Origin of the sequence: Proteus sp. fly-1013, assembly GCF_040140245.1 — a bacterium.
Lineage (GTDB): Bacteria > Pseudomonadota > Gammaproteobacteria > Enterobacterales > Enterobacteriaceae > Proteus > Proteus mirabilis_B.
In genome coordinates this window covers 1-115343 of sequence record NZ_JBEEWD010000004.1, presented here as the reverse complement: position 1 = coordinate 115343, position 115343 = coordinate 1, and the positions used below count along the sequence as shown (strand labels likewise).

120 protein-coding genes and 1 tRNA gene are annotated in these 115343 nt (G+C 37.0%); 74 read left to right on the top strand and 47 right to left on the bottom strand.

The features are described from left to right. Positions 1–343: 343 nt before the first annotated feature. On the top strand, positions 344–565 hold the full coding sequence (locus ABN236_RS09280; RefSeq protein WP_349473863.1) for a hypothetical protein: 222 nt from the start codon (positions 344–346) through the stop codon (positions 563–565). A 68-nt stretch (positions 566–633) separates the two neighbouring features. On the opposite strand, the gene mgtE is transcribed toward ABN236_RS09280, so the two are convergent. From mgtE to purM, 6 genes are all read right to left on the bottom strand, one after another. Next, positions 634–2097: a magnesium transporter gene (gene mgtE, locus ABN236_RS09275; protein WP_088495288.1), complete on the bottom strand. Its 1464-nt coding sequence runs from the start codon at positions 2095–2097 to the stop codon at positions 634–636. A gap of 232 nt (positions 2098–2329) precedes the next feature. Then, positions 2330–3862 carry an exopolyphosphatase gene (gene ppx / locus ABN236_RS09270; RefSeq protein WP_088495289.1) on the bottom strand — a complete coding sequence of 511 codons (1533 nt, stop codon included), beginning with the start codon at positions 3860–3862 and terminating at the stop codon, positions 2330–2332. Between the two features lie 4 nt (positions 3863–3866). After that, positions 3867–5948: a polyphosphate kinase 1 gene (gene ppk1 / locus ABN236_RS09265; RefSeq protein ID WP_088495290.1), complete on the bottom strand. Its 2082-nt coding sequence runs from the start codon at positions 5946–5948 to the stop codon at positions 3867–3869. Between the two features lie 46 nt (positions 5949–5994). Then, positions 5995–6585 carry a spermidine N1-acetyltransferase gene (gene speG / locus ABN236_RS09260; RefSeq protein ID WP_088495291.1) on the bottom strand — a complete coding sequence of 197 codons (591 nt, stop codon included), beginning with the start codon at positions 6583–6585 and terminating at the stop codon, positions 5995–5997. A 106-nt stretch (positions 6586–6691) separates the two neighbouring features. Then, positions 6692–7321: a phosphoribosylglycinamide formyltransferase gene (purN, locus tag ABN236_RS09255; RefSeq protein ID WP_349473862.1), complete on the bottom strand. Its 630-nt coding sequence runs from the start codon at positions 7319–7321 to the stop codon at positions 6692–6694. 13 nt (positions 7322–7334) lie between these two features. Continuing rightward, positions 7335–8375, bottom strand: a complete 1041-nt coding sequence (gene purM, locus ABN236_RS09250) for a phosphoribosylformylglycinamidine cyclo-ligase (protein ID WP_102949494.1) — start codon at positions 8373–8375, stop codon at positions 7335–7337. 231 nt (positions 8376–8606) lie between these two features. Here purM and upp point away from each other — a divergent pair, with 231 nt between their 5' ends. The 4 genes from upp (at position 8607) to hda (ending at position 13144) form a co-directional block, all read left to right on the top strand. Then, complete coding sequence (gene upp, locus ABN236_RS09245) at positions 8607–9233, top strand: uracil phosphoribosyltransferase (protein WP_023581896.1); 627 nt, start codon at positions 8607–8609, stop codon at positions 9231–9233. A gap of 191 nt (positions 9234–9424) precedes the next feature. After that, on the top strand, positions 9425–10726 hold the full coding sequence (uraA, locus tag ABN236_RS09240; RefSeq protein ID WP_088495293.1) for a uracil permease: 1302 nt from the start codon (positions 9425–9427) through the stop codon (positions 10724–10726). Positions 10727–11012: 286 nt separating this feature from the next. Next, on the top strand, positions 11013–12218 hold the full coding sequence (locus tag ABN236_RS09235; protein WP_270753605.1) for a mechanosensitive ion channel family protein: 1206 nt from the start codon (positions 11013–11015) through the stop codon (positions 12216–12218). A gap of 218 nt (positions 12219–12436) precedes the next feature. After that, positions 12437–13144 (top strand): DnaA inactivator Hda, encoded by a 708-nt coding sequence (hda, locus tag ABN236_RS09230; RefSeq protein ID WP_006533048.1) that lies wholly within the window; start codon positions 12437–12439, stop codon positions 13142–13144. Between the two features lie 210 nt (positions 13145–13354). On the opposite strand, the gene ABN236_RS09225 is transcribed toward hda, so the two are convergent. The 3 genes from ABN236_RS09225 to bepA form a co-directional block, all read right to left on the bottom strand. After that, positions 13355–14605: an MFS transporter gene (locus ABN236_RS09225; protein ID WP_088495295.1), complete on the bottom strand. Its 1251-nt coding sequence runs from the start codon at positions 14603–14605 to the stop codon at positions 13355–13357. Positions 14606–15297: 692 nt separating this feature from the next. Next, a complete protein-coding gene (gene arsC / locus ABN236_RS09220) occupies positions 15298–15654 on the bottom strand; it encodes an arsenate reductase (glutaredoxin) (protein WP_088495296.1) in 357 nt (118 codons plus the stop codon). An 8-nt stretch (positions 15655–15662) separates the two neighbouring features. Further along, positions 15663–17135, bottom strand: coding sequence for a beta-barrel assembly-enhancing protease (gene bepA, locus ABN236_RS09215; RefSeq protein WP_349473861.1), 1473 nt, complete (start codon positions 17133–17135; stop codon positions 15663–15665). A gap of 154 nt (positions 17136–17289) precedes the next feature. Here bepA and ABN236_RS09210 point away from each other — a divergent pair, with 154 nt between their 5' ends. After that, positions 17290–18366 carry an AI-2E family transporter gene (locus tag ABN236_RS09210; protein WP_088495298.1) on the top strand — a complete coding sequence of 359 codons (1077 nt, stop codon included), beginning with the start codon at positions 17290–17292 and terminating at the stop codon, positions 18364–18366. Between the two features lie 96 nt (positions 18367–18462). Here ABN236_RS09210 and bcp read toward each other — a convergent pair whose 3' ends face one another. Next, positions 18463–18933: a thioredoxin-dependent thiol peroxidase gene (gene bcp, locus ABN236_RS09205; protein WP_088495299.1), complete on the bottom strand. Its 471-nt coding sequence runs from the start codon at positions 18931–18933 to the stop codon at positions 18463–18465. An 18-nt stretch (positions 18934–18951) separates the two neighbouring features. Beyond that, positions 18952–19509 (bottom strand): glycine cleavage system transcriptional repressor, encoded by a 558-nt coding sequence (locus tag ABN236_RS09200; RefSeq protein WP_088495300.1) that lies wholly within the window; start codon positions 19507–19509, stop codon positions 18952–18954. A gap of 215 nt (positions 19510–19724) precedes the next feature. Here ABN236_RS09200 and dapA point away from each other — a divergent pair, with 215 nt between their 5' ends. The 4 genes from dapA to purC all read left to right on the top strand — a co-directional run bounded on the left by dapA (position 19725) and on the right by purC (position 23804). Beyond that, positions 19725–20624: a 4-hydroxy-tetrahydrodipicolinate synthase gene (dapA, locus tag ABN236_RS09195; protein WP_023581903.1), complete on the top strand. Its 900-nt coding sequence runs from the start codon at positions 19725–19727 to the stop codon at positions 20622–20624. Positions 20625–20640: 16 nt separating this feature from the next. Continuing rightward, positions 20641–21687: an outer membrane protein assembly factor BamC gene (gene bamC / locus ABN236_RS09190; protein WP_088495301.1), complete on the top strand. Its 1047-nt coding sequence runs from the start codon at positions 20641–20643 to the stop codon at positions 21685–21687. 287 nt (positions 21688–21974) lie between these two features. Continuing rightward, positions 21975–22565, top strand: coding sequence for a phosphatase PAP2 family protein (locus ABN236_RS09185; protein WP_088495302.1), 591 nt, complete (start codon positions 21975–21977; stop codon positions 22563–22565). 525 nt (positions 22566–23090) lie between these two features. Next, the gene (gene purC, locus ABN236_RS09180) at positions 23091–23804 is read left to right on the top strand and encodes a phosphoribosylaminoimidazolesuccinocarboxamide synthase (RefSeq protein WP_088495303.1); all 714 of its coding nucleotides are present in this window, start codon (positions 23091–23093) and stop codon (positions 23802–23804) included. A gap of 156 nt (positions 23805–23960) precedes the next feature. Here the strand turns inward: purC and ABN236_RS09175 are convergent, their stop codons facing one another. After that, a complete protein-coding gene (locus ABN236_RS09175; RefSeq protein WP_311754970.1) occupies positions 23961–24572 on the bottom strand; it encodes a glutathione S-transferase family protein in 612 nt (203 codons plus the stop codon). Between the two features lie 92 nt (positions 24573–24664). Continuing rightward, complete coding sequence (locus ABN236_RS09170; protein ID WP_349473860.1) at positions 24665–25363, bottom strand: helix-turn-helix transcriptional regulator; 699 nt, start codon at positions 25361–25363, stop codon at positions 24665–24667. 223 nt (positions 25364–25586) lie between these two features. On the opposite strand from ABN236_RS09170, the gene ypfJ reads away from it, so the two are divergent. The 3 genes from ypfJ to ABN236_RS09155 all read left to right on the top strand — a co-directional run bounded on the left by ypfJ (position 25587) and on the right by ABN236_RS09155 (position 29036). After that, positions 25587–26471: a KPN_02809 family neutral zinc metallopeptidase gene (ypfJ, locus tag ABN236_RS09165; RefSeq protein ID WP_349473859.1), complete on the top strand. Its 885-nt coding sequence runs from the start codon at positions 25587–25589 to the stop codon at positions 26469–26471. A gap of 61 nt (positions 26472–26532) precedes the next feature. Next, on the top strand, positions 26533–26985 hold the full coding sequence (locus ABN236_RS09160; RefSeq protein WP_006533030.1) for a DUF441 domain-containing protein: 453 nt from the start codon (positions 26533–26535) through the stop codon (positions 26983–26985). Positions 26986–26987: 2 nt separating this feature from the next. After that, on the top strand, positions 26988–29036 hold the full coding sequence (locus ABN236_RS09155; RefSeq protein WP_349473858.1) for a tRNA(Met) cytidine acetyltransferase TmcA: 2049 nt from the start codon (positions 26988–26990) through the stop codon (positions 29034–29036). Here ABN236_RS09155 and ABN236_RS09150 read toward each other — a convergent pair. After that, positions 28999–29208 (bottom strand): YpfN family protein, encoded by a 210-nt coding sequence (locus tag ABN236_RS09150; RefSeq protein ID WP_075671870.1) that lies wholly within the window; start codon positions 29206–29208, stop codon positions 28999–29001. The two genes, ABN236_RS09155 and ABN236_RS09150, sit on opposite strands and share 38 nt — an antisense overlap. A gap of 98 nt (positions 29209–29306) precedes the next feature. On the opposite strand from ABN236_RS09150, the gene ABN236_RS09145 reads away from it, so the two are divergent. Further along, entirely contained in the window at positions 29307–29690 is a 384-nt protein-coding gene (locus ABN236_RS09145) for a DUF454 family protein (protein ID WP_088495308.1), read from the top strand. 2 nt (positions 29691–29692) lie between these two features. Here ABN236_RS09145 and ABN236_RS09140 read toward each other — a convergent pair whose 3' ends face one another. The 3 genes from ABN236_RS09140 to ABN236_RS09130 are packed head-to-tail and all read right to left on the bottom strand — an operon-like array spanning position 29693 to position 31865. Further along, positions 29693–30361, bottom strand: coding sequence for a M15 family metallopeptidase (locus ABN236_RS09140; RefSeq protein WP_088495309.1), 669 nt, complete (start codon positions 30359–30361; stop codon positions 29693–29695). Then, on the bottom strand, positions 30358–31488 hold the full coding sequence (gene dapE / locus ABN236_RS09135) for a succinyl-diaminopimelate desuccinylase (protein WP_349473857.1): 1131 nt from the start codon (positions 31486–31488) through the stop codon (positions 30358–30360). Before dapE ends, ABN236_RS09140 begins: the two co-directional genes overlap by 4 nt. A 5-nt stretch (positions 31489–31493) precedes the next feature. Beyond that, entirely contained in the window at positions 31494–31865 is a 372-nt protein-coding gene (locus tag ABN236_RS09130) for an ArsC family reductase (protein WP_349473856.1), read from the bottom strand. A gap of 206 nt (positions 31866–32071) precedes the next feature. Between ABN236_RS09130 and ABN236_RS09125 the strand changes: the two genes are divergently transcribed. Then, positions 32072–32632 carry an SEN1982 family lipoprotein gene (locus ABN236_RS09125; RefSeq protein ID WP_088495312.1) on the top strand — a complete coding sequence of 187 codons (561 nt, stop codon included), beginning with the start codon at positions 32072–32074 and terminating at the stop codon, positions 32630–32632. 79 nt (positions 32633–32711) lie between these two features. Here ABN236_RS09125 and ABN236_RS09120 read toward each other — a convergent pair whose 3' ends face one another. Then, positions 32712–33335, bottom strand: a complete 624-nt coding sequence (locus ABN236_RS09120) for a response regulator (RefSeq protein WP_069368881.1) — start codon at positions 33333–33335, stop codon at positions 32712–32714. 556 nt (positions 33336–33891) lie between these two features. Between ABN236_RS09120 and maeB the strand changes: the two genes are divergently transcribed. From maeB to ABN236_RS09095, 5 genes are all read left to right on the top strand, one after another. After that, the gene (gene maeB, locus ABN236_RS09115; protein WP_088495313.1) at positions 33892–36174 is read left to right on the top strand and encodes an NADP-dependent oxaloacetate-decarboxylating malate dehydrogenase; all 2283 of its coding nucleotides are present in this window, start codon (positions 33892–33894) and stop codon (positions 36172–36174) included. A gap of 182 nt (positions 36175–36356) precedes the next feature. Continuing rightward, entirely contained in the window at positions 36357–37226 is an 870-nt protein-coding gene (locus ABN236_RS09110; protein WP_349473855.1) for a ChaN family lipoprotein, read from the top strand. Between the two features lie 45 nt (positions 37227–37271). Further along, a complete protein-coding gene (locus tag ABN236_RS09105) occupies positions 37272–38054 on the top strand; it encodes an energy transducer TonB family protein (protein WP_228766671.1) in 783 nt (260 codons plus the stop codon). A 27-nt stretch (positions 38055–38081) separates the two neighbouring features. Next, complete coding sequence (locus ABN236_RS09100) at positions 38082–40250, top strand: S9 family peptidase (protein WP_349473854.1); 2169 nt, start codon at positions 38082–38084, stop codon at positions 40248–40250. A gap of 166 nt (positions 40251–40416) precedes the next feature. Further along, positions 40417–42660, top strand: a complete 2244-nt coding sequence (locus tag ABN236_RS09095) for a TonB-dependent receptor (protein ID WP_349473853.1) — start codon at positions 40417–40419, stop codon at positions 42658–42660. Between the two features lie 105 nt (positions 42661–42765). Here ABN236_RS09095 and xseA read toward each other — a convergent pair whose 3' ends face one another. Then, a complete protein-coding gene (xseA, locus tag ABN236_RS09090) occupies positions 42766–44148 on the bottom strand; it encodes an exodeoxyribonuclease VII large subunit (RefSeq protein WP_349473852.1) in 1383 nt (460 codons plus the stop codon). A gap of 169 nt (positions 44149–44317) precedes the next feature. Between xseA and guaB the strand changes: the two genes are divergently transcribed. The 3 genes from guaB (at position 44318) to ABN236_RS09075 (ending at position 48878) form a co-directional block, all read left to right on the top strand. Continuing rightward, positions 44318–45784, top strand: coding sequence for an IMP dehydrogenase (gene guaB / locus ABN236_RS09085; protein ID WP_088495319.1), 1467 nt, complete (start codon positions 44318–44320; stop codon positions 45782–45784). A gap of 101 nt (positions 45785–45885) precedes the next feature. Further along, positions 45886–47463, top strand: coding sequence for a glutamine-hydrolyzing GMP synthase (guaA, locus tag ABN236_RS09080; RefSeq protein WP_311754966.1), 1578 nt, complete (start codon positions 45886–45888; stop codon positions 47461–47463). A gap of 218 nt (positions 47464–47681) precedes the next feature. Next, positions 47682–48878 carry a tyrosine-type recombinase/integrase gene (locus ABN236_RS09075; protein ID WP_064505749.1) on the top strand — a complete coding sequence of 399 codons (1197 nt, stop codon included), beginning with the start codon at positions 47682–47684 and terminating at the stop codon, positions 48876–48878. Positions 48879–49073: 195 nt separating this feature from the next. Here ABN236_RS09075 and ABN236_RS09070 read toward each other — a convergent pair whose 3' ends face one another. From ABN236_RS09070 to ABN236_RS08995, 16 genes are all read right to left on the bottom strand, one after another. Then, on the bottom strand, positions 49074–49271 hold the full coding sequence (locus ABN236_RS09070; protein ID WP_004250849.1) for a hypothetical protein: 198 nt from the start codon (positions 49269–49271) through the stop codon (positions 49074–49076). Between the two features lie 2 nt (positions 49272–49273). Further along, on the bottom strand, positions 49274–49915 hold the full coding sequence (locus ABN236_RS09065) for an MT-A70 family methyltransferase (protein ID WP_069368890.1): 642 nt from the start codon (positions 49913–49915) through the stop codon (positions 49274–49276). Continuing rightward, complete coding sequence (locus ABN236_RS09060) at positions 49912–50349, bottom strand: class I SAM-dependent methyltransferase (protein WP_139152000.1); 438 nt, start codon at positions 50347–50349, stop codon at positions 49912–49914. The genes ABN236_RS09065 and ABN236_RS09060 overlap by 4 nt, the downstream gene beginning before the upstream one ends. A gap of 19 nt (positions 50350–50368) precedes the next feature. Further along, positions 50369–50758, bottom strand: coding sequence for a phage protein NinX family protein (locus tag ABN236_RS09055; protein WP_349473851.1), 390 nt, complete (start codon positions 50756–50758; stop codon positions 50369–50371). Beyond that, positions 50751–50939, bottom strand: coding sequence for a hypothetical protein (locus ABN236_RS09050; protein WP_349473850.1), 189 nt, complete (start codon positions 50937–50939; stop codon positions 50751–50753). The genes ABN236_RS09055 and ABN236_RS09050 overlap by 8 nt, the downstream gene beginning before the upstream one ends. 156 nt (positions 50940–51095) lie before the next feature. Continuing rightward, entirely contained in the window at positions 51096–51257 is a 162-nt protein-coding gene (locus ABN236_RS09045) for a hypothetical protein (protein WP_349473849.1), read from the bottom strand. Beyond that, a complete protein-coding gene (locus tag ABN236_RS09040; RefSeq protein ID WP_161748174.1) occupies positions 51250–51531 on the bottom strand; it encodes a phiTE_015 family protein in 282 nt (93 codons plus the stop codon). The genes ABN236_RS09045 and ABN236_RS09040 overlap by 8 nt, the downstream gene beginning before the upstream one ends. Before the next feature lie 33 nt (positions 51532–51564). Beyond that, positions 51565–52212 (bottom strand): hypothetical protein, encoded by a 648-nt coding sequence (locus tag ABN236_RS09035; protein WP_349473848.1) that lies wholly within the window; start codon positions 52210–52212, stop codon positions 51565–51567. Positions 52213–52281: 69 nt separating this feature from the next. Next, positions 52282–52455: a DUF7167 family protein gene (locus tag ABN236_RS09030; RefSeq protein WP_349473847.1), complete on the bottom strand. Its 174-nt coding sequence runs from the start codon at positions 52453–52455 to the stop codon at positions 52282–52284. 2 nt (positions 52456–52457) lie between these two features. Beyond that, a complete protein-coding gene (locus ABN236_RS09025) occupies positions 52458–52655 on the bottom strand; it encodes an RNA-binding protein (protein WP_349473846.1) in 198 nt (65 codons plus the stop codon). A gap of 33 nt (positions 52656–52688) precedes the next feature. Next, a complete protein-coding gene (locus tag ABN236_RS09020; RefSeq protein WP_349473845.1) occupies positions 52689–53027 on the bottom strand; it encodes a hypothetical protein in 339 nt (112 codons plus the stop codon). Between the two features lie 32 nt (positions 53028–53059). Then, positions 53060–53317, bottom strand: a complete 258-nt coding sequence (locus ABN236_RS09015) for a helix-turn-helix transcriptional regulator (protein WP_161724424.1) — start codon at positions 53315–53317, stop codon at positions 53060–53062. A 43-nt stretch (positions 53318–53360) separates the two neighbouring features. Then, the gene (locus ABN236_RS09010) at positions 53361–54401 is read right to left on the bottom strand and encodes a RecT family recombinase (RefSeq protein WP_156868310.1); all 1041 of its coding nucleotides are present in this window, start codon (positions 54399–54401) and stop codon (positions 53361–53363) included. Between the two features lie 45 nt (positions 54402–54446). Further along, positions 54447–56168, bottom strand: coding sequence for a PD-(D/E)XK nuclease-like domain-containing protein (locus ABN236_RS09005; protein WP_277271133.1), 1722 nt, complete (start codon positions 56166–56168; stop codon positions 54447–54449). Continuing rightward, on the bottom strand, positions 56155–56316 hold the full coding sequence (locus ABN236_RS09000) for a hypothetical protein (RefSeq protein WP_004243375.1): 162 nt from the start codon (positions 56314–56316) through the stop codon (positions 56155–56157). The genes ABN236_RS09005 and ABN236_RS09000 overlap by 14 nt, the downstream gene beginning before the upstream one ends. A gap of 248 nt (positions 56317–56564) precedes the next feature. Beyond that, entirely contained in the window at positions 56565–57173 is a 609-nt protein-coding gene (locus ABN236_RS08995) for a DNA-binding protein (protein ID WP_072068383.1), read from the bottom strand. A 134-nt stretch (positions 57174–57307) separates the two neighbouring features. Between ABN236_RS08995 and ABN236_RS08990 the strand changes: the two genes are divergently transcribed. From ABN236_RS08990 to ABN236_RS08865, 26 genes are all read left to right on the top strand, one after another. Next, positions 57308–57529, top strand: a complete 222-nt coding sequence (locus ABN236_RS08990) for a hypothetical protein (RefSeq protein WP_231135526.1) — start codon at positions 57308–57310, stop codon at positions 57527–57529. A 139-nt stretch (positions 57530–57668) separates the two neighbouring features. Continuing rightward, positions 57669–57854, top strand: a complete 186-nt coding sequence (locus ABN236_RS08985) for a hypothetical protein (protein WP_004243371.1) — start codon at positions 57669–57671, stop codon at positions 57852–57854. A gap of 10 nt (positions 57855–57864) precedes the next feature. After that, positions 57865–58707: a phage replication initiator YdaU family protein gene (locus tag ABN236_RS08980; RefSeq protein WP_349473844.1), complete on the top strand. Its 843-nt coding sequence runs from the start codon at positions 57865–57867 to the stop codon at positions 58705–58707. Then, complete coding sequence (locus tag ABN236_RS08975) at positions 58707–59432, top strand: ATP-binding protein (protein ID WP_004243368.1); 726 nt, start codon at positions 58707–58709, stop codon at positions 59430–59432. The genes ABN236_RS08980 and ABN236_RS08975 overlap by 1 nt, the downstream gene beginning before the upstream one ends. A gap of 246 nt (positions 59433–59678) precedes the next feature. Further along, positions 59679–60092, top strand: a complete 414-nt coding sequence (locus ABN236_RS08970) for a hypothetical protein (RefSeq protein ID WP_064505760.1) — start codon at positions 59679–59681, stop codon at positions 60090–60092. Beyond that, positions 60089–60484 carry a RusA family crossover junction endodeoxyribonuclease gene (locus tag ABN236_RS08965; RefSeq protein WP_161772415.1) on the top strand — a complete coding sequence of 132 codons (396 nt, stop codon included), beginning with the start codon at positions 60089–60091 and terminating at the stop codon, positions 60482–60484. The genes ABN236_RS08970 and ABN236_RS08965 overlap by 4 nt, the downstream gene beginning before the upstream one ends. Positions 60485–60610: 126 nt before the next feature. After that, positions 60611–60784 (top strand): hypothetical protein, encoded by a 174-nt coding sequence (locus tag ABN236_RS08960; RefSeq protein WP_286414996.1) that lies wholly within the window; start codon positions 60611–60613, stop codon positions 60782–60784. 215 nt (positions 60785–60999) lie between these two features. Then, positions 61000–61572, top strand: coding sequence for a hypothetical protein (locus tag ABN236_RS08955; protein WP_349473843.1), 573 nt, complete (start codon positions 61000–61002; stop codon positions 61570–61572). Beyond that, positions 61565–61906 carry a hypothetical protein gene (locus ABN236_RS08950; protein ID WP_075671819.1) on the top strand — a complete coding sequence of 114 codons (342 nt, stop codon included), beginning with the start codon at positions 61565–61567 and terminating at the stop codon, positions 61904–61906. The genes ABN236_RS08955 and ABN236_RS08950 overlap by 8 nt, the downstream gene beginning before the upstream one ends. A 28-nt stretch (positions 61907–61934) precedes the next feature. Further along, positions 61935–62561, top strand: a complete 627-nt coding sequence (locus ABN236_RS08945) for a hypothetical protein (RefSeq protein ID WP_060555922.1) — start codon at positions 61935–61937, stop codon at positions 62559–62561. Positions 62562–62618: 57 nt separating this feature from the next. After that, the gene (locus ABN236_RS08940) at positions 62619–63188 is read left to right on the top strand and encodes a terminase small subunit (protein ID WP_115065431.1); all 570 of its coding nucleotides are present in this window, start codon (positions 62619–62621) and stop codon (positions 63186–63188) included. Continuing rightward, the gene (locus ABN236_RS08935; protein ID WP_260280542.1) at positions 63188–64669 is read left to right on the top strand and encodes a terminase; all 1482 of its coding nucleotides are present in this window, start codon (positions 63188–63190) and stop codon (positions 64667–64669) included. Before ABN236_RS08940 ends, ABN236_RS08935 begins: the two co-directional genes overlap by 1 nt. Positions 64670–64853: 184 nt before the next feature. Then, on the top strand, positions 64854–65063 hold the full coding sequence (locus ABN236_RS08930; RefSeq protein ID WP_020945812.1) for a hypothetical protein: 210 nt from the start codon (positions 64854–64856) through the stop codon (positions 65061–65063). Between the two features lie 9 nt (positions 65064–65072). After that, entirely contained in the window at positions 65073–66737 is a 1665-nt protein-coding gene (locus tag ABN236_RS08925; protein WP_349473842.1) for a portal protein, read from the top strand. Beyond that, positions 66734–67048, top strand: coding sequence for a Bbp19 family protein (locus tag ABN236_RS08920; protein ID WP_069368913.1), 315 nt, complete (start codon positions 66734–66736; stop codon positions 67046–67048). The genes ABN236_RS08925 and ABN236_RS08920 overlap by 4 nt, the downstream gene beginning before the upstream one ends. A 17-nt stretch (positions 67049–67065) precedes the next feature. Then, positions 67066–67743 (top strand): peptidase, encoded by a 678-nt coding sequence (locus tag ABN236_RS08915; protein WP_349473841.1) that lies wholly within the window; start codon positions 67066–67068, stop codon positions 67741–67743. 15 nt (positions 67744–67758) lie between these two features. Then, entirely contained in the window at positions 67759–68739 is a 981-nt protein-coding gene (locus tag ABN236_RS08910; RefSeq protein WP_349473840.1) for a major capsid protein, read from the top strand. Positions 68740–68797: 58 nt separating this feature from the next. Further along, entirely contained in the window at positions 68798–69229 is a 432-nt protein-coding gene (locus ABN236_RS08905; protein WP_135000029.1) for a Bbp16 family capsid cement protein, read from the top strand. A gap of 8 nt (positions 69230–69237) precedes the next feature. Then, on the top strand, positions 69238–69579 hold the full coding sequence (locus tag ABN236_RS08900; protein WP_196716150.1) for a hypothetical protein: 342 nt from the start codon (positions 69238–69240) through the stop codon (positions 69577–69579). A gap of 51 nt (positions 69580–69630) precedes the next feature. Then, positions 69631–70236: a phage connector family protein gene (locus ABN236_RS08895; RefSeq protein ID WP_135000028.1), complete on the top strand. Its 606-nt coding sequence runs from the start codon at positions 69631–69633 to the stop codon at positions 70234–70236. Beyond that, on the top strand, positions 70236–72698 hold the full coding sequence (locus ABN236_RS08890; protein WP_349473839.1) for a phage tail protein: 2463 nt from the start codon (positions 70236–70238) through the stop codon (positions 72696–72698). The genes ABN236_RS08895 and ABN236_RS08890 overlap by 1 nt, the downstream gene beginning before the upstream one ends. A gap of 1 nt (position 72699) precedes the next feature. Continuing rightward, positions 72700–73170, top strand: a complete 471-nt coding sequence (locus ABN236_RS08885) for a hypothetical protein (protein ID WP_349473838.1) — start codon at positions 72700–72702, stop codon at positions 73168–73170. Continuing rightward, the gene (locus tag ABN236_RS08880; RefSeq protein ID WP_109910716.1) at positions 73170–73718 is read left to right on the top strand and encodes a hypothetical protein; all 549 of its coding nucleotides are present in this window, start codon (positions 73170–73172) and stop codon (positions 73716–73718) included. Before ABN236_RS08885 ends, ABN236_RS08880 begins: the two co-directional genes overlap by 1 nt. A 2-nt stretch (positions 73719–73720) precedes the next feature. After that, positions 73721–76507: a hypothetical protein gene (locus ABN236_RS08875; RefSeq protein ID WP_349473837.1), complete on the top strand. Its 2787-nt coding sequence runs from the start codon at positions 73721–73723 to the stop codon at positions 76505–76507. After that, a complete protein-coding gene (locus ABN236_RS08870; RefSeq protein WP_349473836.1) occupies positions 76507–79890 on the top strand; it encodes a hypothetical protein in 3384 nt (1127 codons plus the stop codon). Before ABN236_RS08875 ends, ABN236_RS08870 begins: the two co-directional genes overlap by 1 nt. A gap of 10 nt (positions 79891–79900) precedes the next feature. Beyond that, on the top strand, positions 79901–80200 hold the full coding sequence (locus tag ABN236_RS08865; protein WP_349473835.1) for a hypothetical protein: 300 nt from the start codon (positions 79901–79903) through the stop codon (positions 80198–80200). Positions 80201–80224: 24 nt separating this feature from the next. Here the strand turns inward: ABN236_RS08865 and ABN236_RS08860 are convergent, their stop codons facing one another. Further along, positions 80225–80476: a hypothetical protein gene (locus ABN236_RS08860; protein ID WP_141060568.1), complete on the bottom strand. Its 252-nt coding sequence runs from the start codon at positions 80474–80476 to the stop codon at positions 80225–80227. Between the two features lie 173 nt (positions 80477–80649). On the opposite strand from ABN236_RS08860, the gene ABN236_RS08855 reads away from it, so the two are divergent. Then, complete coding sequence (locus tag ABN236_RS08855) at positions 80650–83034, top strand: phage tailspike polysaccharide lyase family protein (protein ID WP_349473834.1); 2385 nt, start codon at positions 80650–80652, stop codon at positions 83032–83034. A 33-nt stretch (positions 83035–83067) separates the two neighbouring features. Here the strand turns inward: ABN236_RS08855 and ABN236_RS08850 are convergent, their stop codons facing one another. Further along, positions 83068–84006, bottom strand: a complete 939-nt coding sequence (locus ABN236_RS08850; protein WP_349473833.1) for an acyltransferase family protein — start codon at positions 84004–84006, stop codon at positions 83068–83070. Positions 84007–84079: 73 nt separating this feature from the next. Further along, a complete protein-coding gene (locus ABN236_RS08845) occupies positions 84080–85939 on the bottom strand; it encodes an acyltransferase family protein (RefSeq protein ID WP_349473832.1) in 1860 nt (619 codons plus the stop codon). Between the two features lie 188 nt (positions 85940–86127). Between ABN236_RS08845 and ABN236_RS08840 the strand changes: the two genes are divergently transcribed. The 4 genes from ABN236_RS08840 to ABN236_RS08825 are packed head-to-tail and all read left to right on the top strand — an operon-like array spanning position 86128 to position 87606. Next, on the top strand, positions 86128–86496 hold the full coding sequence (locus tag ABN236_RS08840; RefSeq protein WP_349473831.1) for a putative holin: 369 nt from the start codon (positions 86128–86130) through the stop codon (positions 86494–86496). Continuing rightward, a complete protein-coding gene (locus ABN236_RS08835; protein WP_004243326.1) occupies positions 86493–86765 on the top strand; it encodes a phage holin family protein in 273 nt (90 codons plus the stop codon). The genes ABN236_RS08840 and ABN236_RS08835 overlap by 4 nt, the downstream gene beginning before the upstream one ends. 2 nt (positions 86766–86767) lie before the next feature. Then, positions 86768–87112, top strand: a complete 345-nt coding sequence (locus ABN236_RS08830) for a M15 family metallopeptidase (protein WP_349473830.1) — start codon at positions 86768–86770, stop codon at positions 87110–87112. Beyond that, positions 87112–87606 carry a hypothetical protein gene (locus ABN236_RS08825; RefSeq protein WP_349473829.1) on the top strand — a complete coding sequence of 165 codons (495 nt, stop codon included), beginning with the start codon at positions 87112–87114 and terminating at the stop codon, positions 87604–87606. Before ABN236_RS08830 ends, ABN236_RS08825 begins: the two co-directional genes overlap by 1 nt. Before the next feature lie 279 nt (positions 87607–87885). On the opposite strand, the gene ABN236_RS08820 is transcribed toward ABN236_RS08825, so the two are convergent. The 3 genes from ABN236_RS08820 to ABN236_RS08810 form a co-directional block, all read right to left on the bottom strand. Beyond that, positions 87886–88287, bottom strand: coding sequence for a hypothetical protein (locus tag ABN236_RS08820; RefSeq protein ID WP_088495321.1), 402 nt, complete (start codon positions 88285–88287; stop codon positions 87886–87888). Continuing rightward, positions 88287–88703, bottom strand: a complete 417-nt coding sequence (locus ABN236_RS08815) for a hypothetical protein (protein ID WP_349473828.1) — start codon at positions 88701–88703, stop codon at positions 88287–88289. Before ABN236_RS08815 ends, ABN236_RS08820 begins: the two co-directional genes overlap by 1 nt. A 128-nt stretch (positions 88704–88831) precedes the next feature. Then, positions 88832–89410: a hypothetical protein gene (locus ABN236_RS08810; protein WP_349473827.1), complete on the bottom strand. Its 579-nt coding sequence runs from the start codon at positions 89408–89410 to the stop codon at positions 88832–88834. A gap of 145 nt (positions 89411–89555) precedes the next feature. On the opposite strand from ABN236_RS08810, the gene ABN236_RS08805 reads away from it, so the two are divergent. Both ABN236_RS08805 and ABN236_RS08800 read left to right on the top strand, forming a co-directional pair. Beyond that, on the top strand, positions 89556–90335 hold the full coding sequence (locus ABN236_RS08805; protein ID WP_349473826.1) for a nucleotidyltransferase domain-containing protein: 780 nt from the start codon (positions 89556–89558) through the stop codon (positions 90333–90335). After that, the gene (locus ABN236_RS08800; protein ID WP_349473825.1) at positions 90319–91371 is read left to right on the top strand and encodes a DNA polymerase beta superfamily protein; all 1053 of its coding nucleotides are present in this window, start codon (positions 90319–90321) and stop codon (positions 91369–91371) included. Before ABN236_RS08805 ends, ABN236_RS08800 begins: the two co-directional genes overlap by 17 nt. A gap of 128 nt (positions 91372–91499) precedes the next feature. On the opposite strand, the gene sra is transcribed toward ABN236_RS08800, so the two are convergent. Next, positions 91500–91733, bottom strand: coding sequence for a stationary-phase-induced ribosome-associated protein (sra, locus tag ABN236_RS08795; RefSeq protein WP_088495326.1), 234 nt, complete (start codon positions 91731–91733; stop codon positions 91500–91502). 389 nt (positions 91734–92122) lie between these two features. Then, positions 92123–92431: a divalent-cation tolerance protein CutA gene (gene cutA, locus ABN236_RS08790; protein ID WP_349473824.1), complete on the bottom strand. Its 309-nt coding sequence runs from the start codon at positions 92429–92431 to the stop codon at positions 92123–92125. A gap of 370 nt (positions 92432–92801) precedes the next feature. Between cutA and ABN236_RS08785 the strand changes: the two genes are divergently transcribed. The 4 genes from ABN236_RS08785 (at position 92802) to ABN236_RS08770 (ending at position 96291) form a co-directional block, all read left to right on the top strand. Beyond that, complete coding sequence (locus ABN236_RS08785) at positions 92802–93785, top strand: sugar-binding transcriptional regulator (RefSeq protein WP_075674265.1); 984 nt, start codon at positions 92802–92804, stop codon at positions 93783–93785. Positions 93786–94037: 252 nt separating this feature from the next. Beyond that, positions 94038–94793, top strand: a complete 756-nt coding sequence (gene modA / locus ABN236_RS08780; RefSeq protein ID WP_349473823.1) for a molybdate ABC transporter substrate-binding protein — start codon at positions 94038–94040, stop codon at positions 94791–94793. A 101-nt stretch (positions 94794–94894) separates the two neighbouring features. Next, the gene (locus ABN236_RS08775) at positions 94895–95671 is read left to right on the top strand and encodes an ABC transporter permease (RefSeq protein ID WP_349473822.1); all 777 of its coding nucleotides are present in this window, start codon (positions 94895–94897) and stop codon (positions 95669–95671) included. Beyond that, positions 95665–96291, top strand: coding sequence for an ABC transporter ATP-binding protein (locus ABN236_RS08770; RefSeq protein WP_088495330.1), 627 nt, complete (start codon positions 95665–95667; stop codon positions 96289–96291). Before ABN236_RS08775 ends, ABN236_RS08770 begins: the two co-directional genes overlap by 7 nt. A gap of 21 nt (positions 96292–96312) precedes the next feature. On the opposite strand, the gene ABN236_RS08765 is transcribed toward ABN236_RS08770, so the two are convergent. Both ABN236_RS08765 and ABN236_RS08760 read right to left on the bottom strand, forming a co-directional pair. Further along, positions 96313–97005, bottom strand: a complete 693-nt coding sequence (locus ABN236_RS08765) for an XRE family transcriptional regulator (RefSeq protein WP_088495331.1) — start codon at positions 97003–97005, stop codon at positions 96313–96315. Positions 97006–97115: 110 nt separating this feature from the next. Then, complete coding sequence (locus ABN236_RS08760; RefSeq protein ID WP_006532995.1) at positions 97116–97373, bottom strand: hypothetical protein; 258 nt, start codon at positions 97371–97373, stop codon at positions 97116–97118. Positions 97374–98206: 833 nt separating this feature from the next. On the opposite strand from ABN236_RS08760, the gene ABN236_RS08755 reads away from it, so the two are divergent. The 4 genes from ABN236_RS08755 to ABN236_RS08740 all read left to right on the top strand — a co-directional run bounded on the left by ABN236_RS08755 (position 98207) and on the right by ABN236_RS08740 (position 101253). After that, complete coding sequence (locus tag ABN236_RS08755; RefSeq protein WP_349473821.1) at positions 98207–98614, top strand: DUF4878 domain-containing protein; 408 nt, start codon at positions 98207–98209, stop codon at positions 98612–98614. Further along, entirely contained in the window at positions 98611–99168 is a 558-nt protein-coding gene (locus ABN236_RS08750; protein ID WP_349473820.1) for a YiiX/YebB-like N1pC/P60 family cysteine hydrolase, read from the top strand. The genes ABN236_RS08755 and ABN236_RS08750 overlap by 4 nt, the downstream gene beginning before the upstream one ends. A gap of 247 nt (positions 99169–99415) precedes the next feature. After that, positions 99416–100120 (top strand): RNA ligase family protein, encoded by a 705-nt coding sequence (locus tag ABN236_RS08745; protein ID WP_349473819.1) that lies wholly within the window; start codon positions 99416–99418, stop codon positions 100118–100120. After that, positions 100117–101253, top strand: coding sequence for an AAA family ATPase (locus ABN236_RS08740; RefSeq protein WP_349473818.1), 1137 nt, complete (start codon positions 100117–100119; stop codon positions 101251–101253). The genes ABN236_RS08745 and ABN236_RS08740 overlap by 4 nt, the downstream gene beginning before the upstream one ends. Before the next feature lie 132 nt (positions 101254–101385). Here ABN236_RS08740 and ABN236_RS08735 read toward each other — a convergent pair whose 3' ends face one another. Beyond that, positions 101386–101877 (bottom strand): DUF4822 domain-containing protein, encoded by a 492-nt coding sequence (locus tag ABN236_RS08735; RefSeq protein WP_349473817.1) that lies wholly within the window; start codon positions 101875–101877, stop codon positions 101386–101388. Positions 101878–102835: 958 nt separating this feature from the next. Here ABN236_RS08735 and ABN236_RS08730 point away from each other — a divergent pair. From ABN236_RS08730 to ABN236_RS08715, 4 genes are all read left to right on the top strand, one after another. Beyond that, positions 102836–104056 (top strand): PfkB family carbohydrate kinase, encoded by a 1221-nt coding sequence (locus tag ABN236_RS08730; RefSeq protein ID WP_023581937.1) that lies wholly within the window; start codon positions 102836–102838, stop codon positions 104054–104056. Between the two features lie 27 nt (positions 104057–104083). After that, positions 104084–104821, top strand: coding sequence for a glutamine amidotransferase (locus ABN236_RS08725; RefSeq protein WP_006532984.1), 738 nt, complete (start codon positions 104084–104086; stop codon positions 104819–104821). Positions 104822–104951: 130 nt separating this feature from the next. Further along, the gene (locus ABN236_RS08720; protein ID WP_075674018.1) at positions 104952–105908 is read left to right on the top strand and encodes a DMT family transporter; all 957 of its coding nucleotides are present in this window, start codon (positions 104952–104954) and stop codon (positions 105906–105908) included. A gap of 10 nt (positions 105909–105918) precedes the next feature. Next, on the top strand, positions 105919–106950 hold the full coding sequence (locus ABN236_RS08715) for a methylphosphonate esterase (protein ID WP_194950660.1): 1032 nt from the start codon (positions 105919–105921) through the stop codon (positions 106948–106950). 109 nt (positions 106951–107059) lie between these two features. Here the strand turns inward: ABN236_RS08715 and glpX are convergent, their stop codons facing one another. Continuing rightward, positions 107060–108040 carry a class II fructose-bisphosphatase gene (gene glpX, locus ABN236_RS08710; RefSeq protein WP_088495336.1) on the bottom strand — a complete coding sequence of 327 codons (981 nt, stop codon included), beginning with the start codon at positions 108038–108040 and terminating at the stop codon, positions 107060–107062. A gap of 206 nt (positions 108041–108246) precedes the next feature. On the opposite strand from glpX, the gene ABN236_RS08705 reads away from it, so the two are divergent. The 6 genes from ABN236_RS08705 to ABN236_RS08680 all read left to right on the top strand — a co-directional run bounded on the left by ABN236_RS08705 (position 108247) and on the right by ABN236_RS08680 (position 115342). After that, a complete protein-coding gene (locus ABN236_RS08705) occupies positions 108247–111330 on the top strand; it encodes a DUF2339 domain-containing protein (RefSeq protein WP_349473816.1) in 3084 nt (1027 codons plus the stop codon). A gap of 96 nt (positions 111331–111426) precedes the next feature. After that, positions 111427–111831 carry a GFA family protein gene (locus ABN236_RS08700; RefSeq protein WP_349473815.1) on the top strand — a complete coding sequence of 135 codons (405 nt, stop codon included), beginning with the start codon at positions 111427–111429 and terminating at the stop codon, positions 111829–111831. 310 nt (positions 111832–112141) lie between these two features. Further along, complete coding sequence (locus tag ABN236_RS08695; protein ID WP_349473814.1) at positions 112142–112705, top strand: LuxR C-terminal-related transcriptional regulator; 564 nt, start codon at positions 112142–112144, stop codon at positions 112703–112705. Beyond that, positions 112689–114521, top strand: a complete 1833-nt coding sequence (uvrC, locus tag ABN236_RS08690) for an excinuclease ABC subunit UvrC (RefSeq protein ID WP_088495340.1) — start codon at positions 112689–112691, stop codon at positions 114519–114521. Before ABN236_RS08695 ends, uvrC begins: the two co-directional genes overlap by 17 nt. A 55-nt stretch (positions 114522–114576) precedes the next feature. Further along, complete coding sequence (gene pgsA / locus ABN236_RS08685; RefSeq protein ID WP_075674025.1) at positions 114577–115125, top strand: CDP-diacylglycerol--glycerol-3-phosphate 3-phosphatidyltransferase; 549 nt, start codon at positions 114577–114579, stop codon at positions 115123–115125. 141 nt (positions 115126–115266) lie between these two features. Further along, positions 115267–115342: transfer RNA gene (locus ABN236_RS08680), tRNA-Gly, on the top strand. Position 115343: the final 1 nt, after the last annotated feature.

Below are 115343 nucleotides of genomic sequence, written 5' to 3'. Positions count from 1 at the left end.
ATGCGTTAATTTATTATTTTCCGGAAATAAAGTTATTATTAGATAATTAAGAAAGCTAACAGTATTAATAATGAAAGATATGATCTGATAGAAAATGGATTATTAGAATATTCTACTGTATGTTAAATTCTCACTAGTTGAAATTAAATTTCACTTTTTCTTTATTTGTTGAAATCAAAATCTAATAAAATTTACAATGATAACTTTATTTTTGTGTTTTTATGCATAATGTGGTTTTTCTGTGTTTTGCCATTAAATTAAAAATAAAAACAAAAAGAGGCATCAAAAAAACTATTCTTGGTTATAATTACATCAGGAAGTCAATTGATATGTCGGAGGATTTATGGTCTCTATCCCAATGAGTGCTGTTCTCTTAGCTGCAATTGTTCTGTTTGCATCACTTTCTATCGTCGCATTAGGTGGTAGTTTGGTATTAAAAACCATGCTTAATAACACCAATCAAAATGACGGCTATTTACTAAGTGCCTCTGTTAAAAAGACTTTTATTACTTCATTGATTATCGCATTGTTGCTTGTCTATTATTACCTTTCAACAACGGCTTAATTATTTATCGATATAAAAAACGCCACTGTATTTTATTAGCAGTGGCGTTAGTGTTATTGAGGCTTTTCTTAGACTAAGAAGATAGTTGCTAAACCTAAGAAGATAAAGAAACCACCTGTATCTGTAATTGCGGTTATCATAACGCTTGAACCAATTGCAGGATCTTTACCTAATTTAATCATTGTCATTGGGATCAATACACCCATCATGGCAGCCATTAAGAGGTTTAATACCATCGCCATTGTCATTACCGCACCCATAGCAAGGTCGCCATAGAGGAGGTAAGTGACAATTCCCATTATTCCCCCCCAAACAACGCCGTTAATAAAGGCAACACCAAGCTCTCTTAAAATTAAGAAAGAAAAGCTTCCGGTTTGAATTTGGTGTAGCGCTAATGCGCGAACAATCATTGTGATGGTCTGATTACCTGTATTTCCCCCAATACCCGCAACAATCGGCATCAATGTGGCGAGGGCGACTAATTGGGAAATGGTATCTTCAAAGACACCGATAACACGAGAGGCAACGAAAGCAGTACATAAGTTGATAGCCAGCCAAGTCCAACGTGTTTTAACTGCTTGACCGACGGGTGCAAAGACGTCTTCTTCAGGGCTCAAACCACCCATCCGACGAATATTGGTATCGCTCTCTTCATGCATGTTATCAACGATATCTTCAACGGTTAATCGCCCCATTAGAAGACCGTTACTATCAACAACAGCTGCGGAAATTAAGTCATAACGTTCGAACGCGCCCGCTGCATCTTCACCTTTTTCTTCTGGCATAAAGCTAACAGTGTCTGTTTTCATTACATCAGAGACAAGCTTATCAGGAGATTGGGTTAAAACGGTGGTTAATGGAAGTTCGCCCAACAGATGGTTTTTATTATCAATAACGAAAATTTTATCCGTTGCTTCAGGAATAGAGCCTCGTTGGCGTAAATAGCGCTGTACCGTTTTTAATGTGACATTGCCTCGCACAGTGACGAACTCAAAATCCATCATCTGACCGACACTGTCTTTTGGATATTGAAGAACTTCTCTTATTCTATTACGCAGGCTTGGTTCTAAATAGGTAAGAAGGCGACGCATCGTATCGCGAGGTAAGTGCTCTGCGATATATGCTTGCTCATCCACATGTAATGTGGCGACCGATCGTAATAACTCACGGTCAGTCATATCTTTAATTAAGCTGTCCCAAACGGCGACAGAAGCTTCGACTAAAACAGCACCACGTTCATTATTATCAACCAAATGCCACAGGGCTAGACGTTCGTCATAGGGGAGGGCTTCAAGAATATCTGCAATATCTGCCGCGTGTAGATCTTGTAGTAATTCTCTAACAGTGGTGATTTTTTCATGAAGTTCATGGTGGCTCAGCCTATCATTTTCACTTGCTTCACCTAAAACGGTTTCAACAAAATGATCATCTTCGAGAAAGATGCTCAAAATTTGCTGACGCAGGTGTGCCACTTTTTGTGAATACGGATTGATGGCAGCCGCAGTATCATTGTTGATAGCTGTTTGAGACATGTTATTCCTTTTTAATTCTTACGAGGGAGATAACCATTGACACTAATTATTCCATTTTAGGATGATTATCGGTCTTCTCCGTATAAAAAATATGAATCTTGAACAATATTGCGTTGGTGATGTTCATATTATGGTCACAAATCAAACCTATGTTGTTATGTGATAGTTGTTGTATGATAGATGCAACAAAAGACGCATTGACTAGCGTCTTTTTCTGTATAATATCATATTGTTAAGCAGATTCCTCTTTTATATCCAGTTTCCAACCCGGAACCGACTGCCAATGCTCTTGTTCTTTTTCTAAATCCAATTCCATCAATGTGTTATCGGAAAGATATTTTTTAGGAAAATAAAGCGTCCAATGATTTTCATCTGTAACTAAACGCAAAGATGCGGGTTTTGTCGTCGATTGTCGCTGATTATTAAGTAAAGTTGCTAATCTTAGTATTTGTACGAGTGGGAAATACTGTTTCTTTTTATAAAGATTAAATTTTGGCAACTCATCTAATTTGATCCCTTTTCGGTGATAGCGAACTAGGGTTGTTAATAACAGCTGTTGCTCTTGATTAAAACCGGGTAAATCAGTATTTGAAAGAATATAGGCAGAATGACGATGTAACCCGCTTAAATTAATGCTTAATCCCACCTCATGTAACATGACAGCCCAGATTAAAATAGCTTCTAAATCAGGACGAACTAATTTAGGATTTTGCTGTGCCCACTGAGCGTAGAGAGACTGCATTGTTTCAAGAACACGTTTTGCTTGCTCTCTATCGATATTATAGTGCTCTGCAAGGCTTTTTGCTGTGCGTTGACGAATATCTTGATGGCGGAATCTGCCTTCCATTTCATAAAGCACACCCTCACGTAATGCACCATCAGAAAGATGTAGGGCTTTTAATCCTAAAGAATCAAAGATACCGCATAAAATCGCCAAACCCGGTACAAAAACATGTTTACGCTCATCGGATAAACCCGGTAGGGCGATATCTTTAAATTTTTTAAATCGTAAAACTTGTTTAGTGAGCATAAGCAGGCGTTCTGGTGTGATAACACCGTCTTTTTCACCAAACTCAACTAAGATCTCATGAGCTGCTTTAATCGTTCCTGAAGCCCCTAAAGCCACATCCCAGCCAGTCATTTTGTATTGCCATGCAATTTTTTCCATTTTACGCGCGGCTTTTTCTCGTGCTTTACGAAAAGCGGATTCGCTGATTTTCTGTTCTGGGAAAAACTGACGGCTAAAACTGACACAACCCATGCGTTGGCTTTCGATTAAGATTGGTTCAAAATTTTCACCAATAACCAATTCTGTTGAGCCACCACCGATATCAATAACGAGCTTTCGACCTTTTTCAGATTGAGTGTGTTCAACACCCATAAAAATAAGTCGAGCTTCTTCGTGTCCCGAAATAATTTCGATAGGATAAGGAATAACTTCTTTGGCGCGTTGAAGAAAGACTTTCGCATTAGTGGCGACGCGCAAAGTATGCGTTCCCACGACGGTGACATTTTCCGCAGGAAAGCCCTGTAACCTTTCAGCAAAAAGAGAAAGGGCTGAGAGCCCACGTAACATAGCCTCTTCGCTTAATTCGTTATCATCATCAAGCCCATCAGCAAGATAAACTCGCTGTTTTAAACGGCTTAATACTTGTAATGCGCCATTAACAACCCGCGCAATAATCATATGAAAACTATTAGAACCGAGGTCAATAGCCGCAATTTCTAAAGGACGTGGTGAAGAGTCATCTTGTGATAAAGGCATAGAATTACGCTCGTGGATCTGGTTGTTCTAACAATTTAATGTACTCATAGACAGCAAGCTGGGAACGGATCTTACGTTTATTTCCACGAGGAACATAGCTATTTGTTAAATCTTTATCGATATAACGTGCTTTTACGGTGTCATTAAATTGAATATCCAGAATATCAAGAACGCGCTGTTTAAGTTGAGGATCAAGCAAAGCCACTGCAACTTCAATACGATAATCAAGATTTCGCGTCATCCAATCCGCAGAAGAGAGAAAGATTTTTTCATCGCCTTTATTAGTAAACACATAGACACGATCGTGTTCTAAAAATCGGTCAACAATGCTGGTTACCTGAATATTTTCACTAAATCCCGGTTGATTAGGGACTAAAGAACACATTCCACGTACTAATAATCGTACTTTTACGCCAGCTTCTGACGCGTCATAAAGGCGATTAACGAGCTCTTCATCAACTAAGTTATTCACTTTTAATGTGATCCCTGCTGGATGTCCGGCTTGGGCACTGTGAATTTCGTTTGTGATTAATTGATTTAACAGAATACGCGAGTTTTGTGGTGAAACCATCAAATGTTCAAAAGTCACTGGGCGATAAGGATTTTCAATAAAACTAAAGACGCGGCGCACTTCATTAGTAATTTCGGTATTCGCCGTTAATAGTGAATAGTCAGTATAAAGACGCGCTGTTTTTTCGTTAAAGTTCCCGGTACCAATATGAGCATAGCGAATAATTTCACCATTTTCTAAACGTGAAATGATAAATAATTTCGCGTGAATTTTCAGACCTGGAGCAGAGAAAATAACGTGTACACCCGCTTCTGTCAGGCGTTTTGCCCAGTGAATATTTGCTGCTTCATCAAAGCGAGCTTGTAACTCAACGACAACAGTGACACGTTTGCCGTTATGCGCAGCGTGGATCATCGAATCAATGATCCGAGAATCTTTAGCGACACGGTAAATATTGATTTTTATTGAGATAACACTTGGATCGAAAGAGGCTTGGCGCAACAATTCCAGCACATGCTCAAAGGTATGATAAGGATAATAGAGTAAGACATCGCGCTCACGTATTGCATCAAAGCCATTACGGAAATTATCAAACCACACATGGCGTAAGCGTGGGATCACTTTATTTAAAAGAAATTTACTCCCTTCATTTGGGAAGTTAATAAAATCTTTAAAATTATGATAACGACCACCAGCTATTACGGAGTCATTATTCGATAAACCTAATTTACTGCGCAGTAGTGCCACCATTTCATCAGGCATATCCCGTTGATAAACAAAACGGACGGGTTCTGCGGTAAGGCGCTGTTTTAATGTCGATGACATCATTTCAAGTAAACTTGATTCCATTTCTGTCGCAAGATCGTACTCTGCATCTCGCGTCATTTTCATGGAATAAGCACTTAATGAGTCGTAATCAAAAAAGCCTTTAAACACTTCATCAAGACAGTAGCGTAAAATATTATCCAATAAAATCATGGATTTTTTCTTACTACGACCTTGGTCTGTTGGCAGAATGACAAAACGAGGTACTTTATCTGATGGAATTTCTAGTAGGGCATAATGAATAATTTGCCCTTGCGCTATTTCAACCGCTAAATAGGTATAGTCATCTTTAAGAAACTCAACTAAGTCTGTTTCAGGATTAATCAAAATAGGCGTGATGTGTTTTCTTAAATTTTGACGGAAGTATTGGCGTAACCAGATTTGTTGATTAGGTGAGATTTGGCGTTCGTTAATTAAAAATATTTGATTTCGCGCCATTTCAAGTAACAAATCATTATATAAGGCATCAAACTCTTGGTCAGCTTTAGCCACTTTTGACTGAATTTTCTTTATAAGATGCCGAGCATGACTTGATGCAGAGCGTGAACCACGCTCTTCATTAATTAAAATACGGCGTTTTACATCGGCAAAGCGAACCTTATAGAACTCATCAAGATTATTTGAATAGATCCCCAGAAACCTGACTCTTTCAATTAACGGGTTTCGTTTATCAGCCGCCTCTTGTAATACACGCTCGTTAAACGCAAGCCAACTGATCTCTTTATCAATATAGAGTCGTTCCTGGGACATCTGAACTCCAACAAGGGTTAAAGTTAAAACTTAATATCTGAATAAATCAGACGTGTTGCTTAATGGTCGCACCCGGCTTAACAAAATTTTCGGGTTTCGCCTCTTTGGCTTTTTGTTCAAAATAAGGCGCTTGGAAAGTACACATTCTAATCGCAGAACGGTAGGCACCGTTAACAAAAAACTCATCTATTAAATCACCTTCTTTTTTAAAGCCAAGCTTTTCATAAATATGAATCGCTTTAGCATTCTCTTTATCGACGATCAAATAGAGTTTGTATAAATTAAGTACAGAAAAAGCATAATCCATCGCCAACTTTGCTGCTCGTGCAGCATATCCGTGGCCTTGATGTGCCGGTGCGATGATGATTTGGAATTCAGCACGACGGTGAACATAATCAATTTCAACCAACTCGACAAGCCCAACTTTAGTACCATCACTTTCGGCAATAAAACGGCGTTCACTTTGGTCGTGAATATGTTTTTCATAAAGGTCGCTTAACTCGATAAAAGCCTCATAAGGCTCTTCAAACCAATAGCGCATAACGCTGGCATTATTATCAAGTTGATGGACAAAAGAGAGATCTTCTCGTTCGAGAGGACGTAATTTTATAGGTGGAACTTTCTTACCACCGGACATAAGCACCTCGGTGAATGCATTGAATAAAAAGAGAAAAGGGTGACACAAAAAAAGTCACGCGAGCTACAGTGTAGCACAATGTGACTTTTTATCTTAAACGAAATAGTTAACCAAGGTTGTCGAAAAGCGCAATATCATCGAGAAAGGCTTGATTATTCTGCATTTTTAATCGCTCGTCAGCTAACCAACCGATCGCTAATGGATAAATACGATACTCTTCAGTTTGTATTCTTGCTTGTAATGATTGTTCAGTATCATCTGGCAAAACAGGAATACGCGCCTGAATAATCATGGGACCACCATCAAGCTCTTCTGTAACAAAATGGACGGTAACGCCATGAAAAGAGTCTTTATTCGCTAAAACTTGGCGATGAGTGTGTAATCCGGGATATTTAGGAAGCAAAGAAGGATGAATATTTAATAATTTATGCTGATAATGAGTGACAAAATCAGGCGATAAAATACGCATAAAACCAGCTAACACCACAATATCGGGCTGATAAGCGTCGATTTGTTCAATTAACGCTTTATCGTAATCCGTTCTGTCATTATAGAGAGTAGGATCAACAAAATAAGCTGGAATATCAGCAAGTTTTGCCCGTTTAAGACCGTATGCATCAGCTTTATTACTTAAGACAGCAACCACATTACCTGTGATTTTATTTGCCCTACAGGCGTCGATAATCGCCTGTAGGTTGCTGCCGTTTCCTGAGATAAGGACGACAATATTTTTCATTCACATGCTTTCATTAGTTAATAATAACTTGTGCTTCACCAGTAGCTTGTGGTGCAACTTCACCAATTAACCATGCGTTTTCACCACACTCAGCCAGATGTGCTAATGTTTTTTCAACGTCATTTGGGTTAACGGCAATTAACAATCCAACGCCACAGTTAAAGGTGCGATACATTTCATGTGTGCTGACTTGTCCGGCATCTTGTAGCCATTTGAAAACTAGTGGCCATTCCCAGCTTTTACTTTCAATACGCGCTTGCGTGTTTTCAGGTAATACGCGAGGAATATTTTCCCAGAATCCGCCGCCTGTAATATGTGCCACGGCATGGATATCTACATTTTCAATTAATGAAAGCAGTGACTTCACATAAATACGAGTAGGAGCTAATAGGTGATCGGCTAATGATTTATCGCCTAATGATGTGTTTTCAGCTTGCGTATTGCTGACTTCAAGAATTTTTCTGACTAATGAATAGCCATTAGAATGAGGACCACTTGATGCTAAAGCGATTAGCGCATCGCCAGCTTTAACTTTGCTACCATCGATAATTTCTGATTTTTCAACCACACCGACACAAAAGCCTGCGATATCATAATCGTTACCGTGGTACATTCCTGGCATTTCAGCAGTTTCACCGCCAACTAACGCACAACCAGATTGCTTACAACCTTCTGCAATACCTGTTACTACGCGTGCTGCGGTATCGACATCTAATTTTCCTGTGGCATAGTAGTCAAGGAAGAAAAGGGGTTCTGCACCTTGAACAATCAAATCGTTGACACACATTGCGACTAGATCAATACCGATGTCATCATGGCGATTTAAATCCATCGCAAGGCGAAGTTTAGTTCCTACGCCATCTGTGCCTGAAACTAAAATAGGTTCACGGTATTTAGATGGAATTGCACAAAGTGCGCCAAAACCACCTAAACCCCCCATAACTTCAGGACGGCGGGTTTCTTTTACTACACCTTTGATACGATCGACTAAAGCATTACCTGCATCAATATCGACACCGGCATCTTTATAGCTGAGAGAGGATTTGTTAGTCACGTAGAGCCCTCACGGCAAGTTGCTGTTAAGAAAAAATGTGTGCGGACGCTATTCTAACAGGCAAAGCAAACGTTTGCGAGGATCTTCTTTATAGGTCACAATTATTCATGTTGGTGTGGTTAAAAGCTGTGCGTTTGATCAATATCAATAGAAAAACGATGGAATGTTGGCAAAAAAGCGGTATAATCTCGCGATTTTTTTGTCAGGCTGCGTCGTACATTAGGAGAAATTATGAAGATCGTTGAGGTAAAACACCCACTCATTCAACATAAATTGGGGCTGATGCGAGATCATGATATAAGCACTAAACGCTTTCGTGAACTGGCTTCAGAAGTTTCCAGTCTACTGACGTATGAAGCTACCGCCGATTTAGAAACAGAGACGGTAACAATAGAAGGTTGGTGTGGTTCGGTAGAGATAGAACAGATTAAAGGAAAAAAAATCACAGTAGTTCCTATCCTCCGTGCAGGTATCGGGATGATGGATGGAGTATTAGAAAATATTCCTAGTGCCCGAATCAGTGTAGTTGGCGTTTACCGCGATGAAGAAACATTAAAACCTGTCCCTTACTTCCAGAAATTAGCATCCAATATTGAAGAGCGTATGGCTCTTGTTGTTGACCCTATGTTAGCAACAGGCGGCTCTATGATTGCCACAATTGATTTATTAAAAAATGCGGGCTGTACTTCAATTAAAGTATTAGTACTGGTTGCTGCTCCAGAAGGTATTAAGGCATTAGAAGAAGCTCATCCAGATGTGGAGTTATATACTGCATCTATTGATAGTCATCTTAATGAGCACGGGTACATCGTTCCAGGTCTTGGCGATGCTGGTGATAAGATATTTGGTACAAAATAATAATTAAGCCGACTTTGATAGTCGGCTTTTTTTTGGACCACTTATTTGTTCTATACTCTAAATATTTTAAGGTGCCGCTAGATGACTCGTTCGAGCGAGCGTAGTTAGCAACGCGGTGGCTTAAAGTAAGACGAGTATAAAGTTAAAAATACAAACCAATTTCACATTCATATTAAAGAGAGGTCGTAAGCATGACTCGTCGTGCAATCGGGGTAGAAGAGCGCCCACCATTATTACAAACAATTCCGTTGAGTCTTCAACATCTGTTTGCAATGTTTGGCGCTACCGTACTTGTGCCAATTTTATTTAAAGTTAATCCGGCAACAATATTGTTATTTAACGGGATCGGAACCCTGCTTTATCTCTTTATTTGTAAAGGACGCATTCCTGCTTATTTAGGTTCAAGTTTCGCGTTTATCTCACCCGTACTTTTACTATTACCTTTAGGGTATGAATTAGCACTCGGGGGATTCATCGTCTGTGGTGTGTTATTTTGTATCGTTGCCGGTATTGTTAAAATAGCAGGACGAGGCTGGATTAATGTGATGTTCCCGCCTGCGGCAATGGGCGCAATCGTTGCCGTCATCGGACTTGAATTAGCTGGAACCGCTGCGGGAATGGCAGGATTATTACCAAGTGCTGATGCACCGGTTGATAACCAAACACTGCTTATTTCTATGGTGACTTTAGGGGTGACAATCTTAGGCTCTGTGATGTTTAGAGGATTCCTTGCTATTATTCCTATCCTTATTGGGGTACTAGCAGGTTATGCACTCTCTTTCTTCTTGGGCGTTGTTGATATTACTCCAATTAAAGAAGCTAACTGGTTTGCACTACCGACATTTTATTCTCCACGTTTTGAATGGAGTGCCATCTTTATTATCCTACCTGCTGCATTAGTCGTTATTGCAGAACACGTTGGACACCTTGTTGTTACAGCAAATATTGTGCAACGCGATTTAATGAAAAACCCAGGCTTACATCGTTCTATGTTCGCAAACGGTTTCTCTACCATTATTTCGGGTTTCTTTGGCTCAACACCAAATACCACTTATGGTGAAAATATTGGTGTTATGGCTATCACTAAAGTTTACAGCTCATGGGTTATTGGTGGCGCGGCAATTCTCGCTATCTTATTATCTTGTGTCGGTAAACTGGCTGCTGCTATTGCTGCTGTACCTGTTCCAGTGATGGGTGGAGTTTCATTACTACTTTACGGTGTTATTGGTGCATCAGGTATTCGTGTCTTGTTAGATTCAAAAGTGGATTACAACAAACCGCAAAACTTGATATTAACTGCAATTATTCTGATTGTCGGTGTGAGTGGTGCATCCATTCAGATTGGTGCTGCTGAATTAAAAGGCATGGCATTAGCAACTATCGTAGGTATTGTTTTAAGCTTAATCTTTAAATTAGTTAGTATTGTTCGCCCTGAAACAGAATTAGTGGATAACACTATCGAGTCTGTTAGTGGTACAGCAAACAAAAAGTAATCGATTAAGAAAATCTAAAGCAGTATGCTGAAATTAATAAAAAGGTGGATGATCTCCACCTTTTTTATTGCGCTTTGTTTTTTGTGTCATATTAAAAACTAAGATTTTTGATATTTTAAGTGTTTAAAACTTAGAAAAGCATGATTAATTCAATCATGATGTTTATTTAAATAAAATAAATGAGACAATGGGTGTCCGTTCTTATGCGAAATAGGCAATTTGTCTGCGGCTTAAGTGATATTCGTTTTAAGGTTGGAAACGTCTCAATAAAGGTATAACGTAATTTATGGAAAAGCTGATTGAAATTTATGATTTCATTACATCAAAGCAGATTTTTACCACAATATTTTTAGTTGTTGTGTTGCTGGTGGTGTGGTTTCTCGCCAAAATGATTTTCCGCCGAATAGCAAAGCGTTTACTTTTTTTATTTACTGAACTTTCAGATGAAGAAACGATAGAAGATATAGCTAAAAAGAGCGCATCTATTGTTGCTGTGACACTCGTTCTCTATATTAATCAGCTATTACCGTCTTTTTCAGCTGAAATGAATATTATTTTTGAGACGGTTGCTCGCGCCTTTATTATCATCAATATTGCCTCATTGCTAAACAACGCGCTTGATATCTTCAATATTAGGCACGCCAAAAAAGCGTGGCATCGAAATAACTCTATCAAAGGCTATATTGAGATTGCCAAAATCGTGGTTTGGATTATCTCTTTTATCCTGATCATTGCGTTATTTACTGAACAATCACCACTTATTATTATCTCAAGTTTTGGTGCTATTGCTGCGGTATTAATGTTTGTTTTTCAGCATACACTTATCTCTTTTGTTGCCAATATTCTTATCTCTAACGGAAAAGTATTAAAACTTTATGATTGGATTGAATTACCCAGTAGTAATATTAGTGGTGAGGTTATTGATATCGCATTACATACGATCACTGTGCGTAATTGGGATAATACGATTTCACGTATTCCAACCAAGGATTTTTTGACTGAAAAATATACAAACTGGCAACCGATGTTTTCATCAGGAGGGCGTCGGATTAAACGTAGTTTTTATATTGACCAATCTTCGATTTCATTTGCAACGCAAGAATTAGTATTGGAATTAAAAAATACAGCACCGCTTCGTAAGAGTATAGAAACGATGCTCGAAGGAAAAGAAGAAGAGATTGGTGATATTAATGAGTGGTTAGAAACAAAAGGGGTGACGAACCTACAATTGTTTCGTAAGTACATGCTAAATTGGATAAAAATGCGTGGTGATGTTCGACCTGATATGTATTTAGTGATCAGAACAATGCCACCTACACCGATGGGATTACCTGTAGAGTTATATTGTTTTACTCGTGCAACCACGTGGGTTGAATATGAAGAGACTCAATCAGAAATCTTTGAGTATATAAATGCATCAGCCAAATATTTTAAGCTCGACATTTATCAGCAACCTTCAGGTAATGATGTTGCGAAATTAAAATTTAGATAATAAAGACGATTAATTAAACAAGAAATGTTTTTTGATTTTGCACTAAACAATTAGTGATACAGCAAGGCAATAAATAAGTCATTAAGAGTATATAAAATAGGCTTGTCACGATAATCTTGCTGTTATCTTAATCAGTGCAATGTGCTTTTTTAATATTGGTTCTGACCTTGTGAGAATTTGTGTTAGAATCACCACGTTTATTAAACTATTCAGGTGAGGTGCTTCTGAATACGCCGTCACAGCTATCATTACCACTATCTCTGCCCGATGATGAGACATTCGATAGCTTTTATGCAGGGGAAAACGCGTCGTTAGTCGCGGCAATTCGAACCGCCATTCATCAATCTCATGGCAGTTATATCTATTTCTGGTCTCGTGACGGAGGTGGAAAGAGCCATCTATTACATGCCGCTTGTGCTGAGCTTTCACTAAAAGGTGATGCTGTTGGCTATGTTCCTCTTGATAAACGAGCCTATTTTGTTCCCGATGTTCTTGAAGGCATGGAACACTTATCCTTAGTTTGTATTGATAATGTGCAATGTATTGCAGGTGACGAAGAGTGGGAACTCGCCTTATTTAATCTTTATAACCGCGTTTTAGAGCATGGACGAACCTGTTTATTAATTACAGGGGATAGACCGCCTCGCCAAATAGAACTACAACTTCCTGATTTAGCATCTCGCCTTGATTGGGGGCAAATCTACCGTCTGCAACCTTTAAGTGACGAAGAGAAAATTCAAGCGCTACAATTAAGAGCAAAACTTCGTGGATTTGAATTACCTGAAGATGTTGGTCGTTTTGTATTAAAACGCTTAGATAGAAAAATGCGTACCTTGTTTGAAATGCTTGATGAGCTTGATCATGCTTCTATTGTTGCTCAACGTAAACTTACCATCCCATTTGTGAAAGATATCCTCAAACTTTAAATTGCCTCACTCATCTTATTCGGTGGGGCTAATAATTTAAATCCTATCTCTATTTTCTAAATCCAATACCTATTGAAAGTAATAATTCGTTGTTATTCTTGAACCGTGATCGTTCTATTTTCTCAGATAAAAAAGAGATAAAAAAACCGCTTGTCTTTATACAAGACAAGCGGCGAGAGACACAAACAATAAAGGAGGAGGGTTAAATAATTAGTTTGCTTCTACTACTTTGGCTTTCTTCTGAGGAACCAGTAAGAAAATCAGATAAAGTGCAGTGATTGCAACCGTGTAGCCTGTGAAGATTAACCAGAATGATTTCCAATCAACCGCGCCATTAGTGGTATATAAATCGATCACCCAGCCGCTTAACATTGCACCTAAATAAGTACCGAAACCGTTCACTAAGGTCATAAACATACCTTGTGCTGTTGAACGATATTGTAACGGGATCTCTTTTTCTAAGAACAGTGAACCAGAGATATTAAAGAAGTCGAATGCACAACCATACACAATCATTGATAACAATAAGACGATTTGACCTAATGATGTGTAGTCACCGTAAGCAAAGAAGCCGAAACGTAAGATCCAAGCAACCATACTAAATAAAACGATAGTTTCGATTCTTACACGTTTTAATAACAGTGGTAGGAATAGAATAAATACGACTTCTGAAATCTGTGAAATAGATAAGAACACTGAAGGATAACGTGCAAAGAATGAATCATCTGCATTTGGAGATTGTGCAATATCTTGCAGGAATGGTACACCAAATGTATTAGTAATTTGCAGTACAGATCCTAATAATGTTGCGAAGAATAAGAAAACAACGACATTTTTCTTTTTAAATACTTGCAAGATATTAGTGATACTAAATGCCACTTCTTCGGTTTTAGTTTCGTTTTTATCAGTTGCTTTAGTGGCAGGTAAGAACATTGCAAATACAGCTAAAACAATAGAGGCGATTGCTGCAACAAAGAGCTGGTGGTAGCTATTACCTAAACCTAAGAAGCTAATCACCCACATGGCGGCAATAAAGCCAACGGTGCCGTAAACACGAATTTTCGGGAAGTAATTATTAGGCTCTAAATGTTTTTGTTCTAACAGTTCGAAAATGATGCTGTTTGCCATTGAGATACTTGGCATAAAGAACAATAAATGTAATAGAGTTGCAAAGAATAGCGTGGTTACTGTTGTCATTTGCGACATTAGCACTAATGCTAATGCGGAAAAAATATGCAGGGTAATAAACACTAATTTACGGTTATTTATTTTATCTGCAATAAATCCCATGATGACAGGTGCGATAAGTGAGGCAAGTCCAAGAGCACTGAAAATAAGCCCAACATCACTACCTTTAAAATGCAGCTCTCCAAAGAGATACGAGGCAAATGTTACAAGCCAAGATCCCCATATAAAGAACTGGAGGAATGAGACAAGTTTTAATCTAAGTACGATATTCATCTGTTTTCCTATTAGCCTAGCAATCACCCGACACCAATAATGGTGATTGGTTAGTTTTAATTGCCCATAATGTTGGCTATAACGTTGTTTATTTCATATACATCTACAACTTCATTTCACACTGATTAATTGTTATCAAGTTAAAAAAACAACAATAAAAGAAGAGATAGAGTAAATAACAAATTGAAAGCTTATTGCTGTGTTGCAGTATTGTTTTAAATGTGTATTTCTTGTTAATTTCTTTCTTGGATGATAATGGAAAAATATTTTGGCGAGAATTTATAGTTTATCAATTCTGCTATCATATTTTCTGATATCCATGATATGTAGGAATGCATTTGTGTAAAGAGACTTGAGTCACAATATAAATGAAACGCATGATTATTTTTTTCTCATAATCGTGAGTTTATGCGGCTTAGTGTGATCTCAATAAAAGTTTTCAAAAATGGCGATTTCTTACTCATAAAAAATATGAAATTGAGATGAAAATTTTTGAAAGCATAAAGCGATTGGTTTTTTTCTATTGTGGAAATAAGAAACACTTTGCTAATTGTAATGTTTACAATTTAACAACATTTGATGATTTATTTCTTATTTGAGAAAAGAGAGTAAACGGTTGCGGGATTAATAATGACGTAGATAGAGAGAAGCCCATATATAAGAATATAAATATAGGCTTTGAATTTTGAAGATTAATTAAACAGTTCTTTCACTTGCTCTGGAGGGCGGCCTAAACGGGCTTTATTACCTACAACCACAATAGGGCGTTCAATAAGTTTAGGGTTTTCATGCATTGCTTGAATTAATACATCTTGTGATGTTTCATCAGCCAGTTTTAGTGTTTTATAAATTTCTTCTTTTGTGCGCATTAATTCTCTTGCGTCATTAAAACCTAATGCTTTGAGCAGTGTTTTAAGTTCCTCAACAGAAGGTGCTGTATCTAGATAGTGAATAACATTAGGTGTTATTTGCATTTCTTCTAGTAAATGTAAGGTTTCACGGCTTTTTGAACAGCGTGGATTATGATAAATCGTCACTTTCTTGGTCATGTTGTCCCTTATTTAAATTGACTGTCTCTTTGCTGAATTTTTCTTAATTGGTCTATGCGAGCATCAAAGCGAGCTTGATCATTACTGCCTAATTTAACTTGTCGGCTTGCATCACCTAAATAACGGATCGCTGTTTCAAAGTCACCCCTTAGCGCTAAATCTTCTGCATAAGCGGCTAATTCATGAGCTCTATCGCCTTGTTTGGCTGAATTTTCTGCCATTAATTGCCAGCCGATAGGATCGTTTGGGTTATCAAAGGTATAACGATAAAGCAGGCGGTTTGCTTCGTTATATTGCTTATTATGCATATATGAGTTAGCTAAGTTGGCAATAAGGACATTGTTATTGGGTTTTTGCTTCAATGCCTGTTGTAATCTTGCAACCGCATCGCTTGCACGGTTTTGTTCTAAATCGATATCGGTCATGGCATCAATAAGCCAAATATTATTCGGCTCTCTTTCTAACATCGGAGTGAGCAGTTTTCTTGCGTCATCAAATTTACGATCACGAGAATAGATAAGTACTAGCGCATAATTTGCAGCTGACTTTTCAAGAGCTGTACCTTGCTTAAACTGATCAAGTATCGTTTGTAATGCATTCTCTGATGTTGGATTTTTCGTCAACATGGTTAATACACGCATTTTAGCAAACAGAAAATCAGCTGACTGTGGAACCTGTCGAGCAGGAAATTGACTTGCTCGACTTCTTGCATCGGATAAACGGCTATCTGGTAAGGGGTGCGTTAATAACATTTCAGGCGGTTTAGAGCTATATCTTACTTGATCAGCAAGAATTTGCATAAAGTCCGGCATCCCTTTGGGATCAAATCCTGCACGATAGAGTGTCTGTATTCCGATACGGTCTGCTTCTTGCTCGTTCATTTGCGTGAACGTGATCATATTTTGCTGCATACCCGCCATACTACCTGTAAAGGTTGCAAGACCTGCATTCGGGTTTGCCATAAATATCAGAATAGAACCTAATACACCAGCAAGAGCAAGGGGCGTTGTTTTAGCCTGATCTTCAAGCATTCGTGCTAAATGTCGTTGAGTAACGTGTGTGATTTCGTGAGCCATAACAGAGGCTAATTCACTTTCTGTTCGGCTATATCGAAAGAGTGCGGAATGCAAAACAATGTTTCCCCCAAAATAAGCAAAGGCGTTAATATTGGGGTTGTTAACTAAATAAAAGTGAAAAGGAGTTTTGACTGAACTGGCGTTCGAAACGAGTTTTTGTCCTAAATTATTAATATAGTTAGAAAGTAATGGGTCAAAAACTAATGGTGCACTATTTCGCAGTTGGCGAGTATAGTAATCACCCATAGCGATTTCTTGATTGATGCTTAATGTTGAACCTGCGGTGGTTCCCATATCAGGTAAAGAGTCTTCAATATCAATCGCAGCCTGAGCGGGCACTACTGATGTTGATAGCAACGCAGAAACAAGAAGCGCGACTAATGGTTTTTTAAGTCTGAGTTTCATACAACTGTATCCTGATGGCTATCTTAACGAAAAATTAATAATTAATGATGTATGATAGCAAAACCTAACGTAAAATCTGTCAAAAGATTATTGCTTATGTAAATGAATACATACAGCTCTATTATTCTGATTATTATAAAGGATCTTTATTTTCATGCTGGACTTGCTTGTTCAATGGTACAAACGCCGATTTGCTGATCCACAAGTTATCGCCCTTGTGGTCATTTTGATTGCCGGCTTTTCAATTCTGTATTTTTTCAGTGGCATACTTGCTCCTTTATTAGTGGCAATTGTGCTTGCTTATCTTTTAGAGTGGCCAACTCATTTACTTGAGAAATTAGGATGCGCCCGTATATGGGCAGTATCGATAATTCTGACACTCTTTATTGGTATTAGTGCCATTGTTATTTTGATTTTAGCGCCAACTGTGTGGCAGCAAGGGATGACACTGATTTCAGATATCCCAAATATGATCAATAAGTTCAATGCATTTGCGCATGAATTACCGGATCGTTTCCCTGCATTAATGGATGCGGGTATTGTTGATATGATGGCAGAAAACTTACGCAGTAAGTTCTCAACGGTGGCTGAATCTGTATTAAAAGTGTCTTTAGCTTCGTTAATCGGAATTATTACACTGTCGATTTATCTTATTCTTGTGCCTTTAATGACGTTCTTCTTACTTAAAGATAAGCAACAGATGCTTAATGCGGTTCGTCGTGTTTTACCAAAAAACAGAATATTGGCAGCTCAAGTTTGGATTGAAGTTAACCAGCAAATTACCAATTATATTCGGGGCAAAGTAACCGAAATGATAATTGTGGGTGTTTTCACTTATTTTGTATTTGCTTTCTTCGACTTGCGCTACTCTGTATTACTTGCTGTGATCGTCGGCGTTTCTGTTTTAGTTCCTTATGTTGGTGCTGTTTTAGCAACAATTCCAGTTATTGTGATTGCATTATCTCAGTGGGGATTAGGCTCTGATTTCTGGGCGTTATTTATCGCTTATCTTGTTGTTCAAGGATTGGATAGCAATTTATTAGTACCAATTTTGTACTCTGAAGCCGTAAATATGCACCCTTTAGTTATTATATTGTCAGTGATTATATTCGGTGGAATGTGGGGATTTTGGGGCGTATTCTTTGCGATACCATTAGCAACGCTGATAAAAGCAGTATTGCATGCATTACCCGATGAAATTGCGAATGAGCAACATACAAAGAAAAACTGAAGACAGCATTGAACGGATTAACAAAAAACAAATAAAAAGTAGATAAAAAAACAGACAGTGCAAACTGTCTGTTATCTTATCAATACTAAGCTTTTATTATGGATGCTGAGCGAGATATTCGAGAACGACTTGATGGTGATTACTGGTTTTAAAGTTATCAAATACGTGTTCGATAACACCATTTTTATCAATTAAGAATGTTGTACGATGAATACCATCGTAAGTTTTCCCCATAAATTGCTTTTCTCCCCAGATACCAAACTCTTCTGCAATCTTATGATCTTCATCCGAAAGCAACGTGAAATTTAGCATCTCTTTTTCAGCGAAACGGGAAAGTTTTTCTGATTTATCTGTGCTGATGCCGAGTACTTCAACTTTAGCTTTTTTTAGTGCATCCATTTCATCACGTAAGCCACAAGCTTGAGTTGTACAACCCGGTGTCATTGCTTTAGGGTAAAAATAAACGAGCACACGTTGGCCTGCGAAATCAGATAAATTAATTGTTTCTCCATCTTGGTCGGGCAGACTGAATTGAGGCGCCTTTTCACCGGCTTTTAATGGGTTCATTAGGTCATTCTCCATTTTTTACTGTTTCATCATCAGACTATTTACGATACTTATTGTGCCTTGAGCGTTCAGCTCTGTACATAATTGATTAAATTTCTCATTAATAACAATACCGTGATCATCTAATGGATTATGCGCCGTAATTTGTATTTCTAAACGGGCAGGTGAGCCATCTTCTGACGGGTGTGTTTTAGATATTAATTCAGCAAGATTAAAATTATGTTGGCTAAATAGATTAGTAAAGCGTTCTACAATACCGGGCGCATCTTCAATATCAACTTTTGCTGCGATTGTTGAAGGATAGGTGATCGGCGCACCATTGGTGGTTCTTTTCATTACGGTCAATAAATCCAGTTCCGCACTTTTAATGGGCAGCAACGCTTCTAATTGTGCGATAGCGTTCCAGCCACCTGAAAGTAGCATGATAAACGTAAACTCTTGACCAAACATCGCAAGTCGGCTGTCCTCGATATTACATCCGCATTGGCTGACTAATTGTGTAATGGTATCAACAATACCAGGACGGTCAGCACCTAATGCAGTAATGACGAGAAAATGTTTATCAGGTATGGGCAAAATAAGGTTCCTTTTGACTTTCAGTTTATTCTTAACAGGTAAACACAAATTTCGATTTCTGCCAAGATCCCTTGCTCACTATCTTCAATTATTATATCTCTTTAATTCATATCAAAGAATATTAGCAAATTTCATTAGAAACCTAGAGTTAAGTAGTTTTCAATAGAGCAACGAATGAGTACCATTGAGTATACGTCTATCTCGGAGCAATGATTATGGTGAATAACGAATTTAATTTTACAGGCAGTATGGTGGCATTGGTTACACCAATGGACGCAAAAGGCAATGTTGACCGGGTTAGTTTACGTAAATTAGTTGACTATCATGTTAATGCAGGCAGTGCCGCAATAGTTTCTGTTGGCACAACAGGAGAATCTGCAACATTAAGTCATGACGAGCATGTTGATGTTGTTCTGATGACATTAGATATGGCTGATGGGCGTATTCCTGTGATTGCTGGTACGGGTGCTAATGCAACATCTGAAGCAGTCTGGTTCACACAACAGTTTGAAAATAAAGGTATTGCAGGTTGTTTAAGTGTTACACCTTATTATAATAAACCTTCACAAGAAGGGTTATATCAGCACTTTAAAGCGATTTCTGAAAGCACAGCATTACCACAAATCCTGTATAATGTGCCGGGTCGCACTGGATGCGATTTATTGCCTGTAACAGTTGCACGTTTAGCCAAGTTGGATAATATTGTGGCAATTAAAGAGGCGACAGGGAACTTAAGTCGTGTTAGTCAAATCCAAGAGTTGGTTAATGATGATAGTTTTATCTTATTAAGTGGCGATGACGCATCATCATTAGACTTTATGCAACTTGGCGGTCATGGTGTTATTTCGGTTACTGCTAACGTTGCAGCGTCAGAGATGGTAGAATTATGTCGATTAGCAAATGCGGGTGAGTTTGCAAAAGCACGTGAACTTAATCGACGTCTGATGGACTTACATCATCAGTTATTTGTTGAACCTAATCCAATCCCAGCTAAATGGGCGTGTCAACGTATTGGATTGATTGAAGACGCCACATTGCGCTTACCTATGACTCCGTTGACATCATCAGGTCAGCAAATTGTTGAGAAAGCGCTGTTAACAGCGGGAATACTGTAAAACTTAGGGAATTTTAATGGCAACACTATTGCATAAATCAAAGATTATGAAAGTCGCGGGTCTGTCGCTGGTGGTTTTACTGGCAGCCTGTTCAAGTGATCAGCGCTATAAACGTCAGGTCAGTGGTGATGAGTCTTATTTAGAGACGGCAGGGCTAAAGAATTTAGCAATTCCGGCGGGTATGGTGTTGCCTTTGCAAAATGGGGAATATGACATTCCAACCCCTAAAAAAACTGAACCTGTTGGTTTAGCGCTTGATATTCGCCCACCAACTCAAGCACTGAATCTGTTAAGTGGTTCACGCAGTGAAAATAATGCAGATAACAGTCGTTTGTTATTACCAAATTCACCTGAAAACACAACACTGTATGAGCAAGTTAGCTCTATCTTAAAAGAGAAAGGTGTTGCGATTGCCAAAAGTGATGCAGGGCAAAAAGAGATCCACACTGATTGGATCACATGGTTACGTGCAGATGAAAACGTACCTTTCCAAACACGTCAGCGTTTAGTGATTGCTCAGTCAGGTAATGTTATTTCGTTAACAGTGACTAATGAAGGTTTACGCCAAGGCGAAACTGAGATGACTGATCCGGCTGAGGTGAAGCGTTACAATATTTTAATGCTTAACGAATTGGTTGATGGCTTAAACCGTATGCGTAATTTAAGCGAAAATACGGCAAGCAGTAGCTTACAAGGTATTATCGATGTCCAAAGTGGCAGTGATAATGCGGGCCTTCCAGTGATTATCGTTCGTGCACCATTTGATGTAGTTTGGGATAGATTACCAATCGCATTAGAAAGTGTTGGTATGAAGATGGGTGATCGCACACGTTCTAAAGGTTCAATTGAAGTAACCTATAAAGGAATGAGCAGTGCGAACTGGAGTGCGTTAGGTGTTGATAGACCAACTGTTGAAGAAGCGGATTATAAATTACAAGTCGGCGATTTAAATAACCGCAGTAGTTTACAATTTATCAGTGATAAAGGTAAACCATTAACACAATCACAAAATGATCAAATGGTTGCTGCACTGAAAGCTGCTTTTAGTAAGCCTGTTAAATAAGTATTATTTTTTAAAAATATGAGAAGCCGTACAATAAATATTGTGCGGCTTTTTTATGATCTTAACTTAATTGTATTAATCTAAATTGAAATTTATTTATAAAAAGACAATCGAAATTACCAGATTTAACATCATTAACTGAATGCTCTTTTAATGATAAGGTTTAATTTAAAATTATTAATAATATTAATCTTAATGCAATACGATTAAATTTATGCAATATTGCGTCAATTCTTATTCTTAAATAAAAATAACAAAGCATTCTCTGACTATATGAAGGGGTATTTATGAGTGCAGGTGATATGATTATTCACTTGATATTAAGTGGGATACTTATTGTAGGTGTTTATCAATTTTATTTTTTTACTCAACGATATACATTGAGAGAAGTGAAAGTTATTAACTCACCGATTGATGAAAAAATTCCTTTCTGGCCATGGTGGTCATGGATCTATAGCTTTTTATATTATCCTGCAATTTTATATCTCAACTGGATCATTCAAGACTCAAGACAATTCATTATGATTGTTTTTAGTTATATTGTTTTGTTAGTCATGCAAATGTTTTTCTTTGTTGTGTTCCCTGTTGCAACTCCAGCACATTGGCGCACATTAAACCCAGGAAAAACAGCGTCAGAGAAATTTCTTAAGTTTGTTCAGTATTTTGATGATTCCTCAAACTGCTTCCCTAGTATGCACGTTTCCGTTGCAACACTCACCGCATGTCTTGCTTATGCAACCTTAGGGCCTTGGGTTTTCTTATTCCCATTATTTATTGCATTATCTTGCATGTTTACGAAACAACATTACTTAATTGATTTACCTGCAGGTGCTTTATTAGGCTGGTTTGCTTATGAGATCTACTGTTACATTATTTAATTAAAGCATGATGTTATTAAGAGATAACATAAGTCTTTTTAAATATAAAAATAGATTAGAGATAAATCATTAAAACGCGTTGATGCTAATACTGATAACCAGATTAAATTTCAATAAAAAGAAATTAATCTGGTTTTTTATTATTGATTACTCAAAATAAATGTAATATGAAACAGAACTAATGCTTATTAAGAATATCATCTGAAAATAGAAATAATGCAGTGATATAATCTATAATTATTCTTATTCTGACTTTTTATATTTTATATATTCTGATTTTACCAAACGATCTTTTTATTGATGATTATAGCTTTCGTTATGAGTGTGATTGTTCAATAGAATTAATTGGAATATTATTTCTAATAATAGAGATTATTTTTAATAAAAAAACGTTGTGAACTTCAGATTAAAGGCGAGATTTTTTAGTGATAGTACTCACGTTTTAAAAGCTTTTTTGTCTGATCTAGAGTAGAGTATGGGAAGCAAATTTCTTGTTAAACCTATCACATCTTTGGAGTGTGTCAGATGCAGAAAAAAGCTGAGTTGTATCGTGGAAAAGCCAAAACGGTCTATGCCACTGAATCTTCTGATTTTCTTATCCTTGAATTCAGAAATGATACATCAGCGTTAGATGGCCAACGTATTGAACAGTTTGATCGTAAAGGCATGGTAAATAACAAATTTAACCATTTCATTATGAATAAACTGGAAGAAGCGGGTATCCCAACGCAGATGGAACGTTTGCTTTCTGATAATGAAGTGCTAGTAAAAAAACTCGATATGGTACCTGTTGAATGTGTTATCCGTAATCGTGCAGCGGGATCATTAGTCAAACGTTTAGGTATCGAAGAAGGTACACTTTTAAACCCACCAATCTTTGATTTATTCTTAAAGGATGATGCTCGTCATGATCCTATGGTCAATGAATCTTATTGTGAAACCTTTGGTTGGGTGTCTAAAGAAAACCTCGCAGAAATGAAACGTTTGAGCTATAAAGCAAACGATGTCCTTAGCGAACTCTTTGATAAAGCAGGACTTATTTTAGTCGATTTTAAACTTGAGTTTGGTCTATTTCATGGCAAAGTGGTATTAGGTGATGAATTCTCTCCTGATGGAAGCCGTCTATGGGATAAAAATACCTTAGATAAAATGGATAAAGACCGTTTCCGTCAAAGCTTAGGCGGATTAATTGAAGCATACGAAGAAGTTGCACGTCGAATCGGTGTTTCTTTAGACTAAATACGCAAACGATTACGTCAAATTTAATAAGATGTAATTAGAAAAGGTCAGCTTAAAAGCTGACCTTTTGTCTTAAATGGGGCGTATTAAATGGAATGTATAAAACAAGCAACTAGGGAGATAGCTTGATTGAATTACATTTAATAATAAGAAAATTTATCGTAATTCTAAACTTTCTAATAATTGTTTAAATTCTTTATTAAGCGCAAGGCTATCAATATATTGATTAATCAGTGGGGTAGGTTGAATAAGTGCATACTTGCACATAAATATAAGGAAATAACCCACATACACATCAACGGCAGTCAGATTTTTACCACAAAGGTAAGGTTTAGCGCTGGCTAAGCCCGTCTCTAAGCAATGAAAAGCGCGTTCAAAAGAACCAAAACCAGATGATTTTTGCTGCTCTTCATTAAGTTCAATACCAAGCTCTTTTATAGTAAATGCAGATTCGATAGGGCCTGCGGTAAAAAAGAACCAACGATAATAAGCAGCGCGTTCGGGTGAATTAAGGGCGGGAGCAAATCCTTTCTCAATAAATTTATCTGCTAAATAAGTACAAATTGCCGCCGTCTCTGTAACGACGACTTCACCATCCACTAATGCAGGAACTTTTGCCATCGGATTAATAGCAAGATATTCAGGAGTACGCATTGGTGCGCCATATTCTAATTCAACACGCTGATAAGGCACATCTAATATTTTTAAGAAAAGCTCAGCAGTGTTACCGCGAGACATTGCATTAGTATAAAGAATAAGTTCACTCATAATGTTTCCTTACTGTGTTGATTAATATGATATTATTTAGATTAGGACAGCTAAACGAAGAACAGTAAGGAAGATATTACGCAAACCATGTGTCAATTTCTGTCAGGAGTCTCTTTCAAGATCTCTTTTTTCCAGCGTGAGAATAAATAGCTTTTAGGGTAAGGCAAATTATCACTTAATACTTCATAAGAGATAATTCTATCAAGCCTAAAATGGCGATAGCTTTGGCGTAATTCACACCATGCGGCAATAACTTGAGAATCTTGAAAATAACCCACAGCAATCGGCCAAATAATCCGAGTGCTTAATTTTTTTTGAGCATCCTGATAATCTATTTTGGCTTTCTTTTCTTCGCGTAAACTAAAACGCATATCTTTGGCAATGGTGTGATCAACTTCAATAATTCTGTTAGTGGGAACAAACAATGTGTTTTGTTCAAGTAAGGTTTGGTGCTGAGTTGTTACTACGGCATTGATTTTATTAATTGCCCGTAATGCAGAATGACTTAATTCTTTATCTGTATGACTTTCTACCCAACGTAAACCTAAAATAAGCGCTTCAAGTTCATTAATATCAAAGGTTAATGGTGGCAGGAGTAAACCTGATTTTAGTTGATAACCTATACCAGCTTCACCCGTGATTTCAGCACCTTGGTTACGCAAAGATTCAATATCACGATAAATAGATCTGACACTAATTTCCAATTTATCTGCCAGCGCTTCTGCTGTTATCGGATAGCGATTTTCTTTTAAAATCTGCAATAAAGTGAGTAAACGTTGAGTTCGAGTCATTAAATTATCTATTTATTAGTGAAGAAAAACACAAGGGTAAGAAATAAGAATTCTATTATGAAATAACTAGGATGTGTTGAGTTATTTTCTCTAACAGTCTCTATTATTTTGTTCTCAAAAAATAGGGAATAGAGAGTGCAATTTTTTGTTATTATCTCAAATCAAGTGATAAATTTGTTCAAAATAAAGCTAAAGTGGTCTATTTAAACAGTGGGGATAAGTTATGCGTTGGAATGATCGCCGAAGAAGTGACAATGTTGAAGATAGAAGAGGGCAATCTTCCTCCGCATCAGGTGGTGGTAATCTTCCATTAGGATTAATTGCACTTTTATTACGCACCAAATACGGGTTTGTGGTTATTATTGTTTTAGTGATAGCCAGTTTTATGGGGTTTGACTTTAACTCATTAACAGGTGAAACCAACCAAGCACCACAACGCAACGAACAACAAAGTGCCCTTTATAATGAAGCCGCAGATTTTAGTAGCGTCGTTTTAGCCAGTACAGAAGATTTTTGGCAAACTATTTTTGCACAAGCGGGCAAACAATATAGCTATCCAAAACTTGTGTTATATACCAATAGCACTACGACACAATGTGGCACTGGTACAAAAATAATGGGACCTTTTTATTGCCCAGCGGATAGAAAAATTTATCTCGATCTCTCTTTTTATAATGAAATGAAACATAGCCTAGGTGGCGGTGGTGAGTTTGCTCAAGGTTATGTGATTTCGCATGAAGTAGGGCACTATGTTCAGCATTTATTAGGTATTACTAATCAAATGCGTGAAAAACAACAAATGGCACGCTCAAAAGCAGAAGCGAATCGTTTATCTGTAAAATTAGAACTGCAAGCAGACTGTTTTGCTGGAATGTGGGGACATTTTATTGCAGGTGAAGGCCGTATTGATGAAAGCGATTTATTAACGGCGATAAAAACGGCGCAAGCGATCGGTGACGACAAATTACAGAAACAGCAACAGGGCTATGCCGTGCCTGATAGCTTTACACATGGCACCGCAGAACAACGTAAGACTTGGTTTATGCGTGGCTATAACAGTGGCAATATCAAATCTTGTGATACATTTGCTTCTTCATCTTTGAACTAATACCATTCATCGGTAAATAAAAGACAATTAACGCTATAAAGAGAAAGGCTTAGGAACAAACATGAGTAACGTTGATCCCTCACTATTAATTTTGCTGGTTCTCGCCGGGCTTGGCATTATTAGTCATAATATGACTGTAACGTTAGCAATGCTTGCTTTGCTAGTGATTAAAATCACGCCTCTAAATCAATATTTTCCTGTTGTTGAAAAATATGGCATGACCATCGGGATCTTAATTCTGACCATTGGGGTAATGACACCCATTGCAACAGGGCGTATTTCAGGGCAAGAAGTTCTTAACTCATTTTTAAACTGGAAATCACTGTTAGCGATTGCAATAGGTATCGCGGTTTCTTGGTTAGGTGCACGAGGTGTTTCTTTAATGAATAACCAGCCTTCAACAGTTGCTGGTTTATTAGTGGGAACCGTCATTGGTGTCGCACTTTTCCGAGGTGTGCCTGTTGGACCATTAATTGCAGCAGGTATTCTTTCGCTGTTAATCGGTAAATCCTAGCTGTGTCATTTTCTCATTTACATCAATATCAGCAAAAATTAGCGCAATTAGGGCAACGTCAGTTATTGCTATTAGCAGGTGATCCTGCATGGCAAGTGACGCAGATCCAGCAAATTACTCAATTATGCCAAGGTGATTGGGTCACAATTTCTTCCAATCAATCTAATGCTGTTTTGCCTGAACAAGCTATTCGTCTGTTAGGACGTGAGTTTCTGCATGCTGTTTTTGATGCCAATGGGGGATTTAATACTGATGCTTTAGCCATGTTAACAGGCACATTAAAAGCAGGTAGTTTATTGATTTTATGTCTACCTGATATTGAAAATTGGGATAGTTATATCGATAACGATAGTCAGCGCTGGAATGATGCTCAAGGTGTGCTTTCAACGCCAAATTTTATGGCGTGGCTAAAAAACATCACTTTGAGTGATGATCAAGTGATCATATGGCAACAATCAGCGTCATTTCAATTACCTACATTGATTGAAAAAACTAAACCTTGGGCGCTTCCACAAGGTAAACCGACCGCAGAACAGCAAGCGATTTTAGATAGTTTACTCTTATCGACATCCGGTGTTTGGAGTGTTATTGCACCAAGAGGCAGAGGAAAGTCAGCGCTGGCGGGAATGTTTATCGAACAGTATCAAGGAAGTGTACTGGTATGTGCACCAGCTAAAAATAGTACAGATATTTTATCTTCACATACCAATAAAGCCATTTCATTTTATTCTCCTGATAATTTATTAGCGCTATGCATAAATAACGAAATTCAAAGTGATTGGTTGATTATTGATGAGGCAGCCTCTCTACCTATTGCACAACTAGAAGCGTTGTGTGGTTATTTTCCTAATGTATTAATGACAACCACAGTACAAGGCTATGAAGGAACAGGGCGAGGTTTTATGCTGAAATTAGGAGATAACATTCCTAATTTACGTACCTATCAATTACAAATGCCCATTCGTTGGGCTAAAGATTGCCCATTAGAAAATTGGCTTAATCAGTTGTTATTGCTTGATGAGCCTGAGTATGATTTTGATTGTCAGCAGCAAGGTGAAGTCGATGTCCACCAGCTTCAAGGAAATTGGCACAATAACATTTCACAACTACATGATTTTTATCAATTGCTTACTAGTGCGCATTATCGAACAACATCACTTGATCTACGACGTTTACTTGATGGTCAAAAGCAACGTTATTGGTCAGCATCAATCAATAAAAAAATCGTAGGTGCTGTGTGGTGTATTGAAGAAGGTGGGCTATCTGTCGAGCTAGCTCATGATGTTTGGCTAGGCACTCGTAGGCCTAGAGGCAATTTAGTTGCTCAATCATTAGTCACTTATGGTTTAACACCTGATGCAATGTGTTTGAATTCATTGCGTATTAGCCGTATTGCTGTTTTGCCTCAATATCGACGTCAAAAAATTGCAGCAACTTTAATTTCTAATATTGTAAAAGAGAGCCAAGAACAGGCTATTGATTATCTTTCTGTCAGTTTTGGTTACACCGAAGTGTTAGCGCAGTTTTGGATACAATGTGGCTTTCAAATAGTGCGATTAGGAGTACATAAAGAGGCGAGCAGTGGATGTTATGCCGCAATGGCGATTTACCCACTAACAGAAAAAGGCAAACAGTTATTGCACTCTTCTTTACGTGCTTTTGCTTTGCAATATCCGCAGATACAACAGCAAACAAAACTCTGTTTAGCAGATAAGTTAATACCAAGTCATATTGCTACACCACAAGACGATTGGTTAATGATGGCGGGCTTTGCATTTGCCCATCGTCCAGCCCTTACTGTTTATGAGAGTGTTGCTAACTTTTTGGTAGGTTATGAGCAACACTACCCGTTACTAGTGGCTTTTTTTGTAGACAATAAATCAGTTGAGCAGTGTGTGGCTGAGTTTTCTTTATCAGGAAAAAAAGTCTTAACTAAGCAATTAAGAGAGCAATGCGCACAATTAATGGCTGAAAAAGATGCTCAGTTAACATCGCGTTATCAACAGTGGTTAGCTACTTATTCTCATCCTTCTTGTTTTGATTTTGTTTAGGCCAATCATCTTCATCATCCCATTTATCATTAAAATCACGATGTGGCGGTAACTTTCGCTTATTTTTAAGAAATTGCTTGGGATCGATTTTGTTCATATCTTTAATAGCGTTAATAATAATTCCTACTAAAAGAATTAAAATTACCCACCAATAGTCAGCAAGCCAGTGCATAAATAAGCCTTATATTTTAAAATTGTTGTTGAGAATGAGGATCTTTTTTATTTACTCTATAAAATAACGCAATAAAGCATGAGTTGGAAAAGCACAGCATGAAACGGATATTATTGATTATAGCAGGTTGGTTATGTGTGGGATTAGCCACATTAGGGGTTATTTTGCCTGTATTACCCACTACTCCTTTCTTATTACTAGCCGCATGGTGTTTTTCTCGTTCGTCAAAGCGCTTCCATTATTGGTTACTTTATCGCTCTTGGTTTGGCCCTTATTTACGATATTGGCAAACTTATCACGCTATGCCTAAAGGGGCGAAACCTAAAGCTATCTTAGTGATCTTAATTACCTTTGCGATTTCACTGTGGTTAGTGTCTATGCTTTGGGTCAGAATATTATTGCTGATAATCTTAGTGTGTTTGTTGATATTTATGTGGAGACTTCCTGTTAACGATCAACAAGAAGCTCCATGTGAAAAATAATGTTATTCAGGCAAAACAATGTAACGTGCAAATATTTCGTCAAGATTAGCTAATAGCCACTGTTTACCATAAATATCCTCTTCTTCTAACACCGATTTTAGAATATCAGGTGTGTAAGCAAGAGACGCTTCATGAGAAAGGGGCCAATAACTGATATGCCAAGGTTCATAAGCAATATCGCTCTCTTTATGGGTAAAAGGGCGATAAAAATCATATGCTGACATATTTTCCGTTAACCATTCATTAAGCTCTGCAAAATAGCCACCTTCTTCGTATTCCCAAGGTTCTAATTGTAATGATTGGCCTTCAGGTAAGCGAAAAGGATCGTAAATATCAATCTCAGTGCCCCAATGGTGGCGACTTGCGCCGGGCAAGGCTGACCATTTTAAAATAGCAAGACAGCGTTCACCTTCTGATAATGCATGAATATCGATTGGCTGGCTTTGTGCATCTAAAACAGGGCGACTGCCTTCAAACTTCCCATTCCATATCGCTAATTGACGATTAAAATCACGAAAAGAGCTGGCTGGCATTAACTTAAAGCCTGCTTTTGTGGCTTGTTGTTGTAACGCTAAAAAAGCCTTAGTGGCATTAAACTGTAAGCGATGTTGACCGGATAAAGTGACTAAATGGTCGGTAGAACGGCCTGTCAACATTAAAGGCGTTATCATAAAATAAGTTGCTCCATAACCCGCTGATAAATACGGCTAAGCTGTTGTAAATCTGCTGCATTAACGCACTCATTAACTTTATGAATTGTTGCATTAACGGGACCTAATTCGACAACTTGTGCTCCCATTTGTGCAATAAATCGGCCATCAGAAGTGCCTCCGCTGGTGGAGAGTTCTGGCTCTAAATTGGTGTAATGCTTAACGGAATAACGTACTGCTTCAAGTAACTTGCCTTGCCCAGTAATAAAAGGCTGACCCGATAACGACCATTCTAATTGGTAGCGAAGTTGGTGCTTTTGTAATAGAGCTTCTGTACGTTGACGAATTTCTTCATCTGTAATAGCAGTACTAAAACGGAAATTAAATTGAATAAACAGCTCACCGGGGATCACATTATTACTGCCTGTACCAGCATGAATATTGGCAATTTGCATTGTGGTGGCTGGGAAAAATTCGTTGCCTTCATCCCAAACAGTATTAACAAGATCTTGGATAAAAGGAGAGGCAAGATGAATAGGATTTTCTGCAAGGTGAGGGTAAGCGACATGACCTTGCACACCCTGAATAATTAAATTTGCTGTTATTGAGCCTCGACGACCGTTTTTTACCATATCACCTAAATGATGTTGGCTTGAAGGTTCACCCACAAGGCAATAATCAAGGCGTTCGCCACGTGACATCAAAGATTGTACGACCTTAACCGTACCATCTGCGGCTTTAGCTTCTTCATCTGATGTAATTAAAAAAGCGAGTCGCCCACGGTGTTCAGGATAAGAGCGAACAAAGCGCTCAGCTGCTACGATCATGGCGGCAAGCGAACCTTTCATATCTGCCGCCCCGCGCCCATATAACATACCATCACGAATAGACGGTTCAAAAGGCGGGTTATCCCACAAATTAGGATCACCAGTTGGTACAACATCAGTATGACCAGCAAAAGCCAGCGTTTCACCTTCACCACCACGACAAGCCCAGAGATTCTCAGTTTCACCAAAAGGCATTCTTTCAATAGTAAAACCAAGAGGGGCAAGCCTATCAATGATCAATTGCTGACAACCTTGATCATCAGGGCTGATTGATGGACGCGAAATGAGTTGTTGTGCAAGCTCAATAACAGGACAGGACATAAAAATTAGGCTCCTGTAAAGGTCGAATAATCATTGGTATCAAAACCAACAATAAAACGGTTGTCAGATGACACAAGAATAGGGCGTTTAATAATGGCAGGTTTATCTAACATAAGTAAAATTGCTGAGGTAACATCAGTGATTGCGTTCTTTTCTTCATCGGATAATTGACGCCAAGTTGTTCCTCTTTTATTCACAAGTGTCTGCCAATCTAAATTTTCTGTAAAGGTGCGTAATAATGCTTCCGTCAAACCCTCTTTGCGGTAATCATGAAACGCGTAAGGAATATGATTATCATCTAACCATTTACGCGCTTTTTTGATGGTATCGCAATTTTTTATGCCGTACATGGTATATGTCAGGTTTGTCGTGGACATGATATTTTCCTTATATGACAATACGTAATATTAGTATTGATGTGAATGAGTGTTATACAATTCCAAAATAACAGCTTTTGTTGTAGTGAAAAATCCTATTTACATTATAAAATATATCGGATATTAAACTGTCACGTTAGTGTAACGAATTGTGTAGCGTAGAGTAATACAAATACGAATAAAGATTTCCGTTGGTAAAAGAAAATATGAAAAGTATTTCACTGAGTCTTATATTGCTTTTACTCTCTTCTTTTAGCTGGGCTGATGAAGAAAAAGACAGTCCAAAAGTTGATGAGTATAAAATAGCCTTAGAGGCCTTTTTTAACAGTGATTATTTATTGTGTTTGGGCGAAGGGAAATGGCCTGTGTACAGCAATGAAGATGATGCACCCTGGGTATTAGAAAGAATGCATGCATTAGTCGAAGCTGGATTGATTGAACAAACCGCAAATGGAGAAGAGTGGGTGTTTAATCTTAGTGAAAAAGGGCGTAAAGCTTGGCAACCTTATCAAGATTTCTGCTATGGTCATCTTTTCATTAGTCAGATAAAAGAAATTCAGCCAATAGACTCAGGTAAAAGTAAAATTTATTTCTATTATGGAGTGAGAGGTATTCCTTCATGGGCAACCAATGAAGAAATACAATCCGCTTTTAGCGAACTTGATATTGTGATTAATGGAATAAATCGAGAGTTGTATCAGTTAAATATCGAAAAATTACCAGATAACCATTTTAAAGTATTGAGCTATCCTGTACCTATCGAGTAATAAATGACTTGATACAGACTTAAATGAAATACTGAAACGATATATCTTATTACCCCGACCCAGTGTCGGGGTAAAACGTTTAGTACTGATGCTTAATAAGAATAAGACTGGCAGCTAAACGAGAAGTGACTTGCAATTTCTTTAAAATATTACGAATGTGAACTTTCACTGTTTCTTCAGAAATAAATAAATTCTCAGCAATTTGCTTATTTTTCATTCCAGCAGACACTTCATGAAGAACATCCAATTCTCTTTTAGTCAACGCTGAAAGTGGATCAGAATAGTTTTGCCTAAGCTGAATATATTGCCACACTCGCTCACTGTAAACCGGATGCCCAACAGCCGCTTTACGCAGACTAAGTAATAGCATGTCTAGCTCACATTCTTTTAAAAGATAACCGTTTGCGCCTGCATCCAACGCAGCGTAAACATCATTACGTGAATCAGAAACGGATAAAACAAGAACATAAGATGTTAAACCAGAGCGACGAAGTGTTCGAATAATATCAATACCTGAACGCCCTTGTAGATTTAAATCCATCATAATTAAATCTGGATTTAACTGTTTTGCAGCGGTTACAGCCTCTTGAGCATTGCCACTTTCGCTTACTACGACAAAATCCTTGTCTTTTTCTAACAATAGCCGTAATCCATATCTCATGATAGGGTGATCATCCACTATCATAATTGAGTAGCTAGGCATAACCCCTCTCCCTAAAAAAAAATAATAATGTGCGTAATCTTTCCAATAGCAGAAAATAAAAAAGTAAATTCCAAATGAGGAATAAAAATTAGAATCAGACATCTTATTAAAACAATAAGAAAATAAAATTGACGGTTGGCAATATTACACCAATTATTGTTACGGGTAAAAAAGAAAATAACCAAAAAGACTAACAAAACATCTAATTCTATAAAATCTTTATAGTTACAATGAGTTGTACAGAAGTAAGGCTATTTTAAAAATAATCAACAAGTGAAAATAGTTATTGTTTTTTTAAACTATATAAAAAATTTAATTATTTTAAATGTTAATTTAATATCTGGTAAATAATAAACAAATATTGTCTTTTTTCTGTTCGAGTTTATTACACAGATGAAATTAAATAGCGTTAATAATATACCTATAACTAGGTATTAATTGTTTATAATGAATCTAGTTTACTAATTTGAAAAAAGTGTCGGAGCCGTCATGATTTAACGCTCCATTACCATTATACTAACGAAGCCCTTACCCTATTGATACAAAGGATATGAAGATGGAAGACAAATTAAAACAAAGCGCTCTAGATTTTCATGAATTTCCCGTACCTGGCAAAATCACAGTAACACCGACAAAACCACTTACAACCCAACGTGATTTAGCATTAGCTTATTCACCGGGTGTCGCCGCTCCTTGTTTAGAAATTGCAGCAGATCCTCTAGCAGCTTATCGCTACACAGCCAAAGGCAACCTTGTCGCGGTGATTTCAAATGGTACTGCGGTACTTGGACTTGGAAATATCGGTGCCTTAGCAGGCAAGCCTGTGATGGAAGGTAAAGGCGTTTTGTTTAAGAAGTTTTCTGGCGTTGATGTTTTTGACATCGAAGTTAATGAGACAGATCCTGATAAACTCGTTGATATTATTGCGTCATTAGAGCCAACATTTGGTGGTATTAACCTCGAAGACATTAAAGCACCAGAGTGTTTCTATATTGAGAAAAAACTGCGTGAAAAAATGAATATTCCTGTATTCCATGATGATCAACATGGTACAGCGATTATCTCTACAGCCGCTATTCTCAATGGCTTGCGTATTATTAAAAAAGAGATCAGCAAAGTAAAATTAGTGGTATCAGGAGCCGGTGCCGCATCTATTGCTTGTATGAACTTATTAGTTGCTTTAGGGCTAACACGCGAAAACATCACTGTATGTGACTCTAAAGGGGTTATCTACCGCGGTCGTGAAGCCAATATGGCAGAAACTAAAGCGGCTTATGCGATTGAAGATAACGGTACTCGTACATTAGATGATGTTATTAATAATGCCGACATCTTCTTAGGTTGTTCAGGACCGGGCGTATTAACGCAAGAAATGGTCAAAAAAATGGCACGCGATCCACTTATTCTTGCGCTTGCCAATCCAGAGCCTGAAATTTTACCACCGCTAGCAAAAGCAGTACGTTCAGATGCGATTATCTGCACAGGGCGTTCTGACTACCCAAATCAGGTTAATAACGTATTGTGTTTCCCATTCATCTTCCGTGGCGCATTAGACGTTGGTGCGACGGCAATTAATGAGGAGATGAAACTTGCTTGTGTTCATGCTATTGCAGAATTGGCATTGGCAGAACAAAACGAAGAAGTTGCTTCTGCCTATGGTGATCAGGAGCTCTCTTTTGGACCTGAATACATTATTCCAAAACCATTTGATCCACGTTTGATTGTGAAAATTGCGCCAGCAGTTGCAAAAGCAGCGATGGATTCAGGTGTTGCAACACGCCCAATTGAAGACTTCTCTGCTTATATCGAACACCTTAATGAGTTTGTTTATAAAACGAACTTATTTATGAAACCTATTTTCTCTCAAGCGAAAAAAGAGAAAAAACGCATTGTGTTAGCAGAAGGGGAAGAAAATCGCGTACTGCATGCAACACAAGAGCTAGTAACATTAGGATTAGCTACACCAATCTTAATTGGTCGCCCTAGTGTGATTGAAATGCGTATTCAGAAATTGGGTTTACATATTAAAGCGGGTAAAGACTTTGAAGTGGTGAATAATGAAAACGATCCACGTTTCAAAGAGTACTGGCAAGAATATCACCAAATCATGAAACGTCGCGGTGTATCACAAGAGCAAGCTCGCCGTGCAATGATTGGTAATCCAACACTGATTGGTGCCATTATGGTTCGCCGAGGTGAAGCAGATGGCCTGATTTGCGGTACAGTAGGTAGCTATTCTGAACATTTTGAAATCTACAAAAATGTGTTTGGCTTACGTGAAGGGATGGAAACTGCCGGAGCAATGAATGCACTGTTATTGCCAAGTGGTAACACCTTTATTACAGACACTTACGTCAATGAAGATCCAACCGCAGAACAACTAGCAGATATTACGATTATGGCTGCTGATACTATCCGTCGCTTTGGTATTGAGCCAAAAGCAGCGCTGGTTTCTCGTTCAAGCTTTGGTTCATTTGATAGTCCATCTTCAATCAAACTCAGAAAAGCATTAGAGATAATCAAACAACGCGCACCTGAATTAGAAATTGATGGTGAAATGCATGCAGATGCGGCATTAGTAGAATCTATTCGTCGTGACGTGATGCCAGATAGCCCATTAAAAGGCTCTGCAAACCTGTTAGTTATGCCAACAATGGAAGCCGCACGTATTAGCTATAACTTATTACGTGTAACGAGTTCTGATGGTGTAACAGTAGGGCCAGTATTAATGGGTGTTGCTAAACCAGCTCACATTTTGACACCAATTGCGTCAGTGCGTCGTATCGTGAATATGGTGGCATTAGCTGTTGTTGAAGCTCAGGCACAATCTCAAAACTAATTATCACTAATTAGATAGTTCCATCCATAAAGCGCCTTTTATCAGGCGCTTTTTTTGTGTTTCTAAAATAGATATAAAAGCATTAAATGCAAATTAATATAAGAATGATATTGATAATTATTAGCAATAATATTAACCTATTCGCCCAACTAAAATAAGTATATATAACTAATAGGATGATTATGTTTTTCTCAATATCAAAAAGGATCTTGCTACTAGTTTCATTAATTAGTCTTTCAGCATGTCATTCGATAGAAAAACAACCTGCATCAACGGTAGATCTGGCAATTATTCAGTCGGCAAACATCATTGATACTCAGACTGGGCAATCCATCACGGCAGATACACTGCTAACACGGTTAGCAAGCCAATCACGTGTGATTATTGGTGAAAAACATGACAATGCTTATCATCATGATATTGAATATTGGTTGATGACAGAGCTGCCTAAAAAACGCCCTCAAGGTGCGGTTTTACTTGAGATGCTAACACCAAGCCAACAATCATTAGTTGATAACACAAAGAAACGTTATTCAGGCTCTGAATACTTACGTGATGAGCGATTAATGGCTGCATTAAAATGGAATTCAGGCTGGCCTTGGAAATGGTATGGCAATATTGTTAAAGCAGGGCTGAGTGCTGAATATCCTTTGTTAGCCGCCAATATTGATCGCAGTGAAATATCTAGTGCGTATAAAAATTCTCCTATTATTGATGGTGTGCATTCAACTGATACATCCGTTCGCCAACTCATTCAAAAAACAATCGAGCTTTCTCATGGTGGTGAGCTTGATAAAACTCAAGCAGAAAAAATGACAGTTATTCAGCAATTGCGTGATCGTGCAATGGCTAAAAGTTTATTAGATGCTCCGACACCCGCACTTTTAATTGCTGGCTCTTTTCATGCGACAAAAGTAATGGGTGTGCCTTTACACGTTGCTGATTTAGCACCGAATGAAAGCGTGACAGTCGTGATAATGGCAGAAGAGGGAAGTGATGTTACTTCAGTTCATGCCGATTATCTTTGGATAACACCTGTCGCATTACCTTAATTTCTTGATAACACGAATATGCTTATTTCTTCTTGTATGGATCAAATGCCAAAATTTCAGCTTTGTAGTTCTAAAGCTTTAATTTTGGCTATCGGTGTACATGCTATTTTTGTCATGGCTTATTTTTATTTCAATAAAGAGAATACGGTATTTATACAAGAGCCTGAATTAGCTGTAATGATGAGCTTAAGTGAAAACGTACAAGCACTCAGCGATGAAAAACAGGTTGTAGGCGTCGATCAACAACTGGCGGTAGCGAGCCAAAAAAAGGTAGAGCAAGATGTTGCTGAAAAACAGCCTGATCTTATTGTGAATGAAAATGCAGATATCTTGCTAGAAAAACCGAAGAAAAGAGTCAATGTAGAGCAAACAGCTAAAGTGACACCGATTACCTCTCCAGTAAAGCCAGCACCCACTATTAGTGAAAATGTGTCTAGCCAATCAGCGCCTTCAAGTAGTCGCTCGGCGGCGAGACAACAATCTAATGATGTTAGTGCAAATTATGACAGCGATTCAGATAGCTCAGAAAGCGCGTTAGCATTATGGCAAGCTAAAACCAAAGGGCATCTTAATCGTTATAAAGCCTATCCTGAAGAAGCAAAAAGCAAAGGTAGAACCGGTATTTCTAAAGTGCGCTTTTTTGTTGATGAACAAGGTTATGTCATCTCTAGTGAATTAATTCTCAGTAGTGGCGTGCGCTCTTTAGACAGAGAAGCACAAAGAGTACTCAAACGTGCGGAGCCCTTACCTATACCACCGGTAGAGTTACTGACGAAAGGTAAAATAATGGTTGAAATGCCAATTGAGTTTTCTACACTAACGTTCTAACGACAGGTCAAAAGGAAATAAAACGTTATGTTAATCGCAACAAAAAAACGGATGACGTTGAAATTAACGAGTGCGATCATAGCATTGTTAATTTCAGCAACACCTGCATTGGCTCAAAATCAGAAGGACTCCCTAGTGATGCCACCAAAAGCGAACAAAGTACCTCATGTGATGACAGATCATGGAGATACGCGCACCGATAATTATTATTGGGTACGAGATGATTCACGCAAAGATCCTAAAGTGCTTGATTATCTGAATGCTGAAAATGCTTATACCGAATCAGTGATGAAAGAAGGTAAAGCCCTTGAAGAAACACTCTTCAATGAAATGGTCAGCCGTATGGCTCAAAACGATGAGTCTGTGCCTTATATTTATAATGGCTATACTTATCGTACTATTTATCAAGAAGGTAAAGATTTTCCAATTTATCAGCGCAAGCCAGTTAATAGCGAAGGTGAGTGGGAAGTCCTCGTTGATGGAAACGAACGTGCTAAGGGGCATGAATTCTATCAATTAGGTGATTTAACTATTAGCCCAGATAACAAACGTATTGCTATTGCGGAAGATAAGGAAGGGCGCAGAAACTATAATGTTGCCTATAAAGATTTATCGGATAACACATGGAAAGAGAATGTGTTAACCAATATTTCAGCAAACTTAGTGTGGGCAAATGATAGCAAAACACTATTTTATGTTGATAAAGATCCGCAAACACTATTGCCTTATCAAATTTATCGCCATCAATATGGCACTGATCGTAAACAAGATGTCAAAATCTTCGAAGAAAATGATGATCGCTTTTATACATGGATGGGTAAAAGCAAATCTGAAGACTACATTTTGGTCTCTATTGAAAGTTCAACCACCTCAGAATCTCGTTTAATTGACGCGAATGCACCAGAAAAACCGATGGTTATTTTTTCTGCACGTCAAGAGGGACGTGAATATGATATCGACCATTTTAATGGCGAATTCTATATTCGTTCGAATCATGAGAGTGAATTGTTTGGTCTTTATAAAACTGCCTCAATTGATAAGCCTTGGGAAACCGTCATTGCGCCACAAAAAGATGTCGATTTAGAAGGCTTTGATCTCTTTAATCGCTGGTTGGTTGTTGAAGAAAGAAAACAAGGTTTAGTGTCACTACGTCAAATTGATTGGAAAACAGGTCAATCAACCAATGTTACGTTTGACGATCCTGTTTATATGGCATGGTTAGGATTTAACCCTCAAGCAGATAGTGAAGAGCTTCGCTTTGGTTATACTTCTATGACCACACCATCTTCAACTTATCAATGGAATATGCAAACGCACCAAAAGCAACTGCTTAAACAGCAAGAGGTAAAAGGCTTTGAACGCGATCTGTATGAAAGTGAACGTACTTGGGTAAAAGCACAAGACGGTGTTGAAGTTCCAGTATCATTGGTTTATCGCAAAGACTTATTTAAGAAAGGTGAAAACCCTATCTTAATTTATGGTTATGGCTCTTATGGTAGTAGCATTGACCCTTCATTTAGCTCACCTCGTTTAAGTTTGTTAGACCGAGGCTTTGTCTATGCGATTGTGCATGTGCGTGGTGGTGGTGAATTAGGTAAACGTTGGTATAACCAAGGTAAAATGGAACATAAGGTTAATACTTTTACAGACTTTATTGATGCCACTAAATACCTAATTGCCAATGGTTACGGAGCACCTAAACACGTTTACGCTATGGGCGGCAGTGCGGGTGGTTTATTAATGGGCGCTGTTGTGAATATGGCACCAGAATTATACCGTGGTGTTGTATCTCAAGTTCCATTTGTGGATGTTGTGACAACCATGCTTGATGCTTCAATTCCTTTAACAACAGGGGAATATGAAGAGTGGGGAAATCCTGCGGATAAAGAAGTTTATTTCCGCCTAAAATCATATAGCCCATACGACAATGTCGTTGCTAAAGCCTATCCTCATTTACTCGTCACAACGGGATTACATGATTCACAAGTGCAATATTGGGAGCCTGCAAAATGGGTTGCTAAATTGCGTGAATTAAAAACAGATAATAACCTACTATTACTTGATACTAATATGAGTGCAGGACATGGTGGTAAATCAGGACGTTTTAATCGCTTACGCGATACGGCAAAAGAATATGCCTTTATTCTGATGTTAGAACAACCTGAAGTCTATTTTAAAGCTCAAAATATAAAATAGAATAATCTGTAATAATAAATAATTTTAATAAAATTAGCCTGTCTCTCTTTAAGAGAGACAGCGCTATTATTTAAATCGAATATAACAATAATAATATTTTCTAGTTTAATTACTTTATATAAAGCAACGTGAGCCTATTTAAATAAAAATAAAGAATAGGTTTATTATGAAATCTACAAGGAAAATACTTAGCACTCTTATTTTATTTTCGAGTGTTAATCATCCTGTCATCGCATCTGAAGCGGATAAAGCGGTTCAATTTAGTAGCTTAAAAGTTTCATCAGCACAAAAAGAAACACCAGAACAGAAAGCATTAGGAAAACCGGGTGCTTATAGTTCTATTGGTGAAATTAATAATCTCGGGTCTGTTGAACAAGCATTACGATCAACGCCGGGTACGTATACTCAAATGGATGTAAGCCAACCTGGTGTGAGTGTTAATATTCGCGGACTTAGTGGTTTTGGGCGCGTTAATATGATGGTAGATGGTGTTACACAAACTATGTATAGCACATCACCCAGTCAATATGCGCATGGCGCACAACCTTACAATCAGTTTAATACCATGATTGATCCGAATTTTATTATTAAAATCGATATTTCTCGTGGTCAACAAGATGGTGAGAATAGTATTAATGCCCTAGCAGGGAGTGCTAATTTTAAAACCATTGGTGTTGAAGATATTTTATTTGAAAACCACTCTTGGGGTGTAAGAAGTAAAGCGGCTGGTGGTACGAATGGCTTAGGTTATAACGGCATGGTTGCGGTGGCAGGCCAACGTTCATTATTTAATGATAATGGTACAGTGGGTGCGATGTTTGCATTAAGCGGACACAAAATAGAGTCTTCTTATAAAAATGGTGCTGGTTTTAATAGTGAAGAATTTTCGACAAGCAAAGAATTTAATCAAAGACCACACTCAGAACTTACTAAAATAAATATAAAGCCGAATGATTCTCATGAATTAGAATTAAGTGGTCGTTTTTATAACAACAATTTTAATCGTCGCAAAATAGATGCTAAAGATTATTATGCAAAATATCGCTATACACCGTTAAATGATTTATTTGATAGTGAAATTCTGCTTAGCCACAGCCAAGCATCACAAAAATTTGAGGGTGATTCTCTTGTGAGTTTGCGAGAAGCAAATGCCAAAAATATATCAGACTCACTAGTGGCGAAAAATACCAGTCGCTTTAATTACGGTGAATTGGATATGGCATTAACACTTGGCTCAAAATTAATGTCAACAGAATACAAACGTAGTGTTATTGCACCTTCTACTGATCCATGGCAATCACAAAATATGGTTGAATATAACTCCTTTGCGCCTCAAGGAAAAAATGATTTAACCAGCTTCTTCTCACAAATGAAATTTGAATACGATATTTATACTCTCGACCTAAATTTAAATTATGTCGATTATCATATTAAAGGGCGAAAACCTGCTTGCGATCCACGCGCAGCTTGCTTCCCTGAAGGTGAATGGAATGTCAATCGCCATGATAGAAATTGGGACCCGGGAATGTTACTTTCTGCTGAAATTATTCCCGAATTTCAACCATTTGTTAGTTATGCACAAACGATGAGAGCACCTACGTCGCAAGAGATCTTCTTTGCCAATGAAGGTGGTGCTTCAATGAATCCATTTTTAAAAAGTGAAAAGGCAGATACTGTTCAATTGGGTTTTAATAGCTATCGTCCTGATTTAATTATTGAGGGTGACAGCTTACGATTTAAAGGATTGTGGTATCACACAAAAATTAAAGATTACATTTCTAGTGATTCTTATTTTGTTTGTAAAGGTGGTGTGCGTTGTAAAAATGACGGCTCTTTAACGGATGAAGATTATGCGGGAATTGAATATGATGGCAATATTTTCCTGTATACCAATAGCCTTGAGCCTGTAACTTTGCGGGGTTATGAACTTCAAGCAAATTATGATGCAGGGGTATTTTATACAAACCTTTCTTATAGCGATCAGCGTACATCTCAGCCGACTTCGATTGCCAGTACAGACTTTGGTCAAACACCTGCCTCTGAATTACCTAAGTATTATGCCACTATTGATACTGGTGTTCGCTTCTTTGATGACCAGTCATTAGAACTAGGTACAGTGATCCAAATAACAGGGAAATCGCGTAAATCTTCACCTGAAGGTGTTGATTTTGATACGGGTAAAGTCCCTATGGTGCAACAAGATAATATCCCGAAAGTTATTGATCTTTATAGTAATTACAAAATTAATAAAAATATTTCTTTGAAATTTGCAGTGCATAATTTAATGAATAAAAACTATTCTAATGCGCTTGATAGAAGTAATTCAGCGCCAATGATGCAAGATCCGGGAAGTAATACTCAAACTGCCCGAGGTCGAAGCTACTTATTTGCAGGAGAAGTACGCTTTTAATGTAACGTAATGATTATCTTAAAGTATAAATAATAAAAACGGCATCAATATTATTCTGATGCCGTTTTCCTTTTGTATTTATATTGACCTATATTTGATAGGAGGTTAATCATCATTTTTAGAGGTGGTCTTACGTTTAGCTCTTATCTTTTGTGTTTTAACCACTTCACTGGTTATCCAACCATCTTCAACACGCGTTTTTAGTGGATCACCTACTTTCACCTGTTTGGTATTTTTCAGCACTTCTCCAGACTCTGTTTCGCTAATACTGTAACCACGAGAAAGTGTTGCGAGAGGACTCACACTTTCTAAACGAGAACAGCTAATAGCGAATTGTTCACGTTGACGAGATAGCTGTTGTGAAATACTTTCTCGCATACGGTAAATCAACAGCTGTTGTTGGCGAAGTAATGCTTGAATTTGGGAACTAGGCTCTTGGTAAGTAAGGCGTTTTTGTAGTTGTGTTTGTTGATGTTGCTTGGTTTGTAATAACCGTTGAAAACTAGCAACTAAACGCTGTTGTGTTGAAGCTAATACATTTTGCTGACGAGCAAGACGTAAATGAGGATGCTGTTGCTGTAAACGATGATGAAGCTGTGTTATTGCACGTAATTTTTTCGCCAAATAGTAATCCATCGCCATTTCAAGACGTTGTTGCTGTGATTGCAATTGGCGCAATAGCTCAAGTTTGTTACGACTAATGAGTTCTGCTGCAGCTGAAGGGGTTGGGGCTCTAAGGTCGGCAATAAAATCAGCAATAGTGACATCAGTTTCATGGCCAACAGCACTTACAATCGGAATTTCACTGGCAAAAATAGCACGAGCAACGCGTTCATCATTAAATGCCCAGAGATCTTCTAACGAACCACCGCCACGACCAACAATTAAAACATCACATTCTTTACGGCGGTTAGCCAGTTCGATGGCATGAACAATCTGCATAGGCGCTTCAGCACCTTGAACGGCAGTTGGATAGATAAGAACAGGCAAAGAGGGATCACGACGACGAAGAATATTTAAAATGTCGTGTAGTGCTGCTCCTGTTGATGAAGTGATAACACCAATTTGTTTAGCGTGTGATGGCAGGGGTTTTTTATGAATAGCATCAAATAAACCTTCTGCACTGAGTTTTTGTTTTAATAGCTCAAACTGTTGTTGTAAAAGCCCGTCACCAGCAGGTTGCATACTCTCAACAATCAATTGGTAATCACCTCTTGGCTCATACAATGTAATTGTTGCACGCACTAAAACTTGCTGACCATGCTGAGGGCGAAAAGTAACTTTAGTATTTTGCCCACGAAACATCGCCGCTCTAATTTGGGCATTAGTATCTTTTAACGTAAAATACCAGTGACCAGAAGAGGGTTGAGTAAAATTGGAAATTTCAGCGCTGATCCAAATGCGACCCATTTCCATTTCTAATAACTGGCGAACGGTCTTATTTAGACGGCTAACAGTAAAAATATTATTGTTTATCGGTAGTGTCATGTGAGCCAGATCAAATTTTAAAACAAAGACTTAATTGATTGATACTACCTAAGTTAGTGGCAGGATCAATAAAAATTTTGAAAAAAAGCTAGAAGCAACCGATTACGGTGTGTATAATTCCGCGGCAATATTTTCTATTTCCTAAAAGCCGCCTTGGTGAGATATTGCTATGTTACGAATTAAAAAAGAAGCACTTACATTTGATGATGTTTTGTTAGTTCCTGCACACTCCACTGTTCTTCCTAATACTGCCGACTTGTCTACTCAACTGACTGAAACAATCCGCCTAAATGTTCCTATGCTTTCTGCTGCAATGGATACTGTGACTGAAGCGCCTTTAGCTATCGCATTAGCTCAAGAAGGTGGAATTGGTTTTATCCACAAAAACATGTCTATCGAACGTCAAGCTGAAGAAGTTCGTCGTGTGAAAAAACATGAAAGTGGTGTTGTCACTGATCCTATCACCGTAACACCAGAAACTTCTTTACGTGAAGTTCAAGCAATGACTGAACGCAATGGCTTTGCGGGTTATCCTGTTGTGACTAATGACAACGAATTAGTGGGTATTATTACTGGTCGTGATGTTCGTTTTGTTACTGATTTAGACCAACCTGTTACTGCGGTAATGACACCAAAAGAGCGTTTAGTGACTGTACAAGAAGGCGAAGCACGAGATGTTGTTATGCAAAAAATGCATGAAAAACGTGTAGAGAAAGCCTTAGTGGTTGATAACAACTTCCACCTGAAAGGTATGATCACTGTAAAAGACTTCAAGAAAGCAGAACGTAAACCAAATGCTTGTAAAGACGAACATGGTCGTTTACGTGTTGGTGCTGCTGTTGGTGCGGGTGCAGGTAATGAAGAGCGTGTTGCGGCATTAGTTGCTGCTGGTGTTGACGTTTTACTTATTGACTCATCTCACGGTCACTCTGAGGGTGTATTACAACGTATTCGTGATACTCGTGCATTATACCCAAATCTACCTATTATTGGTGGCAATGTTGCAACCGCAGAAGGCGCATTAGCACTAGCAGATGCAGGTGTGAGCGCGGTTAAAGTAGGTATCGGTCCAGGCTCAATTTGTACAACTCGTATCGTAACGGGTGTTGGTGTACCACAAATTACCGCTATTGCAGATGCCGTTGAAGCGCTGAAAGATCGCAACATTCCTGTTATTGCAGATGGCGGTATTCGTTTCTCAGGTGATATCGCAAAAGCATTAGCAGCAGGTGCAGCTTGCGTTATGGTTGGTTCAATGTTTGCGGGTACTGAAGAATCTCCGGGTGAAATCGAACTGTTCCAAGGCCGTTCTTATAAATCTTATCGTGGCATGGGTTCATTAGGTGCGATGTCTAAAGGTTCATCAGATCGTTACTTCCAAACTGATAATGCAGCAGACAAATTAGTACCAGAAGGTATCGAAGGCCGTGTTGCTTATAAAGGTTTATTGAAAACTATCGTGCATCAACAAATGGGTGGTTTACGCTCGTGCATGGGCTTAACAGGCTGCGCAACAATTAAAGATTTGAATACCAAAGCTGAATTTGTTCGTATCAGTGGTGCGGGTATTCAAGAAAGCCATGTCCATGATGTGACCATCACGAAAGAATCACCTAACTATCGCTTAGGTATGTAATTTATTCCGAGAAAGGCTTGTTTTAGTTATTACCGTGTTTTAATTATAAATTGGCAAGCCTTTCAACTTTATGACTTTATCTGTTTTGGAATTCACCACAAATGACAGCAAATATCCATAATCATCGCATTCTTATCCTTGATTTCGGTTCACAGTATACGCAGCTTATTGCTCGTCGTATCCGTGAAATCGGCGTTTATTGTGAACTCTGGGCATGGGATGTTACAGAAGAACAAATTCGTGAATTTAATCCTAATGGTATTATTCTGTCTGGTGGCCCTGAAAGTACTACTGAAGACAACAGCCCTCGCGCACCAGAATACGTATTCAATGCAGGCGTTCCTGTATTAGGAATTTGTTATGGTATGCAAACGATGTCGATGCAATTAGGTGGCGACGTCGAAGTTTCTGGTGAGCGTGAATTTGGTTATTCACAAGTTGAAATTCGTGAAACTTGTGCACTATTCCGTGATATTCAAGATTCAGTTAGCGAAGATGGTAAACCATTATTAGATGTATGGATGAGCCACGGCGACAAAGTAACTTCTATTCCATCAGACTTTGTAACAGTAGCAAGCACTGAAACTTGCCCATTTGCTATTATGGCGAATGAAGAAAAACGTTTTTATGGTGTTCAATTCCACCCTGAAGTTACACATACACATCAAGGTTTAGCGATTTTAAAACGTTTTGTTTTAGATATCTGTGGTTGTGATGCGCTGTGGACTTCTGCTGCAATTATTGAAGACACGGTTGCTCGTTTAAAAGAGCAAATTGGTGATGATCACGTTATTTTAGCGTTATCAGGCGGTGTTGACTCATCAGTAACTGCATTATTGTTAAACCGTGCAATTGGTAAGCGTTTAACATGCGTATTTGTTGATAATGGCTTATTGCGACTGAATGAAGCAGAACAAGTCATGGAAATGTTTAAAGGTAAATTTGACCTAAATATTATCCATGTTGAAGCGGAAGAGCGTTTCTTAACTGCGTTAAAAGGCGAGAACGATCCTGAGAAAAAACGCAAAATCATTGGTCATACATTCATTGAAATCTTTGATGAAGAAGCTGTTAAACAGCCACAAGTTAAATGGTTAGCACAAGGCACTATCTATCCTGATGTGATTGAGTCTGCTGCATCTGCAACAGGTAAAGCTCATGTGATTAAATCGCACCATAACGTAGGTGGTTTACCAGACGATATGAAACTGGGCTTAGTTGAGCCATTAAAAGAACTGTTTAAAGATGAAGTGCGTAAGATTGGTTTAGAGTTAGGATTACCATACAACATGCTTTATCGTCACCCATTCCCGGGTCCAGGTTTAGGGGTTCGCGTATTAGGTGAGATCAAGAAAGAATACTGTGATTTATTACGTCGCGCTGATGCTATCTTTATCGAAGAACTGCATAAAGCTGATTTATATAATAAAGTAAGCCAAGCATTTACCGTGTTCTTACCTGTACGTTCAGTGGGCGTTATGGGTGACGGTCGTAAATATGACTGGGTTGTTTCATTACGTGCAGTTGAAACTGTGGACTTTATGACAGCACATTGGGCACATCTACCATATGACTTCTTAGGTCGCGTTTCTAACCGTATTATCAATGAAGTTAGTGGTATTTCCCGCGTTGTTTATGATATCAGCGGTAAACCACCGGCAACGATTGAGTGGGAATAAAATACCGTTTATCAGCAATAGTTGATAAAGGTTAAAAAACCAAGAGCCATCAGTATGTTACTGGTGGCTTTTTTGTTTTCTATGGTTAGTAATGGTTGACAAGAACCGAAAAAAATGACGGTATAGTAGACGGTATCAAAATATAAATTATAAAATTAAGACACTGATACCGTCATAAATTTGCTGTCATTTGACGGTATCAGCATTGAGGTTATAGCATGCTGACCGATACAAAACTGAGAAGTTTAAAGCCACAAGACAAGCTTTATAAAGTGTCTGACAGAGATGGTTTATACGTTGCAGTGACAAAAAGTGGTGTTATTTCATTTAGATATGATTATCGTTTTAATGGAAGGAGAGAAACGGTTACTTTTGGTCGATATAGTGCTGACGGTATCACGCTTGCAGAAGCAAGAGCCGAATTAATTGAAGCAAAAAGGCTACTAAACGCAGGTATATCACCAGCTTCAAAGAAACGTGACGGTATTGAGAGTAAAAAAATAGGGACGGTATTCAAAGACTATACCGTCAATTTCCTTAATGATGCCCAATATGCCGACTCTACAAGGGCCATGAAAGAAGCAATTATTGAAAAAGAAATCTATCCCGTATTCGGCAAGCTTCAGCTAGAAGAGATCACCACACCAAGGCTTAGGGCATTGTGTGAAAAGATAAAGGATAGGGGAGCAAAAGCGACTGCATTACAAGTGCGTGAGATTGTTGGATCCGTTTTTACTTATGCCATAGATAGAGGTTATGAAATTAGTAACCCAGCAGATGCAATAAAGGCATCTTCGATAGGGACTTTTCAAGCGCGCGAAAGGGCAATGTCGCCGAAAGAAATCGGTATCTTATTTCGTGAACTAGAAAACTATAGTTGTTATCCAACCTTAAAATTGGCCGTTAAATTTGTCTTGCTGACATTAGTCAGAAAGTCTGAGTTTATTCACGCTACATGGGATGAAATAGACTTTAAAAATAGGCAATGGGTGATCCCTAAAGGGCGAATGAAGGGGAGAAAAGAGCATGTTATTTATCTCTCTGACCAAGCAATGGATATCCTCACCGGTATGAAAGTTTGTGCGATGGGAAGCGATTACTTAATGCCTGGTCGATATGATATTAAAAAGCCACTTTCTAATGCTGCATTGAATAACGTGATTGATGGCACCGTAAAACGTATCAATGAAAAAGGTATTGAGTTCGAACCGGTTACTGTTCACGATTTACGACGCACAGCAAGCACGCTATTGCACGAAGCAGGTTATAACTCAGATTGGATAGAGAAATGTTTAGCACACGTTCAAAATGGCGTTAGAGCCGTTTACAACAAAGCTGAATATGCTGAACAGCGCAGGAAGATGTTACAAGAGTGGGCTGATATGGTGGATGAATGGATAAAAGAGAAAGATTAACGCTTTGTCATTCTTCGCCAAGTGTTTTATAAGCAAGTAGTGACGATAGGTAAAGCACACCAACAACAGGCCAGATTGTGGAGTAAAACAGTCTGGCCACAATATCTTTTATATTGTCGCTTTCGTGCTTAGACTCTGAAAATAGGTATCCAGCAAGCCATAAGTACACAGCTAATAATGTGAGTAAAATAATCATTAGCCGTTTTTCCTTTTGTACTGAGCGTGGTCATCACCACACTCTTTAGAACAGTAAGCGCTATTCTCTGTTACTGGCTCTTCACGGCACCAGATACAAAATCCAGTTAAGCTTTTAGCTGGTGGCTCTCTATTTGCTAATGCGGTGTTGATTTGTAGATCCGTTAAGTCATTAGCATCATCTGCGATATCAGGCATATTTATTCCTTACAAATAAAATGAGAGTTGATAAGTTCGATACTGTTGTTAGGACATTGATTGCCCCATGCATCCCAACCTTGTGACATGTCACGAGCGAATAGCTCAATGCGACTTACATCACCGTACAACTGTTCAAGACGGTTTTTTACTTCCCATGGCTTTTCGCTATGCTCACCTAAACAACTAAATACGATTTGCTTAACACTAGCACTAATGCGCTGTAATCCATTGCCTCGAGTAGCGATTAAAACATCTTCACTATTGGCTCTGGTGTAGTTTCCCCCATTCATTTTTGTTTCAGCATCTAATAGTTCAAACAGGTCGAGATAATCAAATAACTCGCTGTTTTGAATAGCCTTATCAATTCGTTGCCATGCTAAAGTGTTAAACTTAACCCAAGTAAAAGCTTTCATTGTGCGGATTTTAAAACCCCACGCTTCGGCTAATTTAATAGCTTCGAGTACAAAATTACCTGTATACCACATGGCAAGAACTGCATTGTCAGATGCAATAGAATGAATAGGGATATGGGTTAAATTGAAGAGGGAAGTTGTTGGATAATGATTTTTAGCAGCACCGTTTGAAACTTTATTTTTATAATCCCACGGAGGATCACAATAGATAAGGTCGTATTTTTTCATTTAACCTCCTTAAGAAAAGAGATCCAGTGCGTCTTATCATTTTTACCTACACGCTGTACTGCTGTTGGTTTTTGGTCTGTTAGTGCTAAAATTTGTTTAACAGGTATTTGGGTTTCATTCCATTTGAACAGCAATGTTCCTCCGGGTCTTAACACTCTAAATGCTTCACTAAATCCTTTACTTAAATCTTCTCTCCATGAGTCTTTATTTAACGAACCATATTTTTTAAACATCCAGCTATTTTTACCAACTCTGATTAAATGAGGTGGGTCAAATAGTACTTGATAAAAAGTATTATCTGGTAATGGAAGGTTTTTAAAATCAGAAATAATATCTGGTGTTATATTTAAAATTCTTCCATCACATAAAATATGTTCTTCTGCTCTAATATCATTAAATAAAACTCGGTCGTCTTGTTTATCAAAATAAAACATACGAGAGCCACAGCACATATCAAGTATTGGTTTCACGTTCAGCATCCTTCATTAATAGAAATAATTCCATAGCTGCGCGATATGGGCTATCGTTTATAACTTGCGCTTTTTCTATAAACTCAATACCAGATGGATGAGGAAGTAGAGTCCACTCTCCATATCTAGCACACCAGAAATTACCGTCACCAGCAAGTAGGCTAATCTTATTCTCAATAATAATCGGCATTGCGTCAGGCGGGTTATTGCATGGGTTGAATGTGCCATACACATTGTACTCATCGGTATCGCCTAAAAAGCCAATTAGTTCTACCGTTTTTGTATGTTCATTGAGATTGTAATCATATGGCAAATAATGACTAGCAACCTTTTTATTAATCTCGAAGTCAGATAGTTCGGTGTATTTATTCATTTTCATCCTCAATAATATTAACTTCGGAGATTTGAAGGTTTTCTCCTGCGTTTTTTCCAATAATTTTCTCAGCATCTTCACGCAAATAGAATATTGCTTTTAGTGATGGGTACTTACTATTGTTGATACAGACAATATTCCCGTCATTATCACACACCGCATAAAATTTAAATTTATTCATTTCTCATCACCTCTCCGCATTTAATTTCAACATTCCTCACTGACATTAAATATTCAGCACGTTTATTGCATTCCGATTTCGTGTATATATCTTCCGTTATAGGCACAGCAGAACCCTGTATTAGCATGAGCAATACATATCCGATTATTTGCATGGTTATTTAATTTTATATGTGTGGGCTACTTTGAATTTAGAATTTAAGTTATTAGCTCTTCTTTCTGCATCTGAATATGAAATAAATCCTTTTTCAATCATATTTTCATTTAATAAAATAACTGGTTTACCGTTAATTAGTTCGGCTCTGTATTTTTCATTCATTTTTTACTTTCACTCCGTTACTGATTAATATATCTCTGCACATATTAAGACCTGTATTTATACCATCTTCATATGAGTAAAATTTAGGTTGATGTTTATATGGCAATTCAACATCTAAACTCTCGCGTGATGCTTGCCATACAATCCACATAATATCTACATGATGGTCAGCGTAATTTAATCCATTATTTGCTGTTTCGAGTTTATTATTTATTTCTGCATCATCCATGTGAAACTTAATAAAATCTTCAAATTTCTGTCTTGATTCATCCATACTTACTCCGAGTTTTAGGTATAAAAAACCCTGCTAGTGCAGGGAAGTTGTTATCCTATAAATTAAATATCTTATATCGTATAGGCTACGTTTATATAGACCTACATGTTCATAAATTACATTATCAGAGAGTAACCAAAGACTAAGTTCTTCATTAGAGCGCATTATATCTACCATCATGGAATATATGACTTCAATGTATTTGCTATTTGTACTTGTTGCTAAGCCTAGTAGATTCTCAATGCTGGATAGTTCGATTTTTTTAAGATAATTAGTTCTAGAGCGCATATTTTCATTAATGCTTGTTATTATAAATATATCTCCATTATTTTTACTTGTTATATTTATTAATTCTATTTTATCTAAAATAGAAAAAACATTTTCAGCATGTTGTAATTCACTCTCAACCCTTTGACACTCGGAAATAATCATATTTAGAATTGATTTCTCTACTTCGTTTGCTAATTTTTTTGCATCGTTCCTTTGCCAAAAATAAACACCAATAGTAGCTAGAATACCAAGTGATGATAAGAAGCTAAAAAATGATGATATTTTACTATCTAGGCTTATTTGTGAATAATAAATAAAAGAAAAACCTAGAAGAAAAACAGTGGTAAATAATATAATTATAAATGACCACTTTAGTACGAAAGTTAAAAGCTTATCGCCCTTGTTTGACATAATCCCTCCTTATTTAAAGCAGAAATCATACTCACATCCATGTGACTAATCCACTGTCAAAATGCTTCCTTAATCTTCTGGTTGCACCCAATAATCAACAAGTGTCTCTAATGCATCACCAATAATTACACCTTGATTTGCTTCATCTAGTTCATTCCATTCTTCTTCGGTCATTCCTAAGGAGATTTCAGAGTCAGAGCCAACCTTATTTGTTCTTGCGACCAAAACCATTTTCTTACTCATATTCATTCCTCTTCATTGCATCCCTGTAAGTTACACTTAATCACCATCTCTGCATCTTCAAGGGTGTCGAATAGACCAGCCTCATATCCACAATTAAGGCATTGAATTATGAAACCATATGTATTTGACGTTTGATCATGAGATTGAATTATTTTTGTTTCATCTCCGCAGTCGTGGCATTGATACTGTTTTCCTTTCATATCTATCTCCTGTTTGCATCCTTGCACTGAGTTCTAATTCCAATTAGAGATTTCTTCTTCGATTAAGTCGTCTATTTCGTCGTTAGTAGCTTCTTCGTTGAGAAACAAACGAGCTTCGGTAATATACTTCTCTCGGTTCTCGTCAAAGAACTTTGAAAATTCAGGTGACCATCCTTGCCAGCACCCACTGAAGTCAACTATTGCATTATTCTCTGCCATATTTTGGATCATCATGTCAGCAGTAATGACGCCACATTCACGACAAAATCCCTTTAAGTCGCGTTTTCTGTAATAAGGTGAAACCTTAGAATCACAAACACTCTTGAATCGTTGCTTCCATCTCTGAATGCAACGACCGTGTAAACTTTTCATGGTTATATCCTTTGGTTAAAGGGGTAGGATGGTTAGGCGTTACTCACAAACTGCCCAGCTTCATTACGCTTACGTTCGGTGTAATACTTAGGCGTCTTTCTTGATTGAGAACGTTTTTTCAACCACTCATCAACTTCTTCCGCTTCCCAAGCAACACAACGCACCGACAAATACATACGCTTTGGAAAATCTCCGTTCTTTTCTAATGTATAAATAGTTGAGCGAGAAAGTCCTGTTAGCTTTAAAACAGCAGGCATACGAATAGGGTTGATAGGTAATTTAATATTCATATCTAAACTCCTGTGGAGCGATACAGCTCCACATTAAATAGGATTACTGGTATTCAGGGCGCATATCATCAAGTGTGATAGAGAAAGACTCGTATAATTCATCACCAAGTTTTCTTTTGCTTGATTTAAGTAGCTTGTCTACTTTTTCAAATGCTTCTGTGGCTTCGGGTGAACCCGATTCAGGAAGTGAGTTGATAGAAGCTTCTAGGGCATTACGTGTATCAATGCGGTGGTATGCCTGTACTGCTTTATTTTTTAATTCAGTAAACAGGTTGATCCCCATTTCATTTTTTAAATTCTCAATTTCTGCACGAATATTTTTAGCTTCTTCGACAGTCTGAACATCATCAATAGCTAATCTAAATGCTTCAGCATCGAACTTAGGTATAAACTCGCCTTGAGCTTCTTTTACAGGTTCAGCATTATTTGGTTGTTGCTGGGTAGTGATTTCATCAATGCTTACACGTTCTTTCTGTGGGGTGATGTCTTTAATCGGACGATCTTCAAGTTCTTCTGGCGTATACACACCAAGAATAACTTCAGGACAATAAAGACGGGCCCAATATTTTACAGCGAGATACGCGATTTGTTGCTTAGGCATTGTTTTCCAAAGAGGTGAGTTTCTAGTCTGTACATCAGCAAGGTAAACAGGCTCACCCCATGTAATTTCTTCTTCACCTCTTAAAATTGCACCGACTTCAATAAATAAACCCGATTCATCACGTTTATCTTTCATGCCTACAATCTTTTCCCAGTCGCCACCGTATTTGTAATGGAACCGACCTACAACAGCATTTGAACTGGTAATAACTGCATTTACTAATTGGGCTTCATAACCAAGCACACCATTGATGACATGAGTTTTTTGACCGACAACGAAAGGATCCATTCCCCAACGTGCGGACTGCATTGTGATAGCAAGACAATCAGATGGTTTACCTTGCAGATGTCTTGGCACCGTTGCTGTACCTGATGCCATTAGCTCAGCAAATTTAACAATACGGTCTAATGATTCAGGATTAAAAAGTAATGATGTGTTATTCATTACTGATTGGTTTCTTTCGAGAGTTGCTACTTCTGACATAATATTTACTCCAAGCGTGCGACTGATTGTTCAAGTGCAGTTTTATTAAGCGACTTCGTTTTGCAGTTCTTCTAACTTTCTCTGCTCAAAGTCAGTGATACCGATAGTGAGAGTAGTGGTGATAGGCGCTGGCCAATATCCTGTATCCATAGCGCGTCTAATATCACGCAGTGTCTTTTTGTACTCTGCACGACCTAATTCAAGTAATTCAGGTAATGCTTCAACGATAGCGACCCAGTGGTAATGCTCGTCTTTGTTAACGAATATCCAGAAGAATTGATCCAGCATTGCCACATCACAATACATAGCTGCGCTGATGTGATAATCGCGATTAATGATTTCTTTGCGGATCATGGACTCAATGGCATCTTGTTTAAATCGACCAAGTGCTACTGATTTGAGGTCAAAACCTAATCGGTTATTTTCTGTTTGAATTTCGATATCAGGACGAACACGAATTTCAAGACCGGTATCTTCATCAATGCCGTAGTAACTTACTTCTGATACACGGTTAGGGTGATTTAATAAACTGGATGCTTCTTTGTGGTTCATAACAGCGTTACGCATGTTATTTGCCATTTCATAGTCAACGGTTTGAACATGAATTTTCGAATCGTCACTAAGCCACTGGCTAATGATTTCATCTTCAAATACAGCATCAGGGTTCACTTCTTTAATGACCTGCATGAGATCATCTTTTTTGACGGGTTTTCTAAGTGGCTCAGGCTTACTTACTTCTGCCAAATATAATTCGGGACTGATGCCGTTTATCTGCTCAAGTAATGCGTCTGTATTACCTGAGGTTTTCAATGGTGTTGGCAAAGTATCGTTATAGGCTTTGATACAGGCTTTCATTGCGGCACCTGTGAATTTTCCATCTTCAGGGATGGTTTTAAATTCATCGGGCAACTGCATGTATATCTGACCTAGCTCTTCGGCTTTTCCGCTGGTGGAAAGTTGCGGTGTCAGAGTGGCATTATGTTCTTCAATAATTGCTTTTAACTCATCCTGTGAGAGCTTTTTAGGCAACTTATTATTGTATTCGTCAATCCATGACTTCATTGTTTCCGTTGTTGTAAAGGCACCTTCTGGAATGATTGGCTTAACACTGAATTCAGCATCAAACTTTTCAGGTTCCATTGTTAACGTGTGAAACGCACTACCTAAATCGAAACAACGCTTATTTTCACGCTCAATGACTTTTGTTATATGGCGTAACTCGTAATACATCAAACTAATACGAGCATCTTTTAGCATCGAACTACTGATGCCGTTTGAACTGTGATACACCTCGTTAGGAATATCTGGATAACGACCAGGTTCAAAATAAGCAGGTTGGTCATTTTCTTCCTGTGGAATATCTTCCGTCTCCTTGTGTTGACCGTTTTGGTTATCTTTGCTGGCGTGAAAAATCACCTCTTCCTGAGGTACTTCTTTTTTTTCTACCTCAATTGAGGCGGTTTTTGGGTTTATTAATGAGTTAAAGTGATTAACTCTATGACGAACGCTACGCATATCAGGGTTATCAATAAATGACATAATAGCGTTAATGATTTGCTCTTCGCTTAATTCACTGCTGATATTAGGAACCAATGAAAGTGCAAGTAGCGTGATATTAATAAAGTGGTCATATTGTTTAAACTCTTCTTTTTCAATATCACCATTGATATGAGCTGTTAGCGCATCTACTTGTTCGCTATCAGTAATATCTTGGTTAAGTAAAAGAGCTTTTGCAATCAACACATTTAAGTGCTTAGTGTCTGACATTTTGTTTACCTACTAATTGTTCTGTTTGTAATGCGAGCTTTCTTACATAAGCCCACTCAATACCGGCTTTAAAATTGTCAAATGACTGTGACTCATTTAAGCCAGATAAGGTAAATACATGCTTACCGTCTTTGATATAAAAGATCATGACTAATCACCAAATTGGTTATGTCTGAGCGCATTAAAAAATCAGTCTCTTTTATCCATATTGCTAAAGAGCAAATTAACCGTATTGGTTAACTTATGTTTTTAATCATAACCATAAATTAACCATTGTCAACCATGAAAAACAAATAAATCACCAATGTGGTTATGTTTGTTTTTATCACTATGAAATTTAATGATTTATTAAGAGTAAAAAGAAGCCAGTATATGACTTCTTTTTAATGGAAAGGGTTAGTCGTGGGAGATAGGCTGGTTTTTATTAATGATAAATTCAATGAAGTTTTCAATAGCAGCTTGTTCGCTGGTGGGAAGTTTTGAATAGGCTCTTCTATCATAGTTAATAGTGCCTTTATCATTTTTAGGGATCAGTAATTCATAGGCTTGGCGACCCATTGCTTTTGCAATGGCATCAATGCTTTCAGCGGTGGCACTGGCTTCACAATTAATAATGCGGTTAACTGTTGATTGTGCAAGCCCTGAATCGACAGAAAGCTTAACTCTTGATTTTATTCCATCGTTTAACATAAATGTTGTGATGTTATCTGAGAGTATCTTGCCAATTTCAGTCGGAATATATTCCTCTTTTTCTGACTCCGCATGACCTTCTTTTAAGTGGTCTACATCCATCCAATATTTGCTAATTCTAGTCACATATTCAATTTTGCGTGACATTGGGTCGGTGAGTTCACGATGACTTTTTAAATCTTTTGGTGATAGGTAACGAGAGATCATACTTGGTGCTACGCCTAACGCATCAGCCAATAGTTTTTGTTTGCCGTTGTAGTAGCGTTCAATAATATAAATCAGGTTATCTTTTCTAATTTCAGCAATGCTTTTCATTTCTCCAAGTCCTTTGGTGTCTATTCTTTATACAAATTTGATTAAGTTATGGTGTATTAAACAAACAAATAACCCTTTTGGTAAAGTACCTAAACGGTTACTATTATTTATTGGTTAATCAAATTGGTGAAATTATGGAAGTTTTCGACTTTAAAAAATTTTGGAATGGCTTAACGATTAAGCAAAGAGAAGCATTCTCTCAAAGAACGGGATATAGCCAATTGTATCTATCACATCAGCTACGCTATGCAAAACGCAAACCATCACTAAGTAAACTCAATAAGTTATATGATGTCTGTATTGAGTTCGGTGCAGATGCAACCAGAGAGCAATTAATCAATTTCTTTATTCGATAATAATTCAAAGGCTGTTTATTGATAAGGATCACTTCGGTGGTCCTTAATTTTTTATTGATAACCAATAAGTCTTTTTAGGTTGATCTATTTTAAAATAACGGATAGCATTTGCACATACACATAATCAAATGAGGTTGAAATGGAGATTATTAGTCGAAAAGAAGCTGCTTCAAAAGGGCTTGGAAAATTTTTTACAGGTAAGAAATGCAAGAACGGTCATGTTGCTGAACGTTATGTTTGTAATGGTGTTTGCGTTAAATGCAACTTTGAAAATTCAACAGTCTATCGCTCTGTGTTAAAGCAATTAATTAACAGCGCTAAGTGAATGGTGTTTTATGCGTGACTATGGAAAAGTTTCCCCACAATTTTGGATAGGAAAAACAGGTAAGGAAATAAGAGAAAAAGGGCATGAAGCACTTATTGTCTCTATGTACTTATTAACCAATCCTCACGCCAATATGATCGGCATGTATTACCTACCTATTATCTATATGGCGCACGAAACAGGGCTAGGTTTAGAAGGGGCTTCTAAGGGGCTTCTAAGGTGCATTGAAGCAGGTTTTTGCCACTATGATGATGATGCTGAAGTTGTTTGGGTGATCGAGATGGCAAAATATCAAATAGCATCATCTTTGAAGCCATCAGATAACCGGTGTATCGGTATACAAAGAGAGTATGACTCTCAGCCTAAAAATCAATTTCTATCAATGTTTTATGATAAGTATAAAGATGCTTTTAATTTAAGTTCTGCAAGAGAATCATCTATAAAAAATGAAAGGGGCTTTGAAGGGGCTTTGAAGACCCTACGAAGCCAAGAACAGGAGCAGGAACAAGAACAAGATATAAAACCCCCTAAATCCCCCTTGAAAAAAAAGTCGGTACAAAAGCGAGGTTTTAATATCCTGGAAGAAAAAATACCTGATTGGCTAAATCCTGAAGTTTGGGAGAAGTGGATTGAGTACCGAAAGGAAATCAAGCACCCGATAAAATCGAAACAAACGTTCAGTGGACAAATAAAATTACTCACTGAGTGTTATGAGTTAGGTTTTTCACCTGAAGAAATAATTAGCAAAACCATTACAAATGGCTGGCAAGGACTATTCAAACCAAATGTTTCACCACCACAACGGATCATTCAACCTCAAAAGAACGATGAGTTTATACCGGAGGACTTCTGATGACTGCATCATCAACCTTAGCAAGGCTAAAGCGAATAATGCCTGAGCATATTAAACCTAAATTTACTACTTCTGCTGAATTAATGGCATGGCAACGAGAGCAGGGTGAAATTGATTCAATGAGGATCGCAAATGAAAACCGAGTAGCTCGTTTAAATAAAATCATGGGTAGATCAGGTATTAGCCCATTACACCAAAATTGTTCATTCGATAATTATGACGTTACATGTGAAGACCAACAAAGAGCATTGTACAAAGCTAAGAGATACGCTGAGCAATTTGGTAAATCATTTGGTGGGTTCATTTTCAGTGGTAATCCTGGTACTGGAAAAAATCATTTAGCGTCAGCCATAGGCAACCACATTATCCAAAAAGGGAAAAGTATTCTGATCGCTACACTGCCAGACATAATGATGAAGGTTCGTGAAACCTATCAAAAGGATGCTAAAACAACAGAGTCAAAACTGATAGATGATCTGTGTGATGTTGATTTGCTAGTGCTTGATGATGTGGGTGTACAACGTGGAAACCTCAATGAGGAATTAATTATATTTCAAGTAGTGGATCGAAGACTAGCAAACAAAAAGCCTGTTGGAGTGCTTACAAACCTAAATTATACCCAACTATCCAAAGTGTTGGATGAACGAGTAATAGATCGACTCCGAATGGGAAATCCAACAACGATAAATTTCACATGGCAAAGCTATCGGCGTTTAGTTAAGTAATTTCGTAAACTAAAAATCAAATAGGGGTTATTGGATATCAAAATCCTTAGCGTAATAAACACTGGTGAGTTTTATTTGTTGTAGGTATGCGATTGGATGTCTGAGTAGTGAAAACAGCGTATAGACGATTTGAGAGCGTTTTAAGTAGGTATGAGTTTAATTAAAAACTCTGTTTTTTTATACTTGAAAACATAACCAAATTGGATATATTAACCATAATGATTAATCTATTAAGGGTTATCGTACATGAAATTTATGCAGGATTTAGTTGTTGATATTTTACGTGACAATAAAAAACCATTGTCAGTTAACGAGATAACGGCAATTGCTTCTGATCTCAAGGGAAAGAAGAACCGCTCAACAACCAATTATGCACTGATTAAATTGATTGAAAGCTCCGTTGTAGAACGCAAAGCGGTAGTTGGCATTGGGTATGTCTACAAACTAACGCCTGATTACATGGAGCGCCTACGTGAATTAGATATCAAAAAAGAAGCATCTCTAATGACCAAGAAGCCAGCAAAACCTACGGATAAGCATGTTATCTGTCAGAAAGGCTCACTAACCTACGTCAGAAAGAGCTTACCACCGTTACAGCATGGAAAGATTGCTGATATTCATAACCGTATGAACGCAATGCTGGTGGCGGTACGTGCATGAAACAGCAAATTTATTATATCAATCCTGTACCAAAGCCACGTATGACACAACGTGACGCATGGAAGAAAAGACCGGTTGTCGTTAAGTACCACGCTTTTTGTGACGAGATGAGAGCTAGCCGTTTTACGCTACCTGAAAGCGGTGCTCACCTAACGTTTGTTATCCCTATGCCTAAATCATGGAGCAAGAAGAAACGCATTGAGATGAATGGTAAACCCCACCAGCAACGTCCTGATGTCGATAACCTGATTAAAGCCGTTATGGACGCCATCTTTGATGAGGATTGCAGGGTGTGGAATATCAGCGCGTCAAAGCTTTGGGGTGAGCAGGGAAAGATAGGGGTAACGTTACCTGAAAATACAGAAAATCATGAACTTATTACCATGAGTTAAGTTCGTGACTGAGTTAATTAATCGTTGAATGAGTTTGGGAAGAAATTATGAGCCAAGAAATTGATGCTATTAGGCTTATTCAATAAATCAAACAATCGTGACATGTCACGCAAGAGGATTTTTAAGATGGATGACGGGGCGGTTTACAAAATTACTGGCACATGGAACGGAAAACCATTTGAAAAGCTAATGCAAGCTGAATGTGAATTAGATGCAGAGGCAATGGTAATCTTCTGGGCTAATTTATGTGGCGCTCATGCAGACAATTTGAGCGTCGAATACCACAGCGCTATTAATTGAGGGTTGAGTGATGAAAGGAACAGAAATTAAAAAATTGATGTGGATTTATTCTGATGAAAGGATGAGACGTAAGCGAAGATATGTGAAAGCTGGAAAACAAGCGGACGATTGGAATCGTAAGTTATATAAGCCATATCGTAGTGAGCGAGTTATGAACCGATTGTTACGATTAAATTCATTGAAACTTGTGAGTTTTTTTAATTGAGGTCGAAATAATGGTATGTGCTGATTGTGGTGGAGAAGTTGTTTGGATTGGGCCTATAACAAATTTATCTCATACGGAATGTAAGCAGTGTGGTGCAATAAATAATTATCTTAACGAACAGGGTGAGGATGATTTGCAAAGCAATGAAATTGCAATGATGAAAATTAAGACCTCAAAACTTACAGGTAGAGCGCTTAACTATGCAGTAGCATTAGCAGTTGGTGGATATGAATTAATTCCAGTACCTCCTGATATTGATGGAAAAAATGAGGGGATGGTATTAGCTCCAGTTGGATATTTAGAGAGCGGTTATACATTTCCACCTAAAGGTGGGCTACGAATTGATTTTTTCGTTAAGCAATATTCAAGTGATTGGCGTGAATGTGGCGAGCTTATAAATAACTACTGGATTGATTTAATGTTTGAGGAAGTTGATGGGGTTAATTATTGCTATGCATCACCGCCACATTTAATGGGTGATTACGCCACTGCTAATATTGCTCAAGAAGCTATTTGTCGAGCGGTTGTTATGCTTGAGATAGGTAATGAAGTTGAGATACCTGAGGAGCTAGTAAATGGCTAAATCACCCGCTGAACGTAAGGCATTACAACGTAGACGCCAAAAGGAACTTGGCGTAACAAAGATTGAATTGCTGGTGGATAATCAAGAGCTGGAGATGTTACAGCGTAATTGTGTTCTGCGTATGCCCGGTCGTGAGCCGTATGACGTTGTTGAATACTTGCAGATGCTTATTCGTAAAGATGATGCGGAATATAAGCGACAAGCTGAGGAAGTATCTAAACGTAAGTGTGGTCGCTGTGGTGAACAATTACCCATTCAGCAATGCTGTTTATCTGGTGATGCTAAGTGTTGGGTAACAAAGGGCTGGCGTGAAATGATGTTGAAGGTAGAATGAGGAAAAATTGATTTTATCTGAGGGTATTATGGCGTTCGATTGGATTGCAGGTACAGCGTTAGTTGTTGGTATGGGCTCATTATATTTGACCTATCAATCTACAAAATCAGCTAAAAGAGCGATAGATACATCAATTGAGCTGTATGAAAAGCAAAAGCAGGATGCAGCACACGCAGAAGAAATTAGTAAGAAAAAACAGCTACAATCATTGTGCTATTTAATCCAAAATGAAGTATCTAGTAATATTATTCATATGAGTAAATTCGTTACTTTTTGCAACATTGTATGGAATGAAAAGTTACTAAGTTTTAATTATAACAATCTTGGTTCTGAGCCATTTTTACAGTATGAAACAGAAAATGATATAAAAGATGGTTTCATTTTTATAAAACATTCCAGCAAAATAATTGATAAATATTTATTAGAGATATCTAAAATAGATAGTGAGCTAATTAATGAGTTGTTAAAACTTAGATATACTATTGAACATTACAATGATAAATTTTTAATTAGTCTACAAAGCTTTATTAAAGTGAATCCACCAATCAGTGATTTAATTACATACCTTAATGATTCAAAAGTGTTTATAACTGAATATCAGAGGCAATCGATGGGTGTATTAGAATACTGTACAAAAAAATCGTTAGGAATCTAGTTAATATTTAATGATTTGAAGTTTAACTTTCTGGTGGTCATAATAACCAAAGAGGTGATGATTATGACTATCAAAAGACCAAGAAAGAAACCTGCACGACAGCCAACGCCTATCAACGACAAGATGGAGCGTTTCTGTCAGGAATATATCAAATCCCCCGATAATCAAACTGATGCTGCAATCTCTGCTGGATATGCGTCTGGCAGTGCTTGCAAACGTGCATCACAGCTAATGGCTGACCCCCGCATTCAAGAGCGTATCGCACAACTTATGCAACAGCGAAATAAGCGAACCAAGATGAGTGCTGACAATGTACTCAGGCGTTTGGTCGATATGCTTGATGCAGATATTGCTGATATTCTCAATGAGAAAGGCGATATTAAACCAATATCCGAATGGTCACCTATTTGGCGTAAAAGTGTTGCTGCATTCGATATTATCGATATTGACGGTGATACTCGCATTAAAAAAGTAAAGTTGCTGGATAAAATTAAGGTGCTTGAACTGATTGGTAAGCACGTTGATATCAATGCTTTTAGAGATAGGGTGCAGGTTGATGTAAATGTATCATTGGCTGATAAGTTGGCATCTGCTCGTAAACGTGCTCAGCAAGGGAGCATTGAGTAATGTCAGAAGCTTTGCAGAAGTTACCAGAAGAACAACTCATTGAAGATATTGCATCATTTACGCATGATCCATTAGGTTATGCGTATTACGCGTTTCCGTGGGGTGAAGCTGGTGGAGAGCTTGAAGAATATAATGGCCCTCGTCAGTGGCAAGCCGAAGCATTAAATGAAATCGGTGAACATCTGCGTAATCCAAAGACACGCCACCAGCCATTATTACTTGCTCGTGCTTCTGGTCACGGTATCGGTAAATCTGCATTTATTTCAATGATCATCAAGTGGGGTATGGATACCTGCGAAGATTGTAAGGTAGTCGTCACTGCCAACACCGAAAATCAGCTACGTACTAAAACGTGGCCAGAAATAGCGAAGTGGCAACGGCTATCACTTACCAATAATTGGTTTACTTGTACTAAGACAGCTATCTACTCAAACGATCCTAATCATGCTAATGCTTGGCGTGCTGATGCGGTACCGTGGTCAGAGAACAATACAGAGGCATTTGCAGGGCTTCACAACAAAGGAAAGCGTATTATCCTCGTGTTTGATGAAGCGTCTAATATTGCCGATCTGGTATGGGAAGTGGCAGAAGGGGCGTTAACGGATGAAGGTACTGAAATCATTTGGATTGCATTTGGTAACCCAACCCGTAACACAGGGCGCTTTCGTGAGTGCTTTCGTAAGTTTAAACATCGTTGGAATACTAAGCAGATTGATAGCCGTACCGTTGAAGGTAGCAACAAAGAGCAGATTAAAAATTGGGAAGAGGATTACGGCGAAGATAGCGACTTCTTTAAAGTCCGTGTTCGTGGTGTGTTCCCATCAGCATCAGAACTACAGTTTATTCCAACAGGTTTAACCGATGAAGCCATGAAGCGAATTGTCACACAGGCAGAAGTTGCTCATGCTCCCGTAATTATTGGTGTTGACCCTGCATACTCCGGTGCTGATGATGCGGTAATTTATTTACGTCAAGGTTTATTTAGTAAATGTTTGTGGACTGGAGCTAAAACAATAGACGATATTGTTATGGCAAAGCGTATCGCTGACTTTGAGGATCAATACAAGGCTGATGGTGTTCATATTGACTTTGGATATGGTACCGGTATTCATTCAATTGGAAATGGGTGGGGTAGAGTATGGCGTTTAGTGCCATTTAACAGCAGTTCAACCGATCCACAGATGGCAAACAAACGCGGTGAGATGTATAACAGCGTTAAGACATGGCTAAAAATTGGCGGGGCTATTGATGACCAAGAGACAGCCGATGATTTATCAGCACCTGAATATGTTGTTCGTCTTGACGGAAAAATAAAATTAGAAAGTAAAGATGATATAAAAAAACGCTTAGGTCGTTCACCAGGTAAAGCGGACGCACTAGCACTGACATTCGCCTATCCAGTCACTAAAATAGATAGAAATTATTCCTCACCTCATTCTGGCGTTAATGTCAGCAATTCAGATTACGATCCATTCGCATAAAAAAAGCCCTCTGGAGTAGAGGGCAAACAGTCCTAAGGTAAAGCACGCTGTCGTGGTAACAATACCGAGAAAAATGCAGTGGCATTGCATAACCAAAATGGTAGTTATAATTTTCAATATTGTAAAATAACATGTATTATTAATTTAATATGCAATATTGGTTAATTTAATATATGGGTGAATTATGTGCGGATTAGGCTCAACTCCAAAAATTACTACCCCTCCACCAGTTCAGGCAGCACCTCAAGAACAAGATGCGGCAGTAACGGGTAGTCGTGATGATGAAATGCGTCGTCGCCGTGCAGCCGCAGGTCGTAAGTCTACGTTACTAACGGGTGCGCAGGGTGCGACAAGTTCAGCATCCACCAGCGGTAAAACCTTACTTGGTCAATAAGGGGTGACTATGTCAACGCCATTGAAACAACAGCTACTGCAACAACTTAATCAGTTGGAAACAGAGCGTAGCTCATTTGAACCGCATTGGCGTGAATTGTCAGATTTCACTCGTCCGCGTAGTACGCGCTTTACTGCATCTGATGTTAATCGAGGTGATCGCCGTAATAGTAAGATCATTGACCCTACGGCGTCTTTGGCTTCATCGGTGCTTTCCAGTGGCATGATGTCAGGTATTACAAGTCCTGCTCGTCCTTGGTTTCGTTTAGCGACACCTGATCCTGATTTAATGGATTATGGCCCTGTAAAACTTTGGTTAGAAACCACAGAACAGCGTATGAACGAAGTGTTCAATCGTTCTAATCTCTATCAATCATTACCGTTGATGTATGGGGATTTAGGTACCTTTGGCACTGCAGCAATGGCAGTTGTTGAAGATAGCCAGCGTATTATCCGTACCGTTCATTTCCCTCTTGGCAGTTACTACATTGCGAATAGCCCAAGCCTGAGTGTTGATGTTTGCTATCGCAAATTTACGATGACCGTTCGCCAGTTGGTAATGGAGTTCGGGATTGATAGCGTTAGCGACACTGTTAAATCAATGTGGAATTCAAGCCAGTACAGCCAATGGGTTGAAGTGGTTCATGCCGTATATCCAAACCTTGAACGACAAACAGGAAAGTTAGAGGCGAAGCACAAGCCTTTTAAATCCGTTTATCTTGAAGTGGCGGGTGATCACGAGAAAGTGTTACGTGAGTCTGGCTATGATGAATTTCCTATCATGGCGCCACGTTGGGAAGTCAATGGTGAAGATGTTTACGGTTCATCTTGCCCTGGTATGTTGGCGTTAGGTGGTACTAAAGCACTTCAATTAATGCAAAAACGTAAAGCGCAGATGATTGATAAGCTGACCAATCCACCTTTACAAGTGCCAGCCTCATTAAAAAACCAACGGGTAAATACTATACCCGGTGGCATTAACTATCTTGATGAGGCAAATCCTACTAATAAAATTCAAACGATTTTTGATGTTCAACCTGTAGCATTGAAAGCATTACTTGAAGATGTTCAAGATACTCGTCAACTGATTGATACCGCTTACTTTGTTGATTTATTCCGCATGATGCAAATGGTGAATACGCGCTCTATGCCGATTGAAGCCGTTGTTGAGATGCGAGAAGAGAAGCTATTGCAATTAGGGCCCGTTCTGCAACGCCTTGATTCTGAGTTACTCGACAAGCTGATTAATCGCACTTTCTCAATCTTGGTAAACAAAAACTTACTTCCCGTTGCGCCTGATGAAATGCAGGGAATGGATCTAAAGGTTGAGTACATTTCTGTAATGGCTCAGGCACAGAAATCGATTGGCGTTGGCAGTATCGAACGCTTTGCTGGCTTTGTTGGCAATTTGGCAAAAGTTAAGCCAGAGGCCCTAGATAAACTTAATGCTGATGATGCTATTGATAACTATGCATCAGCAATTGGTGTCTCTCCAACTATCGTTGCAACCAATGAGCAAGTACAAGCCATACGCCAACAGCGACAAGCACAGCAACAACAAATGGCGCAGATGCAAATGGCGCAGTCTGCTATTGATGGTGCTAAAACCCTCAGTGATACCAATCTTGATAATGATAGTGCCTTGTCCGCTATGGCTGGTGGAGGTGCTCAATGACACATCCATTCGATGCGTATGAAGACGAGAGAATTGCTCGCACTGAATACGATATTCAACAAAAAAATAGGCAAGAGAAAGAGGAACAACAGCTAAAAGAGGTTATGTCCACAGAAGCTGGGCGTGCTGTTATTTGGCGTTTGATTTCTGACTCTGGCGTATTTCGTAGCTCTTTTTCTAATGATCCCTATGCAATGGCATTTAGAGAGGGCGAACGTAACTATGGGTTAAAAGTTTTCAATCAATTACACCAAGTTTGCCCTGAGCTTTATGCGCAAATGGCAAATGAAGCAGCTACACCAAGCGTTTAACAACGGGAGAAACAGTCATGAACTTATGGCAGAAATTAATTATGCGTCGTTTGTATAACGAGCAACACAGCGAGGGAGGTGAAGGCGGTGGCGGTACAGCAACGGAACCTACTCAAGAAACATCAGCAACAGATAAAAATGAGCCACCAGAAAATAGTGATGATCCTACTAAAAGCACTGAAAAAGAGAATGGTGGAGAGCAGGGCAAGCTGGCTGATAAGAAAAATGATGCCAATAAATCAGATGTAGGTGCGCCTGAAAAGTATGAATTTAAAGCACCAGAAGAAGGGCAAGAGCTTGATAAAGGTGCATTAGAAGTCTTTGAGCCGATTGCTCGTGAGCTGAATTTAAACAACGAACAAGCGCAAAAACTGGTTGATGTTTATGGCTCTAAAATCATGCCTGCTATTCAGAAACAAATCAATGATGGTTGGCAAAAGCAGACTGAGCAATGGGTTAAAACTGTTAAAGCAGATGAAGAATTAGGATCAAATGAGTCTATTGGTGCAGCACAAAAGGCATTAGATACCTATGGTTCTGATGATTTGAAATTGTATTTAACAGAAACAGGGTTAGGTAATCACCCAGAGATTATTCGGGCTTTTGCCAAGATAGGCAAAGCAATGTCAGAGGACGGTCTTGTCACTGGCAACAGTAACGGCAGTAAAAGTGCTGCTGATGTTTTATTTGGATAACAAAGAGGAAATAACATGCCTGCTTTAACTCTCGTTGATTGGGCTAAACGACAAGGCCCTGACAGCAAGCAAGCGAAGATTGTTGAGCTGTTAAGTCAAACTAATGAAATATTAGATGACATGGTTTTTGTTGAAGGCAACTTGCCAACAGGCCACCGTACAACCGTTCGTACTGGTTTACCATCTGCAACATGGCGCTTGCTTAACTATGGTGTTCCGCCTAGTAAATCAACCACAGCACAAGTAACCGATACAACGGGTATGCTGGAAACTTACTCTGAAGTTGATAAAAAACTGGCTGATCTAAATGGTCAGAAAAATGAGTTTTTACTGTCAGAATCTCTTGCATTTATTGAGTCAATGAATCAGGAAATGGCAGAAACTTTAATTTATGGTGATACATCTGTACATCCTCAGCGCTTTACGGGTTTAGCCGCACGCTTTAACGATATGAAAGCGAAGAATGCCGTCAACATTATTGATGCTGGTGGTACTGGTAGTAACTTAACTTCTATTTGGTTAGTGGTATGGGGTGAAAATACGGTTCATGGCATTTTCCCTAAAGGTTCTAAAGCAGGTTTAGAACAAAACCATTTAGGTGAAGTGACGTTACAAGATGATAATGGTGGTAAATATCAGGGGTATAGCACCCATTTTAAATGGGAAAATGGACTAACGGTGCGTGACTGGCGTTATGTCGTCCGTATCGCCAATATTGATTTATCTAAAATTGGTAAAGATCCAGAAAAGGAAGATGCTCTTGACCTTCCTGACTTATTGATTCAAGCAATTGAAAAAATTCCTAATTTATCATTAGGCCGTCCAGCTATTTATTGTAATCACCAAATCCGTAGCTGGATGCGTCGCCAAATTAAAAACAGTAAAAACGTCAATATTTCTATGGCAGAAGTGGCAGGTAAGAAAGTCGTCACATTCGATGAGATCCCTGTTCGCCGAGTTGACACCATTCTAACGACAGAAGATCAGGTGAAATAAGTTATTGCGGTGTCGTTTAACGGCTCTGCTAACTTTCATTTATTTGGAGATAGTCAAAATGATTTTAGATAAAGAAACGCTTTTTTCACTGGATCAGGCTGTTACTGCATCTGCTGTAAGTAAGCAAATTATCGACTTAACGCCAGTGCATGGCACATTTCGTGATATCGGTATTGGTGAGCCATTAGAGCTGTTTGCACAAGTGACTGAACAGGCTAAAGCAGCTGGTGAAGCGACTGTTCAAATCAAGTTAGAAACCGCGACAGACGATAAATTCTCTGATGCTAAATCTATCTTTGAATCTGTGGCAATGCCAATTGCTGATTTAAATGCAGGTAAACGTATTGTGGCGAAAGTACCTCAAGGCGTTCTGAAGTACCTGCGCCTGCAATATGTTGTTGCAGAAGGGCCATTAACGGCGGGTAAGTTCACTGCGGGCATTAACCTAACTGTTGATGCTCATCCTATTTACGATGCTGTAACTCAATAAGGTGTGACATGTCACGATATAAGGTTTTAAAAAAATCATTTATCGCTGGGCGTCTACTTGAAATCGGTGAAGAGGTTGAGTACGACGGTATAGCTGGCGCTAACTTAGCGTTAATTGGTGGCGCTGATGCTCGACTTGATATTCATAGTGTGGCTGATGGGGCTGGTGATAATACTGTTGAAGGCGTAAGTAATATTGCTGTAAGCGGTTCAGGTGTGGCGATTGACTCAAGCCTTGATGCGCTTCGTGAGCAATATACCCAGCTATTTGGTAAAGCACCTCATCACAATATGGGCGCAGATAAAATGCGCACCGCAATAGATGAAAAGCGGAAAGAACTTGGGGTTTAACCCCCGATGATAAAGGGGGCGAAAGCCCCTTTTTTATTGGAGATAAATGATATGGCCTCAGAAATTGAAATTTGCAATATTGCATTAAGTCGCATTGGTAATAGTCGTTCAATTAATAGCATGACTGAATCCAGCAAAGAAGCCGTTCAATGCAACCTTCATTATGCGCAATGCCGTGACAGTGTGCTGGCCGATTTTCCTTGGAACTTTGCTACTAAAAAGGTGGCATTAGCCAATACAAATAATCCACCACCTAATTGGGCGTATGCCTATCGCTATCCCAATGATTGCTTAAAAGCCATTGGTATTGTCGAACCTCATCAAAAGTACCGTAGACCAGATACAGCAATCCATTTTCATGTTGGTTCAGATGAAAACGGTACAGGTCGATTAATTTTTACTGATCACCCTAGTGCATGGCTTGAGTATGTTGCACGTATTACTGATGTCAATATGTTTGATGCGTTATTTAAAGATGCCCTTGCATGGCGTTTAGCGGCTGAGTTGGCTCGTCCATTGGCATCAAATGCAGGTATTGGTGATGAAGCATTACAAATTTATCAAGGTGTTATTAAAAGCGCGGCAGCACATTCATTAAGTGAGTCAGCAGAGCCAACTGATTATATGGATGAATTCACACAAGCGAGGTTGTCATAATGCCATTTAGTCTTATTCAACCTAGTTTTTCAGGCGGTGAAATTGCACCAAGCCTATATGGTCGTGTTGATCTTGCGAAGTATTCAACCGCACTGCGCAAGTGCCATAACTTTATTGTTCGTCAATATGGTGGCGTTGAGAATAGACCCGGAACACGCTTTATTGCTGAAACAAAGTATCAAAATAAGAAGTCTCGCCTTATTCCTTTCCAATTCAGCACTGTACAAACCTATGCGTTAGAGTTTGGTGATCGTTATATTCGCGTATTTAAAGATGGTGGTCAGGTTCTCTATGCTGATGGTGAACATAAAGGCGAAGTGTTTGAGTTAGAGACACCTTATAAAGAAGCTGATTTGTTTGATTTGAAGTATACGCAATCAGCCGATGTTATGACGATTGTTCATACTGATTATCCACCAATGGAGTTACAGCGTTACGATCATGATGATTGGAAGTTAGTCTCCGTTGAAACCAAGAACGGTCCCTTTGAAGATATCAATACCGATAAGGCAATGAAAGTTTATGCCAGTGCAAGCACGGGGCAAATTACGTTAACGTCTACGCATGATATTTTTGGTACCGAGCAAATAGGTAAGCAGTTCTATTTAGAGCAACGTGATATTGATGCGGTTCCTGTATGGGAGACAGATAAAACAACCAACCTTAATGATCAACGCCGTGCTGACAGTAACTACTATCGTGCCAATAGTGGCGGTAAAACAGGAACACTAAGACCGTCTCATACTGAAGGAATGAGCTGGGATGGTTGGGGTGGTGATACAGGGATCCAGTGGGAATATTTGCATAGTGGTTTTGGTATCGTAAAAATTGAAACTGTTAGTGAAGATGGCAAAACAGCCACAGGAAAGGTGATCTCTTATATTCCATCCAATGCCGTTGGTGAAGATAATGCAAGCCATAAATGGGCGCGTGCAGTGTGGAATGATGTTGATGGTTATCCAAGCACCGTTGTTTATTATCAACAACGTTTATTCTTTGCTGGCTCTCGTGCCTATCCACAAACGATATGGGCCAGTCGTAGCGGTGACTATAAAGACTTTGGTCGCAATAATCCTATTCAGGATGATGATCGCATTATCTACACGTATGCAGGTCGTCAAGTTAATGAAATTCGCCATTTGATTGATGTCGGTTCGCTGGTGGCATTGACCTCTGGTGGTGAATATCAAATTACAGGCGATCAGAACAAAGTACTTACACCTTCCAGTTTTTCAATGTCATCACAAGGGGCTAACGGCTCAAGTGATTTACCGCCGATCTCTGTTGCGAACATTGCGCTTTATATACAAGAGAAAGGTAGTGCTGTGCGTGATTTATCGTATTCCTTTGATGTGGATGGGTACCAAGGCACTGACTTAACTATGTTGGCAAATCATCTATTTCAACGTCACCGTATTGTTGATTGGTCATTTACTACGGTTCCATATTCAATTGCATGGTGCATTCGTGACGATGGGTTAATGCTGGCTTTAACCTATTTAAGAGAACAGCAAGTTTTTGCATGGGCACCACAATCGACAGAAGGGAAATTTGAGTCCACATGTTCCATCAGTGAAGGCAATGAAGATTCAGCTTATTTTATTGTCCAGCGTACAGTAAACGGCAAACAGGTTCGATATGTAGAGCGCTTGGCTAGCCGTTTATTTACTCGTACAGAAGATGCTTTCTTTGTGGATTCAGGCTTAAGTTATGACGGTAGAAACACAGATGATGTAAAAACAGCAACCATCACGGGTGGATCAGGTGAGTGGAACTATCAAGAAAACTATCCATTAGTGATTTCAGGCGATCCAATTTTTAGTGCTTCTGATATTGGTAGTGCCGTCAATATTCCTTATTTTGAAGATAATGAGCACAAAGAGCTTCGCTGTAAGATTGTTCAATATATATCTGCAAATCAAGTTGTTATTTCTGCTAATCGCAATATTCCACCAGCATTACAAAATACACCCACTACTGAATGGAGCATTGCCCGCTATCGCTTTGCTGGCTTAAATCATCTTGAAGGTAAGACAGTTAATATTCTCTCTGATGCTAATGTTTCACCTCAGGCTATTGTCACCAATGGTGCAGTGGAAATTGATACGCCATCAGCCGTAGTGCATATCGGATTACCTATTACCAGTGAATTAGAAACACTTGATATCCATATTAATGGGCAAGAAACATTACTTGATAAGAAGAAACTTATTAAGGTTGCCAGCTTAATTGTAAATAGTAGTCGGGGTATTTGGGCTGGTACTGAAAAAGAACGGTTATATGAGTATCCTCAACGCCAATTCGAGTTTTACGACAATCCTGTTGATGATGCCACAGGCATTGTTGAAATTAATTTAGATGCAGATTGGAGCAAAAACGGACGTGTCTTTATTAGACAGGTTGATCCGTTACCGTTAGCGGTGCTCTCTGTTATTCCGCGTATTGATGCTGGTGGTTTCTGAAATGAAAAAACATCATGTACAAATTATTCCTGCTACTCATGAACATATTGTTCGTTTATTACCACATATAAGACAAGCTGATGTTGATGAGTTCTACGCTATGTCAATGCAAACACCTGAGCAGGTATTACGACATGGCTTATCTATTTCTACTAAAGCCTATGCCGGCATTATTAATGATGAAGTCGTGACTATTTTTGGTGTTGCTTCTGGCTCATTACTTACTGGTTTAGGTATCCCTTGGCTAGTGGGGACTGATTTATTAGAGCAACACCAGAAAACCTTTCTACGGCGTTGTAAACCCATCTTAAAACAGATGTTAGGGCAATACCCAACACTGATGAATTATGTCGATGAACGTAATCATATTGCTAAAGCTTGGCTCCATTGGTTGGGGTTTCAGATTGAAGAAGCAAAGCCAGCAGGTTTACTTCAGTTACCTTTCCATCGTTTTACATTGAGGGCTAAATAATGTGTGAACCAACAACATTAGCGGCAGCAGTAATTGGTACTTCTGCGTTGCAAGCATACGGACAATATACCGATGGTAAATTTCAAGCATCAGTGGCTAATCAAAACGCCAAAATTAATGAAGATGCTGCACTTGATGCAATTAATAAAGGCAATGCTCAGGCACAAGAACAGCGTAGACGCACTCGCCAATTAGCAGGTACACAGGCAGCAACAATGTCAGCCAGTGGCATTGATTTAAGCACTGCTGGGGCTTTAGATATTTTAGGTGATACTGCTGCAATGGGTGAGCTTGATGCGTTAACTATGGTAAATAACGCTTCTCGTGAAGCATATGGCTATCGTATGCAAGCTGAGAATGATCGCCTTAATGCAAAAATGGCAAGACGCTCAGGCAATATGGGGGCAATGACAACGTTATTAACAGCACCTATTCAAGCTTATGGTGCGTATCAGTTGGCTGGTGGTACATGGAGTCCGTTCGGTGGTGGTGGCTCAGGTGCTGCGAAAGCGGGTAAGACATTTGCTAAAACACCAAAAGGATTTTAATTATGCCAAAGGTACCTACATACGATAATAGAACGGTTATGCCTGAGCAGTTACCAAATAATGGGTTTTCTGTTCAATCATCACCTGATGCTTTTGGCGCTGGATTTGGTCGTGTTGGTGAGCAATATGTTGGTTTGTTTGCAGAAGCAAAACAAAGGGCCAATGTTGCACTGGCGCAAGATGCCGCATTACAGCTACGACAGAAAGCCAACGAACTGATGACCGATCCACAAAATGGATTACTTTCTCAGCAAGGTAAAAATGCGATTGGCAAAGCATCTGAGTATGAACAGTCATTTCGTGATTATGCCGGTGAAATATCATCAACACTGCCTGACGATATTGTGCGACAAAGCTTTATGCAACAAGCGCAAGAAATGGGGGTTCAGTTTGCATCACAAGCGAATCGTCATGAGATGGGGCAAATCAAAGCTTATGAACAAGATCAGTTTCAATCAACGCTAACATTAAATGCAGAGTCTGCCGCATCAATGTACGGTGATAATCAGGCTTATATCTCTGCACATAAACAAGTGTTTCAGCAAATAGAAGAGTTTGGATTATCACACGGTTGGGGTGAAGAGCAGATCCTCGCCAAGAAACAAGAATTCAAAGTAGCGACTGCACGTAAAGCGATTGAAAACCAACTCGGTGCTGATTATATGGGGTTCTTAGAACGAAATGGAGAACCTTCAAGCCTCGGTACGGTAAGCAGAGTACCAACTAATAATGTACCAAATGATGGAGTAAGAGGCGTTAGAAACAACAATCCTGGTAATATTCGACTATCTAGTAATAAATGGGTAGGGCAAACCGGTGATGATGGGGCATTCGCTAAGTTTGCTACACCTGAGCACGGTATTAGAGCATTAGGTAAAAATCTACTTTCTTATGCTCGACAGGGTTTTGTTACACCAGAGCAGATCATTAATCGTTGGGCTCCACCAGAAGATAATAATGATACTCAGGCATACATTGAGTATGTATCTGATTATCTTGGTGTTGCACCTAATCAGCCATTAGATTTAACGAATCTCGATACCTTAACGCATTTATCGACAGCGATAATGTATAAGGAAAATGGCCGTAATCGTGTTAATTACACTGATGAGCAGATAGCAACAGGCATACAGTCAGCACTTGGTTTTGTTGAATTACAAGCGACATCAGAAGCACCAAAACTATTAACTGGATCTGCCGCTTTCGATGCCTTAGATGAAGCTGACCAAGCAAAATATTTACGACAAGCAGAACAGCTACGTAAGCAAAAGCAAAGTGAGTTACAGCAACAATTCGGTACTCGTGTCGCTGACTCTTACGCAGCATGGGAAAGAGGACTTGATGCACCTAATGCGCCTACTCATGATGAATTAATCTCTGCGTTTGGCTATGACAAAGGTTCGGCTATGTCTGCTGATATGCAAGAAGCTAAGCGTTATGCTGGTTTTATGTCAGCAGCTAAAGAGATGTCGCCACAAGCACAGCAAGCTTTGTTATCTCAAATCAGACCTCAAACGGGTGAAGCAAACTACGAAAGCAAAATTCAACGTTGGGAGAAATTTGGTAAGTTCGTTGAAGGTAATATTAAGGAACAAGATAAACAGTTTGCAGCTAACCGATTACAGCTTTCCATTCAAAATAACTTTCCGCTTGATCCTAATGATAAGAACAATCAGCAGGCAGCAGATGATTACTTTGAACAACATATTCAGCAGAGCTTTAATTTACGTGATGATAATAGCTTAAATGCCGTTGCTGAACTCACAGCAAGGACAGGGATTATCCCATCACAAGTTAAGTCTGTATTGAATATGGGGGCAACGTCTAAAGATCCTGAAGTAGTTCTTCCTATCGCGAAAATGTATGGGCAGATATTTGATAACAATCCGGCATCAGCTACGGATATTCCATCAAGCACAATGGCGTATTACTCAAAAGTATATAGTTTAAGTCGTGCGGGTATGCCTGATGAAAAAGCGGTAGAAACTGCATTTAAGACGACATTTGAACAAGATGAACGCACCAAGCAAATGATCGCTTCTCAAATCAGGGATAAAGGATATATCAAGGATAGAGATAAAGCAGCGCAATCTAATATCAATGATTTTTACCCTTGGTATAAGCCATTTTCTTCACCAAGTGTTAGTAAGCCTGGTACTCAAAATGGCGCTTACTTACGTGACTATCAAACACTGTATGACGCTAACTTTGCTGAAACAGGCGGTGATGCAGAACTAGCAAAGAAAATGACTAATGCTCAAATTAAAAGAACGTGGGCGGTATCTAATATCAATGGTAGTGAAGAAGTTATGCGTTATGCACCAGAAGCTGTATACGGCATCAATGAATCGGGTGCTGGCAATTGGATCGCGGGTCAATGGGAAGAAGAGAAAAAGCAATTAATGTCTAAGTCATTTGGTGGCGCTTCTTCTGGCACTGAAATCGTTATTGTCTCTGATGCAGTGACACCAAGAGATTACAGCTACGGCATAATGATAAAACAAACCGGTAGTGATGATATCCCTATTTATCGCCCATACACGGGAGATAACGGCTTGCCTATTCGCTTTAAACCAGAACAGTCATCATCACCAATGTATAAAGAGGTAATGGAAAAACGCCAACAAAGCGTTAAGGAAGCACAGGATAAAAGGGAACGAGAAGAAGCATTGGATAAATCGCGCTCAGAATTTGATGAACGTCGTCAAAGTATCCGTGAGCAATATAAAGAAGCTCACAATGAGCGAGTAAATAAATTCAATAATTATTTTTCTTGGGATAAAGACTGATGCCTATTTACGAACAACAACCTGATGATATTTTATCTGCGGATATTAATGCTGTTCAGCAACCAGAACCTGCTTACGGTGATAATGTTTCACCGTCTTGGTATGACCCTATTAATCCGCTTGATGATAGACGGCAAACTAAAGAATTACGTGATGCAGCGTTTCGTATCGATAACTCAGTGGGTAGTTTGATTGCTACTGTACCTTTTAATCAATTTGAAGATGTAGACGGCTATAACCCATTTGAAGATGAATTAACGCTTTCAGGTTATGAAGACTATGCCGATGCCTTTATTCATTCAAATTCTCCTCAAGAAACCGCAGCAATAAAACAACGCATTGATCGTGAGAAAAACGACAGACAGCAATTAATGGATTCAGGCGGTGCCGGTATTGTGAGTAGTATAGCAATGGGGGTTATTGATCCAATTAATGTTGCCGCAATGATGATACCTGGTGGTGCAATAGTAAAAGGCGGTAGTGTTGGTGCAACAGCAGGTAAGTTTGCGCTAGCAAATACCGCTGGTGGCGTAGCTTCTGAAATGGCATTACATAGTACCCAAGAAACACGAACATTAACTGAAAGTGCAATTAACGTTACACTGGATGCCATGATTGGTGGAACCTTAGGTTCAGCTGCGCAATTAGTAAAAAACCGTGGTGAATTGGTAACAAAAGTAAGAAATGATTTAATTGGAGAACAACAATCAGGACAACAAAATATTCCAAATAATATTCCTGATAATTCTAGTGTTGGTGCAATGGAAGTCCCTAACACCACATTAGAACAAGAAACCTTAAAAGGACCATCTTTTGTTAATAGAACAATGATGGTTAGCCCTGTTGGCCGTGTTGCTCAATCACCCTCTAAAACAGCGCGCCAAATTAACCAACAACTCACAGAAAATAACTTTACCTTTGCTAAAAATGAAGAAGGCATTGCGACATTTACCGCTGTTGAAACAAAAGTGAGAGGTTATGAAACACTTGTTTATAAGCAAGTAGAATCAACGAAAGACCACTTTAAACAATATCGTCAATCTGGTGGCCGTGATATGAGCTATTACCAATTTAGTGAAGCTGTTGGTGATGCTATGCGCAATGGTGATACTCATGCGATACCACAAATTGCAGAGGCGGCACGTTCTATTAGACCTATTGTCGAAGCAACCAAAGATAGAATGGTTGAATTAGGGATCTTACGTGAAGGTGTAAAGGTGACAACAGCACAAAGCTACTTCCCTCGTATTTATAAATTCGACAAAATTTTAAATGATCGTACTGAATTTAAGAAAATCATTGCTGACTGGTTAGAAGAGATTAATCAAACCTCGATAAATAAAGCCAAAGGTAGCCTTGATCGTGCTGAAATTGGTATTGATAAAGCACGCAATGCTTCACCACAAGCTGAACGTTTAGGGCTTGAGATTAAAGAGGCTGAGAGTTGGTCGGGTAAAAAGTCTTTGTTGATGGATGATATTAATAAATATCAAAAAATCATTAATGAAAAGAATGCGGTAGAAGTTGAGTTAAATTCACTATCTAACCTTGCTAAGCTAAATAAAACTCAAACAAGAAGACAAGCGACATTACAACGAAAGTTACAACGTATTAATGATGCTGAGAATAAATTGCCTGCGTTACAACGTAGCGTAGATATTCTTGATAACCCTCGCAAGTTTAGAAATGAACATCGTCGTTTAACACGAACAGCGAATTCATTAACTCGTCATGACAGAATTAGACAGTCAGCATTAAATCGCATGACACCTTTAGAGCGTGAAGAGTTAGATGCGGCAGCAGATGATATTGTTAATAAAATTATTGGTGCCCCGTCAGGCATTGTACCAAGTGAACTGATCCCTGATGGATTAGTTAAACGCGCTGGTTTTACAAAAGATAGAACCCTAAACATTCCTGATGAACGCATTAAAGACTATCTCGAATCAGATGTTAACTATGTGATGGAAAACTATATTCGCCAAGTCGCGCCTGAAATTGAACTCACTGCTAAGTTTGGTCGTGTTGATATGGATAATCAAATCAAAGCGATTACAGAGGAATACAACCAACTTATTGCTGATGCAACCACACCTAAAGAACGTAGTCGATTAGAAGCACGAAGAGAAGCTGATTTACGTGATATTCGTGCTATGCGTGACCGTCTATTAGGAACCTACGGAGCACCTAAAGATCCCTCTAGTTTTTTTGTTCGTGCTGGTCGTGTGGCTCGTCACGTTAACTTTTTACGTTTATTAGGTGGCATGACAATATCATCGTTACCTGATATGGCTCGTCCGATTATGCAACACGGATTACGTAGTGCGTTAAAACCATTGGGTAAGATGCTAACTGATATCGGTGCTATGCGTATTGCTAAAGCTGATTTACGCGAAATGGGTATTGGTCTTGAATATGTATTATCCAGTCGTTCTAAGGTGATTGCTGACCTGAGCGACCCCTATAGTAGGCGTAGCTATTTAGAGCGTGGTTTACAATGGTCATCACAGAAATTTGGTAACTTCACATTAATGAATCAATATACCGATTTTATGAAAATGTGGTCTGGTGTTGTTACTCAATCTAAGGTACTGAGAGCGGCAAATACTTTAGATGCTGGTGGCTCGTTAAGTAAACGAGAAATAAAGAAACTCGCTCATATTGGTATCGATGAATCAATGCTAAAGCGTATAGCAGATCAGTTTAAGCGACACGGTGAAGACTTAGACGGCATGTTAACAGGACATAGCCACTTATGGGATGATCGTGTTGTGCGTGAAACTTTCCAAGCGGCAGTATTAAAAGATGTAAGAACTACGGTAATCACACCGGGCATTGGTGATACACCATTAATGATGAGTAGCGAACTAGGTAAGATAGTGATGCAGTTTAAAACCTTCTTCTTTGCTACTCACAATAGAGCGTTGGTCTCAGGCATACAATCGGGTGATGCATCATTCTATTATGGTGCATTGCTTCAGGTTGCACTTGGATCCCTAGTCTATGTTCTCAAGGCCAAAATGGCAGGACGAGATATTAATACCGAACCGGCTAATTTAGTAAAAGAGGGGTTAGACTGGTCAGGAATGATGGGCTGGTTAGGTGAGCCTAACAACGTATTGGAAAACCTTAGCGGTGGTACTTATGGTATGAGTGCTATGTTTGGTGGGCCACCAGCATCACGTTATCAAAGCCGTAATGGGATTGGTGCCTTATTAGGCCCTACATTTGACCTCGGTGGTGATATTAAAAACATTACATCAGGTGTATTAAATGGTGAGTTTGATGATAGAGAAGTGCGATCTGTGCGCAAACTATTACCTTTCCAAAACTTGTTTTATTTGTCACCATTATTAAATCAAGTTGAGGAGCAGATGAAGTAGAGTAAACGCCATGTGGAATAAAGATAAGTTATTAAAAATACAGAAAGATTATGATGATGCAATGCTTAGTTATAATACAGCAAAATATATTCTTATTGTTTGTGTTTTTGGTGTGTTTATGGGTTTTATCTTTCGGCATGGTGAAGCCATATTATTTGTTTTTACAACAATAGGTTTCTGTTTATACTTTTTTCACTGCAAAGATAAGCTTAAAAAAGCAGAGTTAGTAATGGACGATGCTTGTAAAAGTCTTTTCGGTAAGAAATACAAAGAATCAAAAAGTGATTTTATTAACGAAATATATAAATAGCACCGCTTAAGCGGTGCATTGTTCTCATTTCTTTAATTCAGCTAAAATACATTCCACCAACGGTATTATATTTTTATTGCCTCTCATCTTCTGGACTATAAAGTTTCTCATTGCTATCAGTTCTACAAGTGGAGCTGATACATCATGACCATCGTTTCCCATCTTTGTTAAAAGTGCTTCAAGGTTTGATTTTGTAATTAACTTTTCAATCCCTTCATCGGTATTCACTACATCTGGATAGTTAGCTGGTGCAGGGTATTTATACTTCTTTTCCATGGCTAAAGTCCTCACTAATGAAAATAATTACGTAAACTATAATAATGTAAATGCATTAAAATGTTCATCTAAATGGTTAATTTAATTTTCTATTTGATAACCATTATTGCAAATATGGATATATTTTGTAGTTAAACGTATCATATCCTCATCAACACCAGAGGAGATGAGCAATGACGGTATCTACTGAACTAAGCCATGAAGAGTATGTAGGTAATGGCGTAACAACGGATTTTGATTTTCGTTTCCGTATCTTTGAAGGCAAGCATTTGATTGTTGTGGTTGCTGACAGTGACGGCAATGAAACAACATTAAAGAATGGTACTGATTATACTATTGTCGGTGCAGGTTCCTATCATGGCGGTAAGGTGGTTTTAAATAAACCTTTAGCTCAAGGCTGGAAGATATTATTAGAACGTGATTTACCCGTTGTACAAGAAACTGACTTACGTAATCAGGGGAAATTCTTTGCTGAAGTACATGAAGATGCCTTTGATTATTTAACGATGTTAATTCAAAAAGCATTGGGTACTTTCTCGTTGAGTCTGCGTAAACCTACTTATTTATCGAATTACTATGATGCTAAAGGAAATCGTATTGCTAATTTAGCGTCACCTAAGTTCGGCAGTGATAGTGTTAATAAAGACTATGTTGATAACAGTATTAAGGATATTGATAGTAAGACATTAAGGGTAAAGGATAAGCCTATTAATGCGTTACCAAACACTGAACAACGCGCCAATAAAATTTTAGCGTTTGATGAGAATGGTCAGCCAATAACAGTTTTACCTGAGAGTGGATCGGCTTCTGATGTGTTAATGGATTTATTAAAAGGAAATGGTGCAAATAATATCAAGTGGCGAAATCATCTAGTTGGTGAACGTTTAGACAAAATAGCATACAGCGATGATTTTGATACATTAAAAGAATGGGCGGAATTCCCAGCAGAGAAAAAGGTGTTTGTTAGTGGTAGTTATGTGTTAGATGAAACTCTGAATATTCAATGTGATGAGCTTTTGACTGATGGTACTGTGAAAATAAAAATGAACACAGCAACACCTGCTATTGTTATTGGTGATAGTGAACGTATTTTGTTAGATACAGCATCTGTAGAAATAAAAAAAGGGCAAACATTCTTATCTATAAATGATGCATCAAATCTATTTATAGGAGATGTGATTTTTTTATGGAACCCACGAGATTTCTCATATTCCAATCATCGATATTATTATCGTCAAGGTGAGGCTGTTACTATTGCTGACGTTGGCACCTCTAGAATTATTCTGACAGGTGGAATATTTGATACATACCCTGCAGGAACTAAGTTAATTAAACCAAAAATGGAAAAGAAAAAAATATCTGGTGATTTTATTATTGAATTTCCTCAATTAGATGGTGAGCATACATATTCTCCAGAATCAGTTGGTTTATTATGTATTCAATTACATGACTCTGATTTTTCAGGCTTATCAATAAAAACAAAGCAAGCATCACAATCATTTATATTACGTAGATGCGTAAATTGCTATGGTAATGGAATTAATAATTCTCAGGTTATTTTTGGTGAAGCAACATTAGGTTTGGACAGTGGTTTAGGAATAGCTAATTGCCAAAGTATTTCATTTAAAGGGCGATTTTCAGGGGAGAGACATGGAGTATCAATTTCAGGTAATCATGAAGAGGGTAGTATTGTAAATAGATTCTGTGATATTTCTGGTGAAATACTGTCTACTAGCAAAGACTCAAAGTTGGCGGCAGACTGGCATGGTAATGCTGAATATTGCTCATATGAAGGTAGAATACAAGGGGTTACTGCTGGAGGGAATCATAACTCAATTAAATCTGGTTCTATAATTGAGTCACTTGGAGATCCTAATGGACGTAATATATCAGAGCCAACGATTGGTTTTAGAGAAATGTCAGGTTGTGATTTCAGTTTTTCTAATATCTATATTAAATCTATTAATAAACCCAGTTTAAATTATAGAGGAGTTATTGATTTAGGTTCAATATCATCACAACTAAACTCAAAAGTCTTATCTGGAGGGACTATTAATTTTAGTAATTCAATAATTGAATGTGAAAATACTGAACACGCAATTAAAATACGGAGTGATTCATTTGATTTGTGGTGGGGGATTAACTTAACCGGGCTACAAATTAAGAAAGCTGGTCAACGGCCAATTTGGATAGAGTCGTCAAAAGGTAAGCAAGCTGATTCTGTAATAATTACAGGATTGATTCCAAATAAAAATGCAACAGAGATTGTTATAAAGTCAGAAAATAATAAATATGATTATTCATTTTCAGGAGTGGCTTCTTTAGTTTTAAAAAAAGGAAGTTCTTCTGAACAGGTGTTTATAAAAACACCAATAGTATTAATGCCATATTACATCATAATAACTACAGTAGATATGATTTATGGTAAAGAAGTAAAAGCATACTGTGATATAAAAAGAGCTAATGAATTCAGGCTTACAGCTAAGACTATAGACGGACTCCCAATTAGTCAGGAGTCCGATATTGAAATTAAGATAAATTATATAGCAATGCTATAAATTATAAATCACACATAGATTTCTGTGTGTGATTTAATTCATTGATTTTATTGATTTTATTGATTTTATTGATTTTATTGATTTTATTGATTTTTTTATTAGTATTGAAATTATATAAGCTAGAAAGAATGTCACTAAAAAATAAACAAACAAATTCACCACCTCATTGTTATGAAACTTTATTTTATATGTTACTCCTTCAATCAAATATGATTCGTACGAAATAGAAGATATAAATGCAAGTATTTTACTTTTTACTTCAAAAATAATAAAAAATAGAAATAATGATAATGAAAATAAAATCGAGCATAAGAATTGTTTTTTCACTAGATAGGGAGTTATTATATTTTTATACATAAATAAAAACATAACAATAGATAATAACAAAATAAAATTAATTTTATTTTTATCATCAAATTTTAATAAAGCTAGAAAAGCTCCTAAAGAAAAACTAAATGAATGTAATGGAAATTGAGTTGTAATTGCCTTAAAGTCACTATTTACTGGTATGTTATAGATCAATGCTGATGTAAAAAACAAACAAGCTATTTTAATTTTAATATTAATTTTTAAAGAAAAAATAATAAAGAAAATTACGTACCAAATTAAAATAAAATATACATACCACATTGTAGGGTCTATATTTAATTTTGGATTTATAAATAATATTGTTTTTAACAAATCAAAAGTATTTATTTTTCCAAAGAAATAGAAATAAAAAATTATATTTATAACAATGAAAGGGTACACCACAGTAAGTAATCTTTTTTTTATAAATCCACTTAGCCCATTCTTAATATAAGATAGAGTTAATCCATATCCAGAAAGAACAAGAAAAGCACCAACACTAAACGTTGCAAACATCCTTAAGTCAAAATCAACACTAATTCTTTTTGTTGTTACTAAATGACCAAACATAACTAAGATTATAGCAATAGCTTTTATATTATTGGTTCCATTACGTGAAAGCATATTAATGTTCTCTTTTATTTAATTAAACTCTTTATCTATGTTATATAAATAAAGAGTTTGTTTTATATGTAAATTATTTTGATGTACTTAATATGTTGTTCATTATTATTTTTGTGAATTTTTCTGCACCAAATTTTGTTAAGTGAGGCCTAACAATAATAGGATTACCATTTTCGATTATAATGCAATCTTTATCATTACACTGGCTCTCTCTCATTGAAATATAATGTATGTTTTTATAATTCAATGATGCTTTTAGTAATAATTTGTCAATGTTAGCACTTGTTTTAAATTCATCTTTACTTTTAATCTCTCTCTCATCGCATTGATTTTTATTAAGTAGTCTAGATAAAAAATTATCATTCATTGTTTGAGTGTTTAATAAACAAGTGTATGGATTGTAACTAGGTTGATGATAAGTACCTAATATATAGTATGTATTGTTGGGATTTTTAGATATTAAAGTATCCATAAATAACTTTATTTCATTTTCTATTTTCTCTGAATTCATATTTTTGAAATACAGATCCCATCGTTGGGAAATAATAACATTAGAGCTTTTGTTATTAGATAACCTATCATCTAATAACTCTTTCATCTTAAGGCAATTATCACTACCTTTGTATGTTCCGTTTATCATTGATGTATTACAAGATTCATTCGCATATACATTAAATTTAATACCATAATCTTTCATGGCATTAACATACATGAATGCAAAGCTATCTCCAGTAAGGATATATTCCTTCCCATTTTTATTATCATTAAAAGACATTACTTCGTTTTGTTGCTTTCGATATAGCATCCAAGGATTGTAGTAAAAATTATAATTCTTACTATACTCTTGTGTTTTTTTATCTATCCTTTGTGTTACTCCATCTTTAGCAATATATTGGCAAGCAATAAGAATAATAATATAGAATGGAATAATAAATACTATTTTTAGTCTTCTTTTCTCTATCAAATAATATGAAGAAATAGCTAAGATAAAAGTGATTGTTAAGTATATTATCAAACTTAGTTCTAAGTTTAATTTTTTAGTTATGACAAGTAAAGGCCAATGGAATAGATAAATAGAATAAGACCATAAACCAATTTTTTGAAAAATAGGATTACTTAATATGAAGTTTTTTTCATAATTTATAGCTAATATTATAGCTGTTGCTACTACAGGAATTGATGCATAAAAACTAGGCCAAGGTGTATTGCTATCAAAAAAATATGAAGCAAATATAATTATAATTAGGCATAAAAAGAATAATATTTTTTTATTCTTTTCTGAAACCTTTGTTACAGGATATGCAAATGCTAATCCACCAGCCATCATTTCCCATGCTCTTGTGTGTATCATGTAATATGCTTGGCTTGGATCTATTTTTGTTATGACTGAAGACAATATTAGTGAAACAAAAAAAAGAAACACTAAAGACTTTCTAGTATTACTTGATGTCGTTATCTTACTGATTGCTAATATTATTAATGGATATATTAAATAAAATTGCCACTCAACAGATAATGACCATGTATGGAGTAAGAATTTCTCCATCGATTCAACATCAAAATACCCAGACTCATTGAAATATGTAATATTTGATATGAATAATAATGAGTCACGAGCATGAATACCTATTTTCTTATAATCATTTGGTTCTATCAAAAAATAAGATAGAAACACTAATATAAATATTAAAAGCATTAATGCTGGAATTATTCTTTTACATCGTGCTGAATAGAATTTAATAATGGAAAAATTGTTATTTTCAATACCTGTCAAAATAATAGAGGTCATTAAATATCCAGATATAACGAAGAAAATATCAACGCCAATGAAACCAGCAGGAGCTAGTGAATTGTCAAAGTGAAATAAGATAACTAGTAGGACAGCAATTGCTCTCATTCCATTGATATCTGTTCTAAATTTCTTTTTTTGCATAGTAATCTAAGGGTTAATTTGATATTTATGCAATTTTACCACTAATGTAAAAATAGGTCAGTAGTATATATTCATGATTTTTATGTATTATGGGGTAAACTTCAATTTATTAACTTTTTTTTGCATTTTTGTTTATCTTATTGGTTATGTAGTATTATGACTATTCATTAATCACTGGTACTACACTCATGCAAGAAGATGTCTACACAAAAACTGGGATTGGCACCACTGCTTTTCTTGGTTACTTCGCAGGGCTTCCAGCAGAAGTTGTTATGGGTTCACTGTTGGGAGCTATCTTCTTTACCACTGCTGCTACTGAATATAGCTTTAAACGTAGATCGGTATTAGCCTTTCTAAGTTTCGTTTGTGGTCTTATATTCTTTAGTCCTGCAGCAACTATCTTTATTTCTGTTACTGGTCTTTTCGGTGTGAAACCGGAGCAATACGAAATCGAACATATTGATGCCGTAGGTGCTTTTGTTTCTGCTTTGCTTGTGGTTAAGTTAAGCGTAAAAGCATACGGAAGGGCTGATATACCGAAAGGAGGGCAACAATGAAATGCGAAACATTGCTCACTATTGTTAATGCCATCATCTGTACCGTCATATTTCTACGTGTGTTCTATTTTAAACGTGACGGCAGACAACACTGTAAAAAAGGTGGATGGTTAGCTTTCCTCATTCTTGCTTACTCTTCAAGCGTACCTATTCGTGCTTATTTCGATCCTAATTATCACGCTGATATCTACAACATCTTTGCCAATATCCTGATCTGCACAACGTTGCTAGTCAGTAAAGGCAATGTCATCAAGTTTATAAAGGGGTGAATATGTCATTAGTCGATAAACAGAATACGTTTACAGGTATGGTTGCAAAGCTGATCACCTTTGCTCAGCAGAACGGGTATAAGCTGACGTTTGGTGAAGCTTATCGTACCGAAGAACAAGCTAAATTAAATGCAAAGAAAGGGTCAGGTATTAGCAACAGTCTACATACTCAACGTTTAGCAGTTGATTTCAACCTATTTGATGCTAACGGAAAATACCTTATAGCCACCAGCGACTATAAAGAACTGGGGGTGTATTGGGAGTCATTAGGTGGAAGTTGGGGCGGACGTTTTAAAACTCGCCCTGACGGTAATCATTTTTCATTAGAACACAATGGGGTTCGTTAATGAATAAAACCGTCATAGCGTTAATTGCTTTGGCTGTTTCCTTTACCGCTGGCTTTGTTGCTGGCGGTATTTATTTTGATAACCGAGCAATGAGTAAACAGATTGCAGGTAATCAATTAGATGAAAAGGATGTGGCCACAAATATTGAACTGCGTAAACAAGCAGAAAATGAACAGCAGAATAGGTTGGAGATATATCATGACGCACAACAGCATGATACGATACGCACAGATGCTTTGCTTGATCGTGTTCTTAATCACTTTGACAGGATGCAGTTCTCAACCAGTACCACGCAAACAGAAGTTGCAAGTACCGATAACACCAATACCTGCCGAGTTGAGAAAGCCAAAGCCAGTGAACTTTCTCGACAACTACGAGAAACACTTGAACGATATGGGCGTGAAGCTCAGCGTGCAGATGAAAACACCAGAACACTCAACCTTTGTATTTCAGAGCTGGAAGCAAAGGAAAAACTTCTCAATTCTTACCGATGAAAAAGTAGACAGATTTCATAATGACGGTATCGGTGACGGTGTTTGTGATATCTAATTTAAATATAATTTATATTTATCAGTGAGTTAAATTACCAGAATATAATTGAGTGGGAATAAAATAACGTTTATCAGCAATAGTTGATAAAGGTTAAAAAACCAATAGCCATCAGTAAGTTACTGGTGGCTTTTTTGTACGCAATTGTACAATTTTAAAGTTAGTAATCACTATGGTGAAGTAGTTATATATTTATCAATATACAAACCTGTATTAATAAAAAATCAAGACGAGGTACACTTAATCATTCTGACTCGACATGAATTACTCAATAACTTTTTAAGATAATGAATCTGACCTTGTTCTGAAGGTTGTTCCAATGATTTTTTTATTAACGCTTGCTCTGACTCAACAAAATTTTGCAAAACAACGTGTATTGCATCATCAATTTGTTGCCTTAATGAAAGAATATTATCCTCATTACTATTTTTAATAATAAGATTATTTAAATCAATAATATCTAAATTGATATTTCTACTTTTAAGTTCTTGTGCTAATTTATATGTAAGTTTTCGTTCTATCTTTAAACGAGAATGTAATTTCTTTGTAGATTGCAACATCGCGTAAAAGGCAATTGCAGTACCTAATAAACTTAGTATAGCAGGAAGAATGGTGATTAAATTCATTAACGTGAACTCCCATTATTAAAGTTCCAATAAGGCATACATTCAACAACATGTTTGTTATAGCGTTCACAAGTATGAATGCAGAATATTAGGACAATAGTAGTAATTGAACTTATTTTTACTAAAGGTAAAGTCTCTGTTGTATTACTAAGAATAAAACCAAAGGCCATAGAAAAAAGTATACTAATAAAAAAGCACAGGGAAAAAATAGCTTTATTTCTAGAAGATAAGCCAATAGATATCGAGTACATTGAAGCTGTAATAGTCAGAGTGGCGTCTGATGGATATCCTTGCATTTTCCATGTTTCCAAGAAAAGAGGTAACAAAGGAATTAACATGTGAAGAATAATACATGTAAGAAATTCTGTGTTCTCCTCACTTAATCCTTTAATTGCTTTTAATTCTTTCTTTTTCATAATATTTAACCAAGACTATTTGGTTGAATATTACAGTAAATTTCCACATGAAAAAATACTAGAAAAAGTAAAAATACATTTTTTAGCAGGATACAAGCATACTATTTATTATAAATATAATTAAACCATCAAACTAAAATAATCTTCCTTAATTCTTTTCTAATATCCTCTTCAAACCACATACTACTATCAATACTTATACCTTTAATTTTATCTACTAAAACAATCTCTGTCTTAATATCTCTCTTATTTAATAATATCTGTATATGTTGTAAATGACGGCGTTTACCAGTAAACCAATTTCTATTAATGGTAAGTAATTTAATAGTGTCGGTATATCCACATCCTAGCCATTGTTTTAAATTAAGTAATACAATTTTGTTTTCTTTAGAAAAAGTAGGGCGAAGAAGATAAAACTGACTGCCAGCAGTTTGGGTATCATAAATATCTTGCAGAAAATCCTCGACACTTTCTCCACTGGCAATGATATCAATTCTACCTGTCAAGGTATCCACTAAATAGGCATTTACACCAACATAACAATGCTCTAGTTGATTATAAATAACATAACGCTCAGAGTTACAACGAATTATCCAAAAATCTTGTTTAGGCGATAACTCACAAGAATAAATAGCAAATCTCTCACCACAAGGTGATGAATGACAGTGATTAAGAACGATATCTTGTGCTTGTTGTGAGCTGATCATTTTAGTTTATAAACCACCTAATTACACATGGATCAAATAAGAATTTGACTAAGTTTGTATTGGCTTATGTCTGTGTTATAACCATAGAATATTAGTGTTAAGAAGTAAATTAATGAAAAAATAACAATAAGGAGATAAGGACATCATGCATAGTGAGATATTAAAAAAATTACCGCAAATAGAGCAAGAGCATCAAGTTAAATTACTTTATGTTGCAGAAAGTGGTAGCCGAGCTTGGGGATTTGCCTCAACAGATAGTGATTATGATGTGAGAGGTATTTTTATACGCCCTCGCAATGCGTATCTTTCTATCGATAAACCTAAAGAAACCTTTGAATGGATAGAAAACAGTTGGTTTGATGTTGGCGCTTGGGATATTACCAAAGCACTGCATTTATTACGTAAATCGAACTGTATATTATTAGAGTGGCTTCAATCACCGATAATTTATCAAGAATATCCTAATGTTCAAAAGGAGTTGTTTGAGCTCGCAAAACTCTTTTATCAACCCAAAGTGATTGTTCATCATTATCGAGGAATTGCTAAAGTTGTGAGTGGATATTTTCCTGAAAATAACTCAAAGAATGAGATTAGTGTAGAGCCAATAAAATTGAAAAAATGGTTCTATCTATTACGTTCTCTTTTATCCGCTTATTGGACAGTAAAAACGGGTGACATTCCGCCTATGGAGCTGGATAAGCTGATAAAAATCTTAACCGTTGAAGAACAAAAAGTCATCAAAGAGCTAGTAAAATTTAAATCAGATAAAGATGAGCATTTTACTTGGATTCCAACGGGTGTGATGCAACATTTAGTGATTTTTTTATGGCAAGAGACAAATGTTCAATTAGCAAAAAGAACAGTACCAGATAATGATATTTTAAATAATTGGTTTAGGAAGAAATTAGATGAAACTGACTATTGAAGATATAAAACCTTACCTTTTATTTGAGAGTATCGCTGGAAGTCGTTCACATAATCTTGCGACGGAAACATCAGATACAGATATTAAGGGGGTATTCTATCTCCCTAAAGATCTTTTTTATGGGTTGGAATACACGCCGCAAGTCAGTAATGAAACCAATGATATCGTTTATTATGAACTTGGGCGATTTATAGAACTATTGTGTGCATCTAATCCTAATATTTTAGAACTACTTAACTCACCTGAACATGTGGTTATTTATCGACACCCTTTAATATCATTAATAAAACCAGAATGGTTTTTATCTAAAGCTTGTGTCCAAACATTTGTGCACTATGCACAAGGTCAGATCAAGAAAGCTCAAGGGTTAAACAAAAAAATAGTAAATCCAGTCGAAAAAAAATTAAAAACTATTCTCGACTTTTGTTATGTAATTGAAGACGGGAAAACAATATTAATCAATACTTGGTTAGAAAATCGATCTTGGAAACAAAAGCATATTGGATTAACAAAACTCGCTCATGCTCAAGATATTTATGCAATTTATTATGATGATAAAGCGACTTATCAAGGAATAATAAAAAAAGAAAATGCTAATGATGTATTGCTAAGCAGTATTTCTAAAACAGCAAAACTAGAGGGTTACCTTAGTTTTAATAAAGAAGGTTATAGTGCATATCGCAAGCAATATCATGAATATTGGCAGTGGGTTGAGCAACGTAATGATGTTCGTTATCAACAAAATATCGATCATGGGCGAAGTTACGATAGTAAAAATATGATGCATACCTTTAGATTGCTCTATATTGCATTAGGGATCGCACAAGAAGGGAAAGTGAAAGTATGGTGTGATAATAGAGATGAATTATTAGCAATTAAAGCCGGTCAGTTTAGTTATGATGAATTATTAGAGCGTAGTAAAACGCTTATCAAGAATATTGAGAATGCATTTCAATTAAGCACATTGCCTGATGAAATTGAGCCTTCAATCGCAGAAGTTGCACTTATAAATATAAGAAAAGAGCTTTATAAATAGTGGGAAAATAAACTAGCCTAGAAAACTAATATCCCTTACGTAATGTAAGGGATATGCTATTTTTAATATTTTAATTATAAAAACTAAATACAAAAATATTTATTAAATAGCGTTGGCATATGACTATATTAATTGCTTACAAGATATTCTGGATAAGCATCTGTTAACTTCATATAGATACGTTTATGCTCTGCTTTCTTTCTGAGATCCTGTTTTAAACAGACTTTAGCTGTGTTTTTTAACTCAGCAGGTACATTTTCAGCGTTTGTAGAGGCAATAATGGAAAAACGCACTTTCTTTTTAGACCGACTTAAATTATAAGGTAAACCTAAAATACGTCTTGCGACTCTGTTTGTTTTCACAACTCACTCCTTTTTTCATGTAATTTAGAGAAAGCCTGTTTATTATAACAGAAAATAAAAAGAATAAACTGTTGGTAAGTTTATTAATTTAGCATTAAAGGCTATTTTACCTATATATTTAAAATATATTCATGCCAATAAAATAAATATTTATATATCCCTTATTTAATTAACCATCTGTATTGTTATTGGTTGAAATTAAAAATTTCTTTATTATAAAGTATATTTAAAATACCTGTATTAATTTAGAATAAGAAATTTAATTTAACATTAACAATAAGTTACTTGTCTCATAATTGAGATGATACAAGATGACTTTATTTACAATTTATTATCATTTTTTTGAAAAAACATTAGAAAAAAGATCTCACTAAAAATTTAACATAGCTTTAATTTAATGATGTATGGATCCAATTAAGATAACCTTTAAAACCATTTTCAATCGGTATTATAATGACTTCAGGAGTATCATAAGGGTGTATTTCGACAAGAGTATCAATTAAGTTTTGCTGTTTGCTCTTTTCGGATTTTATCATCATAAGTATCTCATTATCTTCAATAATTTCATTATTCCAACGATAAATAGATTTAACTTTTGGTATTAAATTTACACAAGCAGCAAGTTTCGCATTGATGAGGTAGTGAGCAATTTCATTAGCGATTGTTTCATTTGGTGCTGTTGAGTATGCAATTATCATTATTTTTCCTTTTAAAATTAATTTAATTTTTCATAGTAACAATAAGGTTGGGTGATTTTAATTTTATCAAAATAAAACTTTTTAAAACTTAAAGCTAATATTTTTATTTTTAGCGAAATAAAACAGTATTTTCAAAAAAAACTTTCTCGATACGAACTGTTTACGGCATTATTAAGGGCTTTTTACGTATTATAAGGTTCTTGTAGTAAAGAAAAATATCAGGGTGCCGATATTATTGGTAGATTAATGAAATGTATCTATTTGTGTTATAAGGCTTAATTTTTCCAACGGTATTTTTATCTTCAATAATATCTCTAATATAAAATAAACTAATTAGTCATAAGATTTATAAAAATTTGTGGGGTTTAAAATGGATAATAATTCGCTAAAAAACGCGAGTTTATTTGATAATGATCCCGTTCTCTATGCTGCATGGCTTTACTATCAGGACGGACTCAGCCAAAGTGAAGTTGCAAATATAATGGGTGTTTCTCGTGTCACTGTAGTGAAATATTTGCATCTAGCTAGAGAAAAAGGATTCGTAAATATTAACTTGGATTCATCAGTATTTTCTACGATTGATTATGCCATAAGAATAAAAGCAAAATTCGATCTTAATAATGTGCTTATTTTACCTGATGAAGAAAAGAATAAATCGCAACACACTTTAAATATGAACAGAGAAAGATTAGCGAAAGCAGGAGCGATGTATCTTTCTCAGATAATTAATGACGATGATATTTTAGGTGTTGCTTGGGGACGAACAATTTATAAGTTAGGCAATTACCTTCCACCCAAATCATTAAAAAACATCACAGTACTACAAATGATAGGTGCAGTAGCGCCACAGCCTGATTTTAAAACAACCGAAGCAGCTGCGTTAATCGCAAACAAGTTATCAGGGTGCAGTATTAATTTGCATGTACCTGCGGTGGTGTCTAGCGCACGCCTAGCAATGGAACTTCAAGCGGAGCCTATTATTAGACGTAATTTTTCAGCGCTAAATCAGTGTAATAAAGCTCTGTTTGTTGTGGGTAATACATGTGATGACAATCCTCTGGTAACAACAGGGGTTTTAACGAGCAGTGAGATGGCTCAATATCGTGATTTGGGTGCTGTGGGCGTAATTTGCGGGCGTTTTTATGATGCGCAAGGTAATCCTTTGGTTTCTGATATTGACCTCAGAATAATGGGAATAAGCCTTGCTCAATTAAGACAAATAACACAGCGACTTTTTATTGCTGGTGGTGTGGAAAATATTCAGGCAACAATAGGGGCGATAAAAGGAGGTTATGCCACTGATATTGTGATTGATGAAGTGACTGCGCTGGCATTATTAGAGTTAGATAATTAGTCATAAAATCCTCGTGAAAGCGAGGATTTGTCGGAAAAACACTATTTTAAGATCTATCTATCTCTGATAAAAATAAAATATTTAAAGCATTTATTTTGATCAGTTTCTTTTGTAGAGCTTACACATAAAGAAAAAGATAAAAATGATAAGTTGTTAACATTTTTCTCTTTTTTTATATGCGCCTCTTGCCTTAAACAGTTATATCATTCATTATATAAAAAATTATATAACGATAATTAGGATCACCACTTTATGAAACGCCAATTGCTTGCTGGTTTGGGACTAGCATTAGGACTAATTTGTCATAATACATTTGCTGCAGAGCTTCACCTTTATGCAGGAGCTGGGTTAAAACAACCCGTAGAGCAAGTTGTAAGTGTATTTGAAAAAGAGACTGGAAATAAAGTCACTATTGAATATGGCGGTTCAGGTCAAATATTAACTCGCTTTAATTTAACTAAGCAGGGAGATTTATTCTTTCCTGGTTCACAAGATTATGTGGAAAAGTTAGATAAAGAAGGGCAAGTTGTTAATCAATATTCTATTGTTCGTCATATTCCAGTTATTGCTGTGCGTAAAGATAAAGTGGGTGATATTAAAACACTAGAAGATCTGGCGAATAGTTCATTAAAACTAGGAATGGGTGATGCTAAAGCTATCGCATTAGGCAAAAGTGGCGATCAACTCATTGATGCATCAGGTCAAGGTGATAAATTACGTGATAAAGTTGTTGTGCGCACTGCAACGATTAAACAATTGCTTATGTATTTATTAAATGGGGAAGTGGATGCCGCCATTATTGGATATGCAGATGCAATGAAAAACCAAGATAAACTTGTTTTACTTCCAGTTCCTGAAGGCAGTCCAGAAGAAGTGGCAACACTTGCTGTTTTAAAAACATCAGCAAATCCAAAAGAAGCACAATTACTTGCTGATTATTTTACTCGAGCTGAAGGGATAAAGGCTTTTACTGATTATGGTTTTCTTCCTGTAATTTCGAAACCATAGATTTTTTTCTCACATAAATTGTGTTTTTTCGCCACCAACTCACTGGTGGCTTTTTTCATTATTACAGCAAAATAAATATCTATCTTAAAAAAGGAAATAACGTGTTTCGATGGGCATTAATTCCACTTTTTTTATTGTTATTTCTGATCTTAGGATCGCTCATTGCATTAATATGTCAGCTTTCTTATGTTGAATTAAGGCAAGTTATTACCGATCCTGAATTCCATTTTGCTATTGGTATGTCACTTAGTACAGCGTTAACTTCTTTATGTCTGGCTATTATCCTAGGTGTGCCTGCTGCATGGGCGATGGCAAGAATTCCTTTTAGAGGACATCGTTTTATTGATGCATTATTAGATTTACCCTTGGTGACTCCTCCATTAGTTATTGGTATCGGATTATTATTATTGTTAGGAAATCAGGGGCCTTTAACAGGAGTTTTTCCTGAGTTATCTCGCTCTCTTTTTTCACCACTAGGTATTATTATTGCTCAAACTTATGTCGCTAGTGCGATTATTATGAGAAATAGTCTCTCTGCTTTTAAGTCTGTTGATCCTGCTTATATTCAAACTGCACAAAATCTAGGATTAACGCCAACAAAAACATTTTTTCTGATAGAGATCCCACTGTGTTGGCCTGCTTTAATGAGTGGAAGTATTATTGCGTTTTCTCGAGCCTTAGGTGAATTTGGCGCTACGTTAATGTTAGCTGGTGCAACAAGATTAAAAACAGAAACGTTACCTATGGCAATTTATTTAAATATCGCTAGCGGAGACTTCACTCTGGCGATAGGTTGTGCTCTTGTTCTTATCGCTATCGCGATTACTTTATTATTTGCGTTACATCGTTTGCAGCGAGAAAGGAAAAGATCATGTTAGAAATTCGTTCATTAACAACGGGCATATTAAAGGATGTTTCGCTGAACGTAGAAAAAGGAACATGTTTAGGAATAAGTGGCACATCTGGAAGTGGTAAAACAACGCTTTTAAATGCAATTGCTGGATATACTTCATACTCTGGCGATATCTACCTTGCAGATAAAAATATCAATGAACAGCCAGTGTGGTTACGTTCTTGTCGATATTTAAATCAACGGCTATATTTATTTCCGTTTATGACAGTGACACAAAATTTATGGTTAGCGCAATATGGTGCAAAACAGAAACGAAGCAAGGAGAGAGAAAAGGCGATATTAGAGCAAATGGGAATTGCACATCTCGCTACACGTTATCCTCATCAAATTTCAGGAGGAGAGCAACAGCGCGTTGCATTGGCGAGAGCTCTTATTAGCCAACCCAAACTTTTACTACTGGATGAACCTTTTTCGAGTTTGGATTGGGAAACACGTTATCAGCTTTGGGATTTAATTGATTCCTTAAAATCTAAGGAAATAACGATGATCATGGTTACTCATGAGCCTCGTGAAATCAGAGCGTTAGCAGATAAAACGGTTTTATTGTCTAAAGGACAAGTTGTTACTGAAAACTCAATACTATGAAATTATTGTCTTACTTATTGATTACCAAGCCATTACTGACCAATGAATAATGCGACCCATAATTTTTACAGAATCAGTTTCTGCTGATTCATCAGGAAATTCGTCTTTATTATAGCTACGTATAATCAATTTACCGCCCGGTTGACGATAGAGCAGTTTTATTCTAAACAAGGCATCTTGTTCGATAGCATAAATACCACCATCAACAATACGTGTGTTACCTGTATCGACAGTGACCGTTGAACCATTTGGAATAACAGGTGACATACTATCGCCATAAACAGAAAAGCAAATAACGTTCTGAGAAGATGCGCCATAACGGCGTAATGTGCTTTTTGAAAATCTCAATTTATATCCATTATGATCTTCGTTAGTACAACAACCGTCACCTGCTGCGAGTTCGATACTTTTAAAATAGGGAATTTCCACTTCATCAGCACCTAAAGGGGTATTACTATCCCATTCACTCACTGGTTGCCATTCATTCTCTGGTGGAATTTCAGAATTCGCATTGGTTTGTTCTTCACCTTCAAGTAGCCAAGCTAAATCACAATTTAGTGCTTTTGCTAATTCAGGTAAAAAACGGGGACGTTTAGTTTTACCACTTTCTAGCTGTTCTATGGATTGCTGTGTTGTACTCGCTAAAGTAGCAAGTTCTGATTGTGTTAAACCTAACGCAATGCGTTTATCTTTGGTACGTTTCGCAATAGACATTAGTGACTCCTAATACGTGTCCTTACATATTCAAGTACAAAGAGTATATCGTAAAAAGAAAACAAATTAAATTGTATTTTATCTTAATCATAAAATTAAGAATAAATTAATTATTTAATTTTGAAAACGTCATCTGCACTATCTGGTGGGGTGAGATAAGGGTTTTCATCAGTAACTTCAGGATCTCTCAAGACTTCTCCACAGAAAATAATAAGGTCCGGTCTTTTTTGTTTTAAGTAGTTAAGTCGTGTTGTGCATTCATCTTTAGTATAAATTGTTTCTGTAACAGGAACTGCATCACAAGAATCATTTCCACAAGGACTTACCAACAACACATAACCGACCAGCATGAGCTGTGAAGTAAACATAAAATATCCTTTTAACTATTCATGTTTGGTCATCGAAATCAGACCGCTAGATTACCTATTTGTTGATAAAAAAGCAGTTTCTATTTGTCTTAAATAGCATTAATGATGCAAAAAGGTGTATGTGATCACAATTTTTCTAGTGTTTATTTGTATTTTTTCGTAATGTGTTATAGGCAAATCACCTAAATATTAGGCAATAATACGTGATGACATATTGTGAAAACAAATAGAATTGTTTTTTAGTCTGTTTGATTGTTGTAATGTTGTTATTTGTAATATTAAATTGATACTTTCTATGAAATATTAATTTAAATGATGTTTGTTAATTAGATAAATTAAGGTGAAATGCATTATATTTAGCAAAAATTAAAGTAGTTACAGCAATAAATAGAGAATAATTTTATTTTAGGGTTATTATAAAAGTAATAAAATTTATTCTTATTAATGTTTGCCCTTAATTATCTTCTTAAAAAGAAAGTTAAAGATTTAAAAAGAGATAACTTTTTCTTTATCTATTGATTATAAAGGATAAAAGATAAATTATTTTCATTGTGTAACTAGTAAGATCCTTGTGATAATTAGAGTTACTCTTTTTATGATACGTTGCAAAACTAATTAAACTTCATTTAATCTCTACCTGCAAATAACGAGTGATATAAAAATATGCCGAAATTTATTTTTATCACGTATAATTTATCGATAGGAAAGGCTAAGTTAGCTCTCTTTATTGAATTAATTTTAAATAATGTATTTGCTATCTTATATTTTAATATAGGAAATATTTTATATAAGATTTTTTTGGTCAAAATAACTTTTTATGGTGATGGTGAATTATGTTAAAGAAAATTGTGGGTTCTCTGTTTTTAATATTTACAGTTATGGCATTATCAGCTTGTGGTGATAAAACAGATGATCCAGGGCAAGCTGCTGTTGCATTTGTCGAAGCAATTGCAGAAGGAAATGGGGATAAAGCAATAGCATTAATCCATTTAGGTGAAATGGAAAAAGATCCAAGAGTTGAGCAATTTAATAGCAAATTTAAAATGATTGTTGCGGAAACAGGGAAACAAGTTAAAGAGCAAGGCGGTTTAAGCAAGGTAGAAATTGTTAGCGTTGAATATAGCGAAGATAAAAAGAGCGCAATTGTGACATTAAAAACAGTCTTAAAAGATGGTGTTGAAAAAACAAAAGCACAAGAAATGATTAATGTTGATGGTAAATGGAAAGTTGCCTTTAAGTGATTGTTCGCATATTTAATATTGTAGCTTTATTCTTAGCGGGTGCATTTTATGCACTCGCTTTACCTCATGACTTAAGAAATGGTGATTTAGTTTTTCGGGATGGGGATGAAGTTATTAGTGAGATAATTAAACAAGTTGATAAAAGCGGGTTTAGCCACGTAGGTATGCTGTGGATCTCTGATAATGGTATTCAAGTGATCCATTCTACACCCAGTGAACATAGTAATATAAAAGATGGTGTTACTGTGGATAGTCTTGAATTTTTCATTAGTCGAGCAAAGCCTAATTCAGTTCGCTTTTACCAAGTGAAAGGAAGTGAAGAAGCAAGAAAGATTGCGGTGCAAACTGCATTAGAACGAGTAGGTGAAAATTTTAGTATTCAACCGGGGCAAGGTGTTTATTGCACTGAACTAGTTGCTACTGCATGGTTAAAAGCAGGGGTTTCTATTTCTACTGGTACTCGAAAATTAGATATGCCATTTATTTCAGATAACCCACTTATTTTTCCTGAAAATCTGATTAATTCTGAAAATATTATCCAATATCCCCAGTAACGCTTATTTTTGTCATTTTTTAATAAGTCTTAACCAAAAAAATAAATAACATTAATTTTCTAGCTCTTTGGAAAACTTACAGGTAGTATCTGTCTAAATTTATTTTCCTCTCTCTTTTGATTATTTAGGTCGTTGTTATGTAATACGCATTGAGGCACTGAAGGAATAGTGCAAATACAGAAAAATTAACTTACCGAATTTCGCTTTAAATTTGGTAGAACTTCTGTTACTTAATGAGTATTAAATAATGAATAATCAATCACAAAAATATGATAGAACCTATCACTATCCTTTTTCACCAGGCACAACAAACGACGATCGTATAAATGCGCAATGGTGGCAGGATATTTGCCAAATAAAACAACTTATCCATACAGAAAAACTGGATGGAGAAAATAATTGCCTAAATAAAATGGGTGTTTTTGCACGCTCGCATGCAACTCCGACTCAATCAGCGTGGACATCTCAATTGCGTCAACGTTGGCTAATGATAAAAAACGATTTAGGTGAGTTAGATATTTTCGGTGAAAATCTATATGCCATTCATTCTATTGAATATGCACACTTAGAAGAATATTTCTATGTGTTTGCGGTTCGTTATAAAGATAAATGGCTAAGTTGGGAAGAAGTGCAGTTTTATGCTTCTCTTTTTGATCTGCCAACTGTGCCAGAAATTAAACTGCCGGAATGTCAGGATAAAAATGATTTTGAAAATATGATTGTTTCACAAGCGAAGCAGGCAAGTTTTTTTCAATCACAAGATGTTTTAACGCAAAAACCAAGCCCAATGGAAGGCATTGTTACACGAGATGCTCAGTCGTTTTCTTTAGATGATTTTTCACATCGTGTTTTTAAATATGTTAGAAAAGACCATGTTAAAACAGATGTTCATTGGAAAAAAAATTGGCGACGAGCCCCTTTAATTTGGGAAAAAACACAGGAGTTTCAATGATGCTTCATAAGAAATTACACACTGAAATGTCATGGGAACACCTTTGTGAACTGTATGATGAAATTAGTGATATGGCAGGTGTTATACAAGATCCTATTCATCATGCAGAAGGTGATGTGGCGGTACATACACAAAGAGTAATCAATTCAGTTAAATCATTGCCAGAATATAAAACATTAACTGAAAGAGAGCAGCAAATTTTATGGATCTCGGCACTTCTTCATGATGTAGAAAAACGTTCTACAACACGAGAAGAAGAGGGACGGATTGTTTCACCGGGTCATGCACGCAAAGGTGAATTAACAACGCGTCTTTTTCTATATGAAAAAGTGCCTTTAAGTTTTGCAGATAGAGAGCAGATCGCGGCTTTAGTTCGTTTTCATGGGTTACCGCTGTGGGTGATGGATAAACCTGACCCTAAAAAAGCACTGCTTGCTGCATCATTAAGAGTAGATTGCTATTTATTGGCATTATTGGCTAAAGCTGATGTTTTAGGGCGAGATTGTGAAGATGAGCAGGCACTTTTTGATAAAATTGCATTATTTACACTTTATTGTGAAGAGCTAAATTGTTGGCGTAAAGTCGCTCCATTCCCTTCAGATAATGCTCGTTTTCACTATTTTTATACAGAGAATAGTACAGATTGTAATTATGAGCCTTATCCTGAAAAGGGTAGTGAGGTTACGGTGTTATGTGGATTACCGGGTATGGGAAAAGATACCTTTATTCGCCAACATTGTGCAGATATTCCGATTGTGAGTTTAGATGATCTCCGTCGCCAGCATAATATTAAACCTGATAATAGGGATGCTAATGGTTGGATAGCACAGCAAGCAAAAGAGCAAGCCCGTATTTATTTACGAGAGCATAAACCTTTTGTTTGGAATGCCACCAATATTACGCGAAAAATGCGAGATCAACTTATCTCTTTGTTTTATCGTTATAATGCAAAAGTCACCTTGGTTTATATTGAAGTTCCTTATGCACAATGGCTGAGGCAAAATAATGCAAGAAATGAAGCTGTGCCGGCTAAAGTAATGGAACGTATGTTGAGTAAATTGGAAGTACCTACACCAGAAGAAGCACATAAAGTGATTTATTGGATTGAAGGGCAATCTCAGAGCATATTTTAATTATCTGACGGATCTAGGTGAAATGATAAGTCAGTTATAAAAATAAAGTGAGGGTTACTTATAAAAATAAGTAACCCTTTTTTATTTATTTATTGAGTGGGGTTAATTTGCAGGTAAAACAACGTACTAAATTTATTTTTTAACGTGATGAATAATATCGAAATAGGTATTACGATCATCAGCATTTGGATAAATACGATAGGTATACTCGTCATTTTTAACTGTGATATTTTCTACATCTCGGGTGAATAGTGTTTTACCTTCAGTATCTTTGGCAACTAAGGTACGTAATTTACCATCATCTGACATTGACCAGTCGCCCTGCATTTTTTGTTTACCTTCTGGTGTAAACATAATAAATGTGCCATTCGGGTAGTATTCAGCAATGCCAAAATAATTGCTTACTTGTGTATTATCTGAACTTGTTGTATTACCTTTTTCATCGACCGCATCTGTAGTTACCCAGACTTTTTCTATCATGATTTTCTCATAGTCATTCAGCTCTTTTTGAGCCTGAATAACGCTTTGAGCTTGAATATTGGTAGATGATGTTGAACTCTCTGCGGCAAAAAGAGAAAAGCTAGCGCTTAATAATGAGATTGCGATAAGTGATTTTATTTTCATTGACATATCCTTATTTTTCGTTGTGTTTTTTGTCAGGAGTTTATGTTGTGTCTGACGATATGAATAAACTTAAATATAAAATAGGCAAAGTGCGAGGAAAGAAGTATGTCAAAATGTTTCTGATGAAAAGACTTTTTGACAAAAATAAAAGGTTTAAAATATCGATATATTTATTTTTATTGAAGTTATTATCTGCATTTATTCTTATTCTGGATGTAATTACTGTGAATGAAGTGGTTAAAAAAACAAATCATATTTATAGATAGTATAGAAAATAGATAAAAACCATTCTTGATTTACAATATGAACTCAAAGATTGACTTACAGATGAACTAAATAGACAAAGTTGATGGCATTTTTATCTAACTAAATGTTACTTGGATCACAAAAATGAAAGATGAAAACTGAGTGTGTTTTAAGCATTGCTTTTGCATTACTTAAGTAATTTGCGTTCTTTGGTAAGTGGGTATCGTTTTCCTTGGTATTTAATGATTAGAATTTCTTTATTGTGAATACGGACTAAAAATTAAAGATGATAAAAATAATTAATGCATTGCTCGATTCAATTAGATTGTATTTTATTTAAGCATTATTACTGTTATTTTACAGAAATATAAAATGATTTTTTTGTAATGTCTTATTTATAAAAGTAAATTTTATTCTTTCATGTGGAATTTTAATATTATTCTCTGTGGATAGTTAAAAACTAATATTAAATTTATTTATACTAAATAAGTTAACGTTACGTTATTTAATGATTCTATTTTTTATAAAAAAAGAATAAACCTCAAATTTATTTATTAAATAATCTTACGATTATCATTGTTTATTTCTGTTTATTTTTGTTTTTTATTTTTGTATTTCTGCTTTTTTTTGCTTTTAATAAATAACATATGATTGTAATCACAATCCCATAACAACTAATAAACTAAAGTTGTTGCCATAGAGGTAACATTAAATGAAAGCAGAACGTCATAAGAAAATAATTAATCTGATCAAGGGTAATGGTGCAGTAAAAGTTTCTGTTTTGGCTAAAGAACTTGATGTTACCAAAGAAACAATACGATCAGATTTAAATACATTAGCAGAAAAGGGAATTATAAAAAGATGCCACGGTGGCGCTTTTATAGAATTTGAAACATTAGACAAAGTAGCTAAGAAAGAAATTATACAATTTTTGGAATGTAATGATCAAATTGATAAAAACGATTTAGCAAACAAGACAGCAATAAATAAGGTGTGCGTACTGGGTTCATTTAATGTTGATATGATTAGCTATCTTCCTAGATTGCCAGAAGCCGGGGAATCCTTATTATCGAATAAATTTATCTTCTCACCGGGAGGTAAAGGCTGTAACCAAGCACTGGCTGCGAGTTATGCCGATGCGCAGGTCCATTTTATTACTAAGATAGGCACTGATCAATTTAGTGATTATGCAGTTAATTTTATATCGTCATCAAGAATAAAAACATCAACGATATATCAAACTGAAAATTACCAAACAGGAACAGCTTCTATTTTTGTTTCGGAAGAGAGTGGAGAGAATATTATTTCTATTTACTCTGGTTCAAATATGGATATTTCTGCTGATGAAGTAAAAATACAGAAAGATAAAATTATTGATGCAGATATCATTTTACTACAATTAGAAACGAATATTGAAGCATTAAAAGAAATTATTGCTATTGGAAACGAGAATAATATTCCTATTATTCTTAATCCAGCACCGTATAACAAAATAGTTAATGAATTACTTCCAATGATAGATGTATTAACACCTAATGAAACGGAAGCAAGTTTATTATCTGGAATAGAAGTGCTCGATTTAGAATCTGCAAAAAATGCTGCAGTTTCTATTTATCAACAAGGCGTAAATAAGGTGGTTATTACGCTAGGTAGTAAAGGTTCGTTAGCTTATGACGGATATAAGTATATTTACTCGCCGGCATATCCGGCAGTGGTAAAAAATACAGCAGGGGCAGGTGATGCTTTTAATGGTGCGCTCGCTGCCTCGTTGGCAAAAGGAAAGCAGTTTTCTTATGCGTTACGCTATGCATCAGCTTTTTCATCATTAGCTGTTGAGACGAGTAATGCTTCAGAAATGCCTGAAGATATTAATGTCATGCATCGCATCAATCAAACAACATATTCACAGATTGTCACCCAATCCCCTGAATAAATAATCTTTTTTGAAAGAGGAATAAAAATGAAAATCTTATTTATTGGTGAGTCATGGCACATTCATATGATCCACTCCAAAGGCTACGACAGTTTCACTTCCAGCAAATATGAAGAAGGTTCGACGTTCTTATTAAGTTGCTTAAGAGAAAAGGGTGTTGAAGTTGATTATATGCCTGCTCATACCGTTCAGGTTGCATTCCCACAAACAGCCGAAGCATTGGCTAAATACGATGTCATTGTTATTAGTGACATTGGTGCAAATACGTTCCTTCTGCAAAACGATACTTTCTATAACATGAAAGTTATTCCTAACGCATTAGGGTTAATTAAAGAATTTGTGGTTAATGGCGGTGGCTTATTAATGATTGGTGGTTACCTGTCATTTATGGGTATTGAAGCTAAAGCAAACTACAAAAATACATTACTTGCAGAAGTTCTGCCTGTTGAAATGCTGGATGGTGATGATCGCGTTGAAGCCCCTGAAGGTGTATTTGCAAGTGCTGTGAATGCTGAGCATGCATCAGTAAAAGGTTTTGGTGAGTGGCCAATGTTCCTTGGCTATAACAAAGTTTCAGCTAAAGAGAATACAGAAACGGTATTAAATATTGGTGAAGATCCATTACTGGTATTTGGTCAGTTCGAAAAAGGAAAAACAGGCTGCTTTATGAGTGACTGTTCTCCTCACTGGGGTAGCAAAGAGTTTTTAGCATGGCCTCATTATGCAGATATGTGGGTCAACATTCTTAAACAAATCGCCCGTTAATTTGAATTAAGAATAACTGTCATAAAAAGTAAAAAAGCGCAGAGTTGCCGCTCTGCGCTAATAAAAAACCGATTACTTGAAAAATAAAAAAAGAAATCACTCATAGCCAATAATCCAAAAGGAACATCTTATGAGTACAAAAAATTTATCAACACCATTGCTGATGTTAGCAACTGTGTTAGCAGGTATGCTATCACCAATGCAGTCTGCGGTGAATGGGCAGTTAGGGCATGTTTTAAAAGATGGTAACGCCAGCGCCGTTATCTCTTTTGCCAGTGGTTTAGTGGTGATGTTTTTTATCATCATGTCGAAAAAACAGTATCGCCAGCAATTTGCTTCAATTCCAAGTTTAATTAAAACGCGCAAAATTCCATTATGGAACTGGTTTGCGGGTCTTTGTGGTGCAATGGTTGTTTTCTCTGAAGGGGCTTCTGCGAGCGCATTAGGGATTGCAACATTCCAAACAGCATTAATCTCAGCACTCTTATTATCAGGTCTATTATGTGACCGCTTTGGTGTTGGCGTAGATGAGAAAAAATACTTCACGCCATATCGTGTATTAGGTGCAGTGTTAGCCGTTGTTGCAACTTTATTTGTGGTTTCTCCACAATGGCACTCAACCTCATTTATTTATTTAGCAATCTTACCTTTCCTTGCAGGTTTATTAGCCGGTTGGCAGCCAGCAGGTAACTCTAAAGTTGCAGAAGCAACAGGTTCTATGATGGTGTCTATCACTTGGAACTTTATCGTTGGCTTCACCGTTTTAACCATTGCTCTTATTGTTCGTATGGCATTAGGTCATATCACTCTTGAATTACCAGGTACTTGGTGGATGTATTTAGGCGGTCCTTTAGGACTCATGTCTATCGCATTAATGGCTATTTTAGTTCGTGGTTTAGGCTTACTGATGTTAGGTGTTGCTTCAACAGCGGGTCAATTATTAGGTTCTGTATTAATTGACTTATTATTACCTTCATTAGGCAATACTGTTTATTTAGTGACAATCATCGGTACATTATTTGCGTTAGTAGGTGCGATTGTAACCACAATCCCTGAATTCAGAGCCACTAAGTCAGCAAAAGCGTAGGAGTATCGTAATGAAAGGTTATATTCAAACCGTAACTGGCCCCGTGAAAAAAGAAGATATGGGGTTAACATTGCCCCATGAACACCTCTTTAATGATCTCTCAGGTGTTGTTGATGAACCTTTTTATGAATTCTCGCATGTGTTAGTTGATAAAAAAGTGAGTGCAGATATTCAGTGGGGACTTAAATACGATCCATATTGCTGTTGCGATAATATGGATAAAAAACCAATCGAAGATGTTATTTTTGAATTAAATAACTTCAAAGAGTTAGGTGGAAGAACAATTGTTGATGCAACTGGCTCTTCATCTATTGGACGTGATATTAGAAAACTAAGACAAGTTGCAGAAATAACAGGTATTAACGTTGTGGCTTCTTCTGGGCTTTATATTGAGAAGTTTGAAGGAGAACGACTGGCTGATGATATTGATGCAATGGCAAAAATCATTGATGATGAATTAAATGTAGGTATCGATGGTACTGATATTCGTGCTGGTATGATTGGTGAAATTGGTGTTTCTCCTTTCTTTACAGATGGTGAGAAAAATAGCTTAAGAGCGGCTGCTATTGCACAAAATAGTAATCCTCATGCATCGATGAATATTCATATGCCGGGTTGGCAACGTCGTGGTGATGAAGTTTTAGATATTCTATTAACTGAAATGGGATGTAATCCCGCTAAGATTTCATTGGCACACTCTGATCCATCAGGTAAAGATTTTGATTATCAATGCAAAATGCTAGATCGTGGTGTTTGGCTTGAGTTCGATATGATTGGTCTTGATATCTCTTTCCCTAAAGAAGGGGCAGCACCAAGTGTTATGGATACCGTAGAAGCTGTCGCAACCTTAATTGAAAGAGGCTATGGTAGCCAAATCGTATTAAGCCATGATGTGTTTTTAAAACAGATGTGGGCAAAAAATGGAGGTAATGGTTGGGGCTTTGTTCCTAATGTATTCCTTTCATTATTGGCTCAACGTGGCATTGATAAATCTATTATCAAGAAATTATGTGTTGAGAATCCAGCCAATTTATTGGCTTAAATCTGAAGTGAATAAATAACAATAAATATACCCCTTGAAATAAATTTAGCGGCACTTTAATCGAGTGCCGCTTTTTTTATGTCTCAAGGAAAAAAGACAAATTAAGGTATTAACGTAAATGGTAATTCTCAATATAACGTAATGAATGCGTTGATCCATTAATCACTAAAGAGTGTGTTTGTAGGTATTGGGTTTGTTGATTAACACCCGATAAGAAATCACCGGCAGTAATTGCGGTTGCTGCAAACATAACATCTTGGTTACGAACTAATGTGTCTAATGACAGTTTGATATTTACATCAGTACCCATTTTATGACAACGAGCAATTTCAGAAACAGCATATTCTCTATTTTCTGCACTATTTCCTTTGGCAATATCACGAGTAATTAAGCGTGCTTGCATATCTCCGCCCAATGCCTTAGCAATAGCGGCACTAATAACGCCTTCAGGTGCTCCACCAATACCGTACATAACATCAATACTGTTATTAGGCATTGTGGCATATAAAGAGGCTAAAACATCACCGTCAGGAAGTGTAATAACATTAATGCCTTTAGCGCGTAGATCTTTAATAATATCGTGGTGACGCGGTTTATCTAAAATAGCGAGCGTTAATTGCTCAATAGATTTATTTAATGTTTGTGCAATAGCATCAAGGTTATATTCGAGACAATGGTTAAGGTCAATCACACCCGCAGCTTGCTTCCCAACAATTAATTTTTCCATATACATATCGGGAGCTTGTAAAAAACTACCCTCAAAGCCAGCGGCTAAAATTGCTAGGGAATTATTTTCGCCCGTTGCTACCATACGAGTACCATCAATTGGGTCAACTGCGATTTCTATTTTATCACCTTTCCCATTACCGACTTTCTCACCAATATAGAGCATAGGTGCTTCATCTATTTCACCTTCACCAATGACAATTTCACCATTGATATTTAGGCTATTTAAACGTTCACGCATGGCACTGACTGCTGCATCGTCTGCTGCGTTCTTATTTTGTTTTCCAATCCAAGGCATTGCTGCAATAGCTGCGGCTTCTGTGACAGAAGCGATAGCATTAGTTAGTTCGTCATTTAATTTCATATTATGAGTGTGTTTTGCGATATAAATGGAAGATTAAGATAGGTTATCGATCATACCTTTTTTTCGAAATTATGTGCTAGGTTTAAATCAAGAGTTCTCGAAATAGGTTATTTAGGAATAAACTAAGATAAATCTGTGAAAATTAAAGTATAACTAAGGTTAAGAGATCAAAATCATGTGATGCTTAATGCAAAAGGATTAGGTTTATGGACGACTTTTTGGCGCTCATTGTTACAATATTTGTCGTAGTATCTTTGTATTGGCAATACCACGCTTATACAAATAGCAACTCATTGTTGCATCGAATTAAACAGCTTGAAGAAAAGTTTTCTGAGCAACAAGAGAAATTATTTAAGTTATTAAATAAAGATAATGCTGCGGATATTCGCACAGATCTTGATGCTCAGAAAAGCGAAGTTAAGGATTTATCTCATGATATAAAAAGAGAGCCTCAACCAACCGTTTCAACCGTTTCAACCGTTTCAACTTATCAACCCAAAACGGTTGACCCTAAAACAGTTGACCCTACTAATACAACAGAGCATGTGCAAATAATGGCGGAGAATAAAGAAACGCCAGCATATCAACGCGCACAAGCATCACAAGAAACGACATTTAATAAAGTTTCTCCTAAAGAAGAAAATCCAGTTGTTCAATCTTCTATGGTTAATGATATTAACCCTGAAAACAAACAACCTAATAAGCCAGAAATATCAACAGTCCCTACACCTAAAGAGCCTGAGTCTTATCAACCTAAGGTAGCAACAAGCCGTTTTGCTCGTCATTATCAAAAAGAGGCGAAGCAAACATATTCTGAATCAACATCAGAGTCGCTTGTGGAGAATAGCACGAATGTGGCAAGTGCTAGCCTTACGGGATCTGAAACAGGTCATTTAGGGAATGCTACACCTCAAGTAAATAGACCTGCATCGCAATATAGACCTAATTTAAATCCTCGACCAAAACGTCAACAAAAATCGATTTTGGGGCTTATTTGGAATTGGGTAGTAACAGGAAATCCGCTGGCAAAAATAGGGATGTTATTGCTCTTTTTTGGTCTGTCTTATTTACTTAAATACAGTATTGAAAATGAGCTTGTCTCAGCGTCAACACGTTTAATGATGGCTGGAATAGGGTGTTTTGCCTTATTAGGTATTGGCTGGTGGCTTAGAAAGAAAAACCTGATATATGCATTAATTTTACAAGGTGGCGGTATTGGTGGGCTTTATATTACTATTTTTGCTGCGACTAAAATTTATGACTTTATTCCTATTGGCATCGCTCTCGCTATTATGGTGTTTATCTGCTTGGTCAGTGTGAGTTTGGCGGTTATTCATCGAGCTATTAGTTTAGCGGTATTAGCTTCATTAGGTGGTTATTTAGCACCTGTTCTATTGTCTACGGGCAGTGGCAATTATATTGCATTGTTTAGCTATTATCTTATTCTTTCAATTGGTATTCTTATTATCAGCCATTGGCAAGTTTGGCGTTTATTAAATCTTATTGGTTTTGCTTTTACTTTTGGTATTGGTTTTATATGGGCAATACCAAATTACACTCATGTCGATTATTTACCTTGCCAGCTATTTTTAATTGCAAATTGGTTGATTTTTGGTGTTGCAACAGAACTTTCAACATTAAAAAATAAACTGAAACTTAATATTCCTTTTGATGCCACATTACTATTTGGTACGCCGTTAATTGGTTTTATCTTCCAACATCGATTAGCCTCAGAATGGCCATATGGTGTTGCTATTGCTTCATCACTTTATGGATTAGCTTATTTCGCACTAAGTTGGTTTGCACTTAAACGTTATCGCGAAGAGGGTAAATTGCTGGCAATAGCCTTCTTTATGCTCTCTGTCACCTTTGCCACTTTAGCCGTACCATTTGCATTCTCTGCTGAATGGACATCAATTGTATGGGCAATTGAAGGGGTAATGATCCTTGCATTTTCTGTTTTACAGCAACAAAAGAAACCTGCTATTGCGGGGACTATTTTAGTTGCGGTTTCCTTTGTTCTATCATTTAACATGCCTGTTATTTTGTTAGGCGATTGGCTAATGATTGTAACACAAGTGATTGTTGTATTTGCCGTCGCAGTACTGTGGTATCGAGCTAAATTTACTCATATTGATAGTCAAACTATTGGATATGTAACACTATTTATCTCGGTTGTAAGTTGGGGATATAGCGTTTTACTTTTACAAGAATATGGCGAGTATTGGCTCTACCCAGAGGTAAAATCCATTACCTTTGCATTTATTCTTATTAGTTGTTGGGGCATGTTCTTTGCGGGTAAGAAAACCCAATTTTCTGAGTTGGCAAGTTGCTCTATTTTATTATGGCCGATGTCAGCACTTATTATGTTGGTGTACATCTATCTTGCAGGTTCGCTAATTGATAATTGGTTCAGTGCGATTATCTGGGTTGCAATTTTTGCGAGCGGTTTCTATTTGCTTAAAGCAAATACGTTATTGCCGAAGCAAAGGATCAAAAAAGCATTGATCCATGGTATGCATCTTGTCTTTATTGGTATTTTCTTATTAACTGAAATTATTTGGTTAATGGATGTTACGTACCTTTATGTGAGCTTACATTTTGCTAGCGTCATTTTTGCTATAAGTTTATTTATCGCAATAAGCTATATGCTAGCAATGAGAGTTAATTGGATTAAAGAATATCAAAATACCTATTGGCTAGTTACTTCACCTGTTTTAGGCTTACTGGCACTTTCTTTAATCTTTGCAAACTTTAATAACGGTACTGAAAGTGGAATTAAATATATTCCATTATTTAACTTGATGGATCTAATGGGTGTTATTGGAATATGGGTTGGCTATAAATTTATTTCAGTAATAAAACAGTCACCTAAGTATCAAGCATTATTACAAAATAACTTACCTCTATTAAATTACATTATTCCTGCGATGATTTTCTGGTGGGCAAACGGTATTTTATTAAGAGGGTTAGTCTTTGCAACAGATATTGATTGGTCGAGTTATGCAATCATTAATTCCAAAGTGATCCAAACAGTATTAGCCATTATTTGGGCGATTACAGCATTAGTGACTATGGTAATGGCGACACGCAAGAAATCACGCTCACAATGGTTTATTGGTGGTGTACTGTTGGCTGTGGTTATTGCTAAACTCTTCCTAATTGATACATCATTAAGTAGTGGATTGCTAAGAGCATTGGCCTTTATTGGTGTTGCAATACTGATTTTATTAATCGGGTATTTCTCACCATTACCACCGAAAAAACAAACTAACAATACAAATGTGTAAGTAATATTTTAGCTTACCATGTGTTTATTTTAGTAATTAAATCATGCATATAATCTTAAATGGTTAGTGCATGATTTTACGAAAAGGAGAACCATAATGCATCAAGGTCAATGTTTATGCGGCAAAGTTAAATTATCAACAGCACAAGATATATCTGCGCTCAGTGTTTGTCATTGCAGTATGTGTTTGCGTTGGAATGGTGGTCCAGGTTTTTCAATTGATTGCAAATCAGATTTGAAGATTGAAGGTGAAGAAAATATAACACGCTATGATTCATCTTTATGGGGAGAGCGGGCATTTTGTAAGCATTGTGGTTCTCATCTTTTTTACCATCTAAAAGAAACCAATACTTACTATGTATCAGCAGGATTATTCCCTGATGCAAAAGAAAGCAAACTAACAATGCAAATTTATATAGATAGCAAACCTCCTTATTATAATTTTATAGAAAAAACACCAATGCTAACAGAACAAGATATTATGAATATGTTCAATAAATAATATTTTATTTATTGGTTTTTTGTATTTTTAAATTTTAAAAGACTCTTTTATATATGAGTCTTTTTTTATGAATGGGTTTTATTAAATAAATATTAATTAATGCTAAGAAAGAAGTGGGTTGCTGTTTTTTATTATAGTATGATGTTTTCTTTAAAATTTATGATAAGTTACCTAATGTTTTTTTGTTATGTCTTGATTTAAAAGGAGCGTGTTATTGATAAATACATTGATAATAAGTCAAGTTGAAATATTTAGCTTGGGAATAAAAACACTTCTTAGTCAGATTAAAAAAATCAATGTCCGAAAGGTGATGAATGATGAAAGTGATGCATTTCGTTATTGTCGACAATTTTCGGTTAATCTTATTATTATTTATTCAGTACCATCACTCTCATTAATTGATTCTATAAAAAGAATAAAGCGATCATCTTTATCAATTAAAATCATTGTTATTTCACCAAAAATAGACTCTATATTATCAATAACACTTCTTCAATTGGGTATTGAAGGTTTTATTGTTATTGATACTTCTTGTGAAAATATTCTGCAAGCTATCCGACAAGTTTGTATCGGTCAACGGTATATAAGCCAAGAGTTAGCGATGGAAATCGCACTAACAAAATTACAGCAAGAATTAAATCCGTTACATCACCTTTCAGAAAGAGAATTGCAGATTATGTCGATGATCATTAGAGGAAAAAAAATCTCACAAATCGCAAGTGAGCTGAATATTAATACAAAAACGGTAAATAGCTATCGTTACCGAATGTTTAGTAAACTTAAAATCTCAGGTGATGTAGAATTAACACATATAGCAATACGCTATGGGTTAATTGAGATAGAGAGTCATTTACAAAGTGGAAGACAAATTTGACGCCAAAGCATTCTTAAGCCGAGTCACTGATAAACCGGGTGTTTATCGGATGTACGATGCGACAGACACAGTAATCTATGTTGGCAAAGCTAAAGATCTGAAAAAAAGGCTTTCAAGCTATTTCCGTACACAAGTAAATAGCCGTAAGACTGAAGCTTTAGTGAAGTGCATCGCAAATATTGATGTCACGATCACCCATACAGAAACGGAAGCTTTATTGCTTGAACATAGCTACATCCAACGTTATCAACCTCGCTATAATGTGTTGTTACGCGATGATAAATCCTATCCTTATATTTATTTAAGTGGTGATAAACACCCTAGACTTGCTAGTTACCGTGGTGCAAAACATGCCAAAGGGGAATATTTTGGACCTTTCCCTAACTCTTTTGCAGTAAGAGAAACATTGGCATTAATGCAAAAATTGTTTCCTATTCGTCAATGCGAAGATAGTGTTTATCGCAATCGTTCAAGACCTTGTTTGCAATATCAAATTGGTCGTTGTCTTGCACCTTGTGTAAAAGGCTACGTCTCTGATGAAGAATATGCCCAACAAGTTAATTATGTGCGACTTTTCCTTTCAGGTGATGATACGCAAGTTATTGACGGATTGGTTAAACGTATGGAAGAAGCCAGCCAAGAATTACGTTTTGAAGAGGCCGCTCGCATTCGTGATCAAATCCAAGCCGTAAGACAAGTGACCGAAAAACAATTTGTCGCCAATATTGGTGATGATCTTGATGTGATCAGTGTTGCTTTTAATGGTGCTATTGCTTGTGTTTATGTCCTCTTTTTCCGTCAAGGTAAAGTGTTAGGAAGTCGGAGTTATTTTCCTAAAGTTCCTGCGAATACCTCAATCGATGAAGTTGTTCAAACTTTTATTGGTCAGTTTTATTTACAAGGTAGTGCAATTCGAACTTTACCGACTGAAATCTTGCTCGATTTTGATTTAGAAGATAAAGCCATTCTTTCTGAGTCTATTTCTTCAATAGCGGGGCGAAAAATTCAAATTCAAACAAAACCGCGTGGTGATAGAGCTCGTTATTTAAAATTGGCGAGAACAAACGCAGCAACAGCATTGGCTTCAAAACAAGTCGAGCAATCGACAATTTCACAACGTTATACCTCGTTGATGTCTCTTCTTGATATGAAAGAGATAAAACGAATGGAATGTTTTGATATTAGTCACACTATGGGAGAGCAAACTGTGGCTTCATGTGTAGTATTTGACATGAACGGCCCATTAAAATCTGAATATAGGCGCTATAATATCAGTGGTATTACTCCTGGTGATGATTATGCGGCGATGAATCAAGTGCTCACTCGACGTTATGGTAAATCATTAGAAGAGACTAAGGTTCCAGATATTATCTTTATCGATGGTGGTAAAGGGCAATTAGCACAAGCAATAGAGGTATTTGATTCTCTTGATGTTGATTGGGACAAATCACACCCGAAATTAATAGGTGTCGCAAAAGGGAGTGATCGTAAAGCAGGGCTTGAAACCTTGTTTTTTGTGCCTGAAGGTGAAGGAATGGCATTACCTTCTGATTCACCTGCGTTGCATTTGATCCAACATATTCGTGACGAATCGCATCGTCATGCAATAACAGGGCACCGTCAACGTAGAGCAAAAGTTAAAAATACCAGCTCGTTAGAGTCTATTGAAGGTGTAGGGCCTAAGCGCCGTCAAATGTTGTTGAAATATATGGGAGGGCTACAAGCTTTGCGAGACGCAAGTGTTGAAGAAATTGCGAAAGTCCCCACAATTTCGACTGCATTAGCAGAAAAAATTTTTAATGCGTTGAAACACTAAGTGTATTGATGCACCATATTAATAACTCTCACTTTTCTAGGTCGTGTAGAACGCTATGCAACTAAATATCCCAACTTGGCTAACTCTATTTCGTGTCGCACTAATCCCATTCTTTGTTTTGGTGTTTTATTTACCATTCAAAGATGCTCCATTAGTCTGCGCTATTATTTTTATGGTAGCAGCTGCAACTGACTGGTTTGATGGTTTTTTAGCACGTAGATGGAAACAAACTACTCGCTTCGGGGCTTTTCTTGACCCAGTAGCAGATAAAGTAATGGTTGCAACAGCACTTGTTTTAATTACTGAATACTATCATGAATGGTGGATAACCTTACCCGCAGCAACCATGATTGCTCGTGAAATTATCATCTCTTCACTAAGAGAATGGATGGCTGAATTAGGAAAGCGTAATAGTGTTGCAGTTTCTTGGATAGGAAAAGTGAAGACGACCGCACAAATGGGATCGCTGGTTGTGTTATTATGGCGTCCTACTGTTGAAGCAGAGTGGTTTGGATTCGCTTTATTATATATCGCAACAGTGCTGACTTTCTGGTCAATGTTTCAATATTTGAGCGCTGCGTGGTCAGATTTGCGCGAAGGTTGATCGAAATGACTGAAAATTCACCGAACAGTCAAAAAGATGCAAATATAGTGTTGACTAGATTCAGGAAATCAGTAGAATGCAACGCATCGAAAGGCACAACGGTTTACGGAAATAAATAAGTAAATCAGCAGGTTCGGTAAAGCGGGAATAGCTCAGTTGGTAGAGCACAACCTTGCCAAGGTTGGGGTCGCGAGTTCGAGTCTCGTTTCCCGCTCCAA

Bases quoted from the DNA above. Each gene is read 5' to 3' on its own strand.
- ABN236_RS08935 (WP_260280542.1), top strand. From the start codon at position 63,188: ATGTCAGAAGCTTTGCAGAAGTTACCAGAAGAACAACTCATTGAAGAT.
- ABN236_RS09070 (WP_004250849.1), bottom strand. From the start codon at position 49,271: ATGCCTGATATCGCAGATGATGCTAATGACTTAACGGATCTACAAATC.
- ypfJ (WP_349473859.1), top strand. From the start codon at position 25,587: ATGCGTTGGAATGATCGCCGAAGAAGTGACAATGTTGAAGATAGAAGA.
- ABN236_RS08940 (WP_115065431.1), top strand. From the start codon at position 62,619: ATGATTATGACTATCAAAAGACCAAGAAAGAAACCTGCACGACAGCCA.
- ABN236_RS08765 (WP_088495331.1), bottom strand. From the start codon at position 97,005: ATGTCTATTGCGAAACGTACCAAAGATAAACGCATTGCGTTAGGTTTA.
- ABN236_RS09030 (WP_349473847.1), bottom strand. From the start codon at position 52,455: ATGAGTAAGAAAATGGTTTTGGTCGCAAGAACAAATAAGGTTGGCTCT.
- ABN236_RS08925 (WP_349473842.1), top strand. From the start codon at position 65,073: ATGTCAACGCCATTGAAACAACAGCTACTGCAACAACTTAATCAGTTG.
- ABN236_RS08955 (WP_349473843.1), top strand. From the start codon at position 61,000: ATGGTATGTGCTGATTGTGGTGGAGAAGTTGTTTGGATTGGGCCTATA.
- ABN236_RS09045 (WP_349473849.1), bottom strand. From the start codon at position 51,257: ATGAATGAAAAATACAGAGCCGAACTAATTAACGGTAAACCAGTTATT.
- ABN236_RS09015 (WP_161724424.1), bottom strand. From the start codon at position 53,317: ATGAATATTAAATTACCTATCAACCCTATTCGTATGCCTGCTGTTTTA.
- ABN236_RS09075 (WP_064505749.1), top strand. From the start codon at position 47,682: ATGCTGACCGATACAAAACTGAGAAGTTTAAAGCCACAAGACAAGCTT.
- ABN236_RS09025 (WP_349473846.1), bottom strand. From the start codon at position 52,655: ATGAAAGGAAAACAGTATCAATGCCACGACTGCGGAGATGAAACAAAA.
- guaB (WP_088495319.1), top strand. From the start codon at position 44,318: ATGTTACGAATTAAAAAAGAAGCACTTACATTTGATGATGTTTTGTTA.
- ABN236_RS09145 (WP_088495308.1), top strand. From the start codon at position 29,307: ATGAAACGGATATTATTGATTATAGCAGGTTGGTTATGTGTGGGATTA.
- arsC (WP_088495296.1), bottom strand. From the start codon at position 15,654: ATGACCAAGAAAGTGACGATTTATCATAATCCACGCTGTTCAAAAAGC.
- ABN236_RS08895 (WP_135000028.1), top strand. From the start codon at position 69,631: ATGGCCTCAGAAATTGAAATTTGCAATATTGCATTAAGTCGCATTGGT.
- uraA (WP_088495293.1), top strand. From the start codon at position 9,425: ATGACTCGTCGTGCAATCGGGGTAGAAGAGCGCCCACCATTATTACAA.
- ABN236_RS08870 (WP_349473836.1), top strand. From the start codon at position 76,507: ATGCCTATTTACGAACAACAACCTGATGATATTTTATCTGCGGATATT.
- ABN236_RS09020 (WP_349473845.1), bottom strand. From the start codon at position 53,027: ATGAAAAGTTTACACGGTCGTTGCATTCAGAGATGGAAGCAACGATTC.
- ABN236_RS08850 (WP_349473833.1), bottom strand. From the start codon at position 84,006: ATGCTTTCACGTAATGGAACCAATAATATAAAAGCTATTGCTATAATC.
- speG (WP_088495291.1), bottom strand. From the start codon at position 6,585: ATGTCCGGTGGTAAGAAAGTTCCACCTATAAAATTACGTCCTCTCGAA.
- ABN236_RS09050 (WP_349473850.1), bottom strand. From the start codon at position 50,939: ATGAATAAATTTAAATTTTATGCGGTGTGTGATAATGACGGGAATATT.
- ABN236_RS08985 (WP_004243371.1), top strand. From the start codon at position 57,669: ATGGAGATTATTAGTCGAAAAGAAGCTGCTTCAAAAGGGCTTGGAAAA.
- glpX (WP_088495336.1), bottom strand. From the start codon at position 108,040: ATGAAATTAAATGACGAACTAACTAATGCTATCGCTTCTGTCACAGAA.
- ABN236_RS09035 (WP_349473848.1), bottom strand. From the start codon at position 52,212: ATGTCAAACAAGGGCGATAAGCTTTTAACTTTCGTACTAAAGTGGTCA.
- ABN236_RS09225 (WP_088495295.1), bottom strand. From the start codon at position 14,605: ATGAATATCGTACTTAGATTAAAACTTGTCTCATTCCTCCAGTTCTTT.
- ABN236_RS08860 (WP_141060568.1), bottom strand. From the start codon at position 80,476: ATGGAAAAGAAGTATAAATACCCTGCACCAGCTAACTATCCAGATGTA.
- ABN236_RS08965 (WP_161772415.1), top strand. From the start codon at position 60,089: ATGAAACAGCAAATTTATTATATCAATCCTGTACCAAAGCCACGTATG.
- ABN236_RS08720 (WP_075674018.1), top strand. From the start codon at position 104,952: ATGAGTACAAAAAATTTATCAACACCATTGCTGATGTTAGCAACTGTG.
- ABN236_RS08745 (WP_349473819.1), top strand. From the start codon at position 99,416: ATGAATAATCAATCACAAAAATATGATAGAACCTATCACTATCCTTTT.
- mgtE (WP_088495288.1), bottom strand. From the start codon at position 2,097: ATGTCTCAAACAGCTATCAACAATGATACTGCGGCTGCCATCAATCCG.
- ABN236_RS08995 (WP_072068383.1), bottom strand. From the start codon at position 57,173: ATGAAAAGCATTGCTGAAATTAGAAAAGATAACCTGATTTATATTATT.
- ABN236_RS08825 (WP_349473829.1), top strand. From the start codon at position 87,112: ATGAATAAAACCGTCATAGCGTTAATTGCTTTGGCTGTTTCCTTTACC.
- ABN236_RS09280 (WP_349473863.1), top strand. From the start codon at position 344: ATGGTCTCTATCCCAATGAGTGCTGTTCTCTTAGCTGCAATTGTTCTG.
- ABN236_RS09125 (WP_088495312.1), top strand. From the start codon at position 32,072: ATGAAAAGTATTTCACTGAGTCTTATATTGCTTTTACTCTCTTCTTTT.
- ABN236_RS08900 (WP_196716150.1), top strand. From the start codon at position 69,238: ATGTCACGATATAAGGTTTTAAAAAAATCATTTATCGCTGGGCGTCTA.
- ABN236_RS08755 (WP_349473821.1), top strand. From the start codon at position 98,207: ATGTTAAAGAAAATTGTGGGTTCTCTGTTTTTAATATTTACAGTTATG.
- ABN236_RS08700 (WP_349473815.1), top strand. From the start codon at position 111,427: ATGCATCAAGGTCAATGTTTATGCGGCAAAGTTAAATTATCAACAGCA.
- ABN236_RS09055 (WP_349473851.1), bottom strand. From the start codon at position 50,758: ATGAATAAATACACCGAACTATCTGACTTCGAGATTAATAAAAAGGTT.
- ABN236_RS08695 (WP_349473814.1), top strand. From the start codon at position 112,142: ATGAATGATGAAAGTGATGCATTTCGTTATTGTCGACAATTTTCGGTT.
- ABN236_RS09235 (WP_270753605.1), top strand. From the start codon at position 11,013: ATGGAAAAGCTGATTGAAATTTATGATTTCATTACATCAAAGCAGATT.
- ABN236_RS09170 (WP_349473860.1), bottom strand. From the start codon at position 25,363: ATGACTCGAACTCAACGTTTACTCACTTTATTGCAGATTTTAAAAGAA.
- ABN236_RS08970 (WP_064505760.1), top strand. From the start codon at position 59,679: ATGAAATTTATGCAGGATTTAGTTGTTGATATTTTACGTGACAATAAA.
- ABN236_RS08905 (WP_135000029.1), top strand. From the start codon at position 68,798: ATGATTTTAGATAAAGAAACGCTTTTTTCACTGGATCAGGCTGTTACT.
- ppx (WP_088495289.1), bottom strand. From the start codon at position 3,862: ATGCCTTTATCACAAGATGACTCTTCACCACGTCCTTTAGAAATTGCG.
- purN (WP_349473862.1), bottom strand. From the start codon at position 7,321: ATGAAAAATATTGTCGTCCTTATCTCAGGAAACGGCAGCAACCTACAG.
- ABN236_RS08980 (WP_349473844.1), top strand. From the start codon at position 57,865: ATGCGTGACTATGGAAAAGTTTCCCCACAATTTTGGATAGGAAAAACA.
- ABN236_RS09120 (WP_069368881.1), bottom strand. From the start codon at position 33,335: ATGCCTAGCTACTCAATTATGATAGTGGATGATCACCCTATCATGAGA.
- ABN236_RS08770 (WP_088495330.1), top strand. From the start codon at position 95,665: ATGTTAGAAATTCGTTCATTAACAACGGGCATATTAAAGGATGTTTCG.
- cutA (WP_349473824.1), bottom strand. From the start codon at position 92,431: ATGATAATTGCATACTCAACAGCACCAAATGAAACAATCGCTAATGAA.
- modA (WP_349473823.1), top strand. From the start codon at position 94,038: ATGAAACGCCAATTGCTTGCTGGTTTGGGACTAGCATTAGGACTAATT.
- ABN236_RS09000 (WP_004243375.1), bottom strand. From the start codon at position 56,316: ATGATCTTTTATATCAAAGACGGTAAGCATGTATTTACCTTATCTGGC.
- bcp (WP_088495299.1), bottom strand. From the start codon at position 18,933: ATGAACCCATTAAAAGCCGGTGAAAAGGCGCCTCAATTCAGTCTGCCC.
- maeB (WP_088495313.1), top strand. From the start codon at position 33,892: ATGGAAGACAAATTAAAACAAAGCGCTCTAGATTTTCATGAATTTCCC.
- dapA (WP_023581903.1), top strand. From the start codon at position 19,725: ATGGTGAATAACGAATTTAATTTTACAGGCAGTATGGTGGCATTGGTT.
- ABN236_RS08950 (WP_075671819.1), top strand. From the start codon at position 61,565: ATGGCTAAATCACCCGCTGAACGTAAGGCATTACAACGTAGACGCCAA.
- ABN236_RS08910 (WP_349473840.1), top strand. From the start codon at position 67,759: ATGCCTGCTTTAACTCTCGTTGATTGGGCTAAACGACAAGGCCCTGAC.
- guaA (WP_311754966.1), top strand. From the start codon at position 45,886: ATGACAGCAAATATCCATAATCATCGCATTCTTATCCTTGATTTCGGT.
- ABN236_RS08945 (WP_060555922.1), top strand. From the start codon at position 61,935: ATGGCGTTCGATTGGATTGCAGGTACAGCGTTAGTTGTTGGTATGGGC.
- bepA (WP_349473861.1), bottom strand. From the start codon at position 17,135: ATGAAACTCAGACTTAAAAAACCATTAGTCGCGCTTCTTGTTTCTGCG.
- ABN236_RS08805 (WP_349473826.1), top strand. From the start codon at position 89,556: ATGCATAGTGAGATATTAAAAAAATTACCGCAAATAGAGCAAGAGCAT.
- ppk1 (WP_088495290.1), bottom strand. From the start codon at position 5,948: ATGTCCCAGGAACGACTCTATATTGATAAAGAGATCAGTTGGCTTGCG.
- ABN236_RS09010 (WP_156868310.1), bottom strand. From the start codon at position 54,401: ATGTCAGAAGTAGCAACTCTCGAAAGAAACCAATCAGTAATGAATAAC.
- ABN236_RS09040 (WP_161748174.1), bottom strand. From the start codon at position 51,531: ATGGATGAATCAAGACAGAAATTTGAAGATTTTATTAAGTTTCACATG.
- ABN236_RS08830 (WP_349473830.1), top strand. From the start codon at position 86,768: ATGTCATTAGTCGATAAACAGAATACGTTTACAGGTATGGTTGCAAAG.
- ABN236_RS08930 (WP_020945812.1), top strand. From the start codon at position 64,854: ATGTGCGGATTAGGCTCAACTCCAAAAATTACTACCCCTCCACCAGTT.
- ABN236_RS08890 (WP_349473839.1), top strand. From the start codon at position 70,236: ATGCCATTTAGTCTTATTCAACCTAGTTTTTCAGGCGGTGAAATTGCA.
- ABN236_RS08725 (WP_006532984.1), top strand. From the start codon at position 104,084: ATGAAAATCTTATTTATTGGTGAGTCATGGCACATTCATATGATCCAC.
- ABN236_RS08990 (WP_231135526.1), top strand. From the start codon at position 57,308: ATGGAAGTTTTCGACTTTAAAAAATTTTGGAATGGCTTAACGATTAAG.
- ABN236_RS08855 (WP_349473834.1), top strand. From the start codon at position 80,650: ATGACGGTATCTACTGAACTAAGCCATGAAGAGTATGTAGGTAATGGC.
- ABN236_RS08735 (WP_349473817.1), bottom strand. From the start codon at position 101,877: ATGAAAATAAAATCACTTATCGCAATCTCATTATTAAGCGCTAGCTTT.
- ABN236_RS08815 (WP_349473828.1), bottom strand. From the start codon at position 88,703: ATGAAAAAGAAAGAATTAAAAGCAATTAAAGGATTAAGTGAGGAGAAC.
- ABN236_RS09105 (WP_228766671.1), top strand. From the start codon at position 37,272: ATGCCAAAATTTCAGCTTTGTAGTTCTAAAGCTTTAATTTTGGCTATC.
- ABN236_RS08820 (WP_088495321.1), bottom strand. From the start codon at position 88,287: ATGAATTTAATCACCATTCTTCCTGCTATACTAAGTTTATTAGGTACT.
- bamC (WP_088495301.1), top strand. From the start codon at position 20,641: ATGGCAACACTATTGCATAAATCAAAGATTATGAAAGTCGCGGGTCTG.
- ABN236_RS08800 (WP_349473825.1), top strand. From the start codon at position 90,319: ATGAAACTGACTATTGAAGATATAAAACCTTACCTTTTATTTGAGAGT.
- ABN236_RS08915 (WP_349473841.1), top strand. From the start codon at position 67,066: ATGAACTTATGGCAGAAATTAATTATGCGTCGTTTGTATAACGAGCAA.
- xseA (WP_349473852.1), bottom strand. From the start codon at position 44,148: ATGACACTACCGATAAACAATAATATTTTTACTGTTAGCCGTCTAAAT.
- ABN236_RS09095 (WP_349473853.1), top strand. From the start codon at position 40,417: ATGAAATCTACAAGGAAAATACTTAGCACTCTTATTTTATTTTCGAGT.
- ABN236_RS09140 (WP_088495309.1), bottom strand. From the start codon at position 30,361: ATGATAACGCCTTTAATGTTGACAGGCCGTTCTACCGACCATTTAGTC.
- ABN236_RS09110 (WP_349473855.1), top strand. From the start codon at position 36,357: ATGTTTTTCTCAATATCAAAAAGGATCTTGCTACTAGTTTCATTAATT.
- pgsA (WP_075674025.1), top strand. From the start codon at position 114,577: ATGCAACTAAATATCCCAACTTGGCTAACTCTATTTCGTGTCGCACTA.
- ABN236_RS08920 (WP_069368913.1), top strand. From the start codon at position 66,734: ATGACACATCCATTCGATGCGTATGAAGACGAGAGAATTGCTCGCACT.
- ABN236_RS08810 (WP_349473827.1), bottom strand. From the start codon at position 89,410: ATGATCAGCTCACAACAAGCACAAGATATCGTTCTTAATCACTGTCAT.
- dapE (WP_349473857.1), bottom strand. From the start codon at position 31,488: ATGTCCTGTCCTGTTATTGAGCTTGCACAACAACTCATTTCGCGTCCA.
- ABN236_RS08875 (WP_349473837.1), top strand. From the start codon at position 73,721: ATGCCAAAGGTACCTACATACGATAATAGAACGGTTATGCCTGAGCAG.
- ABN236_RS08845 (WP_349473832.1), bottom strand. From the start codon at position 85,939: ATGCAAAAAAAGAAATTTAGAACAGATATCAATGGAATGAGAGCAATT.
- ABN236_RS09005 (WP_277271133.1), bottom strand. From the start codon at position 56,168: ATGTCAGACACTAAGCACTTAAATGTGTTGATTGCAAAAGCTCTTTTA.
- purC (WP_088495303.1), top strand. From the start codon at position 23,091: ATGCAGAAAAAAGCTGAGTTGTATCGTGGAAAAGCCAAAACGGTCTAT.
- ABN236_RS08705 (WP_349473816.1), top strand. From the start codon at position 108,247: ATGGACGACTTTTTGGCGCTCATTGTTACAATATTTGTCGTAGTATCT.
- ABN236_RS08960 (WP_286414996.1), top strand. From the start codon at position 60,611: ATGGATGACGGGGCGGTTTACAAAATTACTGGCACATGGAACGGAAAA.
- ABN236_RS09175 (WP_311754970.1), bottom strand. From the start codon at position 24,572: ATGAGTGAACTTATTCTTTATACTAATGCAATGTCTCGCGGTAACACT.
- ABN236_RS09130 (WP_349473856.1), bottom strand. From the start codon at position 31,865: ATGTCCACGACAAACCTGACATATACCATGTACGGCATAAAAAATTGC.
- ABN236_RS08740 (WP_349473818.1), top strand. From the start codon at position 100,117: ATGATGCTTCATAAGAAATTACACACTGAAATGTCATGGGAACACCTT.
- ABN236_RS08835 (WP_004243326.1), top strand. From the start codon at position 86,493: ATGAAATGCGAAACATTGCTCACTATTGTTAATGCCATCATCTGTACC.
- ABN236_RS09160 (WP_006533030.1), top strand. From the start codon at position 26,533: ATGAGTAACGTTGATCCCTCACTATTAATTTTGCTGGTTCTCGCCGGG.
- ABN236_RS08840 (WP_349473831.1), top strand. From the start codon at position 86,128: ATGCAAGAAGATGTCTACACAAAAACTGGGATTGGCACCACTGCTTTT.
- ABN236_RS08715 (WP_194950660.1), top strand. From the start codon at position 105,919: ATGAAAGGTTATATTCAAACCGTAACTGGCCCCGTGAAAAAAGAAGAT.
- upp (WP_023581896.1), top strand. From the start codon at position 8,607: ATGAAGATCGTTGAGGTAAAACACCCACTCATTCAACATAAATTGGGG.
- ABN236_RS09100 (WP_349473854.1), top strand. From the start codon at position 38,082: ATGTTAATCGCAACAAAAAAACGGATGACGTTGAAATTAACGAGTGCG.
- ABN236_RS08885 (WP_349473838.1), top strand. From the start codon at position 72,700: ATGAAAAAACATCATGTACAAATTATTCCTGCTACTCATGAACATATT.
- ABN236_RS09210 (WP_088495298.1), top strand. From the start codon at position 17,290: ATGCTGGACTTGCTTGTTCAATGGTACAAACGCCGATTTGCTGATCCA.
- ABN236_RS08785 (WP_075674265.1), top strand. From the start codon at position 92,802: ATGGATAATAATTCGCTAAAAAACGCGAGTTTATTTGATAATGATCCC.
- ABN236_RS08730 (WP_023581937.1), top strand. From the start codon at position 102,836: ATGAAAGCAGAACGTCATAAGAAAATAATTAATCTGATCAAGGGTAAT.
- ABN236_RS09060 (WP_139152000.1), bottom strand. From the start codon at position 50,349: ATGTTTTATTTTGATAAACAAGACGACCGAGTTTTATTTAATGATATT.
- ABN236_RS09065 (WP_069368890.1), bottom strand. From the start codon at position 49,915: ATGAAAAAATACGACCTTATCTATTGTGATCCTCCGTGGGATTATAAA.
- ABN236_RS08760 (WP_006532995.1), bottom strand. From the start codon at position 97,373: ATGTTTACTTCACAGCTCATGCTGGTCGGTTATGTGTTGTTGGTAAGT.
- ABN236_RS08880 (WP_109910716.1), top strand. From the start codon at position 73,170: ATGTGTGAACCAACAACATTAGCGGCAGCAGTAATTGGTACTTCTGCG.
- ABN236_RS08865 (WP_349473835.1), top strand. From the start codon at position 79,901: ATGTGGAATAAAGATAAGTTATTAAAAATACAGAAAGATTATGATGAT.
- ABN236_RS09150 (WP_075671870.1), bottom strand. From the start codon at position 29,208: ATGCACTGGCTTGCTGACTATTGGTGGGTAATTTTAATTCTTTTAGTA.
- ABN236_RS08975 (WP_004243368.1), top strand. From the start codon at position 58,707: ATGACTGCATCATCAACCTTAGCAAGGCTAAAGCGAATAATGCCTGAG.
- ABN236_RS09185 (WP_088495302.1), top strand. From the start codon at position 21,975: ATGAGTGCAGGTGATATGATTATTCACTTGATATTAAGTGGGATACTT.